General features: G+C 59.7%; 115 protein-coding genes, 4 tRNA genes and 1 pseudogene (1 of these 120 running past the window's edge). 36 read left to right on the top strand and 84 right to left on the bottom strand.

The genetic code is table 11. The features are described from left to right. On the bottom strand, nt 1-887 hold the 5' end (the start) of the coding sequence (locus tag RG836_RS16070; protein WP_310847257.1) for a sigma-54-dependent Fis family transcriptional regulator. Its footprint begins 1024 nt before the window's first position; the window shows 887 of its 1911 coding nt (coding positions 1-887); it begins with the start codon at nt 885-887; its stop codon lies beyond the left edge, outside the window. A 300-nt stretch (nt 888-1187) separates the two neighbouring features. Between RG836_RS16070 and exaC the strand changes: the two genes are divergently transcribed. The 8 genes from exaC to RG836_RS16030 all read left to right on the top strand — a co-directional run bounded on the left by exaC (nt 1188) and on the right by RG836_RS16030 (nt 9107). Then, nucleotides 1188-2708 (top strand): acetaldehyde dehydrogenase ExaC, encoded by a 1521-nt coding sequence (gene exaC / locus RG836_RS16065; protein ID WP_310847254.1) that lies wholly within the window; start codon nt 1188-1190, stop codon nt 2706-2708. A gap of 269 nt (nt 2709-2977) precedes the next feature. After that, a complete protein-coding gene (locus tag RG836_RS16060) occupies nt 2978-4372 on the top strand; it encodes an ethanolamine ammonia-lyase subunit EutB (RefSeq protein ID WP_310847251.1) in 1395 nt (464 codons plus the stop codon). 11 nt (nt 4373-4383) lie between these two features. Then, the gene (gene eutC / locus RG836_RS16055) at nt 4384-5208 is read left to right on the top strand and encodes an ethanolamine ammonia-lyase subunit EutC (protein ID WP_310847249.1); all 825 of its coding nucleotides are present in this window, start codon (nt 4384-4386) and stop codon (nt 5206-5208) included. Between the two features lie 127 nt (nt 5209-5335). Beyond that, nucleotides 5336-5797, top strand: coding sequence for a GNAT family N-acetyltransferase (locus RG836_RS16050; RefSeq protein WP_310847247.1), 462 nt, complete (start codon nt 5336-5338; stop codon nt 5795-5797). A gap of 211 nt (nt 5798-6008) precedes the next feature. Next, a complete protein-coding gene (locus RG836_RS16045; RefSeq protein WP_310847244.1) occupies nt 6009-6665 on the top strand; it encodes a DedA family protein in 657 nt (218 codons plus the stop codon). 6 nt (nt 6666-6671) lie between these two features. After that, entirely contained in the window at nt 6672-7484 is an 813-nt protein-coding gene (locus tag RG836_RS16040; protein ID WP_310847242.1) for a M90 family metallopeptidase, read from the top strand. A gap of 114 nt (nt 7485-7598) precedes the next feature. Continuing rightward, nucleotides 7599-8126 carry an inorganic diphosphatase gene (gene ppa / locus RG836_RS16035; RefSeq protein ID WP_310847239.1) on the top strand — a complete coding sequence of 176 codons (528 nt, stop codon included), beginning with the start codon at nt 7599-7601 and terminating at the stop codon, nt 8124-8126. Between the two features lie 219 nt (nt 8127-8345). After that, a complete protein-coding gene (locus tag RG836_RS16030; protein ID WP_310847237.1) occupies nt 8346-9107 on the top strand; it encodes a S24 family peptidase in 762 nt (253 codons plus the stop codon). Between the two features lie 348 nt (nt 9108-9455). Here the strand turns inward: RG836_RS16030 and RG836_RS16025 are convergent, their stop codons facing one another. The 5 genes from RG836_RS16025 to RG836_RS16005 all read right to left on the bottom strand — a co-directional run bounded on the left by RG836_RS16025 (nt 9456) and on the right by RG836_RS16005 (nt 15822). Next, nucleotides 9456-11159 carry a LeoA/HP0731 family dynamin-like GTPase gene (locus RG836_RS16025; protein ID WP_310847235.1) on the bottom strand — a complete coding sequence of 568 codons (1704 nt, stop codon included), beginning with the start codon at nt 11157-11159 and terminating at the stop codon, nt 9456-9458. Further along, entirely contained in the window at nt 11159-13360 is a 2202-nt protein-coding gene (locus RG836_RS16020) for a hypothetical protein (RefSeq protein ID WP_310847233.1), read from the bottom strand. The genes RG836_RS16025 and RG836_RS16020 overlap by 1 nt, the downstream gene beginning before the upstream one ends. 69 nt (nt 13361-13429) lie before the next feature. Further along, nucleotides 13430-14872: a DUF726 domain-containing protein gene (locus RG836_RS16015; RefSeq protein ID WP_310847230.1), complete on the bottom strand. Its 1443-nt coding sequence runs from the start codon at nt 14870-14872 to the stop codon at nt 13430-13432. A gap of 64 nt (nt 14873-14936) precedes the next feature. Beyond that, nucleotides 14937-15224, bottom strand: a complete 288-nt coding sequence (locus tag RG836_RS16010) for a hypothetical protein (protein ID WP_310847228.1) — start codon at nt 15222-15224, stop codon at nt 14937-14939. A 331-nt stretch (nt 15225-15555) separates the two neighbouring features. After that, nucleotides 15556-15822: a hypothetical protein gene (locus RG836_RS16005; protein WP_310847226.1), complete on the bottom strand. Its 267-nt coding sequence runs from the start codon at nt 15820-15822 to the stop codon at nt 15556-15558. A gap of 120 nt (nt 15823-15942) precedes the next feature. Between RG836_RS16005 and RG836_RS16000 the strand changes: the two genes are divergently transcribed. Further along, nucleotides 15943-16815: a WYL domain-containing protein gene (locus tag RG836_RS16000; protein ID WP_310847223.1), complete on the top strand. Its 873-nt coding sequence runs from the start codon at nt 15943-15945 to the stop codon at nt 16813-16815. A gap of 12 nt (nt 16816-16827) precedes the next feature. Here RG836_RS16000 and RG836_RS15995 read toward each other — a convergent pair whose 3' ends face one another. Genes RG836_RS15995 through RG836_RS15970 form a run of 6 tightly spaced genes read right to left on the bottom strand, consistent with a single transcriptional unit; the run spans nt 16828 to nt 27038 of the window. Next, nucleotides 16828-17643: a YfaP family protein gene (locus RG836_RS15995; protein WP_310847220.1), complete on the bottom strand. Its 816-nt coding sequence runs from the start codon at nt 17641-17643 to the stop codon at nt 16828-16830. A gap of 3 nt (nt 17644-17646) precedes the next feature. Further along, a complete protein-coding gene (locus RG836_RS15990) occupies nt 17647-19266 on the bottom strand; it encodes a DUF2300 domain-containing protein (RefSeq protein WP_310847217.1) in 1620 nt (539 codons plus the stop codon). Nucleotide 19267: 1 nt separating this feature from the next. Beyond that, nucleotides 19268-23836 carry an alpha-2-macroglobulin family protein gene (locus RG836_RS15985; protein ID WP_310847214.1) on the bottom strand — a complete coding sequence of 1523 codons (4569 nt, stop codon included), beginning with the start codon at nt 23834-23836 and terminating at the stop codon, nt 19268-19270. Next, the gene (locus RG836_RS15980) at nt 23833-24489 is read right to left on the bottom strand and encodes a DUF1175 domain-containing protein (RefSeq protein ID WP_310847211.1); all 657 of its coding nucleotides are present in this window, start codon (nt 24487-24489) and stop codon (nt 23833-23835) included. The genes RG836_RS15985 and RG836_RS15980 overlap by 4 nt, the downstream gene beginning before the upstream one ends. Beyond that, entirely contained in the window at nt 24486-26198 is a 1713-nt protein-coding gene (locus tag RG836_RS15975; RefSeq protein ID WP_310847208.1) for a DUF2138 domain-containing protein, read from the bottom strand. The genes RG836_RS15980 and RG836_RS15975 overlap by 4 nt, the downstream gene beginning before the upstream one ends. A 48-nt stretch (nt 26199-26246) precedes the next feature. After that, nucleotides 26247-27038 (bottom strand): YfaP family protein, encoded by a 792-nt coding sequence (locus RG836_RS15970; protein ID WP_310847207.1) that lies wholly within the window; start codon nt 27036-27038, stop codon nt 26247-26249. Between the two features lie 262 nt (nt 27039-27300). Here RG836_RS15970 and RG836_RS15965 point away from each other — a divergent pair. The 5 genes and pseudogenes from RG836_RS15965 to RG836_RS15945 form a co-directional block, all read left to right on the top strand. Continuing rightward, a pseudogene (locus tag RG836_RS15965) lies at nt 27301-27591 on the top strand (DUF4172 domain-containing protein); the annotation flags it as partial. Nucleotides 27592-27757: 166 nt separating this feature from the next. Continuing rightward, nucleotides 27758-28000, top strand: a complete 243-nt coding sequence (locus tag RG836_RS15960; protein WP_003228627.1) for an exodeoxyribonuclease VII small subunit — start codon at nt 27758-27760, stop codon at nt 27998-28000. Then, the gene (gene ispA / locus RG836_RS15955) at nt 27997-28884 is read left to right on the top strand and encodes a (2E,6E)-farnesyl diphosphate synthase (RefSeq protein ID WP_310847196.1); all 888 of its coding nucleotides are present in this window, start codon (nt 27997-27999) and stop codon (nt 28882-28884) included. Before RG836_RS15960 ends, ispA begins: the two co-directional genes overlap by 4 nt. 92 nt (nt 28885-28976) lie before the next feature. Then, nucleotides 28977-30875 (top strand): 1-deoxy-D-xylulose-5-phosphate synthase, encoded by a 1899-nt coding sequence (gene dxs, locus RG836_RS15950; RefSeq protein ID WP_310847194.1) that lies wholly within the window; start codon nt 28977-28979, stop codon nt 30873-30875. A 127-nt stretch (nt 30876-31002) separates the two neighbouring features. Beyond that, nucleotides 31003-32886 (top strand): TonB-dependent receptor domain-containing protein, encoded by a 1884-nt coding sequence (locus RG836_RS15945; protein ID WP_310847192.1) that lies wholly within the window; start codon nt 31003-31005, stop codon nt 32884-32886. 18 nt (nt 32887-32904) lie between these two features. On the opposite strand, the gene RG836_RS15940 is transcribed toward RG836_RS15945, so the two are convergent. From RG836_RS15940 to nrdR, 13 genes are all read right to left on the bottom strand, one after another. Further along, nucleotides 32905-33258, bottom strand: a complete 354-nt coding sequence (locus tag RG836_RS15940; protein WP_310847190.1) for a hypothetical protein — start codon at nt 33256-33258, stop codon at nt 32905-32907. Nucleotides 33259-33450: 192 nt separating this feature from the next. Beyond that, on the bottom strand, nt 33451-34248 hold the full coding sequence (locus RG836_RS15935) for a cobalamin-binding protein (RefSeq protein ID WP_310847188.1): 798 nt from the start codon (nt 34246-34248) through the stop codon (nt 33451-33453). Then, the gene (locus RG836_RS15930; RefSeq protein WP_310847186.1) at nt 34248-34667 is read right to left on the bottom strand and encodes an MFS transporter; all 420 of its coding nucleotides are present in this window, start codon (nt 34665-34667) and stop codon (nt 34248-34250) included. Before RG836_RS15930 ends, RG836_RS15935 begins: the two co-directional genes overlap by 1 nt. Continuing rightward, nucleotides 34664-35281: a GTP cyclohydrolase II gene (ribA, locus tag RG836_RS15925; RefSeq protein ID WP_310847184.1), complete on the bottom strand. Its 618-nt coding sequence runs from the start codon at nt 35279-35281 to the stop codon at nt 34664-34666. Before ribA ends, RG836_RS15930 begins: the two co-directional genes overlap by 4 nt. A 141-nt stretch (nt 35282-35422) precedes the next feature. Continuing rightward, nucleotides 35423-36163 (bottom strand): substrate-binding periplasmic protein, encoded by a 741-nt coding sequence (locus tag RG836_RS15920; protein WP_310847182.1) that lies wholly within the window; start codon nt 36161-36163, stop codon nt 35423-35425. 41 nt (nt 36164-36204) lie between these two features. Beyond that, entirely contained in the window at nt 36205-36708 is a 504-nt protein-coding gene (locus RG836_RS15915; protein WP_310847179.1) for a phosphatidylglycerophosphatase A family protein, read from the bottom strand. Further along, nucleotides 36705-37670, bottom strand: a complete 966-nt coding sequence (gene thiL, locus RG836_RS15910) for a thiamine-phosphate kinase (RefSeq protein ID WP_310847177.1) — start codon at nt 37668-37670, stop codon at nt 36705-36707. Before thiL ends, RG836_RS15915 begins: the two co-directional genes overlap by 4 nt. Nucleotides 37671-37688: 18 nt before the next feature. Beyond that, nucleotides 37689-38189 (bottom strand): transcription antitermination factor NusB, encoded by a 501-nt coding sequence (nusB, locus tag RG836_RS15905; protein WP_310847174.1) that lies wholly within the window; start codon nt 38187-38189, stop codon nt 37689-37691. Beyond that, on the bottom strand, nt 38186-38662 hold the full coding sequence (gene ribH, locus RG836_RS15900; protein ID WP_077045597.1) for a 6,7-dimethyl-8-ribityllumazine synthase: 477 nt from the start codon (nt 38660-38662) through the stop codon (nt 38186-38188). Before ribH ends, nusB begins: the two co-directional genes overlap by 4 nt. Before the next feature lie 88 nt (nt 38663-38750). Beyond that, nucleotides 38751-39845, bottom strand: coding sequence for a bifunctional 3,4-dihydroxy-2-butanone-4-phosphate synthase/GTP cyclohydrolase II (gene ribBA / locus RG836_RS15895; RefSeq protein ID WP_310847170.1), 1095 nt, complete (start codon nt 39843-39845; stop codon nt 38751-38753). Between the two features lie 28 nt (nt 39846-39873). Then, nucleotides 39874-40536, bottom strand: coding sequence for a riboflavin synthase (locus RG836_RS15890; protein ID WP_310847167.1), 663 nt, complete (start codon nt 40534-40536; stop codon nt 39874-39876). A gap of 47 nt (nt 40537-40583) precedes the next feature. Continuing rightward, nucleotides 40584-41717, bottom strand: a complete 1134-nt coding sequence (gene ribD, locus RG836_RS15885) for a bifunctional diaminohydroxyphosphoribosylaminopyrimidine deaminase/5-amino-6-(5-phosphoribosylamino)uracil reductase RibD (RefSeq protein ID WP_310847165.1) — start codon at nt 41715-41717, stop codon at nt 40584-40586. Continuing rightward, nucleotides 41714-42178 (bottom strand): transcriptional regulator NrdR, encoded by a 465-nt coding sequence (gene nrdR, locus RG836_RS15880; protein ID WP_003228656.1) that lies wholly within the window; start codon nt 42176-42178, stop codon nt 41714-41716. The genes ribD and nrdR overlap by 4 nt, the downstream gene beginning before the upstream one ends. Nucleotides 42179-42305: 127 nt before the next feature. Here nrdR and RG836_RS15875 point away from each other — a divergent pair, with 127 nt between their 5' ends. Genes RG836_RS15875 through trxA form a run of 3 tightly spaced genes read left to right on the top strand, consistent with a single transcriptional unit; the run spans nt 42306 to nt 44341 of the window. Then, nucleotides 42306-42776, top strand: a complete 471-nt coding sequence (locus tag RG836_RS15875; protein ID WP_310847162.1) for a YbaY family lipoprotein — start codon at nt 42306-42308, stop codon at nt 42774-42776. Continuing rightward, a complete protein-coding gene (locus tag RG836_RS15870; RefSeq protein ID WP_310847160.1) occupies nt 42773-43429 on the top strand; it encodes a class I SAM-dependent methyltransferase in 657 nt (218 codons plus the stop codon). The genes RG836_RS15875 and RG836_RS15870 overlap by 4 nt, the downstream gene beginning before the upstream one ends. A 39-nt stretch (nt 43430-43468) precedes the next feature. Then, entirely contained in the window at nt 43469-44341 is an 873-nt protein-coding gene (trxA, locus tag RG836_RS15865; RefSeq protein WP_310847158.1) for a thioredoxin, read from the top strand. Here the strand turns inward: trxA and RG836_RS15860 are convergent. Then, nucleotides 44338-44685 carry a hypothetical protein gene (locus RG836_RS15860; protein ID WP_310847155.1) on the bottom strand — a complete coding sequence of 116 codons (348 nt, stop codon included), beginning with the start codon at nt 44683-44685 and terminating at the stop codon, nt 44338-44340. The two genes, trxA and RG836_RS15860, sit on opposite strands and share 4 nt — an antisense overlap. Before the next feature lie 135 nt (nt 44686-44820). On the opposite strand from RG836_RS15860, the gene RG836_RS15855 reads away from it, so the two are divergent. From RG836_RS15855 to RG836_RS15835, 5 genes are all read left to right on the top strand, one after another. After that, the gene (locus tag RG836_RS15855) at nt 44821-45438 is read left to right on the top strand and encodes a DUF2796 domain-containing protein (RefSeq protein WP_310847152.1); all 618 of its coding nucleotides are present in this window, start codon (nt 44821-44823) and stop codon (nt 45436-45438) included. A 47-nt stretch (nt 45439-45485) separates the two neighbouring features. Continuing rightward, on the top strand, nt 45486-46196 hold the full coding sequence (locus RG836_RS15850; RefSeq protein ID WP_310847149.1) for an ABC transporter ATP-binding protein: 711 nt from the start codon (nt 45486-45488) through the stop codon (nt 46194-46196). Between the two features lies 1 nt (nt 46197). Next, on the top strand, nt 46198-47463 hold the full coding sequence (locus tag RG836_RS15845; protein ID WP_310847146.1) for an ABC transporter permease: 1266 nt from the start codon (nt 46198-46200) through the stop codon (nt 47461-47463). A gap of 11 nt (nt 47464-47474) precedes the next feature. Next, entirely contained in the window at nt 47475-47993 is a 519-nt protein-coding gene (locus RG836_RS15840; protein ID WP_310847143.1) for a DUF3299 domain-containing protein, read from the top strand. Nucleotides 47994-48214: 221 nt separating this feature from the next. Then, the gene (locus RG836_RS15835) at nt 48215-48913 is read left to right on the top strand and encodes an OmpW/AlkL family protein (RefSeq protein ID WP_310847140.1); all 699 of its coding nucleotides are present in this window, start codon (nt 48215-48217) and stop codon (nt 48911-48913) included. A 66-nt stretch (nt 48914-48979) separates the two neighbouring features. On the opposite strand, the gene RG836_RS15830 is transcribed toward RG836_RS15835, so the two are convergent. Further along, nucleotides 48980-49909, bottom strand: coding sequence for an NAD-dependent epimerase/dehydratase family protein (locus tag RG836_RS15830; RefSeq protein WP_310847136.1), 930 nt, complete (start codon nt 49907-49909; stop codon nt 48980-48982). Next, nucleotides 49902-50786: a sugar nucleotide-binding protein gene (locus RG836_RS15825; protein ID WP_310847133.1), complete on the bottom strand. Its 885-nt coding sequence runs from the start codon at nt 50784-50786 to the stop codon at nt 49902-49904. The genes RG836_RS15830 and RG836_RS15825 overlap by 8 nt, the downstream gene beginning before the upstream one ends. A 322-nt stretch (nt 50787-51108) precedes the next feature. Between RG836_RS15825 and RG836_RS15820 the strand changes: the two genes are divergently transcribed. Beyond that, a complete protein-coding gene (locus RG836_RS15820; RefSeq protein ID WP_310847130.1) occupies nt 51109-55413 on the top strand; it encodes a DEAD/DEAH box helicase in 4305 nt (1434 codons plus the stop codon). Nucleotides 55414-55447: 34 nt separating this feature from the next. On the opposite strand, the gene RG836_RS15815 is transcribed toward RG836_RS15820, so the two are convergent. Next, the gene (locus RG836_RS15815; RefSeq protein ID WP_310847127.1) at nt 55448-57559 is read right to left on the bottom strand and encodes a mechanosensitive ion channel family protein; all 2112 of its coding nucleotides are present in this window, start codon (nt 57557-57559) and stop codon (nt 55448-55450) included. A 321-nt stretch (nt 57560-57880) separates the two neighbouring features. Between RG836_RS15815 and RG836_RS15810 the strand changes: the two genes are divergently transcribed. From RG836_RS15810 to RG836_RS15795, 4 genes are read left to right on the top strand one after another with little or no spacing between them, the layout of a single operon-like run. After that, on the top strand, nt 57881-58807 hold the full coding sequence (locus tag RG836_RS15810; RefSeq protein ID WP_310847125.1) for a DUF72 domain-containing protein: 927 nt from the start codon (nt 57881-57883) through the stop codon (nt 58805-58807). Further along, on the top strand, nt 58804-59601 hold the full coding sequence (locus RG836_RS15805) for an endonuclease/exonuclease/phosphatase family protein (protein ID WP_310847122.1): 798 nt from the start codon (nt 58804-58806) through the stop codon (nt 59599-59601). The genes RG836_RS15810 and RG836_RS15805 overlap by 4 nt, the downstream gene beginning before the upstream one ends. Further along, nucleotides 59598-60899 carry a cardiolipin synthase ClsB gene (gene clsB, locus RG836_RS15800; RefSeq protein WP_310847119.1) on the top strand — a complete coding sequence of 434 codons (1302 nt, stop codon included), beginning with the start codon at nt 59598-59600 and terminating at the stop codon, nt 60897-60899. The genes RG836_RS15805 and clsB overlap by 4 nt, the downstream gene beginning before the upstream one ends. Next, nucleotides 60886-61875: a lysylphosphatidylglycerol synthase domain-containing protein gene (locus tag RG836_RS15795; protein WP_310847116.1), complete on the top strand. Its 990-nt coding sequence runs from the start codon at nt 60886-60888 to the stop codon at nt 61873-61875. The genes clsB and RG836_RS15795 overlap by 14 nt, the downstream gene beginning before the upstream one ends. Before the next feature lie 105 nt (nt 61876-61980). Here RG836_RS15795 and RG836_RS15790 read toward each other — a convergent pair whose 3' ends face one another. From RG836_RS15790 to RG836_RS15780, 3 genes are all read right to left on the bottom strand, one after another. Next, entirely contained in the window at nt 61981-62745 is a 765-nt protein-coding gene (locus RG836_RS15790) for an alpha/beta hydrolase family protein (protein WP_310847113.1), read from the bottom strand. After that, complete coding sequence (locus RG836_RS15785) at nt 62735-63844, bottom strand: DUF3182 family protein (protein WP_310847110.1); 1110 nt, start codon at nt 63842-63844, stop codon at nt 62735-62737. Before RG836_RS15785 ends, RG836_RS15790 begins: the two co-directional genes overlap by 11 nt. A gap of 282 nt (nt 63845-64126) precedes the next feature. Beyond that, nucleotides 64127-65122 carry a GlxA family transcriptional regulator gene (locus RG836_RS15780; protein WP_310847108.1) on the bottom strand — a complete coding sequence of 332 codons (996 nt, stop codon included), beginning with the start codon at nt 65120-65122 and terminating at the stop codon, nt 64127-64129. Between the two features lie 102 nt (nt 65123-65224). Between RG836_RS15780 and RG836_RS15775 the strand changes: the two genes are divergently transcribed. The 8 genes from RG836_RS15775 to RG836_RS15740 all read left to right on the top strand — a co-directional run bounded on the left by RG836_RS15775 (nt 65225) and on the right by RG836_RS15740 (nt 70970). Continuing rightward, on the top strand, nt 65225-65776 hold the full coding sequence (locus RG836_RS15775; protein WP_310847106.1) for a cysteine hydrolase family protein: 552 nt from the start codon (nt 65225-65227) through the stop codon (nt 65774-65776). A gap of 203 nt (nt 65777-65979) precedes the next feature. Continuing rightward, nucleotides 65980-66561: a YjfI family protein gene (locus tag RG836_RS15770; protein WP_310847727.1), complete on the top strand. Its 582-nt coding sequence runs from the start codon at nt 65980-65982 to the stop codon at nt 66559-66561. A 25-nt stretch (nt 66562-66586) separates the two neighbouring features. Next, nucleotides 66587-67285 (top strand): PspA/IM30 family protein, encoded by a 699-nt coding sequence (locus RG836_RS15765; protein ID WP_310847103.1) that lies wholly within the window; start codon nt 66587-66589, stop codon nt 67283-67285. An 80-nt stretch (nt 67286-67365) separates the two neighbouring features. Beyond that, nucleotides 67366-67929 carry a rhomboid family intramembrane serine protease gene (locus RG836_RS15760; RefSeq protein ID WP_310847100.1) on the top strand — a complete coding sequence of 188 codons (564 nt, stop codon included), beginning with the start codon at nt 67366-67368 and terminating at the stop codon, nt 67927-67929. Between the two features lie 41 nt (nt 67930-67970). Beyond that, nucleotides 67971-68621, top strand: coding sequence for a DUF2491 family protein (locus RG836_RS15755; protein ID WP_310847098.1), 651 nt, complete (start codon nt 67971-67973; stop codon nt 68619-68621). Between the two features lie 15 nt (nt 68622-68636). Further along, complete coding sequence (locus tag RG836_RS15750) at nt 68637-69065, top strand: DUF350 domain-containing protein (protein WP_310847095.1); 429 nt, start codon at nt 68637-68639, stop codon at nt 69063-69065. A gap of 19 nt (nt 69066-69084) precedes the next feature. After that, nucleotides 69085-69813 carry a DUF1190 domain-containing protein gene (locus RG836_RS15745; protein WP_310847093.1) on the top strand — a complete coding sequence of 243 codons (729 nt, stop codon included), beginning with the start codon at nt 69085-69087 and terminating at the stop codon, nt 69811-69813. Continuing rightward, nucleotides 69813-70970, top strand: coding sequence for a glutathionylspermidine synthase family protein (locus RG836_RS15740; RefSeq protein WP_310847090.1), 1158 nt, complete (start codon nt 69813-69815; stop codon nt 70968-70970). The genes RG836_RS15745 and RG836_RS15740 overlap by 1 nt, the downstream gene beginning before the upstream one ends. A gap of 76 nt (nt 70971-71046) precedes the next feature. Here RG836_RS15740 and RG836_RS15735 read toward each other — a convergent pair whose 3' ends face one another. Together RG836_RS15735 and RG836_RS15730 are read right to left on the bottom strand one after the other, a co-directional pair. Beyond that, nucleotides 71047-71574 (bottom strand): single-stranded DNA-binding protein, encoded by a 528-nt coding sequence (locus tag RG836_RS15735; RefSeq protein ID WP_016969466.1) that lies wholly within the window; start codon nt 71572-71574, stop codon nt 71047-71049. 9 nt (nt 71575-71583) lie between these two features. Further along, a complete protein-coding gene (locus tag RG836_RS15730) occupies nt 71584-72981 on the bottom strand; it encodes an MFS transporter (RefSeq protein ID WP_310847086.1) in 1398 nt (465 codons plus the stop codon). Between the two features lie 191 nt (nt 72982-73172). Between RG836_RS15730 and uvrA the strand changes: the two genes are divergently transcribed. Beyond that, entirely contained in the window at nt 73173-76007 is a 2835-nt protein-coding gene (gene uvrA, locus RG836_RS15725) for an excinuclease ABC subunit UvrA (RefSeq protein WP_310847083.1), read from the top strand. A gap of 63 nt (nt 76008-76070) precedes the next feature. On the opposite strand, the gene bfr is transcribed toward uvrA, so the two are convergent. From bfr to birA, 50 genes are all read right to left on the bottom strand, one after another. Then, entirely contained in the window at nt 76071-76538 is a 468-nt protein-coding gene (bfr, locus tag RG836_RS15720; RefSeq protein ID WP_310847080.1) for a bacterioferritin, read from the bottom strand. 155 nt (nt 76539-76693) lie between these two features. Further along, nucleotides 76694-78142, bottom strand: coding sequence for a catalase (locus RG836_RS15715; protein WP_310847077.1), 1449 nt, complete (start codon nt 78140-78142; stop codon nt 76694-76696). A gap of 189 nt (nt 78143-78331) precedes the next feature. Then, on the bottom strand, nt 78332-78718 hold the full coding sequence (gene rplQ / locus RG836_RS15710; RefSeq protein WP_003176402.1) for a 50S ribosomal protein L17: 387 nt from the start codon (nt 78716-78718) through the stop codon (nt 78332-78334). A 42-nt stretch (nt 78719-78760) separates the two neighbouring features. After that, nucleotides 78761-79762 carry a DNA-directed RNA polymerase subunit alpha gene (locus RG836_RS15705; protein WP_003186012.1) on the bottom strand — a complete coding sequence of 334 codons (1002 nt, stop codon included), beginning with the start codon at nt 79760-79762 and terminating at the stop codon, nt 78761-78763. Between the two features lie 22 nt (nt 79763-79784). Further along, a complete protein-coding gene (rpsD, locus tag RG836_RS15700) occupies nt 79785-80405 on the bottom strand; it encodes a 30S ribosomal protein S4 (protein ID WP_003176404.1) in 621 nt (206 codons plus the stop codon). Between the two features lie 18 nt (nt 80406-80423). Next, a complete protein-coding gene (gene rpsK / locus RG836_RS15695) occupies nt 80424-80813 on the bottom strand; it encodes a 30S ribosomal protein S11 (RefSeq protein ID WP_002555466.1) in 390 nt (129 codons plus the stop codon). A gap of 30 nt (nt 80814-80843) precedes the next feature. Beyond that, nucleotides 80844-81200 carry a 30S ribosomal protein S13 gene (rpsM, locus tag RG836_RS15690; RefSeq protein WP_003186020.1) on the bottom strand — a complete coding sequence of 119 codons (357 nt, stop codon included), beginning with the start codon at nt 81198-81200 and terminating at the stop codon, nt 80844-80846. Between the two features lie 128 nt (nt 81201-81328). After that, complete coding sequence (rpmJ, locus tag RG836_RS15685; RefSeq protein WP_002555468.1) at nt 81329-81445, bottom strand: 50S ribosomal protein L36; 117 nt, start codon at nt 81443-81445, stop codon at nt 81329-81331. A gap of 27 nt (nt 81446-81472) precedes the next feature. Next, nucleotides 81473-82801, bottom strand: coding sequence for a preprotein translocase subunit SecY (gene secY / locus RG836_RS15680; RefSeq protein WP_008073883.1), 1329 nt, complete (start codon nt 82799-82801; stop codon nt 81473-81475). Continuing rightward, the gene (gene rplO / locus RG836_RS15675; RefSeq protein WP_010467269.1) at nt 82802-83239 is read right to left on the bottom strand and encodes a 50S ribosomal protein L15; all 438 of its coding nucleotides are present in this window, start codon (nt 83237-83239) and stop codon (nt 82802-82804) included. It lies immediately after the preceding gene. A gap of 3 nt (nt 83240-83242) precedes the next feature. Continuing rightward, nucleotides 83243-83419 (bottom strand): 50S ribosomal protein L30, encoded by a 177-nt coding sequence (gene rpmD / locus RG836_RS15670; RefSeq protein ID WP_010438202.1) that lies wholly within the window; start codon nt 83417-83419, stop codon nt 83243-83245. 2 nt (nt 83420-83421) lie between these two features. After that, the gene (gene rpsE / locus RG836_RS15665) at nt 83422-83922 is read right to left on the bottom strand and encodes a 30S ribosomal protein S5 (RefSeq protein ID WP_003186035.1); all 501 of its coding nucleotides are present in this window, start codon (nt 83920-83922) and stop codon (nt 83422-83424) included. Between the two features lie 3 nt (nt 83923-83925). Then, a complete protein-coding gene (gene rplR / locus RG836_RS15660; RefSeq protein WP_003186037.1) occupies nt 83926-84276 on the bottom strand; it encodes a 50S ribosomal protein L18 in 351 nt (116 codons plus the stop codon). A 10-nt stretch (nt 84277-84286) separates the two neighbouring features. Continuing rightward, nucleotides 84287-84820, bottom strand: coding sequence for a 50S ribosomal protein L6 (gene rplF / locus RG836_RS15655; RefSeq protein WP_007896774.1), 534 nt, complete (start codon nt 84818-84820; stop codon nt 84287-84289). A gap of 12 nt (nt 84821-84832) precedes the next feature. Further along, on the bottom strand, nt 84833-85225 hold the full coding sequence (rpsH, locus tag RG836_RS15650; protein WP_003186040.1) for a 30S ribosomal protein S8: 393 nt from the start codon (nt 85223-85225) through the stop codon (nt 84833-84835). A gap of 207 nt (nt 85226-85432) precedes the next feature. Then, nucleotides 85433-85738, bottom strand: a complete 306-nt coding sequence (gene rpsN, locus RG836_RS15645; protein ID WP_095109687.1) for a 30S ribosomal protein S14 — start codon at nt 85736-85738, stop codon at nt 85433-85435. A 13-nt stretch (nt 85739-85751) separates the two neighbouring features. Then, nucleotides 85752-86291, bottom strand: coding sequence for a 50S ribosomal protein L5 (gene rplE, locus RG836_RS15640; protein ID WP_003210069.1), 540 nt, complete (start codon nt 86289-86291; stop codon nt 85752-85754). A 22-nt stretch (nt 86292-86313) separates the two neighbouring features. Then, a complete protein-coding gene (gene rplX / locus RG836_RS15635) occupies nt 86314-86628 on the bottom strand; it encodes a 50S ribosomal protein L24 (RefSeq protein WP_003176416.1) in 315 nt (104 codons plus the stop codon). An 11-nt stretch (nt 86629-86639) separates the two neighbouring features. Next, nucleotides 86640-87008: a 50S ribosomal protein L14 gene (rplN, locus tag RG836_RS15630; RefSeq protein WP_002555479.1), complete on the bottom strand. Its 369-nt coding sequence runs from the start codon at nt 87006-87008 to the stop codon at nt 86640-86642. Nucleotides 87009-87031: 23 nt separating this feature from the next. Beyond that, the gene (rpsQ, locus tag RG836_RS15625) at nt 87032-87298 is read right to left on the bottom strand and encodes a 30S ribosomal protein S17 (RefSeq protein ID WP_003176419.1); all 267 of its coding nucleotides are present in this window, start codon (nt 87296-87298) and stop codon (nt 87032-87034) included. A 2-nt stretch (nt 87299-87300) separates the two neighbouring features. After that, nucleotides 87301-87492 carry a 50S ribosomal protein L29 gene (gene rpmC, locus RG836_RS15620; RefSeq protein WP_008030901.1) on the bottom strand — a complete coding sequence of 64 codons (192 nt, stop codon included), beginning with the start codon at nt 87490-87492 and terminating at the stop codon, nt 87301-87303. Then, nucleotides 87492-87905 (bottom strand): 50S ribosomal protein L16, encoded by a 414-nt coding sequence (gene rplP / locus RG836_RS15615; protein ID WP_003186052.1) that lies wholly within the window; start codon nt 87903-87905, stop codon nt 87492-87494. Before rplP ends, rpmC begins: the two co-directional genes overlap by 1 nt. 12 nt (nt 87906-87917) lie before the next feature. Continuing rightward, nucleotides 87918-88604: a 30S ribosomal protein S3 gene (gene rpsC, locus RG836_RS15610; protein ID WP_003176422.1), complete on the bottom strand. Its 687-nt coding sequence runs from the start codon at nt 88602-88604 to the stop codon at nt 87918-87920. Nucleotides 88605-88617: 13 nt separating this feature from the next. Further along, nucleotides 88618-88950: a 50S ribosomal protein L22 gene (gene rplV, locus RG836_RS15605; RefSeq protein ID WP_003103908.1), complete on the bottom strand. Its 333-nt coding sequence runs from the start codon at nt 88948-88950 to the stop codon at nt 88618-88620. Nucleotides 88951-88961: 11 nt separating this feature from the next. Continuing rightward, nucleotides 88962-89237, bottom strand: a complete 276-nt coding sequence (rpsS, locus tag RG836_RS15600; RefSeq protein ID WP_002555486.1) for a 30S ribosomal protein S19 — start codon at nt 89235-89237, stop codon at nt 88962-88964. Nucleotides 89238-89253: 16 nt separating this feature from the next. Next, nucleotides 89254-90078 (bottom strand): 50S ribosomal protein L2, encoded by an 825-nt coding sequence (rplB, locus tag RG836_RS15595; protein WP_003210080.1) that lies wholly within the window; start codon nt 90076-90078, stop codon nt 89254-89256. A gap of 14 nt (nt 90079-90092) precedes the next feature. After that, the gene (gene rplW, locus RG836_RS15590; RefSeq protein WP_002555488.1) at nt 90093-90392 is read right to left on the bottom strand and encodes a 50S ribosomal protein L23; all 300 of its coding nucleotides are present in this window, start codon (nt 90390-90392) and stop codon (nt 90093-90095) included. Further along, entirely contained in the window at nt 90389-90991 is a 603-nt protein-coding gene (gene rplD, locus RG836_RS15585; RefSeq protein WP_310847061.1) for a 50S ribosomal protein L4, read from the bottom strand. Before rplD ends, rplW begins: the two co-directional genes overlap by 4 nt. 12 nt (nt 90992-91003) lie before the next feature. Beyond that, entirely contained in the window at nt 91004-91639 is a 636-nt protein-coding gene (gene rplC / locus RG836_RS15580) for a 50S ribosomal protein L3 (protein WP_007253310.1), read from the bottom strand. 80 nt (nt 91640-91719) lie between these two features. Then, nucleotides 91720-92031 (bottom strand): 30S ribosomal protein S10, encoded by a 312-nt coding sequence (rpsJ, locus tag RG836_RS15575; protein WP_003186070.1) that lies wholly within the window; start codon nt 92029-92031, stop codon nt 91720-91722. A 141-nt stretch (nt 92032-92172) separates the two neighbouring features. Next, complete coding sequence (gene tuf, locus RG836_RS15570; protein WP_310847057.1) at nt 92173-93366, bottom strand: elongation factor Tu; 1194 nt, start codon at nt 93364-93366, stop codon at nt 92173-92175. Nucleotides 93367-93397: 31 nt separating this feature from the next. Further along, nucleotides 93398-95503 carry an elongation factor G gene (gene fusA, locus RG836_RS15565; RefSeq protein ID WP_310847055.1) on the bottom strand — a complete coding sequence of 702 codons (2106 nt, stop codon included), beginning with the start codon at nt 95501-95503 and terminating at the stop codon, nt 93398-93400. Nucleotides 95504-95533: 30 nt separating this feature from the next. Next, nucleotides 95534-96004 (bottom strand): 30S ribosomal protein S7, encoded by a 471-nt coding sequence (gene rpsG / locus RG836_RS15560; RefSeq protein ID WP_002555493.1) that lies wholly within the window; start codon nt 96002-96004, stop codon nt 95534-95536. A gap of 119 nt (nt 96005-96123) precedes the next feature. After that, the gene (gene rpsL, locus RG836_RS15555; RefSeq protein WP_002555494.1) at nt 96124-96495 is read right to left on the bottom strand and encodes a 30S ribosomal protein S12; all 372 of its coding nucleotides are present in this window, start codon (nt 96493-96495) and stop codon (nt 96124-96126) included. Nucleotides 96496-96711: 216 nt separating this feature from the next. After that, nucleotides 96712-100911: a DNA-directed RNA polymerase subunit beta' gene (gene rpoC / locus RG836_RS15550; RefSeq protein WP_310847052.1), complete on the bottom strand. Its 4200-nt coding sequence runs from the start codon at nt 100909-100911 to the stop codon at nt 96712-96714. A gap of 64 nt (nt 100912-100975) precedes the next feature. Continuing rightward, a complete protein-coding gene (rpoB, locus tag RG836_RS15545) occupies nt 100976-105049 on the bottom strand; it encodes a DNA-directed RNA polymerase subunit beta (protein WP_310847051.1) in 4074 nt (1357 codons plus the stop codon). A 220-nt stretch (nt 105050-105269) separates the two neighbouring features. Further along, entirely contained in the window at nt 105270-105635 is a 366-nt protein-coding gene (gene rplL, locus RG836_RS15540) for a 50S ribosomal protein L7/L12 (protein WP_008073881.1), read from the bottom strand. 80 nt (nt 105636-105715) lie between these two features. Continuing rightward, nucleotides 105716-106216 carry a 50S ribosomal protein L10 gene (gene rplJ, locus RG836_RS15535; protein WP_310847047.1) on the bottom strand — a complete coding sequence of 167 codons (501 nt, stop codon included), beginning with the start codon at nt 106214-106216 and terminating at the stop codon, nt 105716-105718. Between the two features lie 198 nt (nt 106217-106414). After that, the gene (gene rplA, locus RG836_RS15530; protein ID WP_092306067.1) at nt 106415-107110 is read right to left on the bottom strand and encodes a 50S ribosomal protein L1; all 696 of its coding nucleotides are present in this window, start codon (nt 107108-107110) and stop codon (nt 106415-106417) included. Then, nucleotides 107110-107541, bottom strand: coding sequence for a 50S ribosomal protein L11 (rplK, locus tag RG836_RS15525; protein ID WP_095147410.1), 432 nt, complete (start codon nt 107539-107541; stop codon nt 107110-107112). Before rplK ends, rplA begins: the two co-directional genes overlap by 1 nt. A 116-nt stretch (nt 107542-107657) precedes the next feature. Further along, a complete protein-coding gene (gene nusG, locus RG836_RS15520; RefSeq protein WP_003186097.1) occupies nt 107658-108191 on the bottom strand; it encodes a transcription termination/antitermination protein NusG in 534 nt (177 codons plus the stop codon). Nucleotides 108192-108200: 9 nt separating this feature from the next. After that, nucleotides 108201-108569: a preprotein translocase subunit SecE gene (secE, locus tag RG836_RS15515; RefSeq protein WP_009045851.1), complete on the bottom strand. Its 369-nt coding sequence runs from the start codon at nt 108567-108569 to the stop codon at nt 108201-108203. A 45-nt stretch (nt 108570-108614) separates the two neighbouring features. After that, nucleotides 108615-108690, bottom strand: a tRNA-Trp gene (locus tag RG836_RS15510). A 53-nt stretch (nt 108691-108743) separates the two neighbouring features. Continuing rightward, nucleotides 108744-109937 (bottom strand): elongation factor Tu, encoded by a 1194-nt coding sequence (tuf, locus tag RG836_RS15505; RefSeq protein WP_310847039.1) that lies wholly within the window; start codon nt 109935-109937, stop codon nt 108744-108746. Between the two features lie 83 nt (nt 109938-110020). Beyond that, a tRNA-Thr gene (locus RG836_RS15500) sits at nt 110021-110096 on the bottom strand. 26 nt (nt 110097-110122) lie between these two features. Then, nucleotides 110123-110196: transfer RNA gene (locus RG836_RS15495), tRNA-Gly, on the bottom strand. A 24-nt stretch (nt 110197-110220) separates the two neighbouring features. Beyond that, a tRNA-Tyr gene (locus RG836_RS15490) sits at nt 110221-110305 on the bottom strand. Between the two features lie 142 nt (nt 110306-110447). Further along, on the bottom strand, nt 110448-110876 hold the full coding sequence (locus RG836_RS15485; protein ID WP_310847037.1) for a hypothetical protein: 429 nt from the start codon (nt 110874-110876) through the stop codon (nt 110448-110450). Between the two features lie 7 nt (nt 110877-110883). Next, the gene (locus tag RG836_RS15480) at nt 110884-111633 is read right to left on the bottom strand and encodes a pantothenate kinase (RefSeq protein WP_310847036.1); all 750 of its coding nucleotides are present in this window, start codon (nt 111631-111633) and stop codon (nt 110884-110886) included. Further along, nucleotides 111623-112582 carry a bifunctional biotin--[acetyl-CoA-carboxylase] ligase/biotin operon repressor BirA gene (gene birA, locus RG836_RS15475; RefSeq protein ID WP_310847033.1) on the bottom strand — a complete coding sequence of 320 codons (960 nt, stop codon included), beginning with the start codon at nt 112580-112582 and terminating at the stop codon, nt 111623-111625. Before birA ends, RG836_RS15480 begins: the two co-directional genes overlap by 11 nt. Nucleotides 112583-112661 lie beyond the last annotated feature (79 nt).

The raw sequence follows: 112661 nt of genomic DNA, 5'->3' as shown, positions 1-112661 counted from the left end.
CGCAACGGCCAACTGGCGCTGGCCTGAGGGCTGGCGCGGCCCATCAACTGGTCGAGGCTGCAATCGAAGAAATTTTCCACTGGCTGCCCGAGTAACCCGCCGCGCCCGTGCCCCAGCAGGTTCAGTGCACTCTGGTTGACCGCGCTGATCCGACCGTCACCGTCAAATGCGAGCAAGCCTTCGCTGAACAGCCCGACCGATTCGGCTTGCAGGTGAAAGCGCAGCAACCATTGGTGATCGAAATGGCGCAGGAAATAACAGCTCTCGATCATCTTTGCCGAGAGATTGACCAGGGCCATGGTGTGAAACTGGCTCTGGCGCGACACGTCCTGCCGCGCCGAAGAGACGTCGAGCACCGCGAGTAATTCGCCGTGCGGGTCGAACACCGGGCTTGCCGAACAGGTCAGCCCGGTGTGGCGCCCGCGAAAGTGTTCGTCCTGGTGAATGGTCAGCGCCTGGCGCTCCACCAGGCAAGTGCCGATGCCGTTGGTGCCTTCGCAGGCCTCGCTCCAGTCGGCACCGAGCCACAGGCCGGCGCGCTCAAAAATCTTGCGCTCGGTAGGGGCGGTGACGCAATTGAGGATCACCCCGCGCGCATCGGTCAGTAATACCGCATGGCCAGCACCGGAAAGTTGCTGATGCAGGCTGGCCATTTCCGTGCCGGCGATGCTCAGCACTTGCTGCAAGCGCTCGCGGCTTTCCAGCACCCGCCCGTGTTCGAGCACCGTGGGCGCGACGGCCAAGGCCGGGTCGAGGTGGTAGTCCTGAAGACAGCGCAACCAGGAACGGGCAATCGACGGATCGGCGCCGGGTCCATGCAGGTGGGGTTTGCCTTGGGTGACGGTCAAGACTTGCCGGGCATGGCGACTCAAGTGGTTGTCGTGCATTTCTTATTATTCTCCCCGCCAGGTGAGTGTGCGGCCCAGCATCCTCCAGCCCCAAGCGCTTTGCAATGCTGGCAGGACTACCCGTCATGCGCTGTGGCAGAAACGGTACAAGGTGTAACGGGCGCTGTATCGATAGCGTCACGACCGCGCCCCATTCGTCCGACAAAAATCGCGTAACGCCTTGATTTGCCTGAGCTGCAAAGCAGTGGCCCAACCTTTGCTCTACGCTTAAGGCAAGCGGCTCGGCGCTTTACCACCGGGCGCCTCCCTTATAAATACAAAGCCAAGGAGAAACCCATCATGCGTTACGCTCACCCCGGTACTGAAGGCGCTATCGTTTCGTTCAAGAGCAAATACGGTAACTACATCGGCGGCGAGTTCGTCGCGCCTGTCAAAGGTCAGTACTTCACCACCACTTCGCCGGTCAATGGCCAGCCCATTGCCGAATTCCCGCGCTCCACGGCCGAAGACATCGACAAGGCCCTGGACGCCGCCCATGCCGCCGCCGATGCCTGGGGCGCCACCTCCGCCCAGGCGCGCTCGCTGGTACTGCTGAAAATCGCCGACCGCATCGAGCAGAATCTCGAAGTGCTAGCGATTACCGAGTCCTGGGATAACGGCAAAGCCGTACGCGAAACCCTCAACGCCGACATTCCGCTGGCGGCTGACCACTTCCGCTACTTCGCCGGTTGCTTGCGCGCCCAGGAAGGCAGCGCCGCGGAAATCGACGGCAATACTGTGGCCTATCACATCCATGAGCCGCTGGGCGTGGTCGGGCAGATCATCCCGTGGAACTTCCCGATCCTGATGGCGGCGTGGAAACTCGCCCCGGCCCTGGCCGCCGGTAACTGCGTAGTGCTCAAGCCTGCCGAGCAAACGCCGCTGGGCATCACCGTGCTGCTGGAGTTGATCGGCGACCTGCTGCCGCCGGGCGTGCTCAACGTGGTGCAAGGCTTCGGCAAAGAGGCCGGCGAAGCCCTGGCTACCAGTAAGCGCATCGCCAAAATCGCCTTCACCGGCTCGACCCCGGTAGGCTCGCACATCATGAAATGTGCTGCCGAGAACATCATTCCGTCGACCGTGGAACTGGGCGGCAAATCGCCGAACATCTTCTTCGCTGACATCATGAAAGCCGAGCCGAGCTTCATTGAAAAAGCCGCCGAAGGCCTGGTGCTGGCGTTCTTCAACCAGGGCGAAGTCTGCACCTGCCCGTCTCGCGCACTGGTGGAAGAGTCGATCTACGACGACTTTATGAAAGTGGTGATGAAGAAGGTCGAGCAGATCAAGCGCGGCGACCCACTGGACACCGACACCATGGTCGGCGCTCAGGCATCTGAACAGCAATTCGACAAAATACTTTCGTACCTGGAAATCGCCAAGGGCGAAGGCGCCGAACTGCTGACCGGCGGCAAGGTGGAAAAACTCGAAGGCAACCTGGCGTCCGGGTATTACATCCAGCCGACCCTGCTCAAGGGCACCAACAAGATGCGCGTGTTCCAGGAAGAAATCTTCGGCCCGGTGGTGAGCATCACCACCTTCAAGGACGAAGCCGAAGCCCTGGCCATCGCCAACGACACCGAGTTCGGCCTCGGTGCCGGCCTCTGGACCCGCGACATCAACCGTGCCTACCGCGTCGGTCGGGCGATCAAGGCCGGTCGCGTGTGGACCAACTGCTACCACCTGTACCCGGCGCACGCCGCGTTTGGTGGTTACAAAAAGTCCGGCGTCGGCCGCGAAACTCACAAGATGATGCTCGATCATTACCAGCAGACCAAAAACCTGCTGGTCAGCTACGACATTAATCCGCTGGGCTTCTTCTAACCGGTCTGGGCGGCGCAGTTAGCGCTGTGTCGCTCTTTGGATTGCCTTCGCGAGCAGGCTCGCTCCCACAGAGGACATTGAATAGGGTCCCATGTGGGAGCGAGCCTGCTCGCGAAAAGTCCTCCACTAACACCCCAAAACCATAGAAACGCTCTGGCACGGGCCTTGCTTTTTTGTTCCGAAACGGGCTGTTTGTCTGTTACCTGCCATATTGAAGGGCATGCAACGTCCCGCAGAACAGATTGCGACATTGACCGGAGGACCGCCCCATGGCCGGATTTGCCCATACCGTCGGCGCCCAGACGCACCGTTTCGCCGACCTCAAAGAGGTCATGGCCAAAGCCAGTCCGGCACGCTCCGGGGATTTCCTCGCCGGGGTCGCCGCCCTCAATGACGGCGAACGGGTCGCGGCGCAAATGGCGCTGGCCGACATCCCCCTCAGCCATTTCCTGCAGGAACTGCTAATTCCTTACGAGGCCGACGAAGTCTCCCGACTGATCGTCGACACTCACGATAAACAAGCTTTTGCCGTAGTCAGCCACCTCACCGTCGGCGGTTTCCGCGACTGGCTGCTGAGTGACGCCGCCGATGAAACCAGCCTGCGCGCCCTCGCACCCGGCCTGACCCCGGAGATGGCCGCCGCCGTATCGAAAATCATGCGCGTGCAGGATTTGGTGCTGGTGGCGCAGAAGATCCGCGTGGTCACGAAATTTCGCGGCACCCTGGGCTTGCACGGCCGGCTCTCGACTCGCCTGCAACCCAACCACCCGACAGACGAGCCGGCCGGCATCGCCGCGAGCATTCTGGACGGCCTGCTGTACGGCAACGGCGACGCGATGATCGGCATCAACCCCGCCACCGACAGCACTGCCTCGATCTGCGCCATGCTGGAAATGCTCGACGCGATCATTCAGCGTTACGAAATCCCAACCCAGGCCTGTGTGCTGACCCACGTCACCACGTCCATCGAAGCGGTCAACCGCGGCGTGCCCCTGGACCTGGTGTTCCAGTCGATTGCCGGCACCGAAGCAGCGAACGCCAGTTTCGGCATCAGCCTGAACCTACTACAGGAAGGTTACGACGCAGGGTTGAGTCTCAACCGCGGCACGCTTGGGCAGAACCTGATGTATTTCGAAACCGGCCAAGGCAGCGCGCTGTCCGCCAACGCCCATCATGGCGTCGACCAGCAGACCTGCGAGACGCGAGCCTACGCCGTGGCGCGACATTTCAAACCGTTCTTGGTGAACACCGTCGTAGGATTTATCGGCCCGGAATACCTGTACAACGGTAAGCAGATCATCCGCGCCGGCCTTGAAGACCACTTCTGCGGCAAGTTGCTCGGCGTGCCCATGGGCTGCGACATCTGTTACACCAACCACGCCGAAGCCGACCAGGACGACATGGACACCCTGCTGACGCTGCTGGGCGTGGCCGGGATCAACTTCATCATGGGCATCCCCGGCTCCGACGACATCATGCTCAACTACCAGACCACCTCGTTCCACGACGCCCTCTACGCGCGGCAAACCCTGGGGCTGAAACCAGCGCCGGAGTTTGAACAATGGCTGGCGAAAATGGGCATTTTCACCCAAGGTGACGGCAAGGTGCATTTCGGCAATAGCCTGCCGCCGGCCTTCCGCCAGGCCCTGGCGCAATTGGGATGAGTGAGCCGCCGATGGATAAACCACCCGTTGACCCGCAAAACCCTTGGCTGGAACTGCGTCGCCTGACCCCGGCACGCATCGCGCTCGGCCGCAGCGGCACCAGCCTGCCGACCAGTGCGCAGCTGGATTTTCAATACGCCCACGCTCAGGCTCGCGACGCGGTGCACCTGCCGTTCGACCACGCCGCACTCAGCGCGCAGTTGGCCGAACGCGGCCGCGAAAGCCTGCTGCTGCACAGCGCGGCCAGCGACCGGAACACCTATTTGCAGCGCCCTGACCTCGGCCGGCGCTTGAGCGACGATTCGGCCCAAGTGTTGCGCGACTACGCCCTCGCCCATCCCGGCGGCGTCGACCTGGCCATCGTGGTGGCGGACGGCTTGTCGGCGCTGGCGGTGAATCGCCATACGTTGCCGTTTCTCGCCCGCCTCGAGGAACAGAGCGCGGCGGACGGCTGGTCGCTGTCGCCGGTGGTGCTGGTGGAACAGGGCCGGGTCGCGGTGGCCGACGAAGTCGGCGAACTGCTCGGCGCGAAAATGGTGGTGATTCTGATCGGCGAGCGCCCCGGCCTGAGTTCACCGGACAGCCTGGGACTGTATTTCACCTACCAGCCCAAAGTCGGACTGACCGATGCGCAGCGTAACTGCATATCCAATGTGCGCCTGGAGGGCTTGAGCTACGGCGTGGCCGCGCATCGCTTGCTGTACCTGATGCGCGAGGCGTGTCGGCGGCAACTGTCGGGGGTGAGTTTGAAGGACGAAGCGCAACTTCAGACGGTCGAGTCGGACGATGCCAGTGATATGAAAGGTAATTTCCTACTGAGCCCGCCCGAAGCCTGAACCGTTTCCGCATTGCGTTTTTGCTTCGATTTCAGGCAGCATCGACCCACGGCTGCACCGAGTACGAACCGTATGCCGAACGCGCTATCAGCCGCGCCTTGATCGCCACTTGAAGTCGAGACCTACCATGCGGATTACTCAAGCGACCCTGGAACACCTGGACCTGCTGACCCCGTTGTTCGTCAAATACCGCGAGTTCTACGGTTCGCTGCCCTACCCGGATTCTTCCCGGGCCTTTCTCGAAAAACGCCTGCGCCGCAAAGAGTCGGTGATTTACCTGGCCCTGGCCGACGATGACGACAAGAAACTGATGGGCTTCTGCCAGCTCTATCCGAGCTTCTCGTCGCTGTCGCTCAAGCGCGTGTGGATCCTCAATGACATCTACGTCGCCGAAGACGCCCGCCGGCAACTGGTCGCCGACAACCTGATCCGCACCGCGAGGAAAATGGCCAAGGACACCCACGCCGTGCGCATGCGCGTGTCCACCAGCAGCGACAACGAAGTGGCGCAAAAGACTTACGAGTCGATTGGCTTCAAGGAAGACACCGAGTTCAAGAACTACGTGCTGCCGATCAGCGACGCGCTCTAAAGGCTTAGGCGTTCACTTGCCAAGGAGGCTGCACCCAGCCTCCAGTGTTAGAAATCATCGACATCCCCCGCTACAAACTCGACGCGCTTTTCAGCACTCTCCCCGTATAATCCCGTCCTTTCAGCTTGTAAGAAAAACTACCTTCGCTTGTAGTCTTACAGGAAGTCATCCGCACACGCCTGCTGAGTCGGGCCGTCACCACAGGTGCCCCATGGATTTCAACCCGCTCGATCTTGTCCTGCATCTCGATGTGTACCTCGACCTGCTGGTGAACAACTACGGGCCCTGGATCTACGCCATCCTGTTTCTGGTGATTTTCTGCGAAACCGGACTGGTGGTGATGCCGTTCCTGCCGGGTGATTCGCTGCTGTTCATCGCCGGCGCCGTGGCCGCGGGCGGCGGCATGGACCCGGTGCTGCTCGGTGGCCTGCTGATGCTGGCGGCGATTCTCGGCGACAGTACCAACTATGTGATCGGACGAACGGCGGGCGAGCGTCTGTTCAGCAACCCCAACTCGAAAATCTTCCGCCGCGACTATCTGCAACAAACCCACGACTTCTACGAGAAACACGGCGGTAAAACCGTCACCCTCGCGCGCTTCCTGCCGATCATCCGCACCTTTGCCCCATTCGTCGCCGGCGTGGCCAGGATGCCGTACCCGCGCTTCTTCGGCTTCAGCGTGCTCGGCACTATTCTGTGGGTCGGCGGCCTGGTGACGCTGGGCTACTTCTTTGGCAACGTACCGTTCATCAAGAAAAACCTGTCGCTTCTAGTGGTGGGCATCATCCTGCTGTCGCTGGTGCCGATGATCATTGGCGTGGTGCGCAGTCGCATGGGCGGCGCCAGCTCCAAAGCGCAATCGCGCTGATCGGCGATGTGGTCACTGAGCGCCTGGCGGCGCCAGCGCACCCTCGCCAGGCACCCAGTTGCCGATGAAACCTGGCAGCGGGTGCGCCATCAACTGAGTTTTCTCGACGGCATCAGCGCCGAAGAAGACCAGTGGTTGCGTGAAGCCTGCGTGCTGTTCCTGCATGACAAGACCCTGACCGCCCTCCCCGGCATGGAACTGCACCAGGAGCAGCGGCTGCTGCTCGCCGCGCAGGCGCAGTTGCCACTGATGCATCTGGGCGATTTGAACTGGTATCAGGGTTTCCATGAAATCGTTCTTTACCCCGACGACTTCCTCAGCCCGCAGCGCCACCGCGACGCCAGCGGTGTCGAGCACGAGTGGGACGGCGAGCACAGCGGTGAAGCCTGGCAGCAAGGCCCGGTGATCCTGGCCTGGCCGGGTGTGCTGGCGAGTGGTGGCTGGGAAGGCTACAACCTGGTGATCCACGAACTGGCGCACAAGCTCGACATGCTCAACGGTGACGCCAACGGCCTGCCGCCGCTGCACGCCGACATGCGCGTCAGCGAATGGGCGACGGTTATGCAACAGGCCTACGATGACCTCGACCAGCAGCTCGAACGCAATCCGGGCGCGGAAACCGCGATCGACCCCTACGCGGCGGAAAACCCCGCCGAGTTTTTTGCGGTGACCAGCGAATACTTCTTCAGCGCCCCGGACCTGCTGCACCAGACTTATCCACAGGTCTATACGCAACTGAAACGCTTCTACCGCCAGGATCCACTGGCCAGGCTCCAGCAACTTCAGGCGCAAGACCCGGTCTATCAGGCACACGACTAAGGTCTCGAAGACCCCTAGGTACGTGGCATCGGTGGCGGAATATGCCTATAATCGCCGCCACTTTTTGGTCAATCCGGCCAAGTGTTTTTGGTCAACTAACGGGGGCACCGCCCAATGAGCTACAGCAAGATTCCGGCTGGCAAAGACCTGCCGAACGACATCTACGTCGCGATCGAGATTCCGGCCAACCACGCGCCGATCAAATACGAAATCGACAAAGACAGCGATTGCCTGTTCGTTGACCGTTTCATGGCCACCCCGATGTTCTACCCGGCCAACTACGGTTTCATCCCGAACACCCTGGCTGACGACGGCGACCCTCTCGACGTGCTGGTCGTGACCCCTTACCCGGTGGCCCCAGGTTCGGTGATCCGCGCCCGTCCAGTTGGCATCCTGCACATGACCGACGATGGCGGCGGCGATGCCAAAGTGATCGCGGTGCCGCACGACAAGCTGTCCCAGCTGTACGTCGACGTGAAGGAATACACCGATCTGCCAGCCTTGCTGCTGGAACAGATCAAGCACTTCTTCGAGAACTACAAAGACCTCGAAAAAGGCAAATGGGTAAAGATCGACGGCTGGGGCGACGCAGAAGCGGCCCGCACCGAGATCATGAAGTCGGTAGCAGCCTATAAAGGTTGAGCTGCAGCGATTAGATCGCGAGCTACAAGCGGCAAGAAAAACCCCGGTGATCCGGGGTTTTTTTATGTCTGGATAAAACCGTTAAACAGCATGTTTACCCCGAGTTTGCGGGCGTTTAACGGCGGCGTAAGCTGGCTGACAAACTCACTAAAATCTCCTGCCAAATTTGAACGGCACGTTTATTCAAACCCCCGCACCTGCTCAGTAAACTCCGCGTTTATGAAAAAACACAAATGCGGTCCGCGCTTTCGAGCGCTACTCAAGGAAGTGAAAATTACGCCCACGGAATTTGCCGCGTTCTGCAAGGTAGAACCGCAGCACGTGAACAACTGGTACCACCGGGGCGTGCCCGACAATCGAATGGAAGAGATCGCAGGATTGCTCTCAGTCAACAGTAAATGGCTGTGTTGCGGCGAAGGGCCCAAGGAGTCCCTGCGCCTGCGCCCGCCCCAGGATGAAGCTGGCAACGTCTACGACGCCTCCGCCGTGCGCGGCGTCTACACCGTCGTCGAGCCGCTCGACGTGGAAATTCCTTTCTACCAGGAAGCCCCCACCGCCCCCGGCTCCGGCAAAACCCACGTCGTCGAAGACCCCGACAACCACCTGCGCCTGCCTCGCGCGCACCTTGACCACCTGCAAATCGTCTACAAAGACGCCATCTGCACCCTCATGGTCGGCAACAGCATGGCCGAACGCATCGAAGACGGCTCCATCGTCGCCATCGACCGCGGCCTCACACAAATCGTCGACGGCCAGATCTACGCCATCGAGCACGACGGCATGCTCCGCATCAAATACCTGCACCGCCTGCCCGGCAACGGCCTGCGCCTGCGCAGCCACAATCAGGCGCAATACCCCGACGAAGTCTTCAGCGCCGGGCAAATAGAAGAACAACGCATATCAATATTGGGATGGGTGTTCTGGTGGTCGACGCTGAACAAGAAACGACCGCCGATACCGTTTCTGGGCATTTCGCCGTGATGCAACCTGCGCGAGCGAGCCTGCTCGCGAAGACGGACTAACTCTCACCCTTAGCCCGGACCTACCCCCAGGTCCGGCACACCCGCCACACCTAACCCCCACTCCACACTGGGCATTTACAAAAAACGCGCGTATCCTGCGCCCCACATTTGCAATCGACCCGCCTCGCGGCTTGGATTGCACCGACTGGGCAGATCACTTTCTGACCCCTTCCCACAGCCGGACGCAAGATCCGGATGTACGTTTTGAAGGCTGACGCGGTTTACCAAAAATGAACCAAAGCAGTCCCCGAGAAGCCGGCCACAAGCCGGCTTTTTAATGCCCGAAGCCTGCTCTCGCCCACAGGCATCATCCCAACCGGACAAACTCCGCCTCAATCACCTCGCCAACCTCCCGCCATTCCTTGAACCGCCCCCGCTGTTCCTGCCGCTGCGCGATGGTGCTGTTCATCTCCTGCACAGTGCCCAGCAAGCCCTGGTATTCCGGGAAGAACCTCACGATGAATTCATCGCTGTCCAGCAGATCCGCCAGTTCGGCGCGTTGTTGTTCGAAGCTGGTGATCATGCTGGCTTTGGCTTTTTTGAAGGCTTCTTCGCGCTGGTATTGCTGGTAGCTGTCCCAGGCTTCCAAGGCGAAGCCCACCACGACCAAGGCGCCGTTGATGTTCTTTGCCAGGTTGACCGCGCCCCAGGGTTTGAATTTGAGCATTTTGCCCAGGTCCATGCCGAGTGCACCGGCTGCAGCGGCGATGCCGTCGCGGGTGGCGAGCACGGAGGTGTTGTTGATCAGATTGCTTTTGACGACGTAGCTGACGCCTTGTTTGCCGAGTTTGGTGACGGTGCTGTTGAAGTGTTCAATTTCCGAGGTGAAGCTCAGGCGCATGCTGCTGATTTCTTGGGTGACGCCTTTGAGCTGGCGCTCGAACTCGCTTTGCAGGTTGTTGCCGAGCACGCGCCCTTCGTTGCCGATTTCACGCTCGAAAAATTCGCCGTAGGTTTCCAGGGTCAGCCCTTTGGCTTGCAGGATGAGGTCGGTGAAGTAGTCGAAAACGAAGTTGCGCAGGCAGCCGCGGACGTCGCTGATCCGGCCGCTGGCCGCTTGCAGTTGTTGTTGCAGGGTCTTGCCCATGCGCTCGAGACGCTGCACTTCCTCGCCGATTTTTTCGTCATTTTCGACGGCAACCGGCAGTTCTTTGTGCAGAACGTCGAGGATCACGCTGTGTCGCGCTTGCTCGACCACCACGGCGACGCCGCCGCTGCTTTTGATTTTCTCTACGGTGGCCCTCTGCAGGCTGGCGATGTGTGACAGCGCCTTGAATTTGTCCAGATTGGCCAGCCAGTAGTCGGTGCCCATGTCGAACGGGTTGGCGGAAACGGCGACGATGGCCATGTCCGCCAGTTCGGCATCCGTGGCGGCGAGGCAGTCGTGCAGGCGACTCTTGACGTTGTCGCGCTTGATTTCAAGGTTGGCCAGGTAATCCTGCTCGTCCTCGACGTCGGCGACTTCATCAAAACGGCTGAGTACGAACACGGTGCGCGGCAGCAGGTCGAGGGTGCGGAACAGCCACTTCAATTCGTCGGCGTGGCTTTCCTTGATCGGGTTGGTCGAGTTCATCACGTACAGGACCAAGTGCGCCTCGCTGACGTATTTGCGCGTGATGTCCTTGTACTGCTCGATGGTCTGGGTATCGGCGTTGTATTGCTCTTTGAAGCCGAACAGCCCCGGGGTGTCGATCAGCACGAAATCGTCGCCCACTTCGTAGACTTTGACTTCGTTCGAGGACTCCTGCTGGCTGATGTTCATGCTGGACTTGTCGAGCTTCTCCATCCACGCGGCGGCAATTGAGGTCTTGCCTTCGGAGAAACCGCCGACCAGGGCGATTTTCAGTTTCTCACCGGCCACTTGGTGCCGCGAGGTATCGAGTTTGGCGATCAGCGTCGGATCAATCGACACGCCCAGGCTTTCGCCTTGGCGCAGAAAGGTTTCCAAGCGAGCCAGAATGTCCAGCGCACCGGCCTGCTGGGCCTGAAATACATCGAGCGTGGTTTCCATCAACGATTACCTTCAACCTGAATGTCATTGGAGAGCTGGGTCAACTGGGCGAGAGAGCCGCTCAGGACCTTATTGATGGCGGCGATCTGTGCCACCGGCTCGTTCAAGTCCGCTTGGACTTCGGCCACTTTGCTTTGCAGCGCGGGCAGTGCATCGGCCAGGCTTGTGCGGAAGGCCTGCTGCAGCTGTTCGGTGATGTTCTCGAGGTTCTCATCCACCGACTTGCGCTGCTGGCCTTGTTTGTAGCTGGGGCTGAGCAAACCCCATCCAGCCTTGAAAAGGCTGGCGAGCAGGGTCAGGCCGCCCAAGGCCATCAGCGCCCACCCGGCAGGATTCCAGAACATCAGCGCGCCACCGGCCAGGGTCCCCAACAGGCTGACCATATTCAGGCCGTTATCGATTTTGATATCGACGTTGAACGGCACATTCAGCCGGCCGATGCGCAACTGGCTGTAGGTCGCCAACAAATCCTTGGCATGCGCCTCGAACTGCGCCACCACCGCGCCAATCTGCCCGGCGAAGCTGTCGACTTCCTTCTGCATCACGTCCGGCAGCGCGTGCTCCAGCACTTGCTGTTGACCGGCGATGCTCTGCTCCAGCGCCCGACGAAACTCATCGTTGCCAATCCCGGCCTCGATTCGCGCGTAAACCTCGCGACGGACCGTGGTCTTGAACTGGCGGATGGCTTCCTCGCCCCGTGCGGTCAGGCGGGTTTCCAGTGCCTGTAACGCAAAGGCCAGTTGTGCCTGGGCGCTGTCGGTCTCCAGACGCAACTCTTCTTCAAGCGGACGAAACTCGACGCGGCGCAGGGTCGAGAGTTGATGGATGACCTTGCTGATTTCCCGCTTGACCTTGTTGAGGTTGGAGCGCTTGATCTTGGCCCGATAATCCTTGACCAGATTGTCCTTCAAATGCCCGCAAAAAGCCTTTAGCCCGGACTTGTCGAGCATCTGTTCGGCGCTCATTTTGGCGAGGAACTTGGCCTGCGTATTCGCCGCCGATGAACGCGGCACCAGGCAGTCGGCCACCGCCAGGAAGGCCGGCCAGGCACTGAGTGAAATCGTCCGCCGGTAATGCTCGCCCAGTTGCTCGGCGAGCTTGGCGTCCAGATCGGTGAGGCTGGCCTGTTCGTCATCCGTGACCAATTGCGGCTTGGAGAGCGGCATGGCGTTGGTGATGCGTTTGTTGAACAGGGTCCAGACTTCGGTTTGCGCGCCGAGGTGCGCTTTGATTTTTTCCAGCGTGCCCTGGCGTTCGGCGTCGCCTTTTTGCGGGGCCGTGGGTTTGCCGGTGACGTAAAACACGGCGTGGGCTTTTTTCACCGCGCCGTCGATTTCATCCTTGACCTGTTTTTCATCACCCTCAATGCCCGGCACGTCCAGCAACGCGAAGGGCTGGCCGTCGATTGCGAAGTCGTAGCGCTGGGTCTGCCGGGTGAAGTCGGGGCGGCCGTCGCCGATGATCGCGCCGTCGGCGTGCTGCTCCAAGTGCGCCAGACTTTGCAGGGCCTGCTGCTGCCGGGCGAGGCGGATGGTCTTGTCAGCTTGCCATTGAGCACTCTGATGTTCGACCTCCGCCATGGCGGCCAGGCGTTGCGACTGCAGCGGCGCAACCGATGCCTGACGCTGGGTGAGCAGTTTCTCTTCCGGCAACTGACGCAGCGCGTTGAGCAGGCGCTGGAACAGGTTGGCGTTGCGCTTTTTGTCAGCGATGCTTTGCGTCAGTCCCTGCAATTCGGCCGCGAGGGTTGCGTCCTGCAGATCAAAATCCTCGGTGACGGCTTGCAACTGGCTCTGGATACCGGCCAGTTGTTCGTCCAACGCGGCAATCTGTGCTTCGAGACTTTGCAGGTCCGCCTCGCTCAAGCCCTGTTCCTGCTGCAATTGCTGGAACCGCCGACGCTGTTCGACCTTGGAATCTTCGTTCAACAGGATGCGCAGCGTCTCAACCAGGGTCGACTTGCCAGCACTGGTTTCGCCGTAGAACGCCAGCGTGAAGGTGTCCCACTCGGCATGGCTTTGCAGGTCCACCATGGCGTCGTTCAGCTCTTGCTGCACGCCTTGAAGAATGGCGCGAGCGTTGTTTTGCTGCTGCGCGAGTTTCTGGTCACGGGACGTGGATTCCAGGGTGTGAAGAATCGCCGCTACCGCTTTGCCAACATTCAGGTAAATCTCTTCCGGGGATTGCAGTTCGACAATCATGCTCTGACTCTTTTCATCCAAGTTGAAAATCCCCGCAGCCATGTGTGACTCGCGGTGTGAACGTCGCTGTTACATCAACCCTTCATCGTCAAGCATCAGCCGCGCATAAAACACGATCGCCACCGCTGGGATCAGCGCAGAGTAACCCGGCTTCAGCGCGGTTTTGACGTTAGTCACCAGTCGACTCATCGGCTTTTTCGCGATCTCGCCCAGCAGCCCCAACATTGAGGAACGGGTGAACCCGATCACCGCGCCGCTCGACACCGCAGTGCCGGCGCCAGGGTCGGTCATGTCGACGGCGACGCTGGGTGATTTGAAGTACGAGGCAACGGTCAGGCGTTCGGCCAAGGCGTCGATGTGCTTGAAGTAAGTGTCGCGGCTCATGGCTCTGGCATTCGCTAAAGGATCGCGTGACAGCGGATGCCCGTCGGGAAAGGCGTGTCGGAAGAAGGACTTCACCAGCAGTTCTTCGGTCTCGATGATGTTGCCGCATTTATGCAGTTGCGAACCCAATTCGTAGTGGTCGGTCAGCATGCTCAATACTTGGCTGTAACTGATGCCGCGCCCCCGGGCGACATTCACCAGGCAATGACCGCCCACCAGTTGCAGCTCACGGGCGAAGGCATAAGCCTGATCTTTTTCGCCGTCCTTGATGTCGGTCCAGCTACTGGATTTCAAGTGTTTGATAGCTTCTTGCGTCAGTTCGGCCGGTGATTGTTCGAGCACTTTGTAGAGCACCGAATCCTTGATCACATGATCGCCCGTGCCCACCACCACACCTGTACTCAGTTGCCCTGGCTGATACCCGCTGAACTGCGTGCGAGCCATGACTTCGGCCAACTTTTCCCAATAGTGCCCGTGACCGAAGTCCGGAATCCGAATGTTTTCGAAGTGCTCCACTTCATTGCGACCCAGGCTGTTCTCGCCCAGGTTCAAGTGCAGGATCCAGTCATCTTTGGAATAAGCATTAATCATTCGGCCGCCGACGTTTCTGCGCATTTGCTGCGCTTGCGCCGGCTCGACTTTGACGGCGGCGGCCATTAATAAAACGTCGCCAATGCTCAGCCCTTCAGGTGGTCGAGTCAGGTGCGTGAGCGTGCTGGCGACCAGTCGGCCGCCCAGTGAATGACCAATCAAGTTGATGGTGGTGACACTGCGGTGCTTGTCGAACAAGTAGTCGTTCAACTGTTCCAGCAACACCTTGCCCATGGCTTCGGCCCGGGCACGAATGCGGGTGAAATGGATCACGCGATCACCGGCAAACGCAGCGGCGCCCGCAGCCGGATGAATCCGCGAAGCCGCCATACAGAAATTTCGTGAAAGGTTATCGACCCGGGAAAAGTGGCTCGATGGCCAGAATGCGAAGATATTCACGCAGTTCTGCAAAGAGGCTGGAATGCTGTTGAGCAACAATTGCCGGTCTTCAAGGCTGTGGCCTGCCGAGTAACCGTGAATAAAGATATTGGCGACGGTCCCCGAAGCCTTGGGCAAAGAAGAAAACTTGAATTCCACTGTTCACACTCCCTGATATCAACACTCGGTGACTCACTATCCGATTAACGCTGGACCACCTGACTCAGTCCGCCACCAGAAACCGTTTGGCGATGACGGTAATCAAATGCACGCACAACACCACGCCGGTGAACACCGCGACGCCCTTGGCCACGATGAAGAAGTAGTCTTCAATCCCGCGAAACACCCAACCCAGCACCAGCCCCATGCCGGCGATCAAAGCGGCGATGAGCAACAGACCGATGTAGGGTCGCACCACGCGGGAACTGGCACCTTTCGCGCCCTTCTCAACGAGGCTGAGCACCGCGCCCAAGACAATTAAAAACAGCACGACACCTACGATAATTCCCATGTTCCACCTGAGGGTCCGTCGGGCGATCTCACTGCGCGCAGACACGAACAGGTTCACCCGAACTATCAATTTTTAAGCGGTTCGATTATGCCGAGAACGATGCCAGTTCGCCATCATCCGACTGGAATCAAAGGTCTAATGCCAGGGCCATCTTTCTGCCCAAAAAGCTGCCCAAGGGCTGGCGCGGGTCCTTTTCAGCTCAGGGCTGGCGCACGTCGGGCACTGGCTGAACCAGTCACCCGGCCCGAGCACATCGCTTTTCGGCGCAACGGTTTTCTTCCAGCCGCAGCGGCCACAGCTAAACGTAAAAGGCTTGGGTTTGATCGGCATGTCAGCACCCTTCCCGGACGCCGGACACCAAGTCCTGCAACAGAACCAGCTTGCGTTGCAGCTGTTCGACGTGCGCTTTCTCGGCGCGCAGTGCCGAGCGCAACTCTTTGTTTTCCACTTCCCGAACCCGTGCCCAGCGGCACGCGGCCTTGCATTCACGGAGCATTTGCCACACGTCCCGCAGCTTCAGGTACTGAATCATCAGCACCAGGGTGATGACCCCCATCAGCAGCAAAGCCCCTGTCGAAACAGCATCCGACGTTGTCATGTCCACATCCTTTTCGTGAGTTCGATTGATCTCGAAGACAGCCGAAGAATATGTAGTGTTTGACGACAGGTATAGAATGTAGACTTATACAGGTAAACAAATCGAGCACATGGAGCGGTCATGAAACGCACGCCGGACATCAAACAGGTTCGCTGGGACCTGGCACTTCGCTACCGTTTGATCGAGACCGTGGTCTGGTGGGAAGGCCGCCTGACCACGGGCCACTTGATCCAGAGCTTCGGCATCAGCCGTCAGCAGGCGTCGAAAGACATCAACACCTACATGAACGACCATGCGCCGCAAAATCTTACATATGACAAGAAGATCAAAGGCTACGTACCCAGCAAAGTGTTCAAGCCACGGTTCATCGACGACAGTGCCAACGCCTATTTGCACCTGCTGAACCAGACCCATTCCCGCGCGCCCCACGTCGAAGGCCTCGCCCTGGCCTATGCCCATACCCTGGTGCTGGAAGTGCCGGACCGGACCATCCGCCCGGAGGTCCTGCGCCCGCTGCTCAAGGCGTGCCGAGACAGCGAGGTCATTGCGGTCGAGTACGTGTCGCTGGCCAACCCGGCCCCGGAGATCCGCCTGATCGCGCCTCACACCTTGATCTACACCGGCATGCGCTGGCACGTGCGGGCGTATTGCGAGAAGAACCGCGAATACCGCGACTTTGTCTTGAGTCGCCTGCGTGGTGAGCCGGAGTTTGAGCGCAAGACCGAGAACCTCATCGCCAGCGACGACGATTGGAACACCGAGGTCGAGGTAATTATCGAACCCGACTCCCGCCTAAAGCCGGAACAGAAAGCGATCATCGAAGCCGACTTCGGCATGCAGGACGGCACCCTGGTCATCCCGACCCGCCGGGCCTTGGTCAAATACGTGCTGCAACGTTTCCAGATTGACCCGAAAAAACTCGACCCGAAAGCCGCGGCGCAACAGATCGTGGTGAAGAACCTTGAAGCGTTGAAGCCGTGGCTTTATGAGTGAGGCGCCCTCAGATCACGGATAACTAAACCCCTTCACCAACGTCAACTCCCCCACCGCCCGCATCGGCACCAGAAAATTTTCGATTTTCTCACTTGGCGTGCCCTCCTCCGTGATCACCGTAACTTGCGCGGTGGTCAGCGGTTGCTCGGCGTTTTCCTGGCCGTCTTCGTCATTGCGATAGCCGCCGCCGAAGTAGTTTACGTACACCAGGTACTGGCCTTTGATCGGCGCGGGCATGGCGAAGATTTCCGGGCCGTAGCCGGTGGTGACGTCGACGTCGAGGGCGGCGCCGTTGGCGACGGCGCGCTCGCCGTACCAGATGTGCGCGCCGTCGGGGGTGATGAGGTGCAGGTCGAGGTCGGTGCCGTCGCTGTCCCAGGCCAGCAGCACCCGCAGTTTGGCGGGGGTAGCGCCGCCGCTGCTGTTGAGAAATTGCGTGCGGTGGCGTTGCGTACCATCGGGGCTGCGGACTTCGACGCTGTTGCTGCCGTTGGGAAAGGAGAACGGCCGATCGAAGCGGCCGGCGGGATCGATTTTCAGCGGCATGCTCACGCCGTTAACGATCAACCGGCCGGGCTCACTGGCTTTCGGCGTGGCGTTGATCTGACCACTGATGCGCGCGGTGTTGGCTTGGCCAGCCGGAGTGTTGACGGATGACGCGGGGTAATTGACGGTCTGGCGAAAGCTTTCGCCCTCGCCTTGCGCCGCGCCAGTGCGCCAACCGCCAACCGGGGTGTCGAGTTTTACAGCGCTGTCGGCCGCCAGGGCCGACGGCAATGCGTACATCGAACAGAGGAACAGGAAAACCTGCGGATAACGGAGTTTCATGGCCTATTCCAGTAAGAGGTGGCGGGCGAGCCCTTCGATGTAGGTTTCATCCTGGCCGTTAGGATGTGCGTCGAAGGCCAGGTGCAGGTATTCGTGGGTCAGGTCGAGGCGATCTTGCAGCGACTGCACGCCGCGCACGTAGATCCGCTGACGCTCGCGGTCGACATAGGGGCGGCCGAAGGCAAGCTTGCAGACGGCGAAGGTGCTGGTTTCGTTGTAGCCGACTTCGCTTTCCAGACGCTGGCGCCAGCCCGGACGCTGTTTCTGCAGCCAGACTTGAGCGGCGGGCAACGCTTCGCAGGAGGCGACCGGATTGTCCCAACGGCTGAGGCTGGCGCGGGGGTAAGCGTGCAGGAGAATGGCGTCGTAGCGTTGACCGGCGTTGGCTTGTTCGACGGCGTGCTGCCAGGCGAGTTTGTCCGGGGCGGCCTGGTCGGAGTGATAGGTGACGCTGCTGCCGGCGAGCACCAGGTCACTGGTCCACGCGGCGATGGCGCGGGATTCGGGCGTGGCGGGACGCGGAGCAACGCGCTGACGGCTGCTGCTGTCGTCGATGCTCAGGCAATCACCGTGGCGGGTAGCGTTTTGCAGCAGGTAAGTGCGGATCGCGACGGCCAGGGCTTTCGCGGCTTCGGCAGGTTCGGGGGCAGCTTCGCGCTGCAAGACACGGGCGACATATTCCTCGCGATCGAGACGGGCAACGAGCCGGCCACCCAGCAAAAACAATTCGCCGGCACTGTGGATAGCCAAGGCATTGTCGTTGGCGAACTCGACGCGGTAATCGCCTTTCAATGGCCCGTTCGTCACGACCTGGTCACCGGCCAGCACTCGGCGAAACGGGTAGCGGGCAAACAGATTCACTTCCACACAGCGCCCGGCATCCACTGGCCAGTTCGACGGCAGTACGGTGGACAGTGCCTGGCCATAGTCACGCAATACCCTCTGGCTGGTGCCTCGCCCACCGGCCCAGATCGGCGTGCCGTCAGCGGTCCATCCGGCAAACCCACCCTGGCGCGAAGACGGATCATGCTCACCGAGCCAACTCCAGGTTTTCACCCGCAGGCGCCCACCGAGTTCACCGACGACATTACCGTCAGCAGCATTCAGCACCACATCGAGCAGCACGCGACGCGCCTGATCCTGTGCCGGCATCAACGCCAGCACTTTGAGCAATCCAGCCACGGGCACCCGTGTTGCTGGCTGTAACGCCGGCAGATCGAGCAACCACTCCGGCGCCTGTCGCGCCTGCCAATACTGGCGCCAGTCAGTGCTGGTGATACCCAGTCGCGCCGGTTCGAAGTACAGGCCGCAGGATTTCACCAGCGCTTGATCACGCCCAATCTGGCCGCCCGCCGCGCAGCAATACACTTCCTCTTTCGACTGACCACGACATTCATAAGGCGATTCGTGGGCGCCGGTGTCGACCAGCCAGCCATAGACGAACAGCTTCCATAAACTGCCGAGCGGCGTCTGCAAATCTACGGGCAGCGGTTCGCGAGCGACCACTTGGGTGGGGCTCAACGACAGCAGCTCACCCTTGAAACCCAGCCGCAACGGTTCCTCCTGCGCTATCGCCAGCGCAGGCAGCAAACACATCAGCAGCCAGACCCAAGGCCGAGTCATGTCACTGAACCGTGACCTGGCCCAGGGCCGCTTTTTGCTCCTGGGCTTGATGTTGCGGTGCGTAGACCTGAGTGAAACGCACCGGCGGCAAATTGAACTGACCTTTTTGCGAAAAACGCACCAGATGCCGCAGGCGCAACTCTCCGCTCAAGGCATCGACCGGTATCCCATAGGCCATCTGCCCTGGCTCGAACCGCGCCTTTTCCAGTGCGCTCGGCTCGCTCCCGGCCTTACCCATCAGCTTGATGCCCCACGTGGTGCGCTCGACATCGGCGCCTGGTGGCAGCGGCACCTCCAGCAGGCCGTAGCGCAACGGTTTCGCGGCTTTGCTGGTGAGGATAACTTCGTCCAGATACAGGCTGTCGCTGGACAACGGCTTGGTGCCCACCGCTTCCAGTTTGAAGGTGAAGGCTTCGTCGCCCGGCACCAGTCGCGACAAACGACGGGTGATGGTCACCGGCATCGGTTCAACCGGCGGCTGCCGAGTCTGGTAGCTCAATGACGCGCGCAGGGGACGTTCCTGTGTCCCGGTCAGCGACAAGACCGTGGGGATTGGCGCCGCCCCTTGCCAGGTCCAGAACATTTCACCGGTGGCGCTGTGTTGTTTCTTCCAGCCCTCCCCCGGTGCCAGCGCAAGGGTCGGCGAAGCCTGCTCGATGCTGCGTTGCAACCAGCTCAGGGCCAACGCCCGTTCAAGGGTCGACTGCTGCGGCAACAGGCGTTGCAACAACGTGTGGGCACTGGCCTGATCGAACGGTTGCAGCGACAGACTCAAGGCTTCGGCAAACGGCTGCGAACTGACCGCCAAGCGCTGTTGCGCCGCAGCCACTTGACGATTGAACGCCTCCGGTAAAGGCACCTTGGCCTGACGTGCCAGCGACGCGGTCAGCGCCCGAGCCGCCGCCAAACCCAAGGCCGACTCCGGGTCGCTCATGACCAGGCTGTCCTCGCCCTCAGCCATCAGATTTTCGGCGCTGCCCTCGCCAGCTGTTGCCAAGTCGTCCATCAACCCGCTGAGCAACGTGTTGACCGGCAACTGCATCTGCTTAGCGAATGACAGGATTAATGCCCGCTGCAACAACGGGGTGTTTTTCGCCTGTTTGGCATATACCTCCAGCACCCGTTGCCAATGCTCGGGGGGCAAGCTCAGCTCCAGCACCTGACTGGCGTGCCAGTCGGCGTAGTAGGCGTATGCCGTGAGGAAAGCATCCGGCTCGCCGTCCTGGCCCCACCAGGTGAAGCTGGCCGAAGGCCCGGCCATTTGCACCAGGCGCAGGCGGCTGTTTTGCATGATCAGACGCAAGCGGTCGCGGATCTGCGGGTTCGACGCCAACGTTGGGTAAGCCATGCTCAGCGGCAGCAAGCGACTGGCCGTCTGTTCAACGCCGCCATACGGGTAGCTCAGCAGATCATCGAGGGCCGACCGGAACAGCGCTTGCGGGCTGTCATCCAGGCGCAGGCGAATAGTCGTAGCGTCCGCCGGCACGCTCAACGGCGTATCGCCGCTGGCCACGTCCAGGCTTTGAGTCTGGGTGACTTGCCAACCGTCACCGCTCGCGGTCAGGCGCACGGCCAGGGCGTCGGCGATTTTGCCGTCCTGTACCAGTTCGGCGGACCACTCGCCACTGGCGAACGCAAACGCCGGCAGCGGGATGTAGTTGATGCCGTTGTTCAGGGTCACCGGGACACGTTGATCACTGCCGCCGTAATGAATCACCAGTTCCGCCTTGACCGGTTGCTCAGCCTGGCTGAACGCAAACACGCCCAGGTCCGGTTTGTCGCCGGCGCGGAAGGTGCTCGGGCCGCTCCACTTCAGGTACAGCGGTTTTTCCGAGCGCACGAATTGCTTCTTCTGCCCGACCTGGCCGTCATCGGCCATGGCTCGCGCGGTGATGCGCCAGCGCGTCAGCGAGTCCGGCATCTTGAAGGTGAAGCGGGTCTTGCCGTCGGCGTCAGTGATCAGTTCCGGTTGCCACGCTGCGGTATCGACATCTTCACGACGCGGCCGCTCCAGCACTTTCACTCCGCGCTCGCTGCGGTTGGCCTTGCCCGGCGCGCCAGGACTGCCCGGCAACGCTACGTCGTAACTGATGAACGACAGACTGGCGCTGGTGCGCACATTGTTACGGCGCGGATGGTAGAAGAACTGGTCGATGGTCGGCGCCACTTCCGGCTGCAGCGCGTAGATCATTTCGTCGACCACGCTGACGGTCAGGTGTGCCGGGATGGGTTTGCCGGCGAACTGGGTGCTGAGGTCCACGGTCACCGTGTCGCCCGGCTGGTAGTGCTCTTTATCAGTGGCGATCGCCACGTCGATCTGCGGCGCGACCACTTTGATCCCGGCGTTCTGGAAGCTGTACTGGCCGCCCTTGGTGTAGAGCACGGAGAAGGTCAGATTCGGCGCAAAATTGTCCTTCACCGAAATGCGCGCGCGGTATTGGGTGTCGCTGAGTTTCTCCATTTTCAGCCAGTCACCGCCCTTGGACAGCAACGCCGTGGCCTCGACCTTGTCACGCTCGAGTGACAGCAGCGCATCGCTGATCGGCTCGGGAAAGGTGATCAGCGCCAGGGCTTCTTCGCCGGCCTTGTACTCAGGTTTGTCGAGGACGATTTCCACGGTGCCCGGCACGGCTTTGATGCCTTCGCCGGTGACCGAATGCCCGGTCGCGCCAATCACCCGACCGTGCGCATCCTTGAGCGATAGGTTGTAGGTGCCGGGACGCTCGAAGGCCAGGCTGAAACTGTTGTCAGCGGCGGTGAGTTTGCCTTCGCCCGTGCTCTGGTCCTCCAGGCGCACCCAGCTGTAACTGCTCGGCGGCGCTGCCTGGTTTTGCTCGTTTTCATTGGCGTAGCTGAAGGCAATTTTGTCGCCCACTGCACTAAAGCGTTGCGGCGCGCTCAAGCGGAAATTAGCGGCGCCACGGTCGATGAGGATTTCCTTGGTGGTCTTGACGCGATACGCCGCGCCATCGCTGGCAAACACCGTCAGCATGTAGCGGCTTGGTTTGTCGGCGGCGGGCAGGTCGAGGGTTGCGTTGCCTTTGGCGTCGGTGGTGAGTTCGGTACTGGTCAGCTCCACCGGGAATTGCCCGAGGTATTGCAGCTCGTTATCGACCATCGACAATTGCTGGGCGCGCAGGCTCAGGCTGAGCTTGGCGTTGGCCACTGGTTTACCGTCCGGGTACAGCAGCACTAAGCTGCCCTTGACCGGTTCGCCGGTGCGGTAATCCTGCTTGGCCAGGTTCAGCGAAATTTCGAAGTGCGGCTTAATGTACTCGGCCACCCGGAACGCACTGCTGTAGAGCTGATCCTTGTAGCTGAAACGCAGTTCATAACCGCCCGCCACTGCGTTGTCCGGCAACTGGAAACGACCTTGGGTGCCGGCCTTGGCATCGAGTTTCAGGTCCAGGCTTTGCAACTCGGTACCGGTGGCATCGAGCACGCTGACCTTGACGTCGGCCGCACCCGGCAGCACCGAATCACGGGCGTTTTTGAACTCACGACCGACGATTTTCAGCGACACCCAATCTCCCGGCCGGTACAGCGGCCGGTCGGTGAACGCATAGAGTTTGGTGTCGTAGATTTCGCTGTCGTAGTAGAAGTTTTCCGAGACGAAAACCCCGCCCTCTTCGTCTTCGCCAATCACGAACGAACGCTCGGGGCTGACGTGTTTCAACCGCAGCAAACCCTCCGCATCGGTGGCGCCGCTGTTCATGACGCCCAGGCCATCGGTCCATAGCACATTGACCTTCGGCACCGAACTGCCTTCGTGTTTGCGCGCGGCCCAGACCAACAATTCATCACCGGAAATCTTGCTCACCGCCACGGTGTTGGAGACGAATACCATGGTAGTGGCGCGGTACTTGCCGATTAGCGCTTCCACCAGGTACAGCCCGGGCTTGAGGTTGCCCAACGGGATATAGACATTGCCCGGCGCGACGCTGACAAACTCACTGGACGAGCCTGCCAGGTTGACCCCGGCCGGCGGCTGGATAGGTTTGGCGTCCCACAACGGATAACGGAACTGGCTGACCACCGGCAGGCCCGGAATCAAGGCGAATTGTGGCTGCGCATCGTAGGGCGTTGGCGCGGCGATGGCGTTGCCCATCTTCAGTTCCGGCACTTCCTCGGTGACTTGCTTGCGCGACTCGTAGGAAAACGCCCGCTGCATCACCCGACGGGATTTGCGGTACCAGTTGTCCCACAGGTAAGCGAGGGTGTTGGACAGGCCTTCACCCTTGAACTGACCGTCGCTGACCACCCGGTGCAGGTTCTTCTGGCGCTTGAGGAAATCCAGCGGTTTGTCGATGCGGTATACGCGGATGTCGGCACCGCCGTAAGGCTCCATGCGAAAGCGCCGATAGTCGCGACCCGGCGCTTCGAGACGCACCATCGCCTGCTCATCGCTGGCGAAGCTGCTGTCGGCCAGCAGGAAAAAACTTTCGCCGGGCACCGGCGTATAGCCGCTTGGCTCGACAGCGTCTTCGGCATTGACCGTGGCCAATGGCAGCAGCAAAGCAAGCAACAGCGGCAGTTTCGAACACAAGCGCAGCATGCGGGCACCGGTCATTGGGAGAGAAAATTCAGTCGATAGACGCCGATGAAGTTGGGGTTGGCTGCGTCGGGTATCCATCGGGTGTCCTTCCATGTCATGAGTTGCTGCAGGCTTGCGGAGCGCATGCCGTTATCGGTGGGAGTGCTGGTGCCGGTGTGATAGGCAATGAAGCGGCCCATCCAGATCATCAGGTGCTGGTCATCGCCCTGGTCGAAAAACATCAGGTCGCCGGGACGCGCCAGGGCCACGTCGCGGCCGACTAGATGACTGTTGAATTGAATCAGTTTGATCGCGTTGACGTAGGGCCCGACCTTGCCACCGCCCTGCTGCCATTGCTGGGCGAGGCCGCGCTGGGCGTCGCTCAGTTGCAGTTCCGGTGGCAGGTAGCGGTTGGACAGGCCGTTGCTGCGCAGCCATTTGTCGTCGTGAACTTTCAGCGCCTCGTTGGCGGCGAAGCGCACCAGGCCGGCGCAATCCTGCTGGTACCAGCGCGGGCTTGGGCCTTGGGTGAGTTGTTCCTGGGCGATGCGCACGAACCAGGCGCGGAACACCTGGGATTGCGCGACATCCAGCGGCGGCGCCTCGACCGCCCCAGCGCCAGCGCCAGCGCCAGCGCCAGCGCTCAGCAGTAAAGCCAAAAGGCCAAGGCTGCGGATCAAGGAACTCACAGGGCTTTCCACTCCAGCGGAAGCCACTGCCAGTGGCCGTCCGGCTCGGCGCCCTCGGGCAGCGTCAGGGCGTATTTGCCGTAGCCGCTCAGGGTCTTGAGTTTCGGCATCAGGTAGGTTTGCGCGGCGTTGAAGAACACCGGTTCCATGTCCTGCGGCAGGCTGTCGAGAGTCTCCTGCTGCATCAGTTGCGCCATGGCGTCCGGGCCGAAGTAGACCGGCATCAGCAGATCTTTGGGCAGTACGTCGGCCATCGGCGGGAAACGTTTGTCGACTGTGCCCAATGCCTTGTCCACCAGTCTGTCATCGAGTGAAAACAGCAAGGTCGAGCCCTGCCGCGCCAGGCTCACGCGCATGAAGGCTTTGCCGGTAATCGCATCAGGTTGCTCGGCATCCTTGGCCGCATAGGGACCGAAGTTCGAACTGACCTGGCGCTGCCACTGATGCAGGTTGCCGTCGTGCTTCTCGACCACCGGAAACGCTTTGTCTGGCACCTTGCCCTCGTAAGCCCCGACCATCGAGCCGAACAGTTTGCCCAGATCGCCGTCGAGTTTGCCGCTGTCGCTGTCCTTCAGGCTGGCCACCAGCAGTGGCGTGTACAACCGCGAGTCGGCGTACCAGCACAACCCGGCGGCGCCGGCCATGTGTTCGGTCAATGCTTGGGCCACCGAGTCATCGGCGCCAAGCTTCACCAACAGCGGTTTCTGTTGCTCGGCGGCCAGCGGCAACGCTACGCACGCACTGGCGCCCATTGGCATGGCTTGCCAGATAGGTTTGAAATCGAAATCAGGCTGATCCTCCAGTTCATCCATCGCCAGGTAGCTGTGCCAGCCTTTGTCGTCCATGTCGAAACGCAGGCCGGCGAAGTTCGGAATGAAACGCTGGTAACCCATGGCCAATACGCTGGCGTTCACCGACAGCCGCTGCTTCACTTCCGGCGCCCTGGGCGGCAAGCCGAACGCTTCAGGGAAGAGCTTTTCGCCATTGAGCAACGCGGCAATCGCCTGGGTCGACACGCCGCCGCTGTCTTCCGGTGCGTCAGCCTCCGAGTCGTAGAGCTTGGACGGGTTGGACAGCACCACCAGTTTGTCGCCGTGAGAGGCGAACACCAAGGACTTGCTGGCGTTGTAGCGCAATTGGTAGAGCGCCACCGTTACGCCGCCGACCTTGACCTCGCTGAGCTGGCTCAATTGCGTATCGTCCAGCGCCACTTTGGCCAGCGGTTCGAGCAGTTTGGCCAGGCCACCACGGTCCATCACCAGCAGAAAGTCTTTCAAACGCCCATCCGCACCACGCCACAAGGCGACATCCGCGGGTTGATCGAAGAGTTGCTCGATCAGGCTGTCCTGCAGTTTCAGATCGTGCTCATAAATGATCCGGCGCAGGCTGCCGATCAGACCAAGGCGATCGGCCTGGGTCTGGTAGTAGAAGACGAAATCCTCGGTCAGGGTCTCCTTGAGAAACGGCACCGCCAGGAGATCCTTGGGCAGTTGGCTCAGGGAATGGGTTTCGAGCAAACCGTCCGGGCGACTCATGCCGAGTTTTTCCGCCGCCAGTTCCGGCATCGGCGCCTTGGGTTTGTGCAGCAGCCAGCCCATGCCCGCAGCCACGCCCGCCACCAACACCAGGCCGCCGACGATGAGCGGCCAGCGACGAGAAGGTTTGGCACCGGGCGCTTCATTAGCCGGGGACGCCGTGTTATCGCTCATGTTCACGCTCATGCTCACAAAGCCCAATTCATCCGTGGTGCGGGATGCTTAATAGTTGAAAGTCTTGACCAGCAGCAGGTCGCCGATGGCGCGCAACGGCACGATGAAGGTCTCGCGTTTTTCATCGACGGTGTTTTCGTTGAGCACCAGGTTGATCTGCGAGGTGATGACCTCGTTCTGGTTACTGGCCTCATCGAAGTTATAGCCGCCGCTGCCGAAGTTGCCCCAATAGTTGACGTAAACCAGATAAGTGCCATGCAACGGCGCGGTCATGGTGAACATTTCCGGGCCCGGGCCGTCGACGCCATCCGGGTCGAGACCGCCACCATTGGAAAGGCTGGGCCGCGCGAAAAAAGCATGCTGGCCGTCGGGGGTGACGATGTGCAGATCGAGCTCGGCCTTGGGGTCGTCCCAGCCGAGCACCACGCGAATCTGCTCGGGGGTGCGCAGGTTGTTGGCTTCGTAGAATTGCACGCGCTTGAGGGACTTGCCTTCGGAGCTGCGCACTTCAACGCTGTTCGAGCCGGCGCCGAAGGCATAGGGCCGGGCGAAACGGCCTTGCTCGTCGGTGTATAGATTCAGGGGATTGCCATTGACCGCCAGGCTATGGGGCGGCCGCAAGTTGCCAATGGCCTTGAGTTGACCCTCGATCATCGTGCGATTGCGCTGCACGCCACGATCAATGGGCGGTGTCGGGTAGGCGACTTGCGGGTTTTCGCTGCGGTCGAGCAAGCCGCTGTAGCGCCAGCCGCCCACGGGCTCCGACAACTCAGCCGCAGGCTCGGCGGCAAGCGCCGGCGCGCAGCAAAATCCGATCAGCAGCAATAACAATGAACGCATGTGATGCCTCCTGCCATGCATGACGAAACCTTGCGCCCGATCCTCGGCGCGTAACAGCTCAAAATACGGTGTTTCGTCAGAAAGACCCGCAATAGTCGGGTCCTGGACGTCGCGAAGATTATCGAGTGGAGGTTTTTTTAACAATCAGAGACCGCCGAATGTGCGGTAGGAAAAATGCTGTCGGGTGGACGGTGAGCCGAATAAAACGGCATATTCGGCTCATAATGTGAGCCGAATACCTTGGTTATTCGGCTCACGCATCTTGGCGCGAATCGACGCGGTCCTGGGCAAGACGCGATTCTGGCAGGTGCATCAGCAATCACAGCTGACCGCAGAGCAGACCAAAATCGTCAATCGCTTGCTGGACGGTGGTGAGCGAGGTGTTGAACAGGGCATCAGTGCCGCCCAGTATCAAGCGGTGGCAAAACTGTCGAAGGCCACGGCAACCCGCCATTTGGCGGAGCTAGTGGAAAAAGGTTGCCTGAAGAAACTGCCGGGCGGCGGGCGCAGTACCCGTTACCAGATCCGCTACCCCGGTGACCCCGCACCGTAGTTCGTTGCGACATACCTTTGTGGCGGGGGAACTCGCCCCAGCGGGAGCAAGCTCCCTCGCCACAGGGATCACTGAATATGCGCCGGAACCGGCCGCCGTTCATTTGCCCCAACCCCCCATGTCTGCTAGTGTCGCGCCGGTTTAACGTCAACCGGAAATCGCCGCCATGGCCCGCAAAAAAGCTGCACTGGATTTCGAACAATCCCTCGCTGACCTGCAAACGCTGGTCGAGCGTCTGGAGAATGGCGAATTGTCGCTGGAAGACTCGCTGACCGCTTTCGAACAAGGCATCGGCTTGACTCGTGACTGTCAGGCGGCGCTGGCCCAGGCCGAACAAAAGGTGCAGGTGCTACTCGAACGCGATGGCGAGTTGGCCGAGGAACCCTTCGACGCGGAACAGCCCGAATGATTGCTGCTTATCAGGCCAGTTCCCAGGCCCGCGTCAACGCTGCGCTGGATACCTTGTTCAACGCACCGAGCCCTGAATTCGCCCGCCTCTACAAAGCCATGCGCTACAGCGTGATGAACGGCGGCAAACGGGTCCGCCCGCTGCTGGCCTACGCCGCGTGCGAAGCGCTCGGCGGCCAGGCGGAGCAGGCCAACGGCGCGGCCTGTGCGCTGGAATTGATCCACGCCTATTCGCTGGTGCACGACGACCTGCCGGCCATGGACGACGATGATTTGCGGCGCGGCCAGCCGACCACGCACAAACAATTCGACGAAGCCTGCGCCATTCTCGCCGGCGACGGCTTGCAGAGCCTGGCGTTCAGCGCCTTGCTCGATCCGCGCCTGAGCAACTGCGACGCCGACATCCGCCTGCAAATGGTCAGTACCCTGGCCGCCGCCGCGGGCCCGGCCGGCATGGTCGGAGGCCAAGCCATCGACCTCGGCTCGGTGGGCTTGAAACTTGACCAGAAAGCCCTCGAATACATGCACCGGCACAAGACCGGAGCGCTGATCGAGGCCAGTGTCAGGCTCGGTGCCCTGGCCAGCGGCCGGGCCGAGAAAGACGAGCTGAAATCCTTGCAGAGCTACGCCCAGGCCATCGGCCTGGCGTTCCAAGTGCAGGACGACATCCTCGACGTCGAAAGCGATACCGCTACCCTCGGCAAGCGCCAAGGCGCCGACATCGCTCGGGACAAGCCGACCTACCCGGCGCTGCTCGGGCTTGACGCCGCCAAGGCCTACGCCCTGGAATTGCGCGACCAGGCCCTGCATGCCCTGCGACCCTTTGACGCGGCGGCAGAGCCATTGCGCGATCTGGCCCGCTACATCGTCGAGCGCCGCAGCTGACGGCGTATCCGCCAAGTTAAATGCAACGCGTGGGCAGGGGCCGATGCATCAGGTAAACTGCGGCATCTTTTATACCTATAACGATTCGCCTGATGCCCACGACGTTTCATGACATTCCCCGCAAGCGCCCGACCACGCCCCTGCTCGACCGTGCCAACACGCCGGACGGCCTGCGCCGGTTAGGTGAAGCCGAGCTGGAAACCCTGGCCGATGAATTGCGCCTGGAATTGCTCTACACGGTCGGCCAGACCGGTGGGCATTTCGGTGCTGGCCTGGGCGTGATCGAGCTGACCATCGCGTTGCATTACGTCTTCGACACCCCGGACGACCGGTTGGTGTGGGACGTTGGCCATCAGGCCTATCCTCATAAAATCCTCACCGGGCGCCGCGAGCGCATGGCCACCCTGCGCCAAAAGGACGGCGTGGCGGCGTTCCCTCGTCGCGCCGAGAGCGAGTACGACACCTTTGGCGTCGGCCACTCCAGTACTTCGATCAGCGCCGCCCTGGGCATGGCCATTGCCGCCCGCTTGCAGAACAGTGACCGCAAGGCAATCGCAGTAATCGGCGACGGCGCACTGACTGCCGGCATGGCCTTCGAAGCGTTGAACCACGCGCCGGAAGTCAACGCCAACATGCTGGTGATCCTCAACGACAACGACATGTCGATCTCGCGCAATGTCGGGGGGCTGTCGAATTACCTGGCGAAAATCCTCTCCAGCCGTACCTACGCCAGCATGCGCGAGGGCAGCAAGAAAGTGCTGTCGCGTCTGCCCGGCGCCTGGGAAATCGCCCGCCGCACCGAAGAGTACGCCAAGGGCATGCTCGTCCCCGGCACGCTGTTCGAAGAACTTGGCTGGAACTACATCGGCCCGATTGACGGCCACGACCTGCCGACGCTGATCGCCACCCTGCGCAACATGCGCGACCTCAAAGGCCCGCAGTTCCTGCACGTGGTGACCAAGAAAGGCAAGGGCTTCGCCCCGGCTGAAGTCGACCCGATTGGCTACCACGCCATCACCAAGCTCGAACCGCTGGACGCCCCCGCCGCCGCGCCGAAAAAGGCCGGCGGGCCGAAGTATTCCGCGGTGTTCGGTGATTGGCTGTGCGACATGGCCGCTGCGGATGAGCGGCTGGTCGGCATTACCCCGGCGATGAAGGAAGGCTCCGACCTGGTGGCCTTCAGCGAACGTTTCCCGCAGCGCTATTTCGACGTAGCGATCGCCGAGCAACACGCGGTGACCCTTGCTGCCGGCATGGCCTGTGAAGGCGCGAAACCGGTGGTGGCGATTTATTCGACCTTCCTCCAACGCGGCTACGACCAGTTGATCCACGACGTCGCGGTGCAGAACCTCGACGTGCTGTTCGCCATCGACCGCGCCGGCCTGGTGGGCGAAGACGGCCCGACCCACGCCGGCAGTTTCGACTTGTCGTTCCTGCGTTGCATCCCCGGGATGCTGGTGATGACCCCGAGCGATGAAAACGAACTGCGCAAAATGCTCAGCACCGGCCACCTGTACAACGGCCCGGCCGCCGTGCGCTATCCCCGTGGCAGCGGCCCGAACGCGAGCATCGACAAAGACCTCGAACCGCTCGAGATCGGCAAAGGCGTGATCCGTCGCCAGGGCAGCAAGGTCGCCCTGCTGGTGTTCGGCGTGCAACTGGCCGAAGCGCTGAAAGTCGCCGAAACCCTGGACGCGACCGTGGTCGACATGCGCTTCGTCAAACCCCTCGACGAAGCGTTGGTGCGTGAAATCGCGGCCAGCCATGAGCTGCTGGTGACGATTGAAGAAAACGCAATCATGGGCGGCGCCGGTGGCGCAGTCAGCGAATTCCTCGCCCGCGAGAACATTCTCAAGTCGATGCTGCATCTGGGCCTGCCCGACAGCTACGTCGAGCATGCCAAACCGGCGCAGATGCTAGCGGAATGCGGGCTGGACGAGGCGGGGATCGAGGCGTCGGTGCGCCAGCGGATGGCGTTGCTGAATATCTAATCGCCCCACCCTGTGGGAGCGAGCCTGCTCGCGAAACGGTCTGTCAGTCACTGGTCAGTTGGCTGGCCTGCCGCCTTCGCGAGCAGGCTCGCTCCCACAGTTGTCCGTGCCTTATTCCGGAACGCTCATGAATTTTTCCCGCCTCGCCCTGCCCCTGATCCTGCTGCCCACCGCCCATGTATTCGCCGAGAGCTTCGAACGCGACCAAGCGCTGAAGCTGCCGGACGTGCTGATCAGCGCCAACCGGCAGGTCGAAGCGCGCAATGACAGCAGTGCCGCCAACACGGTATTCACCCGCGACGACATCGAACGCCTGCAACCCGGCAGCGTCACCGATCTGTTGCAGCGCGTACCGGGCGTGCAGGTCAGCCAGACCGGCGGGCGCGGCAGTTTGCCGGGGATCTATATTCGCGGCACGCAGTCGGCGCAAAGCCTGGTGCTGGTGGACGGCCAGCGGATCGGCAACTCGACCTCCGGCGACAGCAACCTGCAACACTTGAACATCGAGCAGATCGAACGGGTTGAAGTGCTGCGCGGCTCGCGCTCGGTGATTTACGGCAGTGATGCGATTGGCGGCGTGATCCAGATTTTCACCCGACGCGGCGTCGAACAAGGCTTGCAACCGCGCCTGCACGTCGGTGTCGGCAGCAACCAGACCTGGGAACGTAGCCTGGGCCTGTCAGGTGGCGATCAGCAAACCCGCTTCAACCTCGGGGCCAGCCTCGACGACACCGCCGGCATCGACCGCACCCACGCCTCCTACCCCAGCGACGGCGATCACGACGCTTACCGCAGTAAATCCGTGAGCCTGAGCCTCAGTCATGCCGTCAACGATGACCTCGAAGTCGGCGCGAACCTGCTGGATAACCGCGGCAAAAGCGAATTCGACAACCCGTTTGGGCGCTTCGACCCCGTCACCTTCGAGTCCGTGCAACAGCAGCCTTACAGCGAGTTCGCCGTCAGCAGTTTCAGCACTTACGTTGACGGGCGGATCAATGAGCGCTGGAAATCGCGCCTGGAACTCGGCCACAGCGAAAACCGGGAGAAGACCTTCGACAAACTCAGCGACGAGCGCACGGTGTTCAACACCTACCGCGACTCGCTGAACTGGCAGAACGACCTGAGCCTCGATGCGCGCAACAGCCTGATCGTCGGTGGCGACTGGTATGAAGATCGGGTCAACAGCAGCACCGCGTTCGACGAAGACAGCCGCTGGAACCGCGCGGCGTTTATCCAGCATCGTTTCCAAGCCGAGGTTTTTTCCACCGAACTCGGGCTGCGCCGTGACCAAAACCAGCAATTCGGCGGCCAGAACAGTTGGAGCGGCACCTTCACCCTGCCGCTCAACCCGAACAACGACCTGCTGCTGACTTATAGCGAAGGTTTCCGCGCGCCGACCTTCAACGACCTGTATTACCCCGACTTCAGCAACCCCGATCTCAAGCCCGAAACCTCCAAAAGCTATGAGCTGCAATGGCGCAGCCAACTGACAGACAGTGCGCGCCTGGAAGCGTCGCTTTATCGCACCGACCTCGAGGACGCGATCATCTTCGGCAGCAGCAACCGCCCGGAAAACGTCGCCTCGGCACGGATCAATGGCTTCGAAGCGGCGCTCAAGCAGGATGTGTTTGGCTGGCAGAGCAACCTCGGAGTGGCGATCATCGACCCGCGCGACCGCGACACCGGCCACACCCTGGCCCGTCGCGCGCGGCGCACGCTGAGCCTGGACCTTGATCGGCAATTCGATCGCCTCGGCCTCGGTGCCAGTTGGCAAGCGGTCAGCAGCAGCTACGACGACAACGGCAACACCCAGCCATTGGGCGGTTATGCACTGCTGGGATTGCGCAGCAGTTGGGCGCTGAATCGCGAGGTCAGGCTGGAGTTGAAAGTCGATAACCTTCTGGACAAGGGTTACAGCCGCGCGCTGTACAGTTATGACGGCGGGCAGGATGGCTATCGCGAGGAAGGCCGGGCGTGGGTGTTTGGGGTGACTTGGACCCCAGCGTGGTAATCACCCCGAGCGTACCGCTTATTTTTGTCGAGGCAATTTGTTGGAGTTGAGTCTGCCGCCGGCGAGCGCCTGGGCACAGGTCGAAAAGCCGTTGGCATTGATCTGGCTCTTGTCGGTAAAGGCGACGAAGAAATCAGTCTTCTTGCCTTTGTTTTTCAACTTGTAATCAAAACACTGGGCGGTCCCACCGCGAATAGACGTGATGAGTTTGGGCTGCTCGATGGCAAGGATGTCTTGTTTAGTCCCACCACGCTCAGAAGCGGTCACCAACGGGTGGTCGATAAATGCCATCAGCGTCGCCACTCCTTTGACGGTGCCGCACCCGGTCAATAAAACGGAAAGTACTCCAACACTGGCAATGAGCAAACGCATGGATAGTCCTGAGTGGATTGATCGAAAGGCTTTGCGCTCGGCCCTGCTCGGCGGCGCAATTTGGACAAGCCTAATCAATCTCACCATTAGAAGCTGTCAGAGTATTCCCAGGAGGCTCGGCGATTAGTCGACAGTTCAGGTCATCCCATTCACAGTGGTCGAAACCTTACTAGCACTGGCGGTGCAGCGACGTTAGCGCTCCGGCGCAACCAGCGCACACAGTGCGGCGGTCGCCTCGATCATCTGCCCGCTCGGCCTCTCCAGGCCTTTATCGGTGACCAACAACAGTCGCCCCTGCTTCACCGCGTCCATCTGCGGCCAAGCTTTCCACGCGTCGAGTTGCGCCTGATCACTCGCGAGGATCACCTGCGGATTGCGCTGCAACACCGCTTCAACGCTGACTTGCGGCGCCGGCAATGTCAGGTCGGCGAACAGATTGCGCGCGCCGCACAGCGCCAACGCATCGCTGATGATCTGGCCGCCGCCGACGGTGTACAGCGGCCGATCCCAGACTTGGTAAAACACGCCCACCGGCTCGTCGCGGCGATAGCGCTGGCGCAGGCTGGCCAGCCGTTGGCGCAGATCGGCGGCCAGCGCCTGGCCACGCTCAGGTCGGCCGAGTCGGTCGGCGATGGCCTCGATCTGCGCCGCGAGTTGTTCCAGGCTGTGAGGTTCGGCGACATAGATGGGAATGCCCAGCCGACTGAGCTGATCGCGCTGCGCCGGGCCGACGCTGCCGGGCCAGAGCAGCAGCAAATCCGGTTTGAGGCTGAGCAAGCGCTCCATGTCCAACTGACCGTAGCGGCCCACGGAGGGAATATCGCGCAGCTCAGCGGGACGCTCGCCGGCATCGAGCACCCCGACCAGCAGATCGGCCGAGCCCAGTTCGACGACGATTTCCGAGAGCGACGGCGCTAGGCTGACCACGCGTTCGACCGCCAGCGCCGGGCCACCGAAGGCCAGCAGCACCGCCAGCCAAGTGCGGCGCATCAGCCGAGTTGACGCGGGATACGGTAGAGGTAGAACAGCACCGCGGTCGACAACGCCAGCAACATCAACGGCACCGCTTCGAGGCCGACAAATACTGCCAGGGCGCCGATCCACGCCGGCAACCCCGCCGCGAGAAACGCCGCGCGTCGCGTGGCCGCCAAAGCGATCCAGGCGCCGGGTTCGTCCGGGGTATCGAGGGTTTTCTGGGTGGCGATCAGTGCATGTTTGTAGCGGCCGAAGAACTTCAAACTGACAAACATCGACGCCACACCGGCGATAAACATCGGCATGGCCAACACCGGCAGAATCGCCTCGCTTTCACCGAACACGCCATTGATCACGAACAGTGGCAGCAACGCCATGGCGAAATATTGCCACCAACTGAAGGACAACCGGCGCCGCACCTGACCGCGAGTCACGCGCGGTCGACCTCGCCCTGATGCTCGTTGCCCATCATATGGTCGAGCTTGCTGGCCTTGGTCGCCAGGTACAGTTTGTTGTGCGGATTGTGGCCGGTGTGCAGCGGTACGCGCTCGGCGACCACGATGCCCATGTCGGTCAGGGCTTTGACCTTGCGCGGGTTGTTCGTCATCAGGCGCAGCGAGCTGACGCCCAAGTGCTGCAGCATTGGCAGGCACATGGCGTAGTCGCGCTGGTCGGCAGCGAAACCGAGGCGCTCATTGGCCTCAACGGTGTCGGCCCCGCCGTCCTGCAATTCGTAAGCGCGGATTTTGTTCAGCAGGCCGATGCCGCGACCTTCCTGACGCAAGTACAGCAGCACGCCACGGCCTTCGCGGGCAATCGCTTTCAGCGCGGCCTCCAGTTGCGAGCCGCAGTCGCAACGCTGGCTGAACAAGGCATCGCCGGTCAGGCATTCGGAGTGCAACCGGCCAAGGACGGGAGCGCCATCGGCGAAGTCGCCGAGGCTGAGCACAACGTGCTCGCGGCCAGTGGCCTCATCGAGAAAGCCATGCATGGTGAATTGCGCAAAAGGGGTGGGCAGCTTGCAAGCGGCGACAAAAACGACGGGCACCGTTGTGCTCCTGATCAGTATGGGACTGGAGATTCGCAGAGGCGGCATTGTAACAGCAGGTTTAAGCAGACGCTTAGGCTGAATTATCGAGGATAAGTATCGATAAGTTTGATAGTGCGCCCGCCGCACGCATGGGCCAAGTCACTGGCCAGCAAAGGGATACGGCTGGCCCCAACGCTTGAAGATCGGCTTCAGCTCCCCACTTTTCACCAACTGCTCCATGCGCTGGTCGAACAGCGCCATCAGCGTCCTGGCTCTCGGAGTATTGGCGAAGCACAGGTACAGCGGCAATTGGGCCACGTGTGATTTGCGGAACTGGGTGGGATCCTTGGCCATGCCGAGCACGTAGTCGACCTCGGGCAGGGCATCGATGTAGAAGTCGGCACGGTTGTGCGTCAGCATCGACAGGATGCCCGTGCGGCGGATCACTTCATCGTACTTATGCACGTTCGGCAGGTAGTTCTGGTACTTGTAGCCGCGCACCCAGGCGAGTCGGTAGCTGCCGATATTTTCCGCTGAGGGCGCCGGGCTGGACGCCAGGCCCAGGGCATAAATCTGGTCGGTGTCGAAATTCCAGCGCGGGTACAGTACCCCTTCGTTCTCATCGCGGTAGGCGCCGACGCAGGCGTCGACTTCGCCCAATTGCGCCAGGCCTACGGAGCGGGTGTACGGCACGGTCCGGAAGTCGACCCTGACCCCGACCGGCTCGAAGACCGCGCGTAACACGTCCCAACCGAGGCCTCGGCCATCGGCGCCGGTATAGTCTTCCCACTCTTCACTGGCCAGGTGAATCACCGTCGGCGGCGGCGACTCGTTACCCGCCCGGACCACAGCGCAAAACAACAGCGCCAGAATCGCCATCCAAACACCGCGTCCAGCCATCCTTTGCCCCCTCAGATTCCAACGCGCCCCGTACCAGGGCCTCAGGCGAACAACCAGACCAGCCCCTGCATGGCCAGCCAGGCGAAGACCCCGGCCAGTACGTCATCAAGCATGATGCCCACGCCGCCATGCACATGACGGTCGATCCAGCGAATCGGCCAGGGCTTGAGGATGTCGAAGAAGCGGAACACCAGGAACCCTGCCAGCAACCAGTACCATCCTTCCGGCACCAGCCACAGGGTGATCCACATTCCGACCATCTCATCCCAGACGATGCCTTCGTGGTCATGCACGCGTAAATCATCGGCCACTTTGCCGCACAGCCAGAAGCCGAACAGCATGGTGATGCCGAGCATCAGCCAGTAGCCCCAGTCGGGCATCATCTGCCACAACGGGATAAAGGGTAGCGCAACTAAAGAACCCCAGGTGCCCGGCGCCTTGGGCAATGTGCCCGAACCGAAGCCGAATGCCAGGAAATGCCAGGGATTGCGCCAGACCGACGGCGGTACGAATTCCGCCGGAACCTGATTGGGATGATCTGTCACGGTGTCTCCCGAAAATGTTGGTAGCCCCGGGTCAGCGGGGTGATGTCCTGTCCGTCGCCATCGTGCAGCGTCACGCCCTGCCCCGCCACTACGCGACCGACCACATGCACCGGCCAGCCGGCGGCAAGCAGCGCTGGCAACTCGGTGGGCGGCAAGGTAAATGCCAGCACATAGTCATCGCCCCCGGCCAGGGCCGCGTGTTCTGCATCTGCCTGGCCGAGCAAGGCGACTAAAGCCTTCGACAGCGGCAGCCTGTCCCGTTCAACTTGAATGGCCACCTTCGACGCCAGGGCGATGTGCCCACAGTCGGCGAGCAAGCCATCGGAGATATCCAGCGCCGAGGTTGCCTTGCCGCGCAAGGCCAGGCCCAGTGCCAGTTGTGGCCTCGGCGACCAGTAATGCGCCAGCAGGGGATCGGCAATCGCCGTCTCGGCCGTGCGCTGGCCCAGCACCAGCGGCAAGGCGCCAGCAGCATTGCCCAGTTCACCCCCGACGCACAGCAGGTCGCCGACTTGCGCACCACTGCGGGTCAGCGCCTGACCGGTGGGCACGGCGCCGAACACGGTCATGGTGATGCTCAGCGGCCCACGGGTGGTATCGCCGCCCACCAGCGCTACCTTGCAGCGCTGCGCCATGGCGTTCAAACCACGGGCGTAGGCTTCCAGCCAAGCGGCGGTCACGGTCGGCAAGGTCAGGGCTAGGGTAAATGCGAGGGGGGTGGCGCCCATGGCGGCCAGGTCGCTGACCGCTACGGCCAGCGAACGCTGACCGAGCAGAAACGGGTCGCAAGGGTCGGAGAAATGCACACCGGCCACCAGCGTATCGGTGGAAATCGCCAACTGTTCCCCGGCGGGAACCGCCAGCAAGGCGCAGTCGTCGCCGATCCCCAGTGCAACGCCCTCGCCGCCCTGCGCACAGGGCGCGGCGGCGAAGTAATGACGGATCAGCTCAAACTCGCCCATTGCGGTTGCAAGCGCGGGTTAGCGCTTGAACGCCTTCACTTCAGCTTCACGCAAGCGCGGGGCCAGTTTGTCGAGCACGCCGTTGACGAACTTGTGGCCGTCGGTGGACCCGAAAACCTTGGCCAGCTCGATGCCTTCGTTGATCACCACGCGGTACGGCACGTCAACGCGTTCGAGCAATTCCCAGGTCGACAGGCGCAACACCGCCAGTTCGACCGGGTCCAGCTCTTCGATGGTCAGGTCGAGGCACGGCTTGAGCGCGTCGTCGATCTTGTCCTTGTTAGCCGGAACCCCGTGCAGGATTTCGCGGAAATAGGCGCCATCGACATCGCTGAAATCGTTATCGACCCGGAACTGCGCTTCGATCTCGTTGAGCGATTGCTTGGCCATATGCCATTGGTACAGCGCCTGGGTCGCGAGCTGACGGGCCTCGCGACGCTTGACGCTTTTCGATGGCTTGCCGGCATCCGCAGGCTTTGGATCGCGCGGGTTGAAACGATCGCTTTCGTCGCTAATCACTTGGCCTCCAACTGCGCCAGCAGGCTGACCATTTCCAGAGCGGACAGGGCAGCTTCAGCACCTTTGTTGCCGGCCTTGGTGCCGGAACGCTCGATGGCTTGCTCGATGGAGTCCACGGTCAGGACGCCGAACGCGACCGGCACGCCGAATTCCATGGACACCTGGGCCAGACCCTTGGTGCACTCGCCAGCGACGTATTCGAAGTGCGGAGTACCGCCACGAATGACCGCGCCCAGTGCGATGATCGCCGCGAACTCGCCCTTCTGCGCGACTTTCTGCGCAACCAGCGGGATTTCGAAGGCGCCAGGCGCACGGATGAGGGTGATGTCGCTTTCGCTCACGCCATGGCGAACCAGGGCATCGACTGCACCGCTGACCAGGCTTTCAACGACGAAACTGTTGAAGCGGCCTACGACCAGGGCGTAGCGGCCTTTAGGGGCGATGAAGGTACCTTCGATGGTCTTCAGGGTCATTCGTTAGATCTCTTAAAGAGCCGGGACGCGTCTGCTACGCGTCCCTCAGTGATGTGTTAACCGCGAATTCAAGCCAGGCAATACCCGGTCATTCTTCGGAGGGCACGTATTCTACAACTTCCAGATCGAAACCGGATATCGCATTAAATTTCATTGGCGCACTCATCAGGCGCATTTTGCGCACACCGAGGTCACGTAAAATCTGCGAACCAGCCCCGACAATGCTGTACGTAGTCGGTTTTTTCACCGCCGTGTGGTCGGCGGTTTCGCGGATGTGCGCCAGCAACACGTCGCCGTCGAGCGGGTGACCGAGCAACAGCACTACGCCACTGCCGGCCTCGGCCACCGCGGACATCGCGGCCCGCAGGCTCCAGCGACCCGGTTGCTTGACCATCAACAGGTCGCGCAGCGGGTCCATGTTGTGCACCCTCACCAGCGTCGGCTCTTCGGCGCACACGGTGCCCAGGGTCAGGGCCATGTGCACGTCGCCTTCCACGGAATCACGATAAGTCACCAGGTTGAATTGGCCCAGTTCGCTGTCCAGCGGCTGCTCGGCAATCCGCTGAACGGTACGTTCGTGGATCATCCGGTAGTGAATCAGGTCGGCGATGGTACCGATCTTGATGTCGTGCTCGGCGGCAAACGCTTCCAGCTCGGCGCGACGGGACATGGTGCCGTCGTCGTTCATCACTTCGCAGATTACCCCGCTCGGCTCGAAACCGGCCATGCGCGCCAGGTCGCAGGCTGCTTCGGTGTGGCCGGCACGGGCCAGGGTGCCGCCGGCCTGGGCCATCAGCGGGAAAATGTGGCCGGGGCTGACGATGTCTTCCGCCTTGGCATCCTTCGCGGCGGCGGCCTGCACGGTGCGCGCGCGGTCGGCGGCGGAGATGCCGGTGGTCACGCCAGTGGCGGCTTCGATAGAAACGGTGAACTTGGTGCCGAAACCCGAGCCGTTGCGCGGCGCCATCAGCGGCAGCTTGAGGGTTTCGCAGCGCTCGCGGCTCATTGGCATGCAGATCAGGCCGCGGGCGTGCTTGGCCATGAAGTTGATGTGCTCGGCCTGGCAGCACTCGGCGGCCATGATCAGATCGCCTTCGTTCTCGCGGTCTTCGTCATCCATGAGGATGACCATCTTGCCTTGGCGGATGTCTTCAACCAGTTCTTCGATGCTATTGAGCGCCACAAGGCACCCCCTTTTCGACATTAGAGCTTCAGGATTTGAGGTAGCCGTTGGCGGCCAGAAAGCTTTCGGTGATGTTACTGGCCGCCGGCTCCGCGGCTTTGTCGCCCAGCAACAGGCGCTCCAGGTAACGGGCCAGCAAGTCGACTTCCAGGTTCACCCGGCGCCCCGGCTGGTACGACGCCATGATGGTTTCGCTCAGGGTGTGGGGAATGATGGTCAGCAGGAATTCGGCGCCATCGACTGCGTTCACGGTCAGGCTGGTGCCGTCGACGGTGATCGAGCCTTTATGGGCGATGTATTTGGCCAGGTCTTTCGGCGCACGGATGCGAAACTCCACTGCCCGGGCGTTTTCGGTGCGGGCGACCACTTCGCCAACGCCGTCAACATGACCACTGACCAGATGCCCGCCAAGGCGCGTGGTCGGGGTCAGGGCTTTTTCCAGGTTGACCGGACTGCCGCTTTTCAGGTCGTTCATCGCGGTGCAGTCGAGGGTTTCGCGGCTGACGTCGGCAGCAAAGCCGTTGCCGGGCAGCTCAACCGCCGTCAGGCACACGCCGTTGACCGCGATGCTGTCGCCCAGCTTGACGTCGCTCAGGTCGAGCTTGCCGGTTTCGACGTAGACCCGCACATCGCCGCCTTTTGGGGTCAATGCACGAATGCTGCCGATGGATTCGATGATGCCGGTAAACATGGAGTCCTCCTCGAGAACAGGGCCAGCGCTAACGCAATGGCCGGGAATTATACGCTCGCTGCCAACGAAGGAATGGCAGTGACTCGCCAGTCATCGCCGACGGCGCGGATTTCGGTGATTTTCAGTTCGGGCGCGTCTTTCATCAGCGCGAGCGGCCAGTCCAGCAGCGGCCGCGCCGAGGAACCGAGAAATTTGCCAGCGAGAAAGATCTGGAATTCGTCGACCAGCCCTTGCTGCGCAAACGCACCGGCCAGACGCGGGCCGGCTTCCACCAGCACTTCGTTGACGTCACGGCGAGCGAGTTCGACCAGCAATTGACGCAAGTCGACCTGGCCATCATCGCCGGGCACGATCAGGCATTCCGGGCCGTTGGCATACTGTTCTTCGACCGCTACGCAGGTCGCGACCAGCGCCGGGCCGGCCTTGAAAAACGGTGCATTGAGCGGCACTCGCAAGCGGCCGTCGATCAGCACCCGCAGCGGCGGGCGGCTCATGACCAGGGCGGTTTGCTGAGGATCAAGCCCCAGCTCCCCGGCCCGCACGGTCAACCGCGCACCGTCCGCCAGCACCGTGTCGGCGCCGGTCAGCACCACATCGGCCTGGGCGCGCAGGCGTTGCACCGCCGAACGCGCGGCCGGGCCGGTGATCCACTGGCTCTCGCCGCTTTCCATGGCGGTGCGGCCGTCGAGACTCATGGCCAGTTTCACTCGCACAAACGGCAAGCCGTGCTCCATGCGTTTGAGGAAGCCTTGATTGAGCTTGCGCGCCTCGCCTTCGAGCACGCCGCTGTCGGTGGCGATGCCGGCCTGGGCCAGGCGTTGCAGACCGCGACCGGCGACGTCCGGGTTGGGGTCCTGCATGGCCGCGACCACCCGCGCCACCCCGGCGTGCACCAAGGCATCGGCGCAGGGCGGCGTGCGCCCGTGATGGCTGCACGGCTCGAGCGTGACGTAAGCGGTGGCGCCACGGGCCTTGTCACCCGCCGCGCGTAACGCGTGGACTTCGGCGTGCGGCTCGCCGGCGCGCACGTGCCAGCCTTCGCCGACAATCTGCCCGTCGCGCACCACCACGCAACCGACACGGGGGTTGGGATGGGTGGTGTAATGGCCGCGCCGCGCCAGTTCCAGCGCGCGGGCCATGTAGTGGGCGTCGAGGACGGCTTGCTCAGGGGTCGTGGTCATTCTTTTACCGGCTCACGGGCCAGGCGATCGATTTCTTCGCGGAACTCGTTGAGGTCCTGGAAGCGCCGATACACCGAGGCGAAACGGATGTAGGCGACTTCGTCGAGCTTTTGCAGCTCGGCCATCACCAGTTCACCGACCACCAGGGATTTGACCTCGCGCTCCCCCGTGGCCCGCAGTTTGTGCTTGATGTGCACCAGCGACGATTCCAGGCGTTCGACACTCACCGGGCGCTTCTCCAGCGCGCGCTGCATGCCGGCGCGGAGTTTTTCTTCGTCGAAGGGCTGACGGCTGCCGTCGGTTTTGATCAGGCGCGGCAACACCAGTTCAGCGGTCTCGAACGTCGTGAAACGCTCGCCGCAGGCCAGGCATTCACGCCGGCGGCGCACCTGTTCGCCCTCGGCGACCAGACGCGAGTCGATGACCTTGGTGTCGTTGGCACCGCAGAAGGGACAGTGCATGGTGGCAGGCAACAAAAAAAGGGAGGGCCATGGTAGCGCATCCCCGTGGCAAGACAAGCCATAGGGTTTACGGTATACAGACGCCTAGATCGCTTGATCCATGGATTTCAGTTTGCCGGAGTCGCAAATGTCGCTACGACCGCTCGTATTACTCAGTCTTTTCAGCCTGCTGGTGGCTTGCGGCAGCGACGCCCCCAAGACCCAGCCACAGCCGCCGACACCCGGCCCCGCGCCGCAACAGGCGCAGAAAAAAGCCAAGGAATCCGCCGACCTCGGCCCGTTGCCGGCGTATCAGCGAGAGTTGAGCGGCACCCTGCAGGGCATTCCTACCGGCGCTGAGGTCGAGCTGGCGCTGCTGGTGATCGACGACAAGGATCGGCCACAACAACTGCTCGCCAGTTCCAGCCTGATCGGCACCAACCAGATTTTGCCGTTTCGCCTGCGTTTCAACCCGGACTCGTTCCCACTGGGTGCGCGGGTCGAGTTGCGTGGCCGCGCCAGCCAGTCCGGGCAATTGATCCTGCACCTGCCGGCGCAACGCATCGATCAGCCGACCAGCCAAGCCTTGGGCCAATTGCAATTCGTCAAAGCCCCATGACACCACCGCTCGACCTGCAACAGGCGTTGGCCGGTTTGCTCGGCGACGCTCGATTGGTCGCCGAGCCCTTGCCGGGCACTGACCTGCGCCTGTGGCTGATCGACGGCAACAACATGCACCGTGCCTTCAGCCCCGAGGAAACCCGGCGCATCCTGCACGAACCGCCCTATTGGAGTTTCTGTTGGGCCAGCGGCCTGGCGATGGCGCGCTACTTCGCCGAACAGCCGCACTGGGTTCAGGGCAAGCGCATCCTCGATTTCGGCGCCGGTTCCGGCATTGCCGGGATCGCCGCGCTGAAACACGGCGCGCTAGAAGTGGTGGCTTGCGATCTCGACCCACTGGCGCTGGCCGCTTGTCGGGCGAATGCTCAACTCAATGACGTGGAACTGGGTTACTCGGCGGATTTTTTCGCCGAGGCGGATCGCTTTGACCTGATCCTGGTGGCGGACGTGTTGTACGACCGAGCCAATCTGCCGCTGCTCGACCAGTTCCTCAGCCGCGGCCGCGAGGCGCTGGTGGCGGATTCGCGGGTGCGGGATTTTCGTCATCCGCTGTATCAACGCATCGAAATGCTCGAGGCGCTGACCTTGCCCGATCTGGCCGAGCCAGAAGAGTTTCGCCATGTGAGCCTCTACCACGCCCGACGCGCCTAGCCTTATAGTTGCGCCATTCACGCTTTTACGAGAGTCCCCATGAGTCAGGAAACGCCCTACATCTTCGACGCCACCACCGCCGACTTCGAACAGTCGGTGATCGAGAACTCGTTCCATAAACCGGTGCTGGTGGATTTCTGGGCCGAATGGTGCGCGCCGTGCAAGGTGCTGATGCCGATGTTGCAGAGCATCGCCGAGAGCTATCAGGGCGAATTGCTGCTGGCCAAGGTCGATTGCGATGCCGAGCAGGACATCGTCGCTCGCTTCGGCATTCGCAGCCTGCCGACCGTGGTGCTGTTCAAGGACGGCCAACCGGTGGATGGGTTTGCCGGGGCGCAGCCGGAATCGGCGGTGCGGGCGATGCTTGAACCGCATGTGCAAATGCCGCCACCGGCCGCCGCCGACCCGTTTGAACAGGCCCAGGCCTTGTTCGACGAAAGCCGTTTCGCCGACGCCGAGGCTGCGCTCAAAGTGTTGCTGGGCGAAGACAACACCAACGCTCAGGCGCTGATCCTTTACGCCCGCTGCCTCACCGAACGCGGTGAACTGGGCGAGGCGCAAACCGTGCTCGACGCGGTCAAGAGCGATGAGCACAAGGCCGCACTGGCCGGGGCCAAGGCGCAGATCCAGTTCCTTGGCCAGGCCAAGGACTTGCCCGACGCCGCCGACTTGAAAGCGCGGCTGGCGAAAGACCCGCAGGACGACGAAGCGGTGTATCAACTGGCAATCCAGCAACTGGCCCGCCAGCAATACGACGCCGCGCTGGACGCCTTGCTCAAGCTGTTCATCCGCAACCGCAGCTACAGCGAAGGCTTGCCGCACAAGACGTTGCTGCAAGTGTTCGAACTGCTGGGCAACGATCACCCATTGGTGACCACCTACCGCCGCAAACTGTTCGCCGCGCTGTATTAAGCCGGATCAATCCAGCTATAGAGCGGCGTATCCCCGCCGCTCGACACTCTCACATCGCTGCTGTGGCGCAGGCGCACCAGCAAGCGTTTGCCCGACACGGCGCTACCGGTCAGTCCTTCCAGTTGCTCCAGCAGGTCCGGACCGCTCAATTGCCCGGCCTTGCGCAATAACTCCCGTGCGATCTGCCACAGCGCATCGTCCTGACTGACCGGCTTAGTGGTCGCTGCCGGCGCGGGCGACGGCGTCACCTGCAACTGCGCACCCAGCCTGGCCCAATCGCCATCGTCCATCTCCAGGGTCAAATCCACCGGCCAGTCGCCGATGCTTCCGCGTATCCGCAACATTGCTCTGCTCCCGCACATTTCTGACCTGCATGCTCCCACGGGTCTTGTGCAACGCCAAGCAGCCGGGCACACTCTGCGCACTTTCGTTATAAGATTACATAACAGAACTTTCACGTATCTTCCTGGAGACTCGCCATGCGCCGTCTGCTGCTCGCTTTGCCGTTTGCCCTGTTGCCGCTGGCCGTTGCCCAAGCCGCCGAAGTGCATGACCACGACCACGACCACGATCATCAACACGGGAGCCTTGGCGCGCACGAACATGGTGTCGGTCGGTTGAACGCCGCGTTGGACGGCCAGACCCTGGAGCTGGAACTGGAAAGCCCGGCGATGAACCTGGTGGGCTTCGAACACGCCGCCGCCAGCGACGCTGACAAAGCCAGGGTCGCCGCCGTGCGCGGGCAACTGGAGAAACCCCTGGCGCTGTTCAACCTGCCGAAAGCCGCCGGTTGCGTGGTCGCCAGCCAGGCGCTGGAAAGTCCGTTGTTTGGCGACAAACCGGATGCCGACGATCAGGATGATGATCACGACGAGGATGTGAAAGACGCCGACGGCCACCCACATGAGCACGATCACAGCGAGATTCACGCGCACTACCAGTTCACTTGCGCGACACCGGGCGCCCTGAAAAACCTCGACCTGGCGACGATATTCAGCACCTTCCCGGCGACCCAGAAAATCCAGGTCCAACTGATCAGCCCGAGCGGGCAGCAAGGGGTTGAAGTGACGGCGAAGGCGGCAGCGTTGAAGTTCTGATCCACCCTCAATCCCACAGGGTTCTCCATCAAGCTGATCGACTGACTATGACCCAACCACTCATCGAACTCTCCAACCTGGGCTTCAACTGGCCCGGTCACCCGGCGTTGCTGGACATCCCGGCGTTTCGCCTGGAAGCCGGTGAGACCCTGTTCCTCAAGGGCCCGAGCGGCAGCGGCAAAACCACTCTGCTGGGTTTGCTTGGCGGGGTGCAGAAGCCCAATCGTGGCAGCATTCAGTTGCTCGGCCAGGAATTGACCGAGTTGTCGGCCGGCGCCCGGGATCGTTTTCGGGTCGATCACACCGGCTACATCTTCCAGCAATTCAACTTGCTGCCGTTCCTGTCGGTGCGCGAGAACGTCGAATTGCCGTGTCACTTTTCCAAACTGCGCGCCGAGCGGGCGAAACAGCGCCACGGCAGTGTCGACCAGGCCGCTGCCACCCTGCTCGCCCATTTGGGCTTGAAGGATGAAGGCATGCTCGGCCGCCGCGCCGATTCACTGTCGATCGGCCAGCAGCAACGGGTCGCCGCCGCGCGGGCGCTGATTGGCCAGCCGGAATTGGTGATCGCCGACGAACCGACCTCGGCGCTGGACTACGACGCTCGGGAGAATTTCATTCGCCTGTTGTTCGCCGAATGCCGCGAAGCCGGGTCGAGCCTGTTGTTCGTCAGCCATGACCAGAGCCTGGCGCCGCTGTTCGATCGTAACCTGTCGCTGGCCGAGCTCAATCGCGCCGCCACGTCCGCAGAGGTCTGAGATGTATTTGTTTCGTCTAGCCATGGCCAGCCTGGCTAACCGCCGCTTTACCGCGATCCTCACTGCGTTCGCTATCGCTTTGTCGGTGTGCCTGCTGTTGGCCGTGGAGCGCGTGCGCACCGAAGCCAAAAGCAGTTTCGCCAGCACCATCAGCGGCACTGACCTGATCGTCGGCGCCCGTTCCGGCTCGGTGAACCTGTTGCTGTACTCGGTGTTCCGCATCGGCAACGCCACCAACAACATCCGTTGGGACAGCTTTGAGCAGTTCGCCAACAACCCGAAAGTGAAGTGGGCGATCCCCATGTCCCTGGGCGATTCCCACCGTGGCTACCGGGTGATGGGCACCACCGAGGCGTACTTTGAGCATTACCAGTACGGCCGCCAGCAACACCTGCAATTGGCCGAGGGCCGCGCCTTCGCCAGCGATCCGTTCGAAGTGGTGCTGGGCGCTGAAGTAGCCGACGCGCTGCACTACAAACTTGGCGACAAACTGGTGCTGTCCCACGGCGTCGCGGTGATCAGCCTGGTCAAGCACGACGACAAACCGTTCACCGTGGTCGGCATCCTCCAGCGCACCGGTACCCCGGTGGATCGCACGCTGCACATCAGCCTCGGCGGCATGGAGGCAATTCACATCGATTGGCACAACGGCGTGCCCGCCCAGGGCAAGGGCCGGATCAGCGCCGACCAAGCGCGCAACATGGACCTGACGCCGCAAGCGATCACCGCGTTCATGCTCGGCCTCAACAGCAAGATTTCCACCTTCGCCGTGCAACGGGAGATCAATGAGTTCCGTGGCGAACCGCTGCTGGCGATCCTCCCGGGCGTAGCGCTGCAAGAACTGTGGAGCCTGATGGGCACCGCCGAAAAAGCGCTGTTCGTGATCTCGCTGTTCGTGGTACTGACCGGTTTGATCGGCATGCTCACGGCGATTCTCACCAGCCTCAACGAGCGGCGCCGGGAGATGGCGATCCTGCGTTCGGTAGGCGCGCGACCTTGGCACATCGCGACCCTGCTGGTGCTGGAGGCGTTCGCCCTGGCGCTGGCCGGGGTGGTCGCGGGCGTGGCTTTGCTGTATCTGTGCATCGCCGCCGCGCAGGGTTACGTGCAGTCGACTTATGGTCTGTACTTGCCGCTGGCCTGGCCGAGCGACTATGAATGGACGCTGCTCGCCGGCATCCTGCTCGCGGCGTTGCTGATGGGCAGTGTGCCGGCCTGGCGCGCCTATCGCCAATCCCTGGCCGATGGCCTGTCGATCCGTTTATGAGGACGTTGAACATGCTGCGCGCTGCACTCGTTGTATTGATGCTGGTGGCCACGCCGCTGTGGGCCGCCGAGCCGAAAGAGCTGACCTGGTCGGAAATGATTCCGCCGGACGCGATGCCGGAAGTGCCGGACATGACGCCGCTGCACGATTTGTCGAAGATGAGCGACGCCCTCGCCGCAGAAGCGGCACCTGCGGCCCGGCAGAGCATGCCGAATGCGCCGGTGGTCAAGGCCCTCGACGGGCAGAACATCCGCCTGCCGGGTTACATCGTGCCGCTGGAAGTCAGCGAAGCCGGGCGCACCACGGACTTCCTGCTGGTGCCGTACTTCGGCGCCTGCATCCACGTGCCACCGCCACCGTCGAACCAGATCGTGCATGTGAAAAGCGAAGTCGGGGTGAAAATCGACGAGCTGTACCAGCCGTACTGGGTCGAAGGGCCGATGCAGGTCAAGGCGTCGAGCAGTGAACTGGCGGACGCCGGGTATCAGATGGAGGCTCAGAAAATTTACATGTATGAAATACCCGAGTGAGTCAGGCTATTTTTGTAGCGGATGATTAATCGCTTTCGCGAGCAGGCTCGCTCCCACAGGGTGGTGCATACCATCGTGGGAGCGAGCCTGCTCGCGAAGAGGCCCTCGGACACTGCACAAATCCCCAACCATCACTGTTTCATTGAGCTGCATCAAAAGACCGGATCAGATGGCTTTGTACCATTGGACATCGAACATTTTTAACGTCCTTTGGAGCCCTCATGCACACGTCCTTGCTCAGCGCCTCTCTGGTTGCCCTCGCGCTCGCAGCCCCCTTCGCCCAGGCCCATGAAGCCGGTGACATCCTGATCCGAGCTGGCGCGATCACGACCCGACCGAACGTCGACAGCTCCAGCGTCAAAGTCGACCAGGGCCCGCTGAGCGGTGCGGATCTGGGTGGCAAGGCGACCATCAGCAACGACACGCAACTGGGCCTCAACTTCGCTTACATGGTCACCAATCACTTGGGCATCGAACTGCTGGCGGCCACGCCGTTCGAGCACGACGTGAAAATCAAAGGCACCGCGCTGTCCGCCGCCAACGGCAACCTGGGCAGCTTCAAACAACTGCCGCCGACCCTGAGCCTGGTCTACTACCCGCTGGATTCGAGTTCGGCGTTTCAGCCCTACGTCGGCGCGGGCGTCAACTACACCTGGATGTTCGACGAGAACGTCAGCAGCGATGCCGAGGCCAATGGCTTTAGCCATTTCCGGGCGAAAAACTCCTGGGGCATGGCTTGGCAGGTCGGCGCGGACTACATGCTGACCGATCGGCTGATGCTCAACGCGCAGATGCGCTACATCGACATCGACACCCGCGCTACCGTCGAAAACGACGCCGTCGCGCCGGGCACCCGAGCTCGCGTCAACGTGGATGCCGATCCGTTTATCTACATGGTGGGGTTGGGTTACAAGTTCTGAATGGACTCGAGGGGTTACCGCGCTTGTGGCGAGGGAGCTTTTTCCCGCGCCACAGGGAGTTGCGGATCAGCGTCCGAGCAATCGCGCCAACCCCACGCTCATCGGCGTCGGCTCGGCGAAGCTGAAGCGCTGCAACAAGCGTTGATTGTTGGCGCGGGAATGGCGGATGTCGCCGGAGCGCGCCGGGCCGTAGCTGACTTCGGGCAATTGGCCGATCACCGCTTCCAGCGCCGTGAGCATCTGCTTGAGATTGGTCGCCTGGTTCCAGCCGACATTCACCGGGCCCTCTTCCACCTGGGGTTTGTCCAGGCCTTGTACCAGCAACTTGACTAGGTCTTCGACATACACGAAATCTCGCGTCTGCTCGCCGTCGCCGAACACCGTGATTGGCAGGCCTTTCTGCGCCCGCTCGCTGAAGATGCTGATCACCCCGGAATACGGCGAGGACGGATCCTGGCGCGGGCCGAAGATATTGAAGAAACGAAACACCACGGGTTCCAGGCCATGCTGGCGGCGATAGAAATCCAGGTAATGCTCGCTGGCCAGTTTGTCCGCCGCGTAGGGGGTCAAGGGTGCCTTGGGCGTGTCTTCGTCGATCGACTTGCCTTCGCCATTGTTGCCGTACACCGCCGCGCTGGAGGCAAACAAGACACGCTTGACCCCGCTCACACGCATGGCTTCGCAGACATTCAGGGTGCCGATGAAATTGCTCTGGTGCGTACGCACCGGATCGTCCACCGAAGCCTGCACCGACGCCACGGCCGCCAGGTGCGCCACCGCGCTGCAACCGGCCATGGCCCGCTGGACCAGCGCCGCGTCCGCGACGTCGCCGACCATCAGCTCGACCTGAGGATTATCCAGCGGCAGATTAGTGCGCTTGCCGGTGGAGAGGTCATCGAGGACGCGCACCGAGTGCCCCTTGGCGAGCAAGGCGTCGGTCAAGTGCGAGCCGATGAAACCGGCGCCGCCGGTGATTAGAATGGGGCCGTCAGCCATGGCGATAGAACCTGTCCAGTAAGCCGGGGAGCGCGGCACGCCAGGCGCGCGGCTTGATCCCGAAGGTGTGAAGGATTTTTTTGCAGGCCAGCACCGCGTGTTGCGGTTCTTCGCCGGCATCCGGGCGCGACGCATGCGCCTGGGCGGTGGGTGCTTCGATGGCCAGCGGATGCAGCGCGCGGGCTTCGTTGAGGATCGCTTGCCCCAACGCCAGCGGCGTGGTCGCCTCGTGCCCGGCGTAGTGATAAGTGCCCCACAACGGCGCCGCGCAATCGAGCTGCTTGAGCACCGAGATGATCACCCGCGCCGCGTCATCCACCGGCGTCGGATTGCCGCGCCGGTCGTCGGCCATCAGCACTTCGTCAGGCTGTTCAGCCCGGGCGAGAAAACGCCCGAGGGTGCCGTCGGGGCTATCGTCGAGCAACCAGCCGAAGCGCAGCAAGACGTGTTGCGGACAGGTCGCACGCACACTTTGTTCGATGCGCCACAAGGCTTGGCCGCGCTGGCCCAAGGGCACCGGTTCGTCTTTTTCGCTGTAGGCGGTGGCCCGAGAACCATCGAACACGCGATAACTGGACGGTTGCACGAGCACGATGTTGTGGTGCTGGCACAGTTCGGCGAGGCGTTCGACCGCGCGCTCCTGGCTGGCCAGGCGTGCGTCGCTGACCGTTTCTGCCTGGAACCAGTCGAAGTAGTAAGCCAGGTTGATCAGCGCGTCCGGGCGGGTGTCGTCGAGCAGTTGCGTCAGGCTCGCGGCGTCCCAGCCGTCTTGCGGCGGGCGGGGGGCGAGGAAGCCGATGTCTTCCTCCGCACCGAGGCGAATCAGCGCCTGCCCAAGGGCATTTCCGCCGCCCAGTAACATAAGGCGCATTCGCATAGAGTCAGCAGGCCCAGTCTATTCAGAATGATGGCTTTATCGACCAGGCCCACGGGCCCGGTCATTCATAGTTGCCGGAATCGTTGCATTTTGCGGGTTTAGTGCGCAACCGTCACTTTTAAAGTGTAGATGCTGCGGATTGCCGCAATACCTTGTGCCGTGGGAGCTTGCTCCCGCTCGGCGGCGCAGCAGTCGCAAACCCTGAATACCCGGTCTGGCTGGACAAACACGGGGAGCTTCGCCACCCAGCGCGAGCAAGCTCGCTCGCCACAGGTCCCGAGCGGTACTTGCATCTTCCCCACCCCGCCCGCATAAATCACCCATGAACCTGCCCCTCCCCGCGAACCCCGCCATGGCCGGCTTCCACCCCGCCGTCAGCGCCTGGTTCAATGCCTCCTTCCCGGCGGTCACCGCCGCCCAGGCCCAGGCGTGGCCGCTGATCCGCGCGCGGCGCTCGACTTTGATCGCCGCGCCCACCGGCTCGGGCAAGACCTTGACCGCGTTCCTCGCGGTGATCGACGCGCTGGTGCATCGCGGCTTGGCCAACGGCGGCCAGTTGCCGGACGAAACCCTGGTGGTCTACGTCTCGCCGCTCAAGGCCTTGTCCAACGACATCCGCATTAACCTGCAAAACCCGCTGGCCGGAATCACCGAGCAACTGCGGCGCATGGGCCTGCCCGAATTGCAGATCAGCAGCGCGGTGCGCACCGGCGACACACCGCAGAAAGAACGGTCGGCGATGCGCAAAACCGCGCCGCACATTCTGGTCACCACCCCGGAATCGCTGTACGTGCTGCTCGGCTCAGAGTCTGGTCGACGCATGCTTGCCAGCACCGGCACGGTGATCGTCGACGAAATCCACGCCATCGCCGCCGGCAAGCGCGGCAGCCACCTGGCGCTGAGCCTGGAACGCTTGCAAGCGCTTTGCCCGCAACCGCTGTTGCGCATCGGTTTGTCGGCCACGCAAAAACCGATCGATGCGGTGTCGCGTTTTCTGGTGGGCACCGACCGTCCTTGCGAAATCGTCGACATCGGCCACGCCCGCCCCCGCGACCTCGGCATCGAAGTGCCGCCGGTGCCGCTCTCGGCGGTGATGGCCAACGACGTCTGGGAGCTGGTCTACGAACGCCTCGCTGAATTGGCCCGCGAGCACAAGACCACGCTGATTTTCGTCAACACCCGGCGCCTGGCCGAACGCTTGAGCCGGCACCTCAGCGAGCGCCTCGGCAAACAGGCCGTGGCCGCGCACCACGGCAGCCTGGCCAAGGAGTTCCGCCTCGACGCCGAACAACGGCTCAAGCGCGGCGACCTGCAAGTGCTGATCGCCACCGCATCGCTGGAGTTGGGCATCGACATCGGCGACGTCGACCTGGTGTGCCAGATCAGCTCGCCACGCTCGATTGCCGGGTTTCTGCAACGGGTCGGGCGCTCCGGGCACCAGGTCGGCGGCACGCCCAAGGGCCGTTTGTTCGCCACCACCCGCGACGACCTGATCGAGTGCGCCGCCCTGCTCGACTGCGTGCGCCGGGGCGAACTCGACACGCTGCTGATCCCGGTGGCGCCACTCGACGTGCTGGCGCAGCAGATCATCGCCGAAGTCAGTTGCCAGGAATGGTCCGAGCAAGCGCTGCTGGAGCTGTTCCGCCGCGCCTCGCCTTACGCCGGACTCGACGAAAACCATTATCAGGCGCTGCTGGGCATGCTCGCCGAGGGCTACAACGGTCGGCAGGGCATGCGCAGCGCTTACCTGCACCGCGACGCCGTGACCCGCACGCTGCGCGGTCGCCGTGGCGCGCAACTGACGGCCCTGACCAGCGGCGGCACCATCCCCGACAACGCCGACTACTCGGTGCTGCTTGAACCGCAAGGGCTGAACATCGGCAGCGTCAACGAAGACTTTGCGGTGGAAAGCATCGCTGGCGATATCTTCCAGCTCGGCAACACCTCGTACCGCATCCTGCGGGTGGACGCTGGCAAAGTGCGGGTCGAGGACGCCCACGGCCAGCCCCCGACCATCCCGTTCTGGCTCGGCGAAGCGCCGGGGCGCAGCGCGGAGTTGTCCTCGGCCGTCGCCCGTTTGCAGGCGCAACTCGATCAATTGCTGAGCGCAGCGCCCGGCGACTTGCAACCGGCACTCGACTGGCTGACCGGCACCCTCGGCCTGAACCTGGCCAGCGCCGAGCAACTGGTGGATTACCTGGCCCGCGCGCGCCTGACCCTCGGCGCCCTGCCGTCCCAGGACACGCTGATCATGGAGCGCTTCTTCGACGAGTCCGGCGGCACGCAGTTGATCATCCATACGCCATTCGGCAGTCGCATTAACCGCGCCTGGGGCCTGGCGCTGCGCAAGCGCTTCTGCCGCACCTTCAATTTCGAGCTGCAAGCCGCCGCCAGCGAAGACGCGATCGTGCTGTCGCTGTCCACCAGCCACAGCTTTGAACTGGATGAGGTCTGGCGATATCTGCACAGCCACAGCGCCGAGCAGGTGCTGATACAAGCGGTGCTCGATGCGCCGCTGTTCGGCGTGCGCTGGCGTTGGAACGCCGGGGTGGCCATGGCCCTGCCGCGCTTCACCGGCGGGCGCAAAGTGGCGCCGCAGATCCAGCGGATGAAAAGCGAAGACTTGATCGCCAGCGTGTTCCCTGACCAGATCGCCTGCCTGGAAAACCTCGCCGGTGAGCGGGAAATCCCCAGCCATCCGCTGGTGGAACAAACCCTCGATGACTGCCTGCACGAAGCCATGGACAGCGAAGGCTGGCTGACCTTGCTGCGGCGCATGGAGGCCGGCGAGGTGCGCCTGCTCAGCCGCGACTTGCCCGCGCCCTCGCCGCTCGCGGCGGAAATCCTCAGCGCTCGGCCCTATGCCTTTCTCGACGATGCGCCGCTGGAAGAACGCCGCACCCAAGCCGTGCTCAGCCGCCGCTGGACCGACCCGCAATCGACCGACGACCTCGGCGCGCTGGACGCCGAAGCGATTCAAGCGGTGCGTGACGAAGCCTGGCCGGCGCCCACCGGCATCGATGAAATGCACGAAGCGCTGATGAGCCTGGGGTGCATCGGCAGTGCTGAAGCCGAGGCCAATCCGCACTGGCCGCAGTGGTTGCAAGCCTTGGCTGAGAGCGGCCGCGCCACGCGCATGCACATCGATGAAACCCGCAGCGTGTGGGTAGCGCTGGAACGCTTGACCTGCCTGCAAGCGATTTATCCACAGGCGCCGCTGCAGCCGTCGTTGACGCCGCTGCCAGGGTTCGACGAAACCTGGTCAACGGATGAGGCGCTGGTCGAACTGCTGCGCGCGCGACTGGGCGGGTTCGGTCCACTGACGCTCGCAGCGATTGCCGAACCCTTGGGGTTGTCGGCCGCCGAGCTCAATCCGGCCCTGGCGCAGCTGGAACGCGAGGGCTATGTGCTGCGCGGTCCGTTCAGCCCCGGCACGGCGGTCGAAGAATGGTGCGAGCGGCACTTGCTGGCGCGGATTCATCGCTACACGGTCAAGCGCTTGCGGCGGGAAATCGAGCCGGTGGCGTTGCAGGATTTCATGCGCTTCCTGTTCGACTGGCAGCACCTGTCGCCGGCGGCCCAAGGCCAGGGCAGCGCAGTGTTGCCAGCGATTGTCAGCCAGTTCGAAGGCTTCCCCGCTGCCGCCTCGGCCTGGGACAGCGACTTGCTGCCGGCGCGATTGAAAGACTATTCACCGAGCTGGCTCGATGAGCTGTGCCGCAGCGGTAAATGGGTCTGGACTCGCCTGACCGCCCGCAACAAAAGCGCCAGCAGCGCCTTGCGCAGCACGCCGATTGTGTTGCTGCCGCGCGGCCAGGTGGCGCTGTGGAACAGCCTCAGCGAGCAGACGCCGGTCAGTGAGTTGTCGCTGAAAACACAGAAGGTTCATGACGCCCTGAGCCAGCACGGCGCGCTGTTTTTCGATGAGTTGCTGCACGAGGCGCACGTGTTGCGCACCGAGCTGGAAATAGCCTTGCAGGAGCTGGTCGGCGCCGGCCTGGTGAATGCAGACAGCTTCGCCGGATTGCGGGCGCTGATCACCCCGGCCAGCAAACGCCAGGCGCGCAGCAGCCGGCGCGGGCGTGGCGCTTTTGTCGGCGGCATGGACGATGCCGGGCGCTGGGCTTTGCTGCGGCGCGGCGCACCGGTGGCGGACAACCAGGCAACGCCGAGCGACACGCTGGAACACATCGCCATGACCTTGTTGCGCCGCTATGGCGTGGTGTTCTGGCGTCTGCTGGAACGCGAAGCCGACTGGCTGCCGAGCTGGCGCGAGTTGCTGCGCACCTTCCATCGCCTGGAAGCCCGCGGGGAGATTCGCGGCGGACGCTTCGTCAGTGGCTTGGCCGGCGAGCAATTCGCTTTGCCCGAGGCGATTCCGCTGCTGCGTGAAGTGCGCCGACGGCCGCCGGACGGCAGCCTGATCGCGGTGTGCGGCGTCGACCCGCTGAACCTCGCCGGCACGTTGTTGCCCGGCGCGAAAGTGCCGGCCGTGGCGAGTAATCGCCTGGTATACCGCGATGGCTTGCCGACGGCGGCGGAGATTGCCGGGCAGCAGATCTTCTGGTTGGAACTGGATCAGCAGGCTAATGATGAGATACGCCGTAAATTAACCCAACGCCGCTGAATCCATGGCAAAGACGCTTGCCTGTGGTGAGGATTCACCGCTGATCCGGCAGCAGCACCGGCGAGTTCTCGGCTTCGGCCGGCGCTGGTTCTTCCGGCACTTCTGCGCGCTTGGGCAACATCACCTGCTGTGGATAAGTCTGCGCGAAGTGCACCCACGGGCAGTTATCCACAAGTTTTTTCAACCGCTGGTTGAAGGCTCGACTCACCGCGTACTGACCACCGGACACCGTGCGGAACTGTGCTGTCAGGACCACGCCGTTAAGGTCCATTTTGTCGACGCCGAACACATCCAGCGGCCCTTGCAGGTTGTATTTGAGGAAGGCGTCATCGCGAATCGAATCACCGGCCTCGCGGATCAGTTCAATGGCTTTGTCCACGTCCGTGTCGTAGGTGAACTGCACCGAGAAGAACGCGAAGGCGAACTGCCGGGATTGGTTGGTCACGGCTTTGATCTGGCCGAACGGCACTGAATGCACGAAGCCCTTGCCGTCGCGCAGGCGCAGGGTGCGGATGGTCAGGCCCTCGACGGTACCGGCGTGGCCTGAGTCGAGCACCACCCAGTCGCCGATCGACAGCGTGTCTTCGATGATGATGAACAGGCCGGTGATCACGTCCTGCACCAATTGCTGCGACCCGAAACCGATGGCCAGGCCGACCACCCCGGCACCCGCCAGCAGCGGCGCGACGTTGATGCCGAGGTTGGCCATGGTGGTGATCGCACAAATCACCACCAGGATGATTTTGATCGCGTTGCGCAGCAGCGGCAGGATGGTTTTTACCCGCGTACTCGGCTGACGCGCCGCGCGTTTGTTCAGCGGCGGTTTCAGCGCTTCCTGAATCGCCGTGTCGAGCACCACCCACAGCAGCCAGGTCACCAGCAGGATCAACCCGATGCGACTCAGGGAATCACTGATCGCCCGGCCAATCGAGCTGGTCTGAGCGAAATCCACCAGCGACACGCCCCAGATGCGCCCGAGAATATCGATGAACGCCACCGCCAGCACGATGCGCAGCAAGGCGTGCAGCAGACTCAGGAAGCGCTCCTTGTAGGCACTGCTGCGCTGGACCGCTTCGGCTTTTCGCGATTTGAACAGGTGCTGGAAAATCGTACTGAGGAACACGGTGGCGATCAGCAGAATGGTGGTGAACAACGCGCAGCGCAGGGCTTTCTGATTATCTTCGCCGACGCCGATCAGGTTGATCGCCGAAACCAGCACCATCAACAGGATCGGCCAGTACCAGAGGCCGGAGAAAATCCGCAGCGACTCCTGCAACGACGGCTGCTTCAAGCGCTGGGTCAACGAGCGGTTGCGGATCAGGTGCGCCACCGGGCGGCGCAGGCGAATGACCAGGTAGCCGAAGATCAGCGAAGCGAACAACGCGGTGAATACCGCCACGCTACTGGTCAGGTTGCCGCCCACCTGCCGGGCAATTTGCGGGCTGGTCAAGGCATCGCTCAGGGCCGCAAGAAAGCCGATCAGGAACAGCGGCTTGGGGCAGTAGTCGCGGATGATCTGCACCGCCGAGCGCTTGTGCCCGGTGTTGAACATCACGATTACGCACAACAAGAATGTCGTAGAAACAATGCCACTGCTGGTGGCGTAGGCAAAACACAGCGCCAGCGCGCGGCCCACCGAGGCTTGCAGAAAATGGCTGACGTACAGGGTCAGCGGCAGGCAGATCAGTGCGGGGACCGTGTACGGCAGCAAATAACCGAGCAAATCCTGGCTGCGTTGCCGGGTGCGGAAAAACCGCCCCTGGCTCAGGCGTTTATCGAGCAACCCGCCGAGTACGGTGAGCAAGGCAAAGGTGCCGAGCCAGACCCCTGACAGCAACATGAAATCGCCGACCACGCTCCACGGCGAGCGGGCAGAAGGCTGGTTGACCAGTTTGTCGACTTCGTCCGCCGCCCGGTCCGCCCGCAGGCGCCAGGCGTCGACCAGGTCCTCGTTGAGGTCGAGTTTGTCTTGAACGTCGTCGATGCTGGAACTGATCGCGCCGAGCAAACCACCCTGGACCAACGGCTCGGGCTTGGCCGGCTCCTCGGCGGCGGCCGGAACGCCCGGCAGCGTGACAGCTTGCAGTTCAGCGCTGCCGAACAACAGCAGCGCGCCCAGCAGTATCGCGGTCTTGAACTTGATCAAAACACCGGCTCCTTCGGATAAGTCTTAAGGAACTGATTGGCAAATGCCGGGCAAGTTCGGTTTGGGCGGACAGATGCGCTGGTTCTCCCCGATAGCAGGATGGGCACAATCCCTGTGGGAGCGGGCTTGCTCGCGAAGAGGGCGTGTCAGTCAACATCGTCGTGACTGATCCGCCGCATTCGCGAGCACGCCCGCTCCCACATTTGACTTGCGGTGTTCCGGCGAATACCGACCATCCGTAAGCCCAACCGAAACTTTCTCCCCCGCCCGACAGTCATCAAAAGACTGGGGCGGTAAGGAGTTTGATCAACGGGAGGGCATATGGCGGCGATTCACATTGGTATTTCCGGTTGGCGCTATGCGCCGTGGCGAGGGGATTTCTACCCCAAGGGGCTGACCCAGAAGCGCGAATTGCAATTCGCTTCACGGGCGGTCAACAGCATCGAGATCAATGGATCGTTCTACGCCCTGCAGCGCCCCGAGCGCTACGCCCAGTGGCGTGACGAAACCCCGGACGGCTTTGTGTTCAGCGTCAAGGCCCCGCGGTTCATCACCCATATCCGCCGCTTGCGGGATATCCACAAGCCATTGGCCAATTTCTTCGCCTCCGGGATCCTGGAGCTGAAGGAAAAACTCGGCCCGATCCTGTGGCAGTTTCCGCCGAACTTCCAGTTCAACCCCGAGCTGTTCGAAACCTTTCTCCAGCAATTGCCCCACGACACCGAAGCCGCCGCGGCCCTGGCCCGTCAGCACGAAGCGCGGCTCAATGGCCACGCCAGCATGAAGGCCTACGGCAAACAACCGGTGCGCCACGCGGTGGAAATCCGCCACGACAGCTTCATCGATCCCGACTTCGTCGCCCTGCTCAAGCGCTACGACGTGGCGCTGGTGATCGCCGACACCGCCGATAAATGGCCGTACCGCGAAGACGTCACCAGCGATTTCGTCTACTTGCGACTGCACGGCGCCGAAGAACTCTACGCCAGCGGCTATACCGCCCAGGCCCTGAAACGCTGGGGCGATCGCATCGACGCCTGGCATCACGGCACGCAACCCGAGGATGCCCACCTGATCAACCCCAAGCAAAAACCCAAGGCCCGCAAAAGCCGCGAGGTGTTCTGTTATTTCGACAATGACATCAAGGTCCGCGCGCCTTTCGACGCCCGCAGCCTGCTGACGCGTTTTCATCTGGACACGCAATTGGCGACCACCCCCGGCCAGATCCCGGCCGAAGGAGTACTGCCATGAGCATTCCCGAGCCGACCGGTACCCCCGATGATTTGGCGCCGATTCCGACCCAAGTGCGGCGCTTCACTGTGCTCACCGTCAACACGCATAAAGGTTTCACCGCGCTGAACCGGCGTTTCATCCTGCCGGAGTTGCGCGAGGCGGTGCGCAGTGTGTCGGCGGACGTGGTGTTTTTGCAGGAAGTCCACGGCACCCACGAACACCATCCACAGCGCTACAGCAACTGGCCGGCCATGCCGCAATACGAATTCCTCGCCGACAGCCTGTGGCCGCAGTTCGCCTACGGGCGCAACGCGGTGTATCCGGACGGCGATCACGGCAATGCCTTGCTGTCGAAATTCCAGATCATCCGCCACGACAACCTCGACGTGTCGATCAGCGGCCACGAGAACCGTGGCCTGCTGCATTGCGTGCTGCGCCTGCCGGGCGACAGCGAGGAAGTCCACGCCATCTGCGTTCACTTGGGCTTGCGCGAAAGTCATCGCCACGCGCAGTTGAAACTGCTGATCGAACGCCTCGAAGAATTGCCGGCAGACGCCAAAGTGGTGGTCGCCGGCGACTTCAACGATTGGCGCTTGAAGGCCGATGCGCTGCTCAAACCCTGGGGCTTGCGCGAGGTGTTTTCCGAGCTGCACGGCAAACCGGCCCGCAGCTTCCCCGCGCGCCTGCCAGCCTTGCGCCTCGACCGCATTTACGTACGCAACCTCAAGGCGCATCGCCCGCAGGTGCTGACGACCCGTCCGTGGTCACACTTATCCGACCATGCCCCGCTGTCCGTGGAGATTGAACTATGAGCAGCGCCCCGCTGGAAAAAACCTCGGCTGAAGCGGTGCCGATCGAGGCCACCCAAGAGCAGCATCCGTTTGCCGATCTTGAATACCATTGGCATGGCAACAACCGCGTGGAGTTGCTGGAAAACGGTGAGGCGTACTTTCCTCGAGTGTTCGAGGCGATGCGCGCAGCGAAGACCGAAATCCTCCTGGAAACCTTCATCCTGTTCGAAGACAAGGTCGGCAATGAACTGAAGGACATCCTGATCGACGCGGCCCAGCGCGGGGTGCGCGTCACTGCGAGCCTGGATGGCTTTGGCAGCGGAGAACTGGCTACCGATTTCCTGTTGGCGCTGAGTCAGGCCGGCGTGCATTTGCAGATGTTCGACCCGGCACCGAAGCACTTGGGCATCCGCACCAACTGGTTCCGTCGTTTGCACCGCAAGATCGTGGTGGTGGACGGTGAGATCGCTTTTATCGGCGGCATTAACTTCTCCGCCGACCACTTGGCGGACTTCGGCCCCGAGGCTAAACAGGATTACGCCGTGGAAATCCAGGGCCCGGCGGTGGTAGATATCCATCACTTTGCGTTGCAACAGAGCGGGCGCCAGAGTCGCGCCAAATACTGGTGGCAACGGCGTCGGCGGCGGCGCACCGAACTGGCCTTCAGCGACCATGACGGCCAGGTGCGCCTGGTCTACCGCGACAACGGCCAGCACCCGACCGACATTGAAGATGTCTACCTGCAAGTGCTGCGCAGCGCCCAGCGTCGGGTGGTGATCGCCAATGCTTACTTCTTCCCCGGTTACCGCTTACTGCGCGAGCTGCGCAATGCCGCGCGGCGCGGTGTCGATGTGCGGCTGATCCTGCAAGGCCAGCCGGACATGCTGGTGGCCAAACTGGCGGCGCGCCTGACCTATGACTATCTGCTCAAGGCCGGGGTGGTGATCTACGAATACTGCGACCGACCGCTGCACGGCAAGGTCGCGCTGGTGGACGAGGACTGGAGCACCGTCGGCTCAAGCAACCTCGACCCGCTAAGCCTGTCGCTGAACCTGGAAGCCAATGTGCTGATTCGTGATCGGGCGTTCAACCGTGAATTGTTCCAGCGGTTGGAAGAACTCAGCGATCACCACTGCAAGGCGATGCCGGCCAACCGCTCGCCCCGGGGCTTGCTGTGGCGCATGACCATTGGTTTTGTGGTGTTTCACTGCTTGCGTCACTTCCCGGCCTGGGTCGGCTGGCTGCCGGCGCACAAACCGCGCCTCAAACCTTTTTCGCCACCGACGGAGGTGCGCAGTGAACCCCATGAGCCACTCTGAAACCGAAGCCGGCGCAGCGCCGGCCGCCGAGCACCACTCGCGCTGGAGCCGCTGGAAAAAACCGCTGACCGTGGTGTTTTTCCTGGCGCTGATCGTACTGTTCACCCTGCTCGCCCGGCGCATCGAATGGAACGAGGTGTTCGACACCCTGGCGGATTTCAAGGTGCGCACGCTGATCATTGCCTCGGCGATTACCTTGCTGAGCTTCCTGACTTACGCCAGTTTCGACCTGATCGGCCGCACCTACATCCGCCAGGATCTGACCTGGAAGCAGATCCTGCCAGTGGGCATCATCAGTTACGCCTTTAATCTCAACCTCAGCGCCTGGGTCGGCGGCATCGCCATGCGCTATCGCCTGTATTCACGACTCGGGGTCAGCAAGGGCAACATCGCGAAGATTCTCGGCTTGAGCCTGGCGACCAATTGGTTTGGCTACATGACGGTGGCCGGCGCGGTGTTCAGCAGCGGCCTGGTGGAGATGCCGCCGGGGTGGAAGATCAGTACCACCGCCCTGCAGGGCGTAGGCGTGCTGTTGCTGGTGATCAGCGCCAGCTACCTGGCAGCGTGCCGTTTTTCCAGCCGGCGCGAATGGTCGATTCGCGGGGTGGAAATCAACCTGCCGTCGGTGCGCATGGCGATGTTGCAACTGGCCTTGGGGGCATTGAACTGGTCGCTGATGGCAGCGGTGATTTTCACCCTGCTGCCGAGCAAACTCGAGTACCCGATGGTGCTTGGGGTGCTGCTGATCAGCGCCATTGCCGGAGTCATTACCCACATCCCCGCCGGGCTTGGGGTGCTTGAGGCGGTGTTCGTAGCCCTGCTGCAACACCATGCCTCGCGCGGCAGCTTGATTGCCGGGTTGATTGCTTATCGGGCGATCTACTTCATCTTGCCGCTGTTGATTACCTTGGCCATGTACCTGTTGGTCGAGGCCAAGGCCAAGTCGTTGCGGATTGAGAAGAAGCCTTCGTCCTGAAATCTGCGTTGTGGCGGATGGCGCTTTCGCGAGCAGGCTGGCTCCCACTTGGAATGTAAATCCCTTGTAGGAGCGAGCCTGCTCGCGAATGAGCCAACGGAGTTTTCAGCTGGACTGAATAATGCTCAACCGCTCGCCCACCACCATTTCGGTGATCCAGTCCACGAGGATCGAGGTGTAGGCCTGTTGTGACACAGGGTCGCTCAGGGAGTGGTCGCCGCCGTCGATGATGCGGTGGGTCAGCGAGTGCGTCTGCTGGCACGCCGCGCGGTAACTCATGATGGTGGCGTGGGGCACGTGGTCATCGGTTTCCGACTCGACGATCAACACATCCCCGGTGAATTGCGAGCACGCGTGCAACGCGCGATTGCTCTCGGCATGCACCAGGGTGCTGCGGTAATCCAGCAGATCGGCCTTGTCCAGATCCCGCTTGGGCGTATGCCACAAATCGTCGCGGTACAGCGCCGGGACACGCAGCGCCAGCCAGCGCACCGGACGCAAGGTGGTGAGAATCGCCGCCAGGTAACCGCCGTAACTGGTGCCGACCACGGCAATCGCCGAGGTGTCCAGCGCCGGGTGCGCCAGCAAGCGGTCATACGCAGCCAACAAGTCCTTGAGGTTATCTTCGCGGGTCACCCGGCTCAGCGGAATGCCGGGGCCTTCGTTGCTGGCGTGGCCCCGCAGGTCGAAGGTCAGGCACACGCATCCCAACCCTGCGATACCTTTGGCCCGTTCCAGGTCGCGTTCCTGGCTGCCGCCCCAGCCGTGCACGAACAATACGCCAGGGACTTTCGATTTGGGACTGAGGAACGTCCCGCTCATTTGTTCATCATCAATGTCGATTTGAATGGTTTCGCTTCTAGCCGTCATAGGATTTGACCGTTACGTACTTGAGGAGAAATTCACTGTTTTCCGCCGGCCCGCGGTACACCTGGATGGCGTCCGCCGGCAGCGGTTGATCGATATAGGTTTCCACCGACGACACGCGGATCGCGCGCATCTGCGGGTGGTTGACGAAGCTTTGCAACGCCGCCACTTCGGCACTGCTGGCGCCGCCCATGCGCCACGATTGCTCGAGCACGCCGCTGCGCTGGGTGCCTTTGCTGTCCAGGCCTTGGGCGATGTCGTAATTGCGCCGAGAGGCATAGAACTCAGGGTACGCCTCATTGGCCGCGCTATCGAATACCTGCGCTTGCTCGATCGCCAGACGCACGTCGTCCGGCAGTTCCAGCGCCAGCAACTCATCGTAACCGCCCTGGACCACCAGCAAGTTCGAACCGCCATAGACTTGCTCGCCCATGCCGTCCTCGGTGAGGTATTGATCGCCGCAGTAGCTCAGGACCTTATCGCCGATAAAGCTTTGACCGACGCTGTGGGTGACCACCTCGTGCAGGTCTTGCTCCAGCACCACGCCTTCCTCGAACTGCTGCGCACAGTCGGGGCGCGCCAGCAGGCGCTCGAATTGGTCGAGGCTTTTGATCACTTCCTGGCCGCGACCGGCACAGGCGTGGATCGGTTTGATCCGCATCGGGCCGTTGTGCAGCATGTGCGTGGCGGCAGGCAAGGCGTCCGCCAGGGAAAACACGCTGACGCCATCCAGCACCACATTGCGCACCCGCTCGGAGAACAACGGCGACCAGCCTTCCGGGGCCGAGGCGTTTTTATTCAGCAAGCCGTGGCTGATGGCTTTGGTGCAAATAAAGTCATGCTCTACGTAACCGCCCCACAAGTCTTCCGGGCCCTTGATGCCCAGTTCGCGGGCCGCATCGGGGCCAACGATGGTTTGAGTGGGAAGGAAGTAAAGGTCACGGTCATCATGGGCGGAGGGATCGTAGCGCCCGCCGTATTTGAGTCCCAGTATCTGCGACAGCCAGCGGGCCAGTGAGCGGTTGGTTTCCACTTCATGCAGCGGCGCCCCCGGTCGAACCGAATGCGACACCACCATTTTCTTTCGGATTGTCAGGGCCATGCATTTACCCTCGGCGAGCACGCCATGCGTATTGCCGTGTGAGGTGCAGGGATCAGGCCAACGGGCGACGAATGGTGGTGAGCGGTAAAACAGTGGTTTCCAGCACGCACGCTCTGGCGGGATTGTTGCAATTTGCAAGAGTGCCATCATGCGGGATGCAAATTGCACGATCCTGCCCATCAAGGCACGTCACATGTGGGAGCGAGCCTGCTCGCGAAGACGGCATGTAGGGTTCGACCGACCTGACGCTTTCGCTAGCAGGCTCGCTCCTACAGGGGTTTTTCAGCGGGCTGAGGCCGATGGCGGCGTGACGCCAAACTTGTTGCGGTATTCACTCGGCGCCAGCCCGGTGATTTTCTTGAAGGTGGCGCGGAAGGCGCCGGGGTCCTGATAGCCGACAGTCCAGGCAATGTGATCGATGGTGCCGTTGGTGAATTCAAGCATCTCCCGCGCCTTGCCGACCCGCAGGTGCTGGCAGTATTCGGTAGGTTTCAACCCGGTGGCCGCGCGGAAGCGGCGCAGGAAGGTGCGCTCTTCCAGCCCGGCCTGTCCGGCCATGCTCGCCAGCGACACATCCACCGCGCCGCTGCCCTGCAGCCAGTGCTGTACTTTCAGGATCGCCCCGTCGCCATGGCCGAGGATCGGCGCAAAATTGCTGCCGCACGCGCTGGCGCTGTCACTGTGTTCGATCACCAGGAAACGCGCGGTGCTGGTGGCGATGCTCGGGCCAAGCAAGCGATCAACCAGGCGCAAACCCAGCTCCGACCAGGCCATCAGCCCGGCGGTGGTGATCAGGTCGCCATCGTCGACAATCGGCTTATCCGCGTTCAGTTTGACCTTCGGGTAGCGCTCGGCGAACGTTTTGGCCGAGGTCCAATGGGTGGTAGCGCTGCGCCCGTCGAGCAGGCCGCTTTCGGCGAGCAGGATCGACCCCACGCAGACGCCGCCGAGAATAGTCCCGCGGGCATGTTGCTGGCGCAGCCAGGCAGATACGGCGTCGGGTGCCACGCCGTCGGTGAAACTGGCGATCGACGGCGGAATCAACAACGCGGCCAGGCCGGCGTCCGGTGCGGGATAGCTGTCGCAGACCCGTTGCGGCGCCTGCTGATCCACGCTCTGCCAATGGCTGACGCGCAGCAGCGGCAACTGTGCCGCTTGATGCTCGGCGGCGATCCGATTGGCCACGCCAAACAAATCGGTCAGGCCATGCACCGCCGCCATTTGCGCCCCGGGATAGATCAGCACGCCAAGCTCGACGACCACGCGTTGCACACCCATTGTCAGTTTTCCCCCTGCTATTGTCGGTGCGGCCAATCCTCGAAAGCTTCGCTGCGGCCAATACTTGATCCCACTCCCACATTCACTTCGAGGAACACCGTCATGGCCAAGCAAGCGCTTATCGTAGTCGATATCCAGAACGACTACTTCCCCCAAGGCAAGTGGCCGCTGGCCGGCGCCGATGCCGCCGCCGACAACGCCGCACGGCTGATCGCGGCCTTCCGCGAGGCAGGTGATGACGTGGTGCACATCCGCCACGAGTTCACCTCCGAAGAAGCGCCGTTCTTCACCCCCGGCTCCGACGGCGCCAAGCTGCACCCCAAGGTTCTCAACCGCGCTGACGAGCCGGTGGTGCTCAAACATTTCGTCAACTCGTTCCGCGAAACCAACCTCAAGTCGATTCTCGACGACAAGGGCATCGAAGAGTTGGTGGTGGTCGGCAGCATGAGCCATATGTGCGTCGACGGCATTACCCGCGCTGCCAACGACTTCGGCTACAGCGTGAAAGTGATCCACGACGCCTGCGCCTCTCGCGACCTGGAATTCGATGGCGTGAAGGTCCCGGCCGCCCACGTGCACGCCGCATTCATGGCCGCCCTGGCATTCGCTTACGCCAGCGTGATTTCCACCGATGAGTTCCTCGGCAGCCGTTGATACATTCGGTAATAACCTTGCAAAGCCCGACGCGCTTGAGCGCTTCGGGCTTTTTTACGGCGGTGCCGAAACACATCACGCGTGAGCTGTTGAGCAGCCCCGGAATTGCCTGTAGGGTTTCTCACGCGTGAGTTTTGCACAACGGAGTCGCCGCCATGAAAGACCGCTCGAAACCGTCGCTGAAAAAGCCTTCGAGCTTTTACATGAAGCAGATGCGCGCGGGCCTGGCCGGAGCCGGTTATGTGAAACACGAGACTTGGGTGCTTCCCGAACATCGAAGCCTGCTCAAGCAGATGGAGAAACAGCTTCGCCAACCTTTAAGGGATGGCTCATTCATGTCGGAGAATTACATGAGCGCAGGTAACAACTGGAACATCGATCGCCTGTTCAACGCCCTGCAGGCGCTGGACGACGTGGTCTCCAACGACATCACGCTGTCCCTGGTGCAGGGCTCCGAGTCCAGTATCAAACTGGACATGAACGACTTCGGTGGCCTGCCGATTTACATCGCTGTGGTCGGTGACCAGATCATCGTCGACACCGTGCTGGTGGACGTCGAGTCGATCAAGGACGTGGGCGCCTTCAACGACGCCGTGCTGCGCAGCCGCGAATTGTTCCCGCTGTCGTCGATCGGCATCGAAACCATGCCCAACGGCCAAGTGGTCTACAACATGTTCGGTGCCTTGAGCTCGGATTCGAGCCTGACCAACGTGGTCACCGAAGTGAAAACCCTGGTCGATAACGTCCAGCGCGCCAGCGAAGCCTTCGAACGTTTTTTCCACTAATTTTACGGCCATAGGAAATATCCAAATGACTCAGTCCATCTGGAGCAAATTGTTCACGGCCGTGCGCGGCGGTGCCTCGGAAGTCGGCGAATCCATCGTTGACCAGCAGGCCCTGCGCATTCTCGACCAGGAAATTCGTGACGCCGACAGCGCGTTGTCCTCGGCCAAGCGCGAGCTGGTGACGATCATGGCCAAGCACAAACTGGCCGCCGACCGCGTCAGCGAGTACCACGCCAAGATCGCCGACCTGGAGGCCAAAGCTGTCGCCGCCTTGCAGGCCAACCGCGAAGACCTGGCGCTGGAAGTGGCCGAAGCGATCTCGACCCTGACCAATCAACTGGACGTCGAGCAAGCGCAAACCGCCGAGTTCGGCAACTACGCCGACAGCATGCGCAAAGACATCACCAAAGCCGAAAACCGCATCAAGAGCCTGCGCCAGCAAGTGGACATGGCCAAGGCCCGGGAAAGCGTGCAGAAGGCCCAGGTCAGCGCATCGATCGCCAGCGGCGGCGCCAACGGCAAACTGGAAACGGCGGTGGGCACGCTCAATCGCCTGCAAGCCAAGCAGCAGCAACGCGCTGCCGAATTGCAGGCCCAGGACGAACTGGCCGACGCCTCCACCGGCACCGATCTGGAACGCAAGCTGCGCGAAGCCGGGATCACCCCGGACACCGGCAGCGCCAACGCGATTCTTGATCGCCTGAAGAAAAAATCCGCCGAGTAATCGGACCGCAACCGGTTGAGCAGGGAGCGCTGCGGCGCTTCCTGCTTCGTTTTGCGCCGCGCATCTGATTGAGGGCCAGGATGAATACCCCGAAGGGTTTCAAGACCATTGTCGCGATCGCCCTGTTAATGGTCGCGGTGCATTTACTCAATGTGCTGAGCGGTTACAGTCTGATTGCCTTTGGCCTGATTCCACGAACGGTGCCCGGCCTGCTCGGCATCGTCACCTCGCCTTTCCTGCACGCCTCGTTCGGCCACTTGTTCGCCAACCTGATTCCTTTCCTGGTCATGGGCACCCTGGTGATCATCGATGGCCGCGCTCGCTTCATGGCGGTCAGCGCCATCATCATTGCGCTGAGCGGCTCGCTGGTCTGGCTGTTTGGCTTCAGCGGCGTGCACGTCGGCGCCAGCAGTTGGGTGTTTGGCCTGTGGGCGTACATTCTGTGTCGCGCCTGGTATCACAAGAGCTGGGGCAATTTGATCAGCGCCAGCGTCGTGGCGCTGCTTTACAGTGGCTTGATCTTTGGCTTCCTGCCGCGCCAGGGTGTGTCATTCGAGGGCCATATCGCTGGCGCGTTTGCCGGCTTCGTTGCGGCAAAATTGCTGTTATCCGCGCCCCGCAGCAGGTTTAATGCCGCCCGCTGAACACTTCTACGCCGCCTCCACTTGCTTCAAGGAAATCGCCAATGGGATGGTTTAAACAGTTGATGGGCCTCTCCGCCCCGAACGTCGAAACGCCTGCGCCGGCCATCGGCCCGCTGGGCCTGGCGCTGGGCAAGGCGATTCAGTTCGACCCGGTCATGTCGCTGCTGCTGGACGGCAAAAGCAGCGTGACCATTCCCGGTTCCCAGGCAATCTGGAGCCTCGGCCAGGTCGATCTCGGCCAGTCGAGCTGGCTCTCGCGCTACTACATGAACGACGAAGAATACTGGCTGCAAGTGCACACCACCGGTGACGTCGCCGGCCAGGTGGAGTCAGTGATCCTGTTCAACTACCGCAGCTACGTGACCATCAGCAGCGAAGCCGAATTGCGCCGACTGGCCGGGCCGAGCAGCCTGATCGGCTTGCCGACCTACACCTACGAAGGCGCCGAATACACCCGCGAGTGGGGCACCGAGCAAGGCCAGACCGAACTGGTGCCGCTGAGCGAACAGGTGCGCAGCAGCGAAGAGTCGTACAGCATCGAGCACCGTTCGATGTTGTACGCCCGCGACACCGGCCTGACTGATCGCCGCGAACTGCTGCTGTTTTCCGTCGAGGAGGACGCCGAAGGCACCATCAGCCTGAGCACCTCGCTGGGCATTTCGCTGTACACCACTGACATCACAGCACTGTAAACAAGGAAGCCTTTCATGCTTGAAGCCCTGTCCATTTCCCTGAACAAAGCCGCCGTGCTCGGGTTCGTCAGTTATATCCTCGGCGCGGCGCTGATCTTCGCGCTGTTCCAGTTCGTTTACACGCGCCTCACGCCGCACAAGGAGTTCGAGCTGATCCGCGCCGGCAACGTGGCCGCCGCCATTGCCCTGGGCGGCGCGATCATTGGTTTCGCCATTCCCGCCAGCAATGTCATCGCCTACTCGATCAGCCTGCTCGACTTCGTGGTGTGGGCGCTGATCGCGGCGTTCGTGCAACTGCTGGCGTTCTTCGTCACCAGCCTGGTGCTCAAAGGCACCTCGCAACGTATCCGCGACGGTGAAATCGCCGCCGGCATTTATGTGGCGGCGGTGGCCATCAGCGTCGGCATGCTCAATGCGGCGTGCATGACCCCATCCCAGAACTGATCGTGCCAGGGAGACTGCAATGAAACGAAGCACGTACGTTCAGCTGTCATTGGCCGCATCGGTGGCCATGGCCATCTCCGGTTGCGGGCCGACGGAAAAAACCTACGACCTGCAGAAGAAATACAACTTCCAGTCGGTGCAGCAATGCGCTGATGAGAAGCTGCCGGTGGATGTCTGCTCCGACGCCTACATGACGGCCATGGCCGAGCATCGGCGCGTCGCTCCGGTGTACGACAGCCAGGCCGACTGCGATGCGGATTTCGTCGCTGACTGGTGCCAGCAGGACTCGGCCGGCAAGTTCATCCCCAAGCTCGGCGGCTTCGAATTGACCGCCGACGGCCAGGTCACGCAATCGCAAGTGGACGCGGCCAAAGCGCAATTGCCGGCCTCAGAAGCCATCAGCGGCGGCTCGGGGTTCTCCACCAGCAGCCTGCTCACCGGTTTGTTGATCGGCAATATGCTCAGCAGCAACCGCAACAGTTACTTCTCCGAACCGGTCTACCGTTACCGCGACGACCGTGGCAACTACGGCAACTCGACCCTTAGCCAGCGGATTGCCAAGGGCTCGGTGTTCAGCCGTTCGAATCAGGCGAAGTCCGGCAACGGCTACAGCAACTCGACCTTCAGATCCGCCAGCAAGCCGATCAACGTGGCGTCCTCCACCTCCCGCGGCGGCTTTGGCAGCCAGGCCAGCGCCCGCAGCGGCTGGGGTGGCTCGAGCAAGAGCTTCGGCCGGTCGAGCAGCTGATGAAGAAGGTCCACTGCGCCGAGCGTCACGACTGGCAACAGACCGCCGAAAGCCTCGGCTTTCTGTTCCACACCATCGACGACGAGCCTTACTGGGACGAACGCGCGTACTACCAGTTCACGCTCAAGCAGATCGAAAACGATCTGGAAGACCCGACCAACGAACTGCACCAGATGTGCATGGACCTGGTGGCGCGGGTGGTCGACAGCGAGGAATTGCTGGGACGCCTGAGCATTCCGCCGGCGTTCTACGACATGATCCGAACGTCCTGGCGTGAAGGTCATCCGCATCTGTACGGACGCATGGACTTTTCCTACGACGGTCAGCGACCAACCAAGTTGCTGGAACTCAACTACGACACCCCCACCAGCCTCTATGAAGCGGCGGCGTTCCAGTGGGGCTGGCTCGAGCAATCCATCGAGCGCGGCCTGCTGCCCAAGCATGCGGACCAGTTCAACAGCATCGACACCAAGCTGCACCAGGCTTTCGCCCAATTGCAGCTCAAGCAACCGTTCTATTTCGCCTCGGCGAAAGGCTCGGTCGAGGACAAAGGCACCACGGATTATCTGCGGCTGATCGCGGAAAAAGTCGGCATCGAATCGCGGCACATCGACCTCGAGGACATCGGCCTCACCGCAGACGGCCGTTTCGTCGATCTTGAAGATCGTTGGATCCCGCACCTGTTCAAACTGCACGCTTGGGAGTTCATCTTCCACGAACCCTTCGGCGCGGCGATTGCCCAGAGCGACACGCAATTTTTCGAGCCGTCGTGGAAGGCCATCCTGTCTAACAAAGGCATCCTGCCGCTGTTGTGGGAATTCAATCGGGGCCACCCCAACCTGCTTGAAACCCGCGTCGATCCGGATATCACCATGGCCGTGCCGAAGGGCTGGGTGCGCAAGCCGTTCTTCTCCCGGGAAGGCGCCAACATCGAGTTGCACACCGAGCAAGGTCTGATCGTCAAAGAGGACGGCCCCTACACCGATGCGCCTTTTATCCTGCAAGAATTCGCGCCTTTGCCGCGCTTCGATGACAGCTACACACTGATCGGCTCGTGGGTCATCGGCGACCAGGCCGCAGGAATCGGCGTGCGCGAAGACAACAGCCTGATCACCAAGGATTCGAGCCGGTTTTTGCCGCATTTGATTCTGGATTGAGGTTTCTCGCAAATACAAAAAAGGCCCGGCGCGCTGAGCGTCGGGCCTATTTGTCTGGATCGGGGGTCAGGCTCGATCAGAACGGAATATCGTCATCAAAGCTGTCGAAATCCGGAGCCGGCTGTGGAGCTGCTTGTTGTGGCGCTGGTGCTTGGCGGGACTGCTGCGGTGCCGACTGTTGCGGACGCGGAGCCTGCTGACGCGGAGCCGGGGCGGACTGCTGATAGTTATTGCCCCCGCCTTGCTGGTCGCCCTGCTGTGGACGGCCGCCGAGCAATTGCATGGTGCCTTGCATGTCGACCACGATTTCAGTGGTGTAACGCTTGATGCCGTCTTTTTCCCACTCGCGGGTTTGCAGCTTGCCTTCGATGTAGACCTGCGAACCTTTGCGCAGGTATTCGCCGGCGATCTCGGCAACCTTGCCGAACATCGACACACGGTGCCATTCAGTCTTCTCGACCTTCTGCCCGGTTTGCTTGTCGGTCCATTGTTCGCTGGTGGCCAGACTCAGGTTGGTCACGGCGTTACCGTTAGGCAGGTAGCGAACTTCGGGATCCTGGCCGCAAGTGCCGACCAATATGACTTTGTTAACCCCACGGGCCATAACGTTCTCCTAGGCTTCGCACGCTCTCGCGGCCGGGTTGTTCACCAGACGCTCGAGGGTGGTGCGATCCAATAATTCAGTGTCCAGTTTGATGTAAATGGCCGCCTCCTCGGCGACCACTACTGCATCCGTTACCCCTACCACGGCCTTGAGGCGCTCGACCAGACCGGCTTCGCGGATCGCCTCGGGCGACAACGGCAAGCGCAGGCTCGTCACGTAGGGAGGTTCGCGCATGGTAACAGCAAAGGCCAGCCAAAGTGCAGCCAGCCCGGCGCACCCCAGGAACACAACCGACAGGCCGCCATGCTGAAACATGAAGCCGCCGAGTATGCCCCCCAACGCCGAACCAAGGAACTGGCTGGTGGAATAAACCCCCATGGCCGTGCCCTTGCCGCCTGCTGGTGAAACCTTGCTGATCAGCGATGGCAATGAGGCTTCCAGCAAATTGAACGCGGTGAAGAACACCACCGTCCCGATGACCAGAGCCCGCAAGCTGTCGCCGAACTGCCAGAAGAATAGCTCAGTGAGCATCAGCGTCAGCACTGCGCCCAATAAAACTCGTTTCATTTTGCGTTTCTTCTCGCCGTAGATAATGAACGGGATCATGGCGAAGAAAGAAACCAGCAGCGCAGTCAGGTATACCCACCAGTGCTGCTCTTTCGGCAGGCCGGCCTTTTCGACCAAGGCCAGCGGCAAAGCGACGAAGCTCGACATCAGCATCGCGTGCAACACGAAAATGCCCAGGTCGAGGCGCAGCAGATCAGGGTGCTTGAGGGTCGGCATCAGTGCCTGACGGGCGACGCCCGACTCGCGATGCTGCAGCGGACCGGTGGACTTGGGCACCATGAACGCGACAATCACGATCCCTACAAGGGCCATGCCGCCGGTGGCGAGGAACAGGCCGGACAGGCCAAAAGCGCGGGTCAGCAGTGGGCCGACCACCATGGCGATGGCGAACGACAGGCCGATCGTCATGCCGATCATGGCCATGGCTTTGGTGCGGTGCTGCTCGCGGGTCAGATCGGAGAGCAACGCCATGACCGCTGCGGAAATCGCCCCCGCACCTTGCAGGATGCGGCCGGCAATGACGCCCCAGATCGAATCGGCGTTGGCCGCCAGCACACTGCCAAGCGCAAAGACGATCAAGCCCAGGTAAATCACCGGGCGACGGCCAATACGATCGGAAATGACCCCGAACGGAATCTGAAACAGGGCCTGGGTCAGGCCATAGGCACCGATCGCCAGACCGATCAGGGCCGGGGTCGCGCCCGCCAGGTCCATGCCATAGGTCGCCAGCACCGGCAACACCATGAACATGCCCAGCATGCGGAAGGCGAACACCAGGGCCAGACCGCTCGCCGCTCGGGTCTCGCTGCCGCTCATGCGCTCGCTGTGGGGATCGTGCATGGAAAAACCTCATGTGAACCGGCGGCGATTCTACCAGTCCCATCGATTGACGGGGTACATCGCGACGCTTTGACGCGCGCAGATGAAGCCATCTTCATGTAAGCCGGCACGCCCCTCGTTTGATAGTGTGCATCCATCCAGTATTTGGCCGTATACTCCTACGTTTTCGACGCCCGCCGAGCGAGGCCACTTTGGACAAGATCCTGATTCGTGGGGCCCGAACCCACAACCTGAAAAACATCGACCTGACCCTGCCACGGGACAAACTGATCGTCATCACCGGTTTGTCCGGCTCCGGAAAATCATCCCTGGCTTTCGACACGCTGTATGCCGAAGGCCAGCGCCGCTATGTCGAATCGCTGTCGGCCTACGCCCGGCAGTTCCTATCGATGATGGAAAAGCCTGACGTCGACACGATCGAAGGCCTGTCGCCGGCGATTTCCATCGAACAGAAATCGACGTCGCACAACCCGCGTTCCACCGTGGGCACCATCACTGAAATCTACGACTACCTGCGCCTGCTGTATGCGCGGGTAGGTATTCCGCGCTGCCCGGACCATGACATTCCGCTGGAAGCCCAGACCGTCAGCCAGATGGTCGACCTGGTGCTGGCCCAGCCGGAAGGCAGCAAACTGATGCTGCTGGCCCCGGTGATCCGCGAGCGCAAAGGCGAGCACCTGTCGGTGTTCGAAGAGCTGCGCGCCCAAGGCTTCGTGCGGGCCCGGATCAACGGCAAGCTCTATGAACTGGACGAAGCGCCGAAGCTCGACAAGCAGAAGAAGCATTCGATCGATGTGGTGGTCGACCGCTTCAAGGTCCGCAGCGACCTGCAGCAACGGCTGGCCGAATCCTTCGAAACCGCGCTGAAACTGGCGGATGGCATCGCCCTGGTCGCGCCGATGGACGACGAACCCGGCGAAGAGGTGATCTTTTCCGCGCGCTTCGCCTGCCCAATCTGCGGTCACGCCATCAGCGAACTCGAGCCCAAGCTGTTTTCGTTCAACAACCCGGCTGGCGCCTGCCCGACCTGTGATGGTCTGGGGGTCAAACAGTTCTTCGACATCAAGCGCCTGGTCAATGGCGAACTGACGCTGGCCGAAGGCGCGATACGCGGCTGGGACAGGCGCAACGTCTATTACTTCCAAATGCTCGGGTCCCTGGCCTCGCATTACAAGTTCAGCCTGGAGAAGCCGTTCAACGAACTGCCCGCCGACCAGCAGAAATTCATCCTGCACGGCAGCGGCTCACAGAACGTCGACTTCAAATACCTCAACGACCGTGGCGACATCGTCAAACGCTCGCACCCGTTCGAAGGCATTGTGCCGAACCTGGAGCGCCGCTACCGCGAAACCGAATCGGCCAGCGTGCGTGAGGAACTGGCCAAATTCCTCAGCACCCAATCATGCCCTGATTGCCGTGGCACCCGCCTGCGTCGCGAAGCGCGGCACGTGTGGGTCGGCGAGAAAACCCTGCCGGCGGTGACCAACCTGCCGATCGGCGATGCTTCCGAATACTTCGCCGAGTTGAAGCTGACCGGGCGCCGCGGCGAAATCGCGGACAAGATCCTCAAGGAAATCCGCGAGCGCTTGCAGTTCCTGGTTAACGTCGGCCTCGACTACCTGTCGCTGGACCGCAGTGCCGACACCTTGTCCGGCGGTGAAGCACAACGGATTCGCCTCGCCAGTCAGATTGGTGCGGGCCTGGTGGGCGTGCTGTACATCCTCGATGAACCATCGATCGGCCTGCACCAGCGCGACAACGACCGCTTGCTCGGTACGCTCAAGCACCTGCGCGACATTGGCAACACGGTCATTGTGGTCGAGCACGACGAAGACGCGATTCGCCTGGCGGATTACGTGGTCGACATCGGCCCGGGCGCCGGCGTACATGGCGGCCATATCGTAGCCGAGGGAACGCCTGCCGAAGTGATGGCGCACCCTGACTCGCTAACGGGCAAATACCTATCGGGCCGGGTCAAGATCGCCGTGCCGGCCAAGCGCACGCCGCGCAACAAGAAGCTGTCGCTGCACCTCAAGGGCGCGCGTGGCAACAACTTGCGCAACGTTGACCTGGAGATCCCGATCGGCCTGCTGACCTGCGTGACCGGCGTTTCCGGTTCCGGCAAGTCGACGCTGATCAACAACACGCTGTTCCCGCTCAGTGCGACTGCGCTGAACGGTGCGACGACCCTGGAGGCCGCCGCGCATGACAGCATCAAAGGCTTGGAACACCTGGATAAAGTGGTCGACATCGACCAGAGCCCAATCGGTCGTACGCCGCGCTCCAACCCGGCGACCTATACCGGGCTGTTCACGCCGATCCGTGAGCTGTTCGCCGGCGTGCCGGAGTCGCGCTCGCGCGGTTACGGCCCAGGGCGCTTCTCATTCAACGTCAAGGGCGGGCGCTGTGAAGCTTGCCAGGGCGATGGCCTGATCAAAGTGGAAATGCACTTCCTGCCGGATATCTATGTTCCGTGCGACGTGTGCAAGAGCAAGCGCTACAACCGCGAAACCCTTGAGATCAAATACAAGGGCAAGAGCATCCACGAAACCCTCGAGATGACCATCGAGGAAGCGCGGGTGTTCTTCGATGCGGTGCCAGCACTGGCGCGCAAGCTGCAGACCTTGATGGACGTCGGCCTGTCGTACATCAAGCTCGGGCAGTCGGCGACGACCCTGTCCGGCGGCGAGGCGCAACGTGTGAAGCTGTCCCGCGAGCTGTCGAAGCGCGACACGGGCAAGACCCTGTATATCCTCGACGAACCCACCACCGGTTTGCACTTCGCGGATATCCAGCAACTGCTCGACGTGCTGCATCGCCTGCGCGACCACGGCAACACAGTAGTGGTGATCGAGCACAACCTGGACGTGATCAAGACCGCTGACTGGCTGGTGGACCTCGGCCCCGAAGGCGGCTCCAAGGGCGGGCAGATCATTGCCGTGGGTACGCCTGAGGACGTGGCCGAGATGAAGCAGTCTCACACCGGTTTCTATCTGAAGCCTTTACTGGCCCGCGACCGCGCTTAACCGCCAGGCATGAAAAAGCCCCTGTCACTTCAACGGTGACAGGGGCTTTTTTATCGCTTCAACTCAAGAAGCGTGGGACTGCAGGTAGTTCTCGAGACCGATCAGCTTGATCAGGCCCAACTGCTTTTCAAGCCAGTAGGTGTGATCTTCTTCGGTGTCATTCAACTGGATCCGCAGAATCTCACGGCTGACATAATCCTTGTGCTGCTCGCAGAGTTCGATGCCTTTGCACAGCGCGGCGCGGACTTTGTATTCCAGGCGCAGGTCGGCGGCGAGCATGTCAGGCACAGTGGTGCCCACATCGAGATCGTCCGGACGCATGCGTGGCGTGCCTTCGAGCATGAGGATGCGACGCATCAGAGCATCGGCGTGTTGCGCCTCTTCTTCCATCTCGTGGTTTATACGTTCGTAGAGCTTGGTGAACCCCCAGTCCTCATACATCCGCGAGTGAACGAAATATTGGTCACGCGCGGCCAGTTCGCCGGTCAGCAACGTGTTGAGGTAATCGATTACATCTGGGTGGCCTTGCATCGCCCTACATCTCCCTGCTTGAAAGTCTGTAGTTTGAACCAAGCTGATCGGTACGTCACGGACCATACGCAATAAAAGCGAAGATATTCTGAGAAAAGCAGCGTAAATAACGCAAAAACCGCCCAATTGAGGGCGGTTCTGCTTCTCGTTTAGACTTAGTTAAGCTGTACGCCCAATGCCTTTGCGATTGCTTCTCCGTACGCCGCATCGGCGCGGAAAAAGTGCTGCAACTGACGATCCACCACATCGGCGGAAACCCCAGCCATGGCACCAGCAATGTTATTGATCAACAGCGCTTTCTGCTCATCGCTCATCAGGCGGAACAAGGCGCCGGCATGGCTATAGTAGTCAGTGTCTTCGCGGTGATCGTAACGATCAGCGACGCCGCTCAGTGCCAAGGGAGGCTCAGCGTAGTGCGGCGCTTGCTTCGGCGCGTTGACGTAGCTGTTCGGCTCGTAGTTCGGCGCCGAACCACCGTTACTGCCGAACGCCATGGAGCCATCGCGCTGGTAGCTGTTGACCGGGCTGCGAGGCGCGTTCACCGGCAATTGCTGGTGGTTGGTGCCGATCCGGTAGCGGTGCGCATCAGCATAGGCGAATACGCGACCTTGCAGCATGCGATCCGGCGATAAGCCTACACCGGGGATCATGTTGCTCGGGCCGAACGCCGCCTGCTCGACTTCAGCGAAATAGTTGAGCGGGTTGCGGTTCAGTTCCAGCTCGCCAACTTCGATCAACGGGAATTCTTTCTGCGACCAGGTTTTAGTCACGTCGAACGGGTTTTCGTAATGAGCTTCAGCCTGCGCTTCGGTCATCACCTGAATGTTCACGCTCCATTTCGGGAATTCACCGCGCTCGATGGCTTCGAACAGGTCACGCTGGGCGTAATCCGGGTCGGTACCCGCCAGACGAGCAGCGTCAGCGGGCGCGAGGTTCTTGATCCCCTGCTTGGTCTTGTAGTGCCATTTGACCCAGTGACGCTCGCCAGCGGCATTAATCAGGCTATAGGTGTGGCTGCCGAACCCGTGCATGTGACGGTAGCCGTCAGGAATACCGCGATCCGAAAACAGAATCGTAACCTGGTGCAGCGCCTCGGGCGAGTGCGACCAGAAATCCCACATCATTTGCGCACTCTTCAGGTTGCTTTGCGGCAAGCGCTTTTGGGTGTGGATGAAGTCGGGGAATTTCAGCGGATCGCGGATGAAGAACACCGGGGTGTTGTTGCCAACGATGTCCCAGTTACCTTCTTCGGTGTAGAACTTGAGGGCAAAGCCGCGCGGATCGCGTTCGGTGTCGGCCGAACCGCGTTCGCCGCCTACCGTGGAGAAGCGCAGGAACGTTGGAGTTTGCTTGCCGACGGTGTCGAACAGTTTAGCGCTGGTGTATTGAGTGATGTCACGGGAAACCGTGAACGTACCGTAAGCACCCGAGCCTTTGGCGTGCACACGACGCTCAGGGATGTTCTCACGGTTGAAGTGGGCGAGCTTCTCGAGCAGGTGAAAATCATCGAGCAGCAGCGGGCCGCGTGGGCCGGCGGAACGGGAATTCTGGTTGTCGGCAACAGGCGCGCCGCTTGCGGTGGTAAGCGTTTTATTCTGACTCATGCTCTCTTCCTCTTCAGTCTTCAAACTGCCGGCTAATCGGCTGGAAGAGAGTATTAATCAGCATTGTTACACCTACAAATTCATTAACCTATAGGCATCGATAGAGAATTACTAATCGCGAACACCATCACTTTTTTTAGGTCACAAAAAACCGGGCACTAGGCCCGGTTCTTCATACAGCTTGTCGTCTTACTCGGCGCTTACAGCTTCGCCGGCAGTAGCACGATCAACCAACTCGACATACGCCATAGGCGCGTTGTCGCCAGCGCGGAAACCGCACTTGAGGATGCGCAGGTAGCCACCCTCACGGGTAGCGTAACGCTTGCCCAGGTCGTTGAAGAGCTTACCAACGATAGCTTTCGAACGAGTACGGTCGAAAGCCAGACGGCGGTTAGCCAGGCTGTCTGTCTTGGCCAAAGTGATCAGCGGCTCAGCAACGCGGCGCAGTTCTTTAGCTTTCGGCAGTGTAGTTTTGATCAGCTCGTGCTCGAACAGCGACACCGCCATGTTTTGAAACATGGCCTTGCGGTGCGAGCTGGTGCGGCTCAGGTGACGACCACTTTTACGATGACGCATGGTTCATTCCTTACCAAACACAACGTTCGGTGATTACGACGATCAGGCAGTCGCCTTGTCGTCCTTCTTAAGACTTGCAGGCGGCCAGTTGTCGAGGCGCATGCCGAGGGACAGACCGCGGGAGGCCAGAACGTCCTTGATTTCAGTCAAGGATTTCTTGCCCAGGTTCGGAGTCTTCAACAGTTCTACTTCGGTGCGCTGAATCAGATCGCCGATGTAGTAAATGTTTTCCGCCTTAAGGCAGTTAGCCGAACGTACAGTCAGTTCCAGATCGTCAACCGGGCGAAGCAGGATCGGATCGATCTCGTCTTCCTGCTCGACAACCACTGGCTCACTGTCACCTTTAAGGTCGACGAACGCAGCCAACTGCTGTTGCAGGATGGTTGCAGCACGACGGATAGCCTCTTCAGGATCCAGGGTACCGTTGGTTTCCAGATCAATAACCAGCTTGTCCAGGTTGGTACGCTGCTCGACACGGGCGTTTTCCACCACGTATGCGATACGGCGAACCGGGCTGAACGAAGAGTCAAGCTGCAAGCGACCGATGCTGCGGCTTTCGTCTTCATCGCTCTGACGCGAGTCGGCTGGTTCATAACCACGACCACGAGCTACGGTGAGCTTCATGTTCAGGGCGCCGTTAGACGCCAGGTTAGCGATTACGTGATCGGGGTTAACGATCTCGACATCATGATCCAGCTGAATATCGGCAGCGGTAACCACCCCCGAACCCTTCTTCGACAAGGTCAGCGTAACTTCGTCACGGCCGTGCAGCTTGATAGCCAGACCTTTAAGGTTCAACAGGATTTCAATTACGTCTTCCTGTACACCTTCGATGGCGCTGTACTCATGGAGTACACCGTCAATCTCGGCCTCGACTACTGCACAGCCAGGCATTGAGGACAACAGGATGCGGCGCAGCGCGTTGCCCAGGGTGTGGCCAAAACCACGCTCGAGAGGCTCGAGGGTGATCTTGGCGCGGGTTGGACTGACAACCTGCACATCAATATGGCGGGGTGTCAGGAACTCATTTACCGAAATCTGCATGGATGCACCTATTTTCTAGCCCTTACTTGGAGTAGAGCTCGACAATCAGGCTTTCGTTGATGTCGGCGGACAGATCACTGCGAGCTGGAACGTTCTTGAAAACGCCCGACTTCTTCTCAGTGTCTACTTCTACCCATTCTACGCGGCCACGTTGGGCACACAGATCGAGAGCTTGGACAATGCGAAGTTGGTTCTTTGCTTTCTCGCGAACAGCAACCACGTCACCAGCACGAACCTGGTAGGACGGTACGTTTACGGTTTGACCGTTAACGCTGATCGACTTGTGCGATACCAGCTGACGGGATTCGGCACGAGTAGAGCCAAAACCCATACGGTATACAACGTTGTCCAGACGGCATTCGAGCAGTTGCAGCAGGTTTTCACCGGTTGCACCTTTCTTGCCAGCAGCTTCTTTGTAGTAGCCGCTGAATTGACGCTCGAGAACGCCGTAGATACGACGGACCTTCTGCTTTTCACGCAGTTGGGTGCCGTAATCGGACTGGCGACCGCGGCGTTGGCCGTGGATACCAGGTGCTGCTTCGATGTTGCACTTCGATTCGATCGCGCGCACGCCGCTCTTCAGGAAGAGATCGGTGCCTTCGCGACGAGCGAGTTTGCATTTTGGACCAATGTAACGAGCCATTCTTTACAATCTCCTGGATTACACGCGGCGCTTCTTCGGCGGACGGCACCCGTTGTGCGGGATTGGCGTCACGTCGGTGATGCTGGCGATCTTGTAGCCACAGCCGTTCAAAGCGCGGACTGCGGATTCACGACCTGGACCTGGACCTTTGACGTTGACGTCGAGGTTTTTCAGGCCGTATTCCAGCGCAGCTTGGCCAGCACGTTCAGCAGCTACTTGAGCAGCGAACGGAGTGGACTTGCGGGAACCGCGGAAACCCGAACCACCGGAGGTAGCCCAGGAAAGAGCGTTACCTTGACGGTCGGTAATGGTCACGATGGTGTTGTTAAAAGAAGCATGGATGTGGGCGATGCCATCAACCACTGTCTTTTTAACTTTTTTACGAGGACGAGCAGCAGGTTTTGCCATGATTAAATTCCTGTCGATTCGCTGGGGCGATTACTTGCGGATCGGCTTACGCGGACCTTTACGGGTACGCGCGTTGGTCTTGGTACGCTGACCGCGTACTGGCAGACCACGACGATGACGCAGACCGCGATAGCAACCGAGGTCCATCAAGCGCTTGATTTTCATGTTGATTTCGCGACGCAGGTCACCTTCAGTGGTGAACTTCGCCACTTCGCCACGCAGCTGTTCAATTTGCTCGTCGCTCAGATCTTTGATCTTTGCCGCTGGGTTGACCCCAGTCACCGCACAGATCTTCTGCGCGGTAGTGCGACCAACACCATAGATGTAGGTCAGCGAGATAACAGTATGCTTGTTATCTGGAATGTTAACGCCTGCAATACGGGCCATTCAGTGGGACTCCAATTGACAGCTACCTACGCCCCGGAAGCCAAGAAATAGGGCGCGAGATAATATCGCTGTAATAACAAATAATCAACCCGGCAGCGCACTAGCTGCCGGGCTTAACACAATCACACTCAGCCTTGGCGCTGTTTGTGACGCGGTTCCGCGCTGCAAATTACTCGAACAACACCTTCGCGGCGAATAATCTTGCAGTTACGGCACAGCTTTTTCACCGATGCACGAACTTTCATCACCAACTCCTCGAACCTTATGGGTACTCAGCGCAACATGCCGCTGCCGTAACCCTTCAGGTTGGCTTTCTTCATCAGGGATTCGTACTGGTGCGAAACGAGGTGCGATTGTACTTGGGACATGAAGTCCATCACAACCACGACCACGATCAGCAACGAGGTCCCGCCAAGGTAGAACGGAACGTTTGCTGCAACCACCAGGAACTGGGGCAACAGGCACACGGCCGTCATATATAGAGCACCGAACAAGGTCAAACGAGTCAGAACGCCATCAATGTAGCGTGCCGACTGCTCACCTGGACGGATGCCCGGAATAAAGGCACCGGACTTCTTCAGGTTTTCCGCTACGTCTTTCGGATTGAACATCAACGCCGTATAGAAGAAGCAGAAGAAAATAATCCCTGCACTAAACAGCAGAATATTCAACGGCTGACCAGGAGCGATCGACTGCGAGATGTCCTGCAACCAGCCCATACCTTCAGACTGACCGAACCAGGTACCCAACGAAGCCGGGAACAGCAGAATGCTGCTCGCGAAAATAGCCGGAATAACACCGGCCATGTTCACCTTAAGCGGCAAGTGGCTAGTCTGCGCAGCAAAGACCTTGCGGCCCTGCTGACGCTTGGCGTAGTGAACAGCAATACGACGCTGGCCACGCTCAATGAACACCACGAAACCGATAATCGCTACTGCCAGCAAACCGATGGCAACCAGGGCGAAGATGTTGATATCACCCTGACGTGCAGACTCGAAAGACTGCCCAATCGCTCTCGGAAGACCGGCGACGATACCTGCGAAAATCAACATCGAGATACCGTTGCCAACACCACGCTCAGTAATCTGCTCACCCAGCCACATCATGAACATCGCACCAGCCACAAACGTGGATACCGCGACGAAATGGAAGCCAAAGTCACCAGTGAACGATACGCCCTGCCCCGCCAGACCAATGGACATGCCAATTGCCTGAACGAGAGCGAGGACGACAGTGCCGTAGCGGGTGTACTGGGCAATCTTGCGACGCCCAGCTTCACCTTCCTTCTTCAACTGTTCCAGCTGCGGGCTGACGGCGGTCATGAGTTGCATGATGATCGATGCCGAAATGTACGGCATGATCCCCAGTGCAAAAATGCTCATCCGTTCCAGCGCGCCGCCGGAAAACATGTTGAACAAGCTAAGAATGGTCCCCTCATTCTGTCGAAACAGGTCCGCGAGTCGGTCCGGGTTGATACCTGGAACCGGGATGTGTGCGCCTATTCGGTAGACGATAATCGCCAGGAACAGAAAACGCAGACGAGCCCAGAGTTCAGACATACCGCCTTTGCCGAGCGCAGAGAGAGCACCTTGCTTAGCCATTTATTCCTCGAACTTGCCGCCAGCTGCTTCGATAGCCGAACGCGCACCTTTGGTGGCGCCGATTCCCTTGCCGATTGTGACAGCGCGAGTCACTTCACCGGACAGCATGATTTTCACACGCTGCACGTTGACGTTGATCACGTTGGCATCTTTCAGGGACTGCACGGTAACGATGTCGCCTTCCACTTTAGCCAGCTCGGACAGACGCACTTCTGCGCGATCCATGGCCTTCAGGGAAACGAAACCGAACTTCGGCAGGCGACGATGCAGCGGCTGTTGACCGCCTTCAAAGCCTGGAGCGATGGTGCCACCGGAGCGGGAGGACTGACCTTTGTGGCCACGGCCACCGGTCTTGCCCAAACCACTACCGATACCACGGCCCGGACGATGCTTTTCGCGACGGGAACCCGGCGCTGGACTCAGATCATTGAGTTTCATCGATTAACCCTCTACACGCAGCATGTAGTAAGCCTTGTTGATCATCCCGCGATTCTCGGGAGTATCCAGGACTTCTACAGTGTGACCGATGCGACGCAGACCCAGACCCTTAACGCACAGTCTGTGGTTAGGGATGCGGCCGGTCATGCTTTTGATCAGCGTTACTTTTACGGTAGCCATGATCAGAAGATCTCCTTGACGCTTTTGCCACGCTTGGCAGCAATGGATTCAGGAGACTGCATTGCCTTCAAACCTTTGAAAGTGGCGTGAACCACGTTTACCGGGTTAGTCGAGCCGTAGCACTTGGCCAGAACGTTCTGAACGCCAGCAACTTCGAGGACAGCACGCATAGCGCCGCCAGCGATGATACCGGTACCTTCAGAAGCAGGCTGCATGTACACCTTCGAAGCGCCGTGAGCGGACTTCATTGCGTACTGCAGAGTGGTGCCGTTCAGATCAACCTGGATCATGTTGCGGCGAGCAGCTTCCATTGCCTTCTGGATCGCAGCAGGCACTTCACGCGACTTGCCACGGCCGAAGCCAACACGGCCTTTACCATCACCTACCACGGTCAACGCGGTGAAAGTGAAGATACGGCCGCCTTTAACGGTTTTGGCTACGCGGTTAACTTGAACCAGCTTCTCGATGTAGCCTTCGTCGCGCTTTTGGTCGTTATTTGACATAACTTAGAACTCCAGCCCAGCTTCACGAGCAGCATCAGCCAGCGCCTTGACGCGGCCGTGGTACTTGAAGCCAGAGCGGTCGAAAGCCACCTGCGAGACGCCAGCGGCTTTAGCACGCGTAGCGACCAGCTGGCCAACCTTAGTGGCCGCGTCGATGTTGCCAGTGGCACCATCACGCAGTTCTTTATCCAAAGTCGAGGCACTTGCCAGGACTTTGTTGCCGTCGGCCGAAATGACCTGGGCGTAGATGTGCTGCGACGAGCGGAACACGCAGAGACGCACGACTTCGAGTTCGTGCATTTTCAGGCGTGCTTTGCGAGCGCGACGCAGTCGAGTAACTTTTTTGTCGGTCATTTGCTATGCCCTACTTCTTCTTGGCTTCTTTACGACGGACGACTTCGTCCGCGTAGCGCACACCTTTGCCTTTGTACGGCTCTGGTGGACGGAAGTCGCGGATCTCGGCGGCCACTTGACCTACCAGCTGCTTATCGATACCCCGGATCAGGATGTCGGTCTGGCTAGGAGTCTCAGCGGTGATGCCTTCCGGCAGTTCATAATCCACTGGGTGCGAGAAGCCAAGAGCCAGGTTCAGCACTGTGCCTTTTGCTTGCGCTTTGTAACCAACACCGACCAGCTGGAGCTTGCGCTCGAAGCCTTGGCTTACGCCTTGGACCATATTGTTTACCAACGCACGAGTGGTACCAGCCATTGCGCGAGTCTGTTGATCGCCATTGCGAGCAGCAAAACGCAGCTCACCGGCTTCTTCAACGATCTCAACGGACGAATGGATGTTCAGTTCGAGAGTGCCCTTGGCACCCTTCACCGAAAGCTGTTGGCCTGCGAATTTTACTTCGACACCGGCTGGCAGCTTAACGGGGTTCTTAGCGACGCGAGACATGCTTATCCCCCCTTAGAACACAGTGCAAAGAACTTCGCCGCCGACACCGGCAGCGCGCGCAGCACGATCCGTCATCACACCTTTGTTGGTGGAGACGATAGACACACCGAGACCGCCACGAACTTTTGGCAGATCATCGACGGACTTGTACTGACGCAGGCCTGGTCGGCTAACGCGCTTCACTTCCTCGATGACCGGACGGCCTTCGAAGTATTTCAGCTCGATGGACAGCAGTGGCTTGATTTCGCTGCTGATCTGATAACCCGCGATATAACCTTCGTCCTTCAGGACTTTGGCTACAGCTACCTTCAACGTGGAAGATGGCATGCTGACGACGGACTTTTCAGCCATCTGGGCATTACGGATTCGAGTTAGCATGTCCGCTAACGGGTCCTGCATACTCATGGGCTAGACGCTCCTAAACAAAAAAATAAGCCTTACGGCTACTACCTTCGCCGAGAAACTCCGCGCGAAAAAAGCACGGGCTCAGGCGAGCCGGGTATTCTAGACACACCCCACAAATGAATCAAGCCCCAAAAGGGGCTTGATTCAAGTTCAAGGTCACCGAAGGTCAGGATCCTGGGATCGAGACCACCATGACTTTGATATTGCTTACCAGCTGGCTTTAACCAGACCTGGTACGTCACCACGCATTGCCGCTTCACGCAGTTTGTTACGGCCGAGGCCGAACTTGCGGTAAACGCCGTGTGGACGACCGGTCAGGCGGCAGCGGTTACGCATGCGCGAGGCGCTTGCGTCACGTGGCTGCTTTTGCAGAGCGACTGTAGCTTCCCAGCGTGCTTCTGGACTTGCGTTCAGATCAACGATGATAGCTTTCAGTGCTGCACGCTTCTTGGCGTACTTGGCAACCGTGAGCTGACGCTTCAGCTCGCGGTTTTTCATGCTCGTCTTGGCCATTTTCCTACTCCAATCAGTTGCGGAACGGGAATTTGAAAGCACGCAACAGGGCGCGACCTTCATCATCGTTCTTGGCAGTGGTGGTCAGGGTAATGTCCAGACCGCGGAGAGCATCGATCTTGTCGTAGTCGATTTCCGGGAAGATGATCTGCTCTTTTACGCCCATGCTGTAGTTACCACGACCATCAAAGGACTTGGCATTCAGGCCGCGGAAGTCGCGGACCCGAGGCAGGGAGATCGACAGCAGACGATCCAGGAATTCGTACATACGCTCACGGCGCAGGGTCACTTTGACGCCGATCGGCCAACCTTCACGGACTTTAAAGCCAGCGATGGACTTCCGAGCGTAGGTCACAACGACTTTCTGGCCGGTGATCTTTTCCAGGTCAGCAACAGCGTGCTCGATGACTTTTTTGTCGCCGATCGCTTCGCCCAGACCCATGTTCAGGGTGATTTTGGTAACGCGCGGAACTTCCATCACGTTCGAAAGCTTAAGTTCTTCCTTAAGTTTCGGTGCGATTTCCTTCCGGTAAATCTCTTTTAGTCGTGCCATGGTCTCATCTACCTAGCAGTGTTCAAGCATCAACCGCTTTTTGGGTCGACTTGAAGACACGAATTTTCTTGCCGTCTTCTACTTTGAAACCAACGCGGTCAGCCTTGTTGGTTTCGCCGTTGAAAATGGCGACGTTAGAAGCATCCAGCGGAGCTTCTTTTTCGACGATACCGCCCTGCACGCCCGACATCGGGTTAGGCTTGGTATGACGCTTGACCAGGTTCAGACCACCAATAACCAGACGGTTGTTAGCGAGAACCTTAAGCACCTTACCGCGCTTACCTTTGTCTTTGCCGGCGATCACGATGATCTCGTCGTCACGACGAATCTTTTGCATGTCGGATCTCCTTACAGCACTTCTGGGGCGAGCGAGACGATCTTCATGAACTTCTCAGTACGAAGTTCACGGGTCACTGGCCCAAAGATACGGGTGCCGATCGGCTCTTGCTTGTTGTTCAGAAGAACAGCAGCGTTGCCATCAAAGCGGATAATGGAGCCATCAGCACGACGTACACCGTGACGAGTGCGGACTACAACAGCAGTCATCACTTGGCCTTTTTTCACTTTACCGCGAGGAATTGCTTCCTTGACGGTAACTTTGATGATGTCACCGATACCAGCGTAACGACGATGGGAGCCACCCAGCACCTTGATGCACATAACGCGGCGAGCGCCGCTGTTATCGGCCACATCGAGCATGGATTGAGTCTGAATCATATAATTTCTCCGACCCCTAGTCCTTAGACTTCCACAGCGCGTTCGAGAACATCAACCAGCGCCCAAGACTTGGTCTTGGCCAAAGGACGAGTTTCACGAATAGTGACTTTGTCGCCGATGTGGCACTGATTGGTTTCGTCGTGCGCGTGCAGCTTAGTCGAACGCTTAACGTATTTACCGTAGATCGGGTGCTTTACGCGACGCTCGATCAGAACGGTGATGGTCTTGTCCATTTTGTCGCTGACAACACGGCCAGTCAGCGTACGGACGGTCTTTTCGGCTTCAGCCATGATTACTTACCTGCCTGCTGTTTGAGCACAGTCTTCACGCGAGCGATGTCACGCTTAACTTGCCGGAGCAGGTGAGACTGCCCCAACTGGCCAGTTGCTTTCTGCATGCGCAGATTGAACTGGTCGCGCAGCAGGCCGAGCAGTTGCTCGTTAAGCTGCGGCGCGTCTTTTTCACGAAGTTCATTCGCTTTCATCACATCACCGTCCGTTTAACAAAGGAGGTGGCGAGCGGCAGCTTTGCAGCAGCCAGGGCGAAAGCCTCACGCGCCAGCTCTTCAGAAACGCCCTCGATTTCATACAGGACTTTGCCTGGCTGAATCTGAGCAACCCAATATTCCACGTTACCCTTACCTTTACCCATCCGAACTTCGAGTGGCTTTTTGGTTACAGGCTTGTCCGGGAATACACGGATCCAGATCTTGCCGCCACGTTTTACGTGACGGGTCAGAGCACGACGCGCTGACTCGATCTGACGAGCGGTGAGACGACCACGAGCTACAGACTTCAGCGCGAACTCGCCGAAGCTGACTTTGCTACCGCGCAATGCCAGACCACGGTTGTGGCCAGTCATTTGCTTGCGGAACTTCGTACGCTTTGGTTGCAACATTTGGCGTACCCCTTACTTAGCAGCTTTTTTACGAGGCGCTGGTGCTTGTGGTTTCAGCTCTTCTTGGCGACCACCAATTACTTCGCCTTTGAAGATCCAAACCTTTACACCGATCACACCGTAAGTGGTGTGAGCTTCGTAGTTGGCATAGTCGATGTCGGCACGCAGGGTGTGCAGTGGCACACGACCTTCGCGATACCATTCAGTACGTGCGATTTCAGCACCGCCGAGACGACCGCTCACTTGGATTTTGATGCCTTTGGCACCAATGCGCATGGCGTTCTGTACAGCGCGCTTCATAGCGCGACGGAACATTACGCGACGCTCCAGCTGCTGAGCTACGCTCTGCGCAACCAACATACCGTCGAGTTCCGGCTTGCGGATTTCTTCGATATTGATGTGCACAGGCACACCCATTTGCTTGGTCAGGTCCTGACGCAGTTTCTCAACATCTTCACCTTTCTTCCCGATAACGATACCTGGACGAGCGGTGTGGATGGTGATACGTGCAGTTTGTGCCGGACGATGGATATCGATACGGCTTACGGACGCGCTTTTTAGTTTGTCTTGGAGATACTCACGCACCTTCAGATCAGCGAACAAATAGTCCGCATAAGTCCGACCGTCTGCGTACCAGACGGAGGTGTGCTCCTTGACGATTCCCAGGCGAATGCCAATGGGATGTACTTTCTGACCCATCTCTTCGACTCCGTTACTTGTCAGCAACCTTGACAGTGATATGGCAAGACCGCTTGACGATGCGATCAGCACGGCCTTTGGCACGCGGCATGATGCGCTTCAGCGAACGCCCTTCGTTGACGAAAACGGTGCTGACCTTAAGGTCATCAACATCTGCGCCTTCGTTATGCTCGGCGTTGGCTACGGCCGACTCCAGCACTTTCTTCATGATCTCGGCGGCTTTCTTACTGCTGAAAGCCAACAGGTTGAGCGCTTCGCCCACCTTCTTCCCGCGGATCTGGTCGGCGACCAAGCGGGCTTTCTGGGCGGAGATTCGAGCGCCCGACAACTTAGCGGCTACTTCCATTTCCTAACCCCTTAACGCTTGGCTTTCTTGTCAGCCACGTGCCCACGATAAGTGCGGGTACCGGCGAACTCGCCCAGTTTGTGGCCGACCATGTCTTCGTTAACGAGAACCGGGACGTGTTGACGACCGTTGTGTACTGCGATGGTCAAACCGACCATTTGTGGCAGGATCATCGAACGGCGCGACCAGGTTTTAACTGGTTTGCGATCGTTCTTTTCCGCCGCCACTTCGATCTTCTTCAGTAGGTGAAGATCGATAAAAGGACCTTTTTTCAGAGAACGTGGCACTGTCGTATCCCTCTATTTACTTGCGACGACGGACGATCATTTTGTCGGTACGCTTATTACCACGAGTCTTCGCGCCCTTAGTCGGGAAGCCCCATGGCGATACCGGATGACGACCACCAGAGGTACGACCTTCACCACCACCATGTGGGTGGTCAACCGGGTTCATGGCAACACCACGAACGGTTGGGCGAACGCCACGCCAGCGTTTGGCACCAGCTTTACCCAGCGAACGCAGGCTGTGCTCGGAGTTCGAGACTTCACCCAGGGTCGCGCGGCATTCAGCCAGCACTTTACGCATCTCACCAGAACGCAGACGCAGGGTCACGTAGACACCTTCACGAGCGATCAGCTGAGCCGAAGCACCAGCGGAACGAGCGATTTGCGCGCCTTTACCTGGCTTCAATTCGATGCCGTGTACGGTGCTACCAACTGGAATGTTACGCAGTTGCAGAGCGTTGCCCGGCTTGATCGGCGCCAAGGCACCTGCGATCAGCTGGTCGCCAGCGCTCACGCCTTTAGGCGCGATGATGTAGCGACGCTCGCCATCTGCGTACAGCAGCAGAGCGATGTGAGCAGTACGGTTTGGATCGTATTCGATACGCTCGACAGTGGCAGCGATGCCATCTTTGTCGTTACGACGGAAGTCGACCAGACGATAATGCTGCTTATGACCACCACCGATGTGACGAGTGGTAATACGGCCATTGTTGTTACGACCACCAGTCTTCGATTTTTTCTCGAGCAGCGGTGCGTGAGGAGCGCCTTTATGCAGCTCCTGGTTGACCACCTTGACCACAAAACGGCGGCCAGGGGAAGTCGGTTTGCATTTAACGATTGCCATGATGCACCCCTTCCTTACTCAGCACTGCTGCTGAAATCGAGATCTTGGCCTGGCTGAAGGGAGATAACTGCCTTCTTCCAGTCATTACGCTTGCCCAGACCGCGAGCAGTGCGCTTGCTCTTACCCAGAACATTCAGGGTAGTAACGCGCTCTACTTTCACGCTGAACAGGCTTTCGACGGCCTTCTTGATTTCCAGCTTGGTTGCGTCAGTAGCAACTTTGAAAACGAACTGGCCTTTCTTGTCTGCCAGAACCGTAGCCTTCTCGGAAACGTGCGGGCCAAGCAGAACTTTAAATACGCGTTCCTGGTTCATCCCAGCAGCTCCTCGAATTTCTTCACGGCCGACACGGTGATCAACACCTTGTCGTATGCGATCAGACTAACTGGATCGGAACCTTGCACGTCACGTACATCAACGTGTGGCAGGTTGCGAGCAGCCAGGTACAGGTTCTGATCAACAGCATCAGACACGATCAGGACATCAGTCAGACCCATGCCATTCAGCTTGCTGAGCAGATCTTTGGTTTTCGGTGCTTCAACAGCGAAGTCCTGAACCACGACCAGACGATCAGTACGCACCAGCTCAGCAAGGATGGAACGCATTGCTGCGCGATACATCTTCTTGTTCAGCTTCTGGGTGTGATCCTGTGGACGAGCTGCGAAAGTAGTACCGCCGCCGCGCCAGATTGGGCTACGGATGGTACCGGCACGAGCACGGCCAGTACCTTTCTGACGCCATGGGCGCTTGCCGCCACCACGAACGTCGGAACGGGTCTTTTGCTGCTTGCTACCTTGACGGCCGCCGGCCATGTAGGCCACGACTGCTTGGTGAACCAGCGTCTCGTTAAACTCGCCGCCAAATGTCAGTTCGGAAACTTCGATCGCTTGAGCGTCATTTACATTTAATTGCATGTCAGCTTCCCCTTAACCGCGAGCCTTGGCTGCTGGACGTACAACCAAGTTGCCGCCAGTAGCGCCAGGAACAGCGCCCTTGACCAACAACAGATTGCGTTCAGCGTCCACGCGCACTACTTCGAGGGACTGCACGGTCACGCGCTCAGCGCCCATATGACCGGACATTTTTTTGCCCTTGAATACACGACCAGGAGTCTGGCACTGGCCGATAGAGCCTGGAACGCGGTGGGACACGGAGTTACCGTGGGTATTATCTTGCCCGCGGAAGTTCCAACGCTTGATCGTACCCTGGAAGCCTTTACCCTTGGACTGACCGGTTACATCAACCAGTTGGCCAGCGGCGAAGATTTCAGCGTTGATCAGATCGCCGGCCTGGTAATCGCCTTCTTCAAGGCGGAATTCCATTACGGTACGACCAGCGGCTACGTTCGCCTTGGCGAAGTGGCCAGCTTGAGCAGCTGTAACACGCGAAGCACGACGCTCGCCTACAGTGACTTGCACTGCACGATAGCCATCGGTCTCTTCAGTTTTGAACTGGGTGACGCGATTCGGCTCGATCTCAATGACCGTGACCGGAATGGAGACACCTTCTTCGGTGAAAATACGGGTCATACCGCATTTACGACCGACTACACCAATAGTCATGTTGTAAACCTCATGAGTGTACGGGGCTTTCACCCGCTATGGCCGCCCATTTCAGAGCGTTACACGACTAAGACCGAGTCTTAGCCGAGGCTGATCTGCACTTCCACACCGGCCGCAAGATCAAGCTTCATAAGAGCATCAACGGTTTTATCCGTTGGCTGGACGATGTCCAGAACGCGCTTATGAGTACGGATCTCGTACTGGTCACGCGCGTCTTTGTTGACGTGCGGGGAGACCAGAACGGTGAACCGCTCTTTACGGGTAGGCAGTGGAATTGGACCACGCACTTGAGCACCAGTACGTTTCGCGGTTTCCACGATTTCCTGGGTGGATTGGTCGATCAGGCGATGGTCAAAAGCCTTCAACCTGATACGGATTTGCTGATTTTGCATTGGATTTCAGACTCCGGCTGCTATTCCCACCGGGCGCAATACGCCCGTTAAAAGGAGGCGCAATTCTATAGACGCCCCAGATAGGTGTCAACCCAATAAAAAAGCCCCCGCTAGGCGGGGGCTTTTTCAAGTCATCACTTATTAAGCGATGATTTTGGCTACGACGCCAGCGCCGACGGTACGACCGCCTTCACGGATAGCGAAACGCAGACCATCTTCCATTGCAATGGTTTTGATCAGGGTAACAACCATTTTGATGTTGTCGCCTGGCATTACCATTTCAACGCCTTCCGGCAGTTCGCAGTTACCGGTCACGTCAGTGGTCCGGAAGTAGAACTGTGGACGGTAGCCTTTGAAGAACGGAGTGTGACGACCGCCTTCTTCTTTGCTCAACACGTACACTTCAGCTTCGAAGGTAGTGTGCGGCTTGACCGAACCTGGCTTGACCAGAACCTGGCCACGCTCAACGTCGTCACGCTTGGTGCCGCGCAGCAGCACGCCGCAGTTCTCGCCAGCACGACCTTCGTCGAGCAGCTTACGGAACATTTCAACACCGGTGCAGGTGGTGACGGTAGTGTCACGCAGACCAACGATTTCCAGTGGATCCTGAACCTTGACGATACCGCGCTCGATACGGCCAGTTACAACAGTACCGCGACCGGAGATCGAGAATACGTCTTCGATTGGCATCAGGAACGGCTTGTCGATAACACGGACTGGATCCGGGATGTAGCCGTCCAGAGTCTCAACCAGTTTACGAACGGCAGTGGTGCCCATTTCGTTGTCGTCTTGGCCGTTCAGAGCCATCAGAGCGGAACCGATGATGATCGGAGTGTCGTCGCCCGGGAAGTCGTAAGTGCTCAGCAGATCGCGCACTTCCATCTCAACCAGTTCCAGCAGCTCAGCGTCGTCAACCATGTCAGCCTTGTTCAGGAAGACAACGATGTACGGAACGCCAACCTGGCGGGACAGCAGGATGTGCTCACGGGTTTGTGGCATCGGACCATCGGCGGCCGAGCAAACCAGAATAGCGCCGTCCATCTGCGCAGCACCGGTGATCATGTTCTTCACATAGTCAGCGTGACCTGGGCAGTCAACGTGAGCGTAGTGACGGATCAGCGAGTTGTATTCAACGTGCGCGGTGTTGATGGTGATACCACGAGCCTTTTCTTCCGGAGCGCTGTCGATTTTGTCGAAAGCAACAACGGCCGAACCGAAAACTTCGGAGCAGACGCGAGTCAGAGCAGCAGTCAGAGTGGTTTTACCGTGGTCAACGTGACCAATGGTGCCAACGTTGACGTGCGGTAGGGAACGATCAAATTTTTCTTTAGCCACGACAATTAACTCCTAGCCTAAAGGGGCTGAATCAGCCTTGTTTTTTGGTAACGGTTTCGACGATATGCGACGGAGCCGTATTGTATTTTTTGAATTCCATAGAGTAGCTTGCGCGACCTTGGGACATGGAGCGAACGTCGGTTGCGTAACCGAACATCTCACCCAACGGAACCTCGGCGCGAATCACTTTGCCGGAAACCGTATCTTCCATACCCAGGATCATGCCGCGACGACGGTTAAGGTCGCCCATCACGTCACCCATATAGTCTTCAGGCGTAACAACCTCTACTGCCATGATTGGCTCAAGCAACTCACCACCGCCCTTCTGGGCCAGTTGCTTGGTAGCCATGGAAGCAGCCACCTTAAACGCCATCTCGTTGGAGTCGACGTCGTGGTAGGAACCATCAAACACGGTCGCCTTCAGGCCGATCAGCGGATAGCCGGCAACAACGCCGTTCTTCATCTGCTCTTCGATACCCTTCTGGATAGCCGGGATGTATTCCTTAGGAACCACACCACCCACTACTTCGTTCACGAATTGCAGACCTTCCTGACCTTCATCAGCCGGCGCAAAACGAATCCAGCAGTGACCAAACTGGCCACGACCGCCGGATTGACGAACGAACTTGCCTTCGATCTCACAGTTCTTCGTGATGCGCTCACGATAGGAAACCTGAGGCTTACCGATGTTGGCTTCGACGTTGAACTCGCGGCGCATCCGGTCAACCAGGATGTCCAAGTGCAGCTCGCCCATGCCGGAGATGATCGTTTGACCAGTCTCTTCATCAGTCTTGACGCGGAAAGATGGATCTTCCTGAGCAAGTTTGCCCAGAGCGATACCCATTTTTTCCTGGTCATCCTTGGTCTTAGGCTCAACGGCAACCGAAATAACCGGCTCCGGGAAGTCCATGCGAACCAGGATGATTGGCTTGGCAGCGTCGCACAAAGTTTCACCAGTGGTGACGTCCTTCATGCCGATCAGGGCCGCGATGTCGCCAGCGCGTACTTCCTTGATCTCTTCACGGGCGTTTGCGTGCATTTGCACCATACGACCCACGCGCTCTTTCTTGCCTTTAACCGAGTTGATCACGCCGTCGCCGGAGGCCAACACGCCCGAGTAAACTCGAACGAAGGTCAAAGTACCCACGAATGGGTCGGTAGCGATCTTGAACGCCAGAGCCGAGAACGGCTCGTCGTCGTTCGCATGACGCTCCATTTGTTTTTCCTCGTCATCCGGGTCGGTACCCTTGATGGCAGGAATATCGGTCGGAGCCGGCAGGTAATCGATAACGGCGTCGAGAACCAGGGGAACGCCCTTGTTCTTAAAGGAAGAACCGCAAACAGCCAGAACGATCTCACCAGCGATAGTGCGCTGACGCAGAGCGGCCTTGATTTCCTCGTTGGTGAGCTCTTCACCTTCGAGGTACTTGTTCATCAGCTCTTCGCTGGCTTCGGCCGCAGCCTCAACCATGTTGCTGCGCCACTCGTCAGCCAGTTCCTGCATATCAGCAGGGATAGCCTCGCGACGTGGAGCCATACCTTTGTCTGAATCGTTCCAGTACACAGCTTCCATGGACATCAGATCGATCTGACCCTGGAAGTTGTCTTCGGAACCGATAGCCAACTGGATTGGCACCGGAGTGTGACCCAGACGCTGCTTGATCTGACCGATCACGCGCAGGAAGTTCGCACCAGCACGGTCCATCTTGTTCACGTAAACAAGACGTGGAACGCCGTATTTGTTGGCTTGACGCCATACGGTTTCCGACTGAGGCTCAACACCCGAGGTACCGCAGAACACAACGACCGCGCCGTCGAGAACACGCAGGGAACGCTCAACTTCGATGGTGAAGTCAACGTGGCCCGGGGTGTCAATGACGTTGAAGCGGTATTGATCTTTGTGCTGCTTCTCGGAACCCTGCCAGAAGGCGGTAATAGCAGCAGAAGTAATGGTAATACCACGCTCCTGCTCCTGAACCATCCAGTCTGTGGTCGCGGCGCCGTCATGCACCTCGCCCATTTTGTGACTTTTGCCAGTGTAAAAAAGGACGCGCTCGGTGGTGGTGGTTTTACCAGCATCCACGTGAGCAACGATACCAATGTTACGGTAGCGATTAATCGGTGTAGTACGAGCCATAAAGCCCTCGCAAAATGAGTGACGCTAAAATTAGAAGCGGTAGTGCGAGAAAGCCTTGTTGGCTTCAGCCATACGGTGCACGTCTTCACGCTTCTTAACTGCAGCACCTTTGCCTTCAGCAGCATCCAACAGCTCACCGGCCAAACGCAGGGCCATAGACTTCTCGCCGCGCTTACGGGCGAAGTCTACCAACCAGCGCATTGCCAGGGCGTTACGACGGGACGGGCGAACTTCGACCGGAACCTGGTAAGTAGCACCGCCTACACGGCGCGACTTCACTTCGACCAGCGGAGCGATGGCGTCGAGAGCTTTCTCGAAGATTTCCAGGGGATCGCTGTTCTTGCGTTCTTTAACCTTTTCCAGCGCGCCATAAACGATACGCTCGGCAACGGCTTTCTTGCCGCTTTCCATCACGTGGTTCATGAACTTGGCCAGGATTTGGCTTCCGTATTTTGGATCGTCAAGCACTTCGCGCTTGGCTGCTACGCGTCTTCTTGGCATGGATAAGCCCTCAAACGGTCTTCAGGTTCGCTCGGAATCGGTGCCCTTTCGGGACGCCTCCGACCTTACTCTTATCGACTCAGAAAAATAGATGATTCAGTTGTTACAAAAAGCCGCTACTACTTAGGCTTCTTGGTACCGTACTTCGAACGACCCTGGTTACGACCTTTAACGCCGGAAGTATCCAAAGAACCGCGAACGGTGTGGTAACGAACACCTGGCAAGTCTTTTACACGACCGCCGCGGATCAGGACCACGCTGTGCTCTTGCAGGTTGTGACCTTCACCACCGATGTACGAGGAAACCTCGAAACCGTTGGTCAGGCGCACACGGCATACTTTACGCAGTGCCGAGTTAGGTTTTTTCGGCGTAGTGGTATACACACGGGTGCATACGCCACGACGTTGCGGGCAGTTCTGCAGCGCAGGCACGTCGGATTTCTCGACGATACGCTTACGCGGCTGACGTACCAGCTGGTTGATAGTTGCCATCTACTAGCTCCACTGTTGTCTTGCGACGCTATTGTCTTGCAAGAAAAGCAAAATGGCAGGAACGAATTCCCGCCAAATTTAGGGGTACAAGAGTCTAAAGAGGATCTTGCCCCCAGTCAAGGCAAGGCCCCGACCTCCCCGCTCATCATACCTCGACAAAATGTCTCGATTCGATGAACGGGGCTGCCAGGGCCCGACGCTTACTTACCGCAGAACTCAGTTACCGCTCGAGTTCAGCGCTTCGGTCAGTGCAGCTTCCACTTCACTGGCGCTTACGCGCAACGGTTTGTCTGCATCACGACGACGCTTACGCTCGCTGTGATAAGCCAGACCGGTACCGGCCGGGATCAAACGACCCACAACCACGTTTTCTTTCAGGCCGCGCAGGTAATCGCGCTTGCCGGTAACGGCCGCTTCGGTCAGTACGCGGGTGGTCTCTTGGAAAGAGGCCGCCGAGATGAACGATTCGGTCGACAACGACGCCTTGGTGATACCCAGCAGAACGCGTGTGAACTTGGAGACAAACTTGTCTTCCGCGCCCAGACGCTCGTTCTCTACCAGTACGTGAGTCAGCTCCATCTGGTCGCCCTTGATGAAACTCGAATCGCCGGATTCAGCGATTTCAACTTTACGCAGCATCTGACGCAGGATGGTCTCGATGTGCTTGTCGTTGATCTTCACGCCTTGCAGACGGTAAACGTCCTGGATCTCGTTAACGATGTACTTGGCCAGCGCACTGACACCCAGCAAACGCAGGATATCGTGAGGATCGCTTGGACCGTCGGAGATGACTTCGCCACGGTTCACTTGTTCGCCTTCGAAGACGTTCAGGTGACGCCACTTCGGAATCAGCTCCTCGTACGGATCGGTACCGTCGTTCGGGGTAATGACCAGACGGCGCTTGCCCTTGGTCTCTTTACCGAAGGCGATGGTGCCACTGACTTCAGCCAGAATCGACGCTTCCTTCGGACGACGAGCTTCGAACAAGTCGGCAACACGCGGCAGACCACCGGTGATGTCACGGGTCTTCGAAGTCTCTTGCGGAATACGCGCGATAACATCACCGATCGCGATTTTCGCACCATCCGCCACACCGACCAGGGCGTTGGCTGGCAGGAAGTACTGAGCGATAACGTCAGTGCCTGGCAGCAACAGATCCTTGCCGTTGTCGTCGACCATTTTCACCGCAGGACGAATGTCCTTGCCCGCAGCTGGACGGTCTTTGGCGTCGAGGACTTCAATGTTGGTCATACCGGTCAATTCGTCAGTCTGACGCTTGATCGTGATGCCTTCTTCCATGCCCACGTAGGTCACGGTACCTTTCATTTCGGTAACGATTGGGTGAGTGTGCGGATCCCACTTGGCCACGATTGCGCCAGCGTCGACCTTGTCACCTTCTTTAACCGAAATCACAGCACCGTACGGCAGCTTGTAACGCTCGCGCTCACGACCGTAGTCATCAGCGATCGCCAGCTCACCGGAACGGGACACGGCAACCAGGTGGCCATCCACTCGCTCAACGTGCTTCAGGTTGTGCAGACGGACAGTACCGCCATTCTTCACCTGAACGCTGTCGGCCGCGGAGGTCCGGCTTGCCGCACCACCGATGTGGAACGTACGCATGGTCAGCTGGGTACCCGGCTCACCGATGGACTGGGCAGCGATAACGCCGACCGCTTCACCAATGTTCACCTGGTGACCACGAGCCAAGTCACGGCCGTAGCACTTGGCGCAAATGCCGTAGCGGGTTTCGCAGCTGATCGGCGAACGAACGATCACTTCGTCGATGCTGTTGAGTTCGATGAACTCGACCCACTTCTCGTCAACCAGCGTGCCGGCAGGAACGATAACTTCCTCGGTACCTGGCTTGAAGACGTCACGGGCAATGACACGACCCAATACGCGCTCACCCAGCGGCTCTACAACGTCACCGCCTTCAATGTGCGGTGTCATCAGCAGGCCGTGTTCGGTGCCGCAATCGATCTCGGTCACGACCAGATCCTGCGCCACGTCTACCAGACGACGAGTCAGGTAACCGGAGTTCGCGGTTTTCAACGCGGTATCCGCAAGACCTTTACGAGCACCGTGAGTCGAGATGAAGTACTGAAGTACGCTCAAGCCTTCACGGAAGTTCGCGGTAATCGGCGTCTCGATGATGGAACCGTCCGGCTTGGCCATCAGGCCACGCATACCGGCGAGCTGACGGATCTGCGCAGCAGAACCCCGTGCGCCCGAGTCGGCCATCATGTACATCGAGTTGAAGGACTCCTGGTCGACTTCGACACCATGACGATCGATGACCTTCTCTTTCGAGAGGTTGGCCATCATCGCCTTGGAAACTTCGTCGTTCGCCTTGGACCAAAGGTCGATTACTTTGTTGTACTTCTCGCCCTGGGTTACCAGGCCGGAGGCGTACTGGCTCTCGATTTCCTTCACTTCGTCGGTAGCAGCACCGATGATGCGGGCTTTTTCATCCGGGATAACGAAGTCGTTAACACCGATGGAAACGCCGGAAATGGTCGAGTAAGCAAAACCGGTGTACATCAACTGGTCAGCGAAGATTACGGTCTCTTTCAAACCAACCACGCGGTAGCACTGGTTGATCAGCTTGGAGATCGCCTTTTTCTTCATTGGCAGGTTGACGACGTCGTACGACAGACCTTTTGGCACAACCTGGAACAACAGCGCACGGCCGACAGTGGTGTCGACGATACGGGTGTTGGTCACGCTGCCGCCGTCACGATCGTTGACGGTTTCGTTGATCCGCACTTTGACCTTGGCGTGCAGTGCGGCTTCGCCGGCACGGAACACACGGTCAACTTCCTGCAGATCCGCGAACACACGACCTTCGCCCTTGGCGTTGATCGCTTCACGAGTCATGTAGTACAGACCCAATACAACGTCCTGCGACGGAACGATGATTGGCTCACCGTTGGCTGGCGACAGAATGTTGTTGGTCGACATCATCAACGCACGCGCTTCCAGCTGGGCTTCCAGTGTCAGCGGTACGTGCACGGCCATTTGGTCGCCGTCGAAGTCGGCGTTGTACGCAGCGCAGACCAGAGGGTGCAGCTGGATAGCCTTACCTTCGATCAGTACCGGTTCAAACGCCTGGATACCCAGACGGTGAAGGGTCGGTGCACGGTTGAGGAGAACCGGGTGTTCGCGAATCACTTCAGCGAGAACGTCCCAAACCTCTGGCAGTTCACGCTCGACCATTTTCTTGGCTGCTTTGATGGTGGTCGCGAGACCACGCATTTCCAGCTTGCCGAAAATGAACGGCTTGAACAGCTCGAGCGCCATCTTCTTCGGCAGACCGCACTGGTGCAGACGCAGGGTCGGACCTACGGTAATTACCGAACGACCGGAGTAGTCAACACGCTTACCGAGCAAGTTCTGACGGAAACGACCTTGCTTACCCTTGATCATGTCAGCCAGGGATTTCAGAGGACGCTTGTTGGAACCGGTGATAGCGCGGCCACGACGACCGTTGTCGAGCAGTGCATCGACGGCTTCCTGCAACATACGTTTTTCGTTGCGCACGATGATGTCCGGAGCGGACAGATCCAGCAGGCGCTTCAAACGGTTGTTACGGTTGATCACTCGACGATACAGATCGTTGAGGTCGGAAGTCGCGAAGCGACCGCCATCCAGCGGGACCAGTGGACGCAAATCTGGCGGCAGAACCGGCAGAACGGTCAGCACCATCCACTCTGGCAGGTTGCCGGAACCCTGGAAGGCTTCCATCAACTTCAGACGCTTGGACAGCTTCTTGATTTTGGTTTCGGAGTTGGTTTGCGGAATTTCTTCGCGCAGACGACCAATCTCGTGCTCCAGGTCGATAGCGTGCAGCAGTTCGCGGACAGCTTCGGCACCCATGCGGGCATCGAAATCGTCGCCGAACTCTTCCAGCGCTTCGAAGTACTGCTCGTCGTTCAGCAGCTGACCTTTTTCAAGGGTGGTCATGCCTGGATCGATAACGACATAGCTCTCGAAGTAGAGAACGCGTTCGATATCACGCAGGGTCATGTCCATCAGCAAACCGATACGCGACGGCAGCGATTTTAGGAACCAGATGTGGGCAACCGGCGAAGCCAGTTCGATGTGCGCCATGCGCTCACGACGAACCTTGGCCAGAGCGACTTCAACGCCGCACTTCTCGCAGATCACGCCGCGATGCTTCAAGCGCTTGTACTTACCGCACAGGCACTCGTAATCCTTTACCGGGCCAAAGATCTTGGCGCAGAACAGGCCGTCACGCTCAGGTTTGAACGTACGGTAGTTGATGGTTTCCGGCTTTTTAACTTCACCGAACGACCAAGAACGGATCATCTCAGGCGATGCCAACCCGATACGGATGGCGTCGAACTCTTCGACTTGACCCTGGTTTTTCAGCAAATTCAGTAGGTCTTTCAAGGCCTTTCCTCCTGGCGGAGCAGAGAGCGGGCAATCCTGCCCCGCTCTCGATTCGCGTCACGTGTTATTCGGTTTCCAGATCGATATCGATGCCGAGGGAACGAATTTCCTTGATCAACACGTTGAAGGACTCGGGCATGCCCGGCTCCATACGGTGATCGCCGTCCACGATGTTTTTGTACATCTTGGTCCGACCGTTCACATCGTCCGACTTCACTGTGAGCATTTCTTGCAGAGTGTAAGCAGCACCGTATGCTTCCAGTGCCCAGACCTCCATCTCCCCGAAACGCTGACCACCGAACTGTGCCTTACCACCCAGCGGCTGCTGGGTAACCAGGCTGTAAGAACCGGTAGAACGAGCGTGCATCTTGTCGTCTACCAAGTGGTTCAGCTTCAGCATGTACATGTAGCCAACAGTAACCGGGCGCTCGAACTTGTTGCCGGTACGGCCGTCGGTCAGCTGCATCTGGCCGCTTTCTGGCAGGTCCGCCAGTTTCAGCATGGCCTTGATTTCGCTTTCCTTGGCGCCGTCGAACACTGGAGTGGCCATTGGAACGCCGCCACGCAGGTTTTTCGCCAGATCCAGAATTTCCTGGTCGGAGAAGCTATCCAGATCTTCGTTACGACCGCCGATCTGGTTGTAGATCTCATCCAGGAATTTGCGAAGATCTGCAACTTTACGCTGCTCTTCGACCATCCGGTTGATCTTCTCGCCCAAGCCTTTGGCCGCAAGGCCCAGGTGGGTTTCAAGGATCTGACCAACGTTCATACGCGAAGGTACGCCCAACGGGTTGAGGACGACGTCGACCGGGGTGCCATTGGCATCGTGTGGCATGTCTTCAACCGGCATGATCACAGAGACCACACCCTTGTTACCGTGACGACCGGCCATCTTGTCGCCCGGCTGGATGCGGCGACGGATTGCCAGGTAAACCTTGACGATTTTCAGCACGCCTGGAGCCAGGTCATCGCCCTGCTGCAGTTTGCGCTTCTTGTCTTCGAACTTGTCGTCCAGCAGACGGCGACGATCAACGATGTAGGCCTGAGCCTTCTCGAGCTGCTCGTTCAGAGCATCTTCAGCCATGCGCAGTTTGAACCACTGGCCGTGCTCAAGACCGTCGAGGACTTCGTTGGTGATCTCCTGACCTTTCTTCAGACCGGCGCCGCCTTCGGCTTTATGGCCGACCAAAGCGGAACGCAGACGTTCGAAAGTCGCGCCTTCAACGATACGGAACTCTTCGTTCAGGTCCTTGCGGATCTCGTCGAGCTGAGTCTTCTCGATCGACAGCGCGCGAGCATCACGCTCTACGCCGTCACGGGTGAAGACCTGTACGTCGATGACAGTACCTTTGGTGCCAGTCGGCACGCGCAGGGAGGTGTCTTTAACGTCGCTGGCTTTTTCACCGAAGATGGCACGCAGCAGTTTTTCTTCCGGAGTCAGTTGGGTCTCGCCTTTCGGAGTGACCTTACCCACCAGGATGTCGCCTGCGCCAACTTCAGCACCTACGTAAACGATACCGGCTTCGTCCAGCTTGTTCAGTGCAGCTTCACCCACGTTCGGGATGTCTGCAGTGATTTCCTCTGGCCCAAGCTTGGTGTCACGCGCCACACAGGTGAGTTCCTGAATGTGGATCGTGGTGAAACGGTCTTCCTGAACCACACGCTCGGACAGGCAGATGGAGTCTTCGAAGTTGAAGCCGTTCCACGCCATGAAAGCGATGCGCATGTTCTGACCCAGAGCCAGCTCACCCATGTCGGTGGACGGACCGTCGGCCATAATGTCGCTACGCTGAACCCGATCACCTTTACGCACCAGCGGACGCTGGTTGATGCAGGTGTTCTGGTTGGAGCGGGTGTATTTGGTCAGGTTGTAGATGTCGACACCGGCTTCGCCGGTTTCAACTTCGTCATCGGCAACACGAACCACGATACGGCTGGCGTCGACAGAGTCGATCACGCCACCCCGACGAGCCACGACGCAAACGCCGGAGTCACGGGCAACGTTACGCTCCATGCCAGTACCGACCAGGGGCTTGTCAGCACGCAGGGTTGGCACAGCCTGACGCTGCATGTTCGAACCCATCAACGCACGGTTGGCGTCGTCGTGCTCGAGGAACGGGATCAGCGACGCGGCAACCGATACAACCTGCTTCGGCGAAACGTCCATCAAGGTGACGTCTTCCGGCGCCTTGACGGTGAACTCGTTCAAGTGACGAACAGCTACCAGCTCGTCGATCAGGACTTTCTTGTCGCTCATCGTGGCCGAAGCCTGGGCGATCACGTGATCGGCCTCTTCGATAGCGGAGAGGAACACGATCTCATCGGTGACCAAAGCGTCTTTCACCACACGGTACGGGCTCTCGAGGAAACCGTACTGGTTGGTGCGCGCGTAGGCGGCCAGGGAGTTGATCAGACCGATGTTCGGACCTTCCGGCGTTTCGATCGGGCAAACACGACCGTAGTGAGTCGGGTGTACGTCACGAACTTCAAAGCCTGCGCGCTCACGAGTCAAACCGCCCGGGCCGAGTGCAGAGACACGACGCTTGTGGGTGATCTCGGACAGCGGGTTGTTCTGGTCCATGAACTGCGACAGCTGGCTGGAACCGAAGAACTCTTTCACCGCCGCAGCCACTGGCTTGGCGTTGATCAGGTCTTGCGGCATCAGGCCTTCGCTTTCAGCCATCGACAGACGCTCTTTGACCGCACGCTCAACACGTACCAGGCCAACGCGGAACTGGTTTTCGGCCATTTCGCCTACGCAGCGAACACGACGGTTACCCAGGTGGTCGATGTCATCGACGATGCCTTTGCCGTTACGGATGTCGACCAGAGTCTTCAATACCGCGACGATGTCTTCCTTGCACAGCACGCCCGAACCTTCGATCTCTGTACGACCGATACGCCGGTTGAACTTCATCCGGCCGACCGCGGACAGGTCATAGCGCTCTGGGCTGAAGAACAGGTTGTTGAACAGTGTTTCAGCAGCGTCTTTGGTTGGCGGCTCGCCCGGACGCATCATGCGATAGATCTCGACCAGCGCTTCCAATTGGTTGCTGGTGGAGTCGATCTTCAGCGTGTCGGAGACGAACGGACCGCAGTCGATATCGTTGGTGTACAGAGTTTCGATGCGCACGACACCGGCCTTGGCAATTTTCGCCAGGATTTCGGTGTTCAGCTCGGTGTTGCACTCTGCCAGGATTTCGCCGGTAGCCGGATGCACGATGACCTTGGCGGTGGTGCGACCCAGGACGTAGTCCAGAGGCACTTGCAGCTCTTTGATCCCGGCTTTTTCCAGCTGGTTGATGTGGCGAGCGGTGATACGACGACCTTGCTCGACAATAACCTTGCCTTTGTCATCCAGGATATCCAGGACGGCAATTTCACCACGCAGGCGCTGAGGCACCAGTTCCAGGCTGAGGTTTTCACCTTGCACGTGGAAGACGTTGGTGGTGTAGAACGCGTCCAGCACTTCTTCAGTGGTATAGCCGAGCGCGCGCAGCAATACCGATGCAGGCAGCTTGCGACGACGGTCGATACGCACGAATACGCAATCTTTCGGGTCGAACTCGAAGTCCAGCCACGAGCCGCGGTAAGGAATGATGCGAGCCGAGTACAACAGTTTGCCGGAGCTGTGCGTCTTGCCACGGTCGTGGTCGAAGAACACGCCCGGGGAACGGTGCAGCTGGGAAACGATTACACGCTCGGTACCGTTGATTACGAAGGTACCGTTCTCAGTCATCAGGGGAATTTCACCCATGTAGACTTCTTGCTCTTTGATGTCCTTGATCGCTTTGTTCGACGATTCTTTGTCGAAAATGATCAGGCGCACTTTTACCCGCAAAGGTACGGCGTAAGTTACACCACGCAACACGCATTCTTTGACATCAAATGCCGGTTCGCCCAGGCGATAACCGACGTACTCCAGCGCAGCATTGCCGGAGTAGCTGATGATCGGGAAAACGGATTTGAAGGCCGCATGCAGGCCCACGTCGCGGAACTGATCTTTAGTCGCTCCCGCTTGCAAGAATTCACGATACGAATCCAGCTGGATGGCCAGGAGGTACGGCACATCCATGACGTCCGGCAACTTGCTAAAGTCCTTGCGGATACGTTTTTTCTCAGTATATGAGTAAGCCATCAGCGTTCCCCAGCTTGGTCACCTGCTTGTTTGGCCCCTCCCGACGGGAGCAGCCAGAAAATCGTGCAAACCCCATGGTTTGCGCCACCACATCGGGTGGTTACAGCTCGTTACCGGCACCGACCCAGTCGGCTGCCAATAACGGAAAAAGGCCGGTGGCAAGAGCCACCAGCCATCAGCCTTTTGCTTTACGCTCGGGCTGGAGGAGCAAAGTCGATGCTTACTTCAGCTCGACTTTAGCGCCTGCTTCTTCCAGAGTGGCCTTGGCTTTGTCAGCTGCGTCTTTCGACACTGCTTCCAGAACCATTGCCGGAGCGCCGTCAACTACTGCCTTGGCTTCTTTCAGGCCCAGACCGGTCAGTTCACGTACTGCCTTGATCACGTTAACTTTCTTCTCGCCAGCTTCGGTCAGCATAACGTTGAATTCAGTTTGTTCTTCAACAACGGCAGCAACAGCAGCTGGACCAGCGGAAGCAGCGGCAGCGGAAACGCCGAACTTCTCTTCCATGGCCTTGATCAGCTCAACGATTTCCAGAACGGATTTTTCGCCGATTGCTTCGATGATTTGGTCGTTAGTCAGAGACATGACTATAAATTCCTGTATTGGGGTGACAGCCTACGCGGCCATCGAAATAAACAATAAACGCTGAAAGGAGACGCCGAGCCTTAAGCTGCAGCTGCTTCTTTCTGGTCGCGAAGTGCCGCCAGAGTACGAGCCAATTTGCTGGTTGCGCCTTGAATCACGCTCATCAGCTGAGAAATTGCTTCGTCACGGGTCGGCAGGCTTGCCAGTACGTCGATCTGATTAGCTGCGAGGAACTTGCCCTCGAACGCAGCTGCCTTGATCTCGAACTTATCCTGACCTTTTGCGAACTCTTTGAAGATACGAGCAGCAGCGCCCGGATGTTCTTTCGAGAATGCAATCAAGGTCGGGCCAGTGAACACGTCGTTGAGCACGTCATATTGAGTGCCAGCAACGGCGCGCTTGAGCAGAGTGTTACGTACAACACGTACGTAAACGCCAGCTTCACGAGCCTCTTTACGGAGTCCGGTCATAGCGCCTACTGTCACACCACGGGCATCAGCCACAACAGCGGACAGGGCAGCCAGGGCAGCCTCGTTGACTTCAGCGACGATGGCCTTCTTGTCTTCGAGTTTAATTGCCACGGGTTTAACTCCTGCTTGTTACCGTTTCATCCAACCGAGGCCGGATGTCGTTTTGGTGTCTGATTCGGTAAGGAACCGGGAGCACCATCTGCGTAGGCTTGTGGTTTAAGACTTGCGTCGCCTACGGTCTTGGATAGCCCCCGCCAGGCAGGGACCCCAATCTTGCAACTGGCGCGATCGCTCGCGCCAATCTGTGTCTTATACGTCCAGCGAGCCTTGGTCGATGACCAGACCTGGGCCCATAGTGGTGCTCAGGGTAACGCGCTTCACGTAGATACCTTTCGAGGAAGCTGGCTTGATACGCTTCAGATCAGCGATCAGGGCTTCAACGTTTTCCTTCAGCTTGACGGCGTCAAAGCCGACTTTGCCAACGGAGGTGTGGATGATGCCGTTTTTGTCGGTGCGATAACGAACCTGACCAGCCTTGGCGTTTTTAACCGCGTTGGCGACGTCTGGAGTTACGGTACCGACTTTAGGGTTAGGCATCAGACCACGTGGACCGAGGATCTGACCCAACTGACCCACAACGCGCATGGCATCCGGGGATGCGATCACTACGTCGTAGTTCAGGTCGCCGCCTTTCATTTCAGCAGCAAGGTCGTCCATACCAACGCGATCGGCGCCGGCAGCCAGAGCAGCTTCAGCAGCTGGACCCTGGGTGAACACAGCAACGCGAACGGTCTTGCCAGTGCCGTGTGGCAGCACAGTAGCGCTACGTACGACCTGGTCGGATTTACGCGGGTCAACACCCAGATTGACAGCGACGTCTACCGACTCGCTGAACTTGACGGTCGACAGCTCGGTCAGGAGAGCGGCAGCGTCAACGAAGCTGTAGGCTTTGCCCGCTTCGATTTTGCCGGCGATAGCCTTTTGGCGCTTGGTCAGCTTAGCCATTACACACCCTCCACGTTAAGGCCCATGCTACGAGCAGAACCGGCGATGGTACGCACGGCTGCTTCCATATCAGCTGCAGTCAGATCCGCGTTTTTGGTTTTCGCGATTTCTTCCAGCTGAGCACGGGTAACGGTGCCAACCTTAACGGTGTTTGGACGAGCGGAACCGCTAGTCAGACCAGCAGCTTTCTTCAGCAGAACCGAAGCAGGGGTCGACTTGGTTTCGAACGTGAAGCTACGGTCGCTGTATACAGTGATGATCACTGGAGTCGGCAGACCTGCTTCGAGACCCTGAGTACGGGCGTTGAAAGCCTTGCAGAATTCCATGATATTCACGCCGTGCTGACCCAGTGCTGGACCGACGGGTGGGCTAGGGTTGGCCTGAGCGGCCTTCACTTGCAGCTTGATGTAAGCGGTAATCTTCTTGGCCATGTGGCACTCCAATTACGGGTTCGAACGCCTCGAAAGGCTCCCCGGTTACTTGCGCGTTTATCCCAGTGACGACAAAACCCCACAGCCTAGGCTGCGGGGTTGGGATGCTTGTTCAGCTAGACCTTTTCGACCTGGCTAAACTCAAGCTCTACCGGAGTAGAGCGTCCGAAAATCAGCACTGCGACCTGGATCCGGCTCTTTTCGTAGTTAACTTCTTCAACCGTACCGTTGAAATCAGCGAACGGACCGTCAGTGACTCGCACCACCTCACCCGGTTCGAACAACGTCTTCGGCTTCGGCTTGTCGCTACCATCAGCAACACGGCGCAGAATTGCTTCTGCTTCTTTATCTGTGATCGGTGCAGGCTTATCAGCAGTACCGCCGATGAAACCCATCACCCGAGGAGTATCCTTGACCAAGTGCCAAGTACCCTCGTTCATGTCCATTTGGACCAGCACATAACCTGGGAAGAATTTGCGCTCGCTTTTGCGTTTCTGGCCATTACGCATTTCAACCACTTCTTCAGTGGGAACCAGAATTTCGCCGAAGCCATCTTCCATGCCAGCCAGCTTTACGCGCTCTACCAACGAGCGCATGACATGCTTCTCGTAACCCGAGTAAGCATGCACAACGTACCAACGCTTAGCCACGGGACACCCTTAGCCGACAATCAAGGAAACAAGCCAGCCGAGCAGGGAATCAAGCCCCCACAACAGCAACGCCATAACCAGGACAACAGCCACAACGATCAACGTGGTCTGCGTGGTTTCTTGGCGAGTTGGCCATACGACTTTACGAATCTCGGTGCGAGCTTCCTTAACCAGTACAAAGAAAGACTTGCCCTTGGCTGTTTGCAGGCCTACAAAGGCAGCTACAGCAGCGATGGCAAGCAAAGCAAGTACGCGGTACAGGATCGGCGAAGCAGAGTAGTACTGATTGCCGACAACGCCAACAACCACCAAAGCGACTACTACAAGCCACTTGAGCAGATCGAAGCGAGAGCCTTGAGCTTCAGCTTTAGGAGTCATCTATGAAGATCCTGTGAAAAGAAAGCCAGACACACCAAGTGAATCTGGCAGGTCAGGAGGGAATCGAACCCCCAACCTACGGTTTTGGAGACCGTCGCTCTGCCAATTGAGCTACTGACCTAAAACAAAATCAGGCCGACCATTATGCCGGCCCGAAAAAGACATTACAACTGTTTACTCGATGACCTTGGCTACGACACCCGCGCCGACGGTACGACCGCCTTCACGAATAGCGAAACGCAGACCATCTTCCATCGCGATGGTTTTGATCAGGGTAACGATCATCTGAACGTTATCACCCGGCATCACCATCTCAACACCTTCTGGCAACTCGCAGTTACCGGTCACGTCAGTCGTACGGAAGTAGAACTGTGGACGGTAGCCTTTGAAGAATGGCGTATGACGACCACCCTCTTCTTTGCTCAGAACATAAACTTCAGCAGTGAACTTGGTGTGCGGCTTGACGGTACCCGGCTTGACCAGTACCTGACCACGCTCGACATCATCACGCTTGGTGCCACGCAGCAGTACGCCACAGTTTTCACCAGCGCGACCTTCGTCGAGCAACTTGCGAAACATCTCAACACCAGTGCAGGTTGTCTTGACCGTGTCACGCAGACCAACGATCTCAACCTCTTCCTGGATGCGAACAATGCCCCGCTCAACACGACCAGTCACAACAGTACCGCGACCCGAGATCGAGAATACGTCCTCGATCGGCATCAGGAACGGCTTATCAATTGCGCGCTCTGGCTGCGGAATGTAGCTATCAAGCGTCTCGACCAACTTCTTGACGGCGGTAGTACCCATCTCGTTGTCGTCTTGACCATTAAGAGCCATCAAAGCAGAACCGATGATGATTGGAGTATCGTCACCAGGGAAATCATAAGTGCTCAACAGATCGCGCACTTCCATCTCAACCAGTTCCAGCAGCTCAGCGTCGTCAACCATGTCAGCCTTGTTCAGGAAGACAACGATGTACGGTACGCCAACCTGGCGGGACAGGAGGATGTGCTCACGGGTTTGCGGCATCGGACCATCAGCGGCCGAGCAAACCAGAATAGCGCCATCCATCTGAGCAGCACCGGTGATCATGTTTTTTACGTAGTCAGCGTGACCAGGGCAGTCAACATGTGCGTAGTGACGCACAGCCGAATCGTATTCCACGTGAGCGGTGTTAATGGTAATACCGCGAGCTTTTTCTTCTGGGGCGCTATCGATCTTGTCGAAGTCAACCTTGGCCGAACCGAACACTTCGGAGCAGACGCGGGTCAGAGCGGCCGTCAAGGTTGTTTTGCCGTGGTCTACGTGACCAATGGTACCAACGTTGACGTGCGGCTTGTTACGTTCGAACTTTTCCTTAGCCATCGAAATCACCCTCAGGAGAAGAATTAAGCATTCACACTAGCCATTAAAACAAAGGCAGATATTTTCATATCTGCCTTGTTATATGGAGCTCTTGAGCGGATTTGAACCGCTGACCTCACCCTTACCAAGGGTGTGCTCTACCAACTGAGCTACAAGAGCAAAACACACTGCACAACCTGCAAACCTGGAGCGGGTAGCGGGAATCGAACCCGCATCATCAGCTTGGAAGGCTGAGGTTCTACCACTAAACTATACCCGCGTAAGCTTGCAGCTCACGCTAAAATGGTGGAGGGGGAAGGATTCGAACCTTCGAAGTCATAGACGTCAGATTTACAGTCTGATCCCTTTGGCCGCTCGGGAACCCCTCCTAAGCGAGCCGGCATTCTATACTACGCCGGCCTTCTGTCAAGCATTTTCTCATTAAAAACCTGAGGTTAGCTGCGTTGACGCTGCTTTGCACGTACAACCTGTTAAGGTGTTCACTGCGAAGCGGGCGCCATTCTATGCAACCTATTCCGCAGTTGCAACCCCCTCGCAAGGCATTATTTTATGTTTTAACTCATTGAATTCCTTAGCAAGGTTCAGCAACAGCAATTCATCTACTGCGGGACGCCCCTCTGCCGAGACGCGCAACCAATACCCTTCAGAATCCGGAAGCGACGCTGTCAGATGTTGCACCCGAATATTCAGCCCTCTTAAACGCTGCTCAACGGCCCTCAAGGTCTCTTGGCGTGCAAAACCACCCAAGAACAGACAACCAGCTTCTTCTTCGGCACGCCTTCCCTTGTCCGCAGTCTCGCTCAAGAGCCGGATATCCTGCTGAGAACCGCGATATAAGTTAAGGGGGGTGACATCCTTAGCGCGAAGTGGGGCCTCCTGCTGATGCCAGATGTAATAAAACCCATTGAGGACGATCAGTAGCAAAAATAACCAACGCATACAAACCTCAAACCAGGGGACAAGCCATTGCGAGACCGACAAACACCAAATCCGGTACTAGTTTGGCTTGCGGCACTACAGCGGCAACCAGAGCCGCATCACCTCCAGTGAGGAATACTGTGAAATCATCCCCCCAATAACTGGTGGCAAGCTCGAGCTGGGTCAGCACAAACCCCCTCAACATAAGTGAACACCCACGCTCGACAGCCTCTACCGTTGAACGGCCAGGTGCGAGATTCTCCACGGCGCGCGATGCTGCCACGTCGTCATAACGAATACGGCGGGTATGAGTCCGCAATTGATTACGCATGAGCGGCATACCAGGGCAGATATACCCTCCCAAGTGTTCGCCGTCCGAAGCAACAAAGTCAGAAGTCAGCGCTGTGCCGAAATCGAGAACGAGGCAGGCGCGAGACGCGAGATGAAACGCCCCCAGCATTGCCAGCCAACGATCCAGCCCCAGGCGCTCGAACTCCTCGTATCCATTTCGCACCCCGGAGGTGACACGCGCAGAAGTCGCGCACAAGACGTTGATGCCGAACTCGCGACCAAGCATGAGTGTAAGTGCTTGCGTCTCTTCGTTAGTACGCACGCTTACCAGGCGACAATGCTTAAGCGCGAGACCTGGAACATTCCTCAGGCATACAAGTAGTGCTGCATCGGAATCGACCGTCCCCTCCGAAATCAGGCGCACCTCATCCAGATGAAGGACGCGCCATTTGATGAAACTGTTTCCGCAATCAAGCTCAAGAATCATCGCGCAACCTCAGACTGAGCTCACCACCGCTAAAGGTTTTTTCCACACCCGCCACATTTAAACGCAGTGCCCCCTGATTATCGATGCCGATCACCACGCCATCTGTTTGGCTGCTACCAGCAATCAGCGAAACCGCGCGCCCCTGCCAGAGGTGATGGGCTTCCCACTCAGCCTGAATTTCAGCAAAGCCCGACTTTCGATGACGATCGAGGTATTGCTGCAGCTTTGCGCCGAGCAGCGCTACGAGCCGATTGCGATCAAGCATGCGGCCGGTCTCCAAACGCATGGACGTCCACTGTTGATCGACCTTTTCAGCCACCTGCATATTTACGTTTATACCTACACCTAGGACGACGTGACACACATCGGCCGGATCGCCGACGAGCTCCAAAAGAATACCGGCGATTTTTTTGCTACCAACCAACACATCGTTTGGCCACTTAAGGCCTACGCCGGCAATGCCCAGCTCGCGCAATGTATGCATGACGGCCAAACCGACGACTAGACTCAATCCCTCAAGCTGCCGCATTCCACCATCGACGCGCAGGACCAGGCTGTAATAAACATTTTCCGCAAACGGGCTAACCCATTTCCGACCTCGCCGTCCGCGCCCCGCCGTTTGCCGCTCCGCAATCACAACCAGCGGCGCGGGTACACCACGATCAATCGCCCTCAATGCCTCAGCATTGGTTGAGTCGATGGAATCGAAAACCTGCAATGACCAGCCCGAACCGGACGACTGGAGCGCGATCTCGTCAGCATCCAGGAATGAAAGGGGGGCGGCCAATTGATAACCACGACCGCGCACCTTGTGTATTGGAATGCCCAGCTCGGCCTCCAGGTGTTGTAGCTGTTTCCACACAGCACTGCGGCTCACCCCCAGCGAGGCGCCCAACGCCTGGCCCGAATGAAATCGCCCATCCTTCAGAAGCTTCAACAACGTCAGCATGCAGGTCTCGCCTCACAATGAGGCCCGCATGATAGCCATGCCTCGAGCCGCTGCATAGAAAGGCCAGCACTGGATTTTC

This window comes from Pseudomonas rhizozeae (assembly GCF_031583775.1).
Taxonomy (GTDB): Bacteria; Pseudomonadota; Gammaproteobacteria; order Pseudomonadales; family Pseudomonadaceae; genus Aquipseudomonas.
This window is presented reverse-complemented; position numbering and strand designations above follow the sequence as displayed.

What these genes read in the sequence shown, in the direction of transcription:
- RG836_RS15890 (WP_310847167.1), bottom strand. Translation starts at nt 40,536, where the DNA reads ATGTTTACCGGCATCATCGAATCCATCGGCAGCATTCGTGCATTGACC.
- RG836_RS15790 (WP_310847113.1), bottom strand. Translation starts at nt 62,745, where the DNA reads ATGACGGCTAGAAGCGAAACCATTCAAATCGACATTGATGATGAACAA.
- fusA (WP_310847055.1), bottom strand. Translation starts at nt 95,503, where the DNA reads ATGGCTCGTACTACACCGATTAATCGCTACCGTAACATTGGTATCGTT.
- dxs (WP_310847194.1), top strand. Translation starts at nt 28,977, where the DNA reads ATGCCCACGACGTTTCATGACATTCCCCGCAAGCGCCCGACCACGCCC.
- RG836_RS15985 (WP_310847214.1), bottom strand. Translation starts at nt 23,836, where the DNA reads ATGACCGGTGCCCGCATGCTGCGCTTGTGTTCGAAACTGCCGCTGTTG.
- RG836_RS15935 (WP_310847188.1), bottom strand. Translation starts at nt 34,248, where the DNA reads ATGCGCCGCACTTGGCTGGCGGTGCTGCTGGCCTTCGGTGGCCCGGCG.
- rplE (WP_003210069.1), bottom strand. Translation starts at nt 86,291, where the DNA reads ATGGCACGACTAAAAGAGATTTACCGGAAGGAAATCGCACCGAAACTT.
- rplO (WP_010467269.1), bottom strand. Translation starts at nt 83,239, where the DNA reads ATGAAACTCAATGATCTGAGTCCAGCGCCGGGTTCCCGTCGCGAAAAG.
- rplL (WP_008073881.1), bottom strand. Translation starts at nt 105,635, where the DNA reads ATGTCTCTGACTAACGACCAAATCATCGAAGCAATCGGCGAAAAATCC.
- RG836_RS15825 (WP_310847133.1), bottom strand. Translation starts at nt 50,786, where the DNA reads ATGCGAATGCGCCTTATGTTACTGGGCGGCGGAAATGCCCTTGGGCAG.
- rpsD (WP_003176404.1), bottom strand. Translation starts at nt 80,405, where the DNA reads ATGGCTCGTTACATTGGTCCAAAATGCAAACTCGCTCGTCGCGAAGGC.
- ispA (WP_310847196.1), top strand. Translation starts at nt 27,997, where the DNA reads ATGATTGCTGCTTATCAGGCCAGTTCCCAGGCCCGCGTCAACGCTGCG.
- rpsK (WP_002555466.1), bottom strand. Translation starts at nt 80,813, where the DNA reads ATGGCAAAACCTGCTGCTCGTCCTCGTAAAAAAGTTAAAAAGACAGTG.
- RG836_RS15730 (WP_310847086.1), bottom strand. Translation starts at nt 72,981, where the DNA reads ATGCACGATCCCCACAGCGAGCGCATGAGCGGCAGCGAGACCCGAGCG.
- RG836_RS15840 (WP_310847143.1), top strand. Translation starts at nt 47,475, where the DNA reads ATGCTGCGCGCTGCACTCGTTGTATTGATGCTGGTGGCCACGCCGCTG.
- RG836_RS15860 (WP_310847155.1), bottom strand. Translation starts at nt 44,685, where the DNA reads ATGTTGCGGATACGCGGAAGCATCGGCGACTGGCCGGTGGATTTGACC.
- RG836_RS15960 (WP_003228627.1), top strand. Translation starts at nt 27,758, where the DNA reads ATGGCCCGCAAAAAAGCTGCACTGGATTTCGAACAATCCCTCGCTGAC.
- RG836_RS15765 (WP_310847103.1), top strand. Translation starts at nt 66,587, where the DNA reads ATGACTCAGTCCATCTGGAGCAAATTGTTCACGGCCGTGCGCGGCGGT.
- RG836_RS15835 (WP_310847140.1), top strand. Translation starts at nt 48,215, where the DNA reads ATGCACACGTCCTTGCTCAGCGCCTCTCTGGTTGCCCTCGCGCTCGCA.
- ribH (WP_077045597.1), bottom strand. Translation starts at nt 38,662, where the DNA reads ATGACCCTGAAGACCATCGAAGGTACCTTCATCGCCCCTAAAGGCCGC.
- rplF (WP_007896774.1), bottom strand. Translation starts at nt 84,820, where the DNA reads ATGTCTCGCGTCGCTAAGAACCCCGTTAAGCTGCCAGCCGGTGTCGAA.
- RG836_RS15715 (WP_310847077.1), bottom strand. Translation starts at nt 78,142, where the DNA reads ATGAGTCAGAATAAAACGCTTACCACCGCAAGCGGCGCGCCTGTTGCC.
- birA (WP_310847033.1), bottom strand. Translation starts at nt 112,582, where the DNA reads ATGCTGACGTTGTTGAAGCTTCTGAAGGATGGGCGATTTCATTCGGGC.
- RG836_RS15760 (WP_310847100.1), top strand. Translation starts at nt 67,366, where the DNA reads ATGAATACCCCGAAGGGTTTCAAGACCATTGTCGCGATCGCCCTGTTA.
- RG836_RS16050 (WP_310847247.1), top strand. Translation starts at nt 5,336, where the DNA reads ATGCGGATTACTCAAGCGACCCTGGAACACCTGGACCTGCTGACCCCG.
- RG836_RS15920 (WP_310847182.1), bottom strand. Translation starts at nt 36,163, where the DNA reads ATGGCTGGACGCGGTGTTTGGATGGCGATTCTGGCGCTGTTGTTTTGC.
- rpsE (WP_003186035.1), bottom strand. Translation starts at nt 83,922, where the DNA reads ATGTCAAATAACGACCAAAAGCGCGACGAAGGCTACATCGAGAAGCTG.
- rpsL (WP_002555494.1), bottom strand. Translation starts at nt 96,495, where the DNA reads ATGGCAACTATCAACCAGCTGGTACGTCAGCCGCGTAAGCGTATCGTC.
- RG836_RS15990 (WP_310847217.1), bottom strand. Translation starts at nt 19,266, where the DNA reads ATGACTCGGCCTTGGGTCTGGCTGCTGATGTGTTTGCTGCCTGCGCTG.
- tuf (WP_310847039.1), bottom strand. Translation starts at nt 109,937, where the DNA reads ATGGCTAAGGAAAAGTTCGAACGTAACAAGCCGCACGTCAACGTTGGT.
- RG836_RS15735 (WP_016969466.1), bottom strand. Translation starts at nt 71,574, where the DNA reads ATGGCCCGTGGGGTTAACAAAGTCATATTGGTCGGCACTTGCGGCCAG.
- rpsM (WP_003186020.1), bottom strand. Translation starts at nt 81,200, where the DNA reads ATGGCCCGTATTGCAGGCGTTAACATTCCAGATAACAAGCATACTGTT.
- RG836_RS15755 (WP_310847098.1), top strand. Translation starts at nt 67,971, where the DNA reads ATGGGATGGTTTAAACAGTTGATGGGCCTCTCCGCCCCGAACGTCGAA.
- RG836_RS16005 (WP_310847226.1), bottom strand. Translation starts at nt 15,822, where the DNA reads ATGACAACGTCGGATGCTGTTTCGACAGGGGCTTTGCTGCTGATGGGG.
- RG836_RS15850 (WP_310847149.1), top strand. Translation starts at nt 45,486, where the DNA reads ATGACCCAACCACTCATCGAACTCTCCAACCTGGGCTTCAACTGGCCC.
- RG836_RS16020 (WP_310847233.1), bottom strand. Translation starts at nt 13,360, where the DNA reads ATGATTGTCGAACTGCAATCCCCGGAAGAGATTTACCTGAATGTTGGC.
- rpsQ (WP_003176419.1), bottom strand. Translation starts at nt 87,298, where the DNA reads ATGGCTGAAGCCGAAAAGACCGTCCGTACGCTGACTGGCCGTGTTGTC.
- RG836_RS16000 (WP_310847223.1), top strand. Translation starts at nt 15,943, where the DNA reads ATGAAACGCACGCCGGACATCAAACAGGTTCGCTGGGACCTGGCACTT.
- RG836_RS15775 (WP_310847106.1), top strand. Translation starts at nt 65,225, where the DNA reads ATGGCCAAGCAAGCGCTTATCGTAGTCGATATCCAGAACGACTACTTC.
- rplW (WP_002555488.1), bottom strand. Translation starts at nt 90,392, where the DNA reads ATGAACCAGGAACGCGTATTTAAAGTTCTGCTTGGCCCGCACGTTTCC.
- RG836_RS15770 (WP_310847727.1), top strand. Translation starts at nt 65,980, where the DNA reads ATGAAGCAGATGCGCGCGGGCCTGGCCGGAGCCGGTTATGTGAAACAC.
- rplV (WP_003103908.1), bottom strand. Translation starts at nt 88,950, where the DNA reads ATGGAAGTAGCCGCTAAGTTGTCGGGCGCTCGAATCTCCGCCCAGAAA.
- RG836_RS16045 (WP_310847244.1), top strand. Translation starts at nt 6,009, where the DNA reads ATGGATTTCAACCCGCTCGATCTTGTCCTGCATCTCGATGTGTACCTC.
- secY (WP_008073883.1), bottom strand. Translation starts at nt 82,801, where the DNA reads ATGGCTAAGCAAGGTGCTCTCTCTGCGCTCGGCAAAGGCGGTATGTCT.
- RG836_RS15810 (WP_310847125.1), top strand. Translation starts at nt 57,881, where the DNA reads ATGGCGGCGATTCACATTGGTATTTCCGGTTGGCGCTATGCGCCGTGG.
- rplA (WP_092306067.1), bottom strand. Translation starts at nt 107,110, where the DNA reads ATGGCTAAGCTGACCAAGCGCCAAAAGGCTATCGCCGGCAAAATCGAA.
- RG836_RS15940 (WP_310847190.1), bottom strand. Translation starts at nt 33,258, where the DNA reads ATGCGTTTGCTCATTGCCAGTGTTGGAGTACTTTCCGTTTTATTGACC.
- rplX (WP_003176416.1), bottom strand. Translation starts at nt 86,628, where the DNA reads ATGCAAAAGATTCGTCGTGACGACGAGATCATCGTGATCGCCGGCAAA.
- RG836_RS16025 (WP_310847235.1), bottom strand. Translation starts at nt 11,159, where the DNA reads ATGGAAACCACGCTCGATGTATTTCAGGCCCAGCAGGCCGGTGCGCTG.
- rplP (WP_003186052.1), bottom strand. Translation starts at nt 87,905, where the DNA reads ATGTTGCAACCAAAGCGTACGAAGTTCCGCAAGCAAATGACTGGCCAC.
- RG836_RS15750 (WP_310847095.1), top strand. Translation starts at nt 68,637, where the DNA reads ATGCTTGAAGCCCTGTCCATTTCCCTGAACAAAGCCGCCGTGCTCGGG.
- rpsH (WP_003186040.1), bottom strand. Translation starts at nt 85,225, where the DNA reads ATGAGTATGCAGGACCCGTTAGCGGACATGCTAACTCGAATCCGTAAT.
- RG836_RS15830 (WP_310847136.1), bottom strand. Translation starts at nt 49,909, where the DNA reads ATGGCTGACGGCCCCATTCTAATCACCGGCGGCGCCGGTTTCATCGGC.
- RG836_RS15485 (WP_310847037.1), bottom strand. Translation starts at nt 110,876, where the DNA reads ATGCGTTGGTTATTTTTGCTACTGATCGTCCTCAATGGGTTTTATTAC.
- RG836_RS15480 (WP_310847036.1), bottom strand. Translation starts at nt 111,633, where the DNA reads ATGATTCTTGAGCTTGATTGCGGAAACAGTTTCATCAAATGGCGCGTC.
- RG836_RS15945 (WP_310847192.1), top strand. Translation starts at nt 31,003, where the DNA reads ATGAATTTTTCCCGCCTCGCCCTGCCCCTGATCCTGCTGCCCACCGCC.
- rplB (WP_003210080.1), bottom strand. Translation starts at nt 90,078, where the DNA reads ATGGCAATCGTTAAATGCAAACCGACTTCCCCTGGCCGCCGTTTTGTG.
- bfr (WP_310847080.1), bottom strand. Translation starts at nt 76,538, where the DNA reads ATGCAAGGCCACCCAGATGTAATCGATTACCTCAACACGTTGCTGACC.
- rpmD (WP_010438202.1), bottom strand. Translation starts at nt 83,419, where the DNA reads ATGGCTACCGTAAAAGTAACGCTGATCAAAAGCATGACCGGCCGCATC.
- RG836_RS16060 (WP_310847251.1), top strand. Translation starts at nt 2,978, where the DNA reads ATGGCCGGATTTGCCCATACCGTCGGCGCCCAGACGCACCGTTTCGCC.
- RG836_RS16010 (WP_310847228.1), bottom strand. Translation starts at nt 15,224, where the DNA reads ATGGGAATTATCGTAGGTGTCGTGCTGTTTTTAATTGTCTTGGGCGCG.
- RG836_RS15970 (WP_310847207.1), bottom strand. Translation starts at nt 27,038, where the DNA reads ATGCGTTCATTGTTATTGCTGCTGATCGGATTTTGCTGCGCGCCGGCG.
- RG836_RS15780 (WP_310847108.1), bottom strand. Translation starts at nt 65,122, where the DNA reads ATGGGTGTGCAACGCGTGGTCGTCGAGCTTGGCGTGCTGATCTATCCC.
- rpmC (WP_008030901.1), bottom strand. Translation starts at nt 87,492, where the DNA reads ATGAAAGCGAATGAACTTCGTGAAAAAGACGCGCCGCAGCTTAACGAG.
- RG836_RS15820 (WP_310847130.1), top strand. Translation starts at nt 51,109, where the DNA reads ATGAACCTGCCCCTCCCCGCGAACCCCGCCATGGCCGGCTTCCACCCC.
- RG836_RS15995 (WP_310847220.1), bottom strand. Translation starts at nt 17,643, where the DNA reads ATGAAACTCCGTTATCCGCAGGTTTTCCTGTTCCTCTGTTCGATGTAC.
- rpsN (WP_095109687.1), bottom strand. Translation starts at nt 85,738, where the DNA reads ATGGCCAAGACGAGCATGAAAAACCGCGAGCTGAAGCGTCAGCTCACG.
- RG836_RS15705 (WP_003186012.1), bottom strand. Translation starts at nt 79,762, where the DNA reads ATGCAGATTTCGGTAAATGAGTTCCTGACACCCCGCCATATTGATGTG.
- eutC (WP_310847249.1), top strand. Translation starts at nt 4,384, where the DNA reads ATGGATAAACCACCCGTTGACCCGCAAAACCCTTGGCTGGAACTGCGT.
- RG836_RS16030 (WP_310847237.1), top strand. Translation starts at nt 8,346, where the DNA reads ATGAAAAAACACAAATGCGGTCCGCGCTTTCGAGCGCTACTCAAGGAA.
- rplD (WP_310847061.1), bottom strand. Translation starts at nt 90,991, where the DNA reads ATGCAATTAAATGTAAATGACGCTCAAGCGATCGAAGTTTCCGAACTG.
- clsB (WP_310847119.1), top strand. Translation starts at nt 59,598, where the DNA reads ATGAGCAGCGCCCCGCTGGAAAAAACCTCGGCTGAAGCGGTGCCGATC.
- nrdR (WP_003228656.1), bottom strand. Translation starts at nt 42,178, where the DNA reads ATGCACTGTCCCTTCTGCGGTGCCAACGACACCAAGGTCATCGACTCG.
- rpoB (WP_310847051.1), bottom strand. Translation starts at nt 105,049, where the DNA reads ATGGCTTACTCATATACTGAGAAAAAACGTATCCGCAAGGACTTTAGC.
- trxA (WP_310847158.1), top strand. Translation starts at nt 43,469, where the DNA reads ATGAGTCAGGAAACGCCCTACATCTTCGACGCCACCACCGCCGACTTC.
- RG836_RS15870 (WP_310847160.1), top strand. Translation starts at nt 42,773, where the DNA reads ATGACACCACCGCTCGACCTGCAACAGGCGTTGGCCGGTTTGCTCGGC.
- rpmJ (WP_002555468.1), bottom strand. Translation starts at nt 81,445, where the DNA reads ATGAAAGTTCGTGCATCGGTGAAAAAGCTGTGCCGTAACTGCAAGATT.
- rplK (WP_095147410.1), bottom strand. Translation starts at nt 107,541, where the DNA reads ATGGCCAAGAAGATTACCGCTTACATCAAGCTGCAAGTGAAGGCCGCT.
- rplQ (WP_003176402.1), bottom strand. Translation starts at nt 78,718, where the DNA reads ATGCGTCATCGTAAAAGTGGTCGTCACCTGAGCCGCACCAGCTCGCAC.
- RG836_RS15740 (WP_310847090.1), top strand. Translation starts at nt 69,813, where the DNA reads ATGAAGAAGGTCCACTGCGCCGAGCGTCACGACTGGCAACAGACCGCC.
- RG836_RS16040 (WP_310847242.1), top strand. Translation starts at nt 6,672, where the DNA reads ATGTGGTCACTGAGCGCCTGGCGGCGCCAGCGCACCCTCGCCAGGCAC.
- ppa (WP_310847239.1), top strand. Translation starts at nt 7,599, where the DNA reads ATGAGCTACAGCAAGATTCCGGCTGGCAAAGACCTGCCGAACGACATC.
- rpsJ (WP_003186070.1), bottom strand. Translation starts at nt 92,031, where the DNA reads ATGCAAAATCAGCAAATCCGTATCAGGTTGAAGGCTTTTGACCATCGC.
- RG836_RS15805 (WP_310847122.1), top strand. Translation starts at nt 58,804, where the DNA reads ATGAGCATTCCCGAGCCGACCGGTACCCCCGATGATTTGGCGCCGATT.
- rpsG (WP_002555493.1), bottom strand. Translation starts at nt 96,004, where the DNA reads ATGCCAAGAAGACGCGTAGCAGCCAAGCGCGAAGTGCTTGACGATCCA.
- RG836_RS15845 (WP_310847146.1), top strand. Translation starts at nt 46,198, where the DNA reads ATGTATTTGTTTCGTCTAGCCATGGCCAGCCTGGCTAACCGCCGCTTT.
- RG836_RS15975 (WP_310847208.1), bottom strand. Translation starts at nt 26,198, where the DNA reads ATGAGCGATAACACGGCGTCCCCGGCTAATGAAGCGCCCGGTGCCAAA.
- secE (WP_009045851.1), bottom strand. Translation starts at nt 108,569, where the DNA reads ATGACTCCTAAAGCTGAAGCTCAAGGCTCTCGCTTCGATCTGCTCAAG.
- rplN (WP_002555479.1), bottom strand. Translation starts at nt 87,008, where the DNA reads ATGATTCAGACTCAATCCATGCTCGATGTGGCCGATAACAGCGGCGCT.
- rpsC (WP_003176422.1), bottom strand. Translation starts at nt 88,604, where the DNA reads ATGGGTCAGAAAGTACATCCCATTGGCATTCGCCTGGGAATCGTCAAG.
- exaC (WP_310847254.1), top strand. Translation starts at nt 1,188, where the DNA reads ATGCGTTACGCTCACCCCGGTACTGAAGGCGCTATCGTTTCGTTCAAG.
- RG836_RS15875 (WP_310847162.1), top strand. Translation starts at nt 42,306, where the DNA reads ATGTCGCTACGACCGCTCGTATTACTCAGTCTTTTCAGCCTGCTGGTG.
- RG836_RS15855 (WP_310847152.1), top strand. Translation starts at nt 44,821, where the DNA reads ATGCGCCGTCTGCTGCTCGCTTTGCCGTTTGCCCTGTTGCCGCTGGCC.
- rplR (WP_003186037.1), bottom strand. Translation starts at nt 84,276, where the DNA reads ATGACCGACAAAAAAGTTACTCGACTGCGTCGCGCTCGCAAAGCACGC.
- RG836_RS15745 (WP_310847093.1), top strand. Translation starts at nt 69,085, where the DNA reads ATGAAACGAAGCACGTACGTTCAGCTGTCATTGGCCGCATCGGTGGCC.
- ribD (WP_310847165.1), bottom strand. Translation starts at nt 41,717, where the DNA reads ATGACCACGACCCCTGAGCAAGCCGTCCTCGACGCCCACTACATGGCC.
- rplC (WP_007253310.1), bottom strand. Translation starts at nt 91,639, where the DNA reads ATGACTATTGGTGTAGTCGGTCGTAAATGCGGTATGACCCGTATTTTC.
- RG836_RS15785 (WP_310847110.1), bottom strand. Translation starts at nt 63,844, where the DNA reads ATGGCCCTGACAATCCGAAAGAAAATGGTGGTGTCGCATTCGGTTCGA.
- RG836_RS15795 (WP_310847116.1), top strand. Translation starts at nt 60,886, where the DNA reads ATGAGCCACTCTGAAACCGAAGCCGGCGCAGCGCCGGCCGCCGAGCAC.
- thiL (WP_310847177.1), bottom strand. Translation starts at nt 37,670, where the DNA reads ATGGGCGAGTTTGAGCTGATCCGTCATTACTTCGCCGCCGCGCCCTGT.